The following is a 115,343-nucleotide window of genomic DNA, read 5'->3' on the forward strand; positions in this document are numbered from 1 at the left end:
CGACGCCGGCGCGGCGGTGTCGGGTCACCCGGGTGACCCGAGGGTCTGACACGTCCGGGCGGCGGCAGGCCTCAGCCCTCGGCGATCACCATGGCGGACGCGATGCCGGCGTCATGGGAGATCGTGATGTGCCAGGTGCGCACGCCGAGCTCGGCGGCCCGGGCGGCCACGGTGCCGCTCGCGTCGATCCGCGGCGGGCCGCCGATCGTGCGGTGCACCGTGACGTCGTGCCACCGGAGGTTGCCGGGGGCGCCGAGCGACTTGGCGATGGCCTCCTTCGCCGCGAACCGCGCGGCGAGCGACGCAGCCGGCAGCTCGCGCTCGGCCTCGGTGAACAGCTTCTCCCGCAGCCGGGGCGTGCGGTCGAGGGTCTCCATGAACCGGTCCACGTCGACCACGTCGATGCCCGTGCCGATGATCATGGCCTCAGCCTAGGTCCCCGAGACCGGCACCCTCGCCCCGGCCACGTCGGCCGGCGAGGTCCGGGTGCGTCGGCCGGGCGAGGCCCGGGTGCCGGTGTTGCGCAAGGTGCCCGTTTTGCGGCACCATATCCCCGTAATGCACAGGTAAAGGTGGCACCTGCTTCGTATCGGCAGGGCGCCACCTTTCGCGCGTAGGAGGTTGCCATGCCGGAGGACGACGACAAGCTCCCCTTCCCCGTGATCATGGTCGTGGTCTTCGGCATCGTGATCGCCGCGATCGTCACGCTGCTGGTGTACGTCGCCGTGTCGAGCTGACGCTCACCGGCCACTCGGGCCTGCCGGCCGCTCAGGCCGGGCTCGCCTCCTCGACGCGGTCCAGCCACTCCCCCACCAGGGCCTCGAACAGGCCGCGCTGCTCGATGTCCAGCGCGTGCCCGGCGCGGTCCAGCACGGCGAACGTGGCGCGCGGGTAGTGCTCCAGCAGGTCCCACGCGTCGCGGTAGCCCGTGACCGAGTCCTGGCGCCCGACGGCGATCAGGACCGGCTTCTCGAACGGCGCGGGTTCCACGGGGAACGTCCCGGCGTAGCTCGCCTCGATCCGGGCGACCGCCGCCGGATCGGCCGCGGCCAGCCCGGGGTCGACCTCCTGGCGGGCCCGCGCCCAGGTCTCCTCCGTCTGCACCACGAGCACGTCCTCCGCGTCGAGCGCGGCGTCCCCGACCCGCTCGGCGAGCGCCTGGTCCCGGACCAGCACCTGGCGCTCGGGGAGCCGGCGCAGCTCGTGGCGCGGTTCGACGAGCGTGACGACGGCGGCCAGGCCGGCGACCCGGTCCGGGTCGGCCGCCGCCAGTCCGCGCGCCAGGTACCCGCCGTACGACTGCCCGACCACGACGTAGGGGCCGTCGGGCACCAGCGCCGCGACCGCTCCCCGCAGGATCCGGAAGACGTCGTCCGTGCTTGCCACGTCCGGAGCCGCCGTGCGGCCCATGCCCGGCAGGTCCACATAGACCCGGCGCCAGCCCTGCCGTGCCTCGAGGACGGGCTCGAACGCACCGGTCATGATCCGGTGGTCCACCGGGAACCCGTGGACCAGCACCGCCGTGCGCACCCCGGCACCCGGCTGCGGCCCGTGCTCCACGTAGTGCACCTGGACCCCGTCGACCTCCACGTACGCCATGCGCGCTCCTCTCCTCCGGCCGCCACGGCGTGGCGCCCGTCCGAGGCAGACCCTAGACGGGACCACCGACATCGGGACCACCGACATCGCGGATGCCCGCGGTGTCCTCCGGCCGGACCAGGTGCCGCCAGCGGAACCACTTGCGCTCCAGCTCCTCGGGCAGGTCGACGTCGAACCGCCGGGCCACGAGCAGCAGCTGCGCGAGCGCGTCCGCGACCTCGCCCCGGAACGCGTCCCGGATCTCGTCGTCGGACAGGCCGCGGTCCCGCGAGCGGCCGGACAGCGTGAGGAACGCCTGGGTCAGCTCGCCGATCTCCTCCTGGAGCTTCAGCACGAGCCAGTCGTCGGTGCGTTCCAGGCCGTGCACGCGCGCGTAGACCCGGCTGATGATCTCGACCTCGTCGGAGAGCTGCTTCAGTTCCACGCCGACGAGCGTGCCACAGCCGGGCCCCCGGGCTTACTCGACGGTCACCGACTTGGCGAGGTTGCGCGGCTGGTCCACGTCCAGTCCCTTGGCCGTGGCGAGCGCCATCGCGAAGATCTGCAGCGGCACCACGGCCAGCAGCGGCTGGAGCAGCGTGGGCGCCTGCGGGATCCAGAAGATCTCGTCGGCGTACTTGCGCACCTCGTCGTCGCCGTCCTCCGCGATCACCAGGGTGCGGGCGCCGCGCGCCCGGATCTCCTGGATGTTGGAGACCACCTTGGAGTGCAGCGAGTCGCGGCCGCGCGGCGAGGGCACCACCACGAACACGGGCTGCCCCTCGTCGATCAGCGCGATCGGCCCGTGCTTGAGCTCGCCCGCGGCGAAGCCCTCCGCGTGGATGTAGGCGAGCTCCTTGAGCTTGAGCGCGCCCTCCAGGGCCACCGGGAATCCGACGTGCCGCCCCAGGAACAGCACCTTGTCGGACTTCTCCATGGACCGGGCCGTGGCGCGCACGTACTCGCCGCGCTCGATGACGGTCTGGATCTTGCGCGGCATGGCCCGCAGCTCGTCGAGCAGCGTCGCGATCTCGTCGGGGAACTTGTTGCCGCGCAGCTGGGCGAGGTACAGGCCCAGCACGTAGGCGGCGGTGATCTGCGCGAGGAACGCCTTGGTGGAGGCGACGGCGATCTCGGGACCGGCGTGCGTGTAGAGCACCGCGTCCGACTCGCGCGGGATCGTGGAGCCGTGGGTGTTGACGATCGAGATCACCTTGGCGCCCTGCTCACGCGCGTGCCGCACGGCCATCAGGGTGTCCATGGTCTCGCCGGACTGCGTCACGGCGACCACCAGGGTGCGCTCGTCGACGATCGGGTCGCGGTAGCGGAACTCGTGCGCCAGCTCGACCTCGACGGGGATGCGGCACCAGTGCTCGATCGCGTACTTGGCCACGTGCCCGGAGTAGGCGGCCGTGCCGCAGGCGATCACGATGATCTTGTTCACCGCGCGCAGGATCGACTCGTCGATGCGCAGGTCGTCCAGCACGAGCGCGCCCGCGGCGTCGGTGCGGCCGAGCAGCGTGTCGGCGACGGCCTGCGGCTGGTCGTGGATCTCCTTGTCCATGAAGGACGCGAAGCCGCCCTTCTCGGCGGCCGCGGCGTCCCAGTCCACGGTGTAGCGCTTGGCCTCGGCGGGCTTGCCGTCGAAGTCGGTCACGGCCACCGACGTCGGCGTGATGGTCACCACCTGGTCCTGGCCCAGCTCCAGGGCCTCCTTGGTGTGCGCGATGAACGCGGCGACATCGGAGCCCAGGAAGTTCTCGCCCTCGCCGAGCCCCACCACGAGCGGGGAGTCGTGCCGGGCGCCGACCACGGTCTCGGGTGCGTCGGCGTGCACGGCCAGCAGCGTGAACGTGCCCTCCAGCCGGCGGGCGGTGGTGGTCATGGCGGCCGTCAGGTCGCCCGTCTCGCGGTACGCCTTGGCCACGAGGTGGGCGGCCACCTCGGTGTCGGTCTCGGAGCGGAACACGACGCCGTCGGCCAGCAGTTCGGCGCGAAGTGCGCTGAAGTTCTCGATGATGCCGTTGTGGATCACGGCGAGGCGGTCGCCGTCGGCCAGGTGCGGGTGGGCGTTCGCGTCGGTGGGTCCGCCGTGCGTGGCCCAGCGGGTGTGCCCGATCGCCGCGGTGGCCTCCGGGAGCGGGTCGTGGTCCAGCACCTCGATCAGGTTGGCGAGCTTGCCCGACTTCTTGGCCCAGGCCACGCCGTCCAGCCCGGGCGCGACGAGCGCGACCCCGGCCGAGTCGTAGCCGCGGTACTCGAGGCGCCGCAGCCCCTCGATGGCCACGTCCAGGGGCGTGCCCGAGGGTGTGACGGCGCCCGAGGCGCTGCCCTCCGCGATAGACGCGGCAGTTCCGGTGTAACCGACGATCCCACACATGCGGGCGAGTCTAACGAGCGTTGGGGCGGGCCCCCATGACTGGGCTCACACGGCTCGTTCCTCACCCACGAGATCACCTCCTGCCTCGGACGATGCCGATACTTGCCGCGGGTGGGGCACAATGCTGCAGGTGGTTTCACAGTTCCCGACGACGGACCTCGGGGAGCACCTGCTCGCCCTCGCCCCGTCCTCGCCCTACGTGGATCTCGACCGGGCGGCCTGGAGCCGCCTCTCGGCATCCACCCCGCTGCCGCTGACCGACGACGACGTCGAGCGCCTGCGCGGACTCGGTGACCCGATCGACCTCGCCGAGGTCGACGCGATCTACCGCCCTCTGTCGCGTCTGCTCAACCTCTACGTGCAGGCCACCGGCGGCCTGCACGACGCGACCTCGACCTTTCTGCACGAGGATCCGCCCCGCACCCCGTACGTCATCGGCGTGGCAGGGTCCGTGGCCGTCGGCAAGTCGACGACGGCGCGCGTGCTGCGCGAGATGCTCGCCCGGTGGCCCGAGACCCCGCGCGTCGAGCTCATCACGACCGACGGGTTCCTCTACCCGAACGCGGAGCTCGAACGACGGGGCCTGATGGAGCGCAAGGGCTTCCCGGAGTCGTACGACCGACGCGCCCTGATCCGGTTCCTGTCCCGGATCAAGGCCGGCCAGGCCGAGGTGCGGGCACCCGTGTACTCCCACGTCATCTACGACATCGTGCCCGAGCTGGAGGTGGTGGTCCGCAAGCCCGACGTGCTCATCGTCGAGGGTCTGAACGTGCTGCAGCCGGCCCGGCCCTCCGCGGTGGACGAGTCGACCGTCGCGGTGAGCGACTTCTTCGACTTCTCGATCTACGTGGACGCCCGCACCCGGAACATCCGGCAGTGGTACGTGGAGCGGTTCCTCGAGCTGCGCCGCACCGCGTTCACCAAGCCGGACTCCTACTTCAAGCGGTACGCGTCGCTCTCCGACCAGGAGGCCACGGACAAGGCCCTGTCGATCTGGGAGTCGATCAACGCGCCGAACCTCGAGAAGAACATCCTGCCCACGCGAGGACGCGCCACGCTGGTGCTCACCAAGGGCTCGGACCACGCGGTGCAGCGGGTCCGGCTGCGCAAGCTCTAGTCAGCGGTCCTTCGCGGGCCTGTCGGTGTCGTCGACCCGGTGGACGTACTCCTTGACCATCTCGGTGGCGCCCGCCGGGACGGCGACCTTCACACCGTCCGTACCCTCCTCGGCGTCCGGCTCCTCGTCGAGATGCCGGTGGGAGAACCAGCCCACCACCTTGTCCACGACGAAGCCCATCGCGATGCCCAGCACGACACCGATGACGATCGCGAGCAGCGGCTCGTGCCCGAGCCACTGGGCCGCGACGAGGCCGATCCCCGCCGAGTACAGCGCCCACATGACCGCCGCGATGGCGGCGACGAACATGAACCGGCGCCGCGGGTAGCCGACGGCGCCCGCCGTCATGTTCACGGCCACGCGCCCGATCGGCACGTAGCGCGCGGCGAGGATGAAGGACGCGCCGCGGCGGGTCAGCGCCCGCTCGGCCCAGTCCACGGCCCGGCGGCCGCGGGCCGAGCGCAGGAACGGCACCCGGTCGGTGCCGATCATCTTCCCGATCTGGTAGGCGATCTGGTCGCCGACCCAGGCCCCGGCCGCGGCCGCGATCAGCACCAGCCACATCCACGGCGTCCCGGTGCTGTGGGCCGACACGGTCAGGGTGATGACCACCGACTCGCTCGGCAGCGGCGGGAAGAAGCCGTCGATGGTCGCGAAGGCGAACATGGCCGGGTAGATCCACGGCGAGGCTGCCATCGCGAGGATCCATGCCTCGGTGGCGCTCAGGACGGTGGAGATGAGTTCGAGCACGGGACCTCGGGAGTCTCGGCCGGGCACTACCCGGGGGGCGGAGAAGGGCACCTCATAGTGCCTACGTCCAGACTACGCAAGGGGGGCCCCTGAATCGCATCAGGGGACCCCCTGGTAGAACCCCGCTTCCCAAGGTTTCACGGGCCGTTCACGCATGCGCCCCGGCGGGGGTGAAGAGCGCCGGAGCGCCCGGCGGCGCCGGCCGGAGCGCGATCCGCTCCCGCTAGAGCGCGAGCCGCTCCCGCACCACGGCGGCGAGATCCTCCGCGACCTTGTCCGCCTCGTCCTGGGCGGGGGCCTCGACCATGACGCGCACCAGCGGCTCCGTGCCGGACTGGCGCAGCAGCACGCGGCCGGTGTCGCCGAGCCGCGAGGTCGCGTCGGCCACGGCGGTCTGCACGCCCTCGTCGGTGCCGGCCCGCGACTTGTCCACGCCGCGCACGTTCACGAGCGTCTGCGGCAGGCGCTCGATCTCCCCCGCGAGGTCGGCGAGCCGCTTGCCCGACGCCTTGACCCGCGCCGCGAGGTGCAGCGCCGACAGCACGCCGTCGCCGGTCGTCGCGTGGTCGGCCAGGATGATGTGGCCCGACTGCTCGCCGCCCAGGCCGTAGCCCTTGGCGCGCATCTCCTCCAGCACGTACCGGTCGCCGACAGCAGTCTGCACGGTGGTGATCCCGCGCTCCCGCATCGCCAGGATGAGCCCGAGGTTGCTCATGACGGTCACCACGAGGGTGTCGCCGGGCAGCCGGCCCTCCTCCTTGAGGGCGGTCGCGAGGATGCCGAGGATCTGGTCGCCGTCCACGATCGCGCCGGTGTGGTCGACGGCGAGGCAGCGGTCGGCGTCGCCGTCGAACGCGACGCCGAAGTCCGCCTCGGACGCCACCACGACGGCCTGGAGCTGCTCCGGGTGGGTGGAGCCGCACTTCTCGTTGATGTTCCGGCCGTCGGGGCTGGCGTTCATCACCACGACGTCGGCGCCCGCGGCGCGCAGCGCCTCCGGGCCGACCTCGCTCGCCGCGCCGTTCGCGCAGTCCAGCGCGATGCGCAGCCCCTCGAGGGGCCGGTGGTCGGGCGTGGTGCCCACGCTGTCGGTCAGGTGCCGCACGTAGCGCTCGGCGGCCGCCTGGCCGTCCGTACGGATGCGCCCGACGGCGGCGCCCGTGGGGCGCTCCCAGTCGTCACCGAGGGTCGCCTGGATGGCGTCCTCGACGGCGTCGTCGAGCTTGAGCCCGCCGCGCGCGAAGAACTTGATGCCGTTGTCCGGCATCGGGTTGTGCGAGGCGGAGACCATGACCCCCAGGTCGGCCTCCAGCTCGGTCACCAGGTAGGCCAGCGCGGGCGTGGGCAGCACGTTGAGCATCACCACGTCCACGCCGGCGGACGCGAGACCCGCGGCGACGGCGCCGGCGAGGAACTCGCCGGAGGCCCGGGTGTCGCGCCCCACGACGGCCCGCGGACGCGGGCCCAGCAGCTCACCCTGCGCGGTCAGGACCCTGGCCGCCGCGGCGCCCAGCTCCAGCGCCAGCTCCGCGGTGATGTCCTTGTTGGCGAGGCCCCGAACTCCGTCGGTGCCGAACAGCCTGCCCATGCACATTCTCCTCAGCTCGTTCCGATCCCACCGTAGTGGGGCCCGGCCTGCGCCGGAAATGCAGGTGGCCCCGCTGAACAGTGTCGACACTGTTCGGCGGGGCCACCCGGCCAAGCGCTCTGATCAGCGCTTCGAGTACTGCGGAGCCTTGCGGGCCTTCTTGAGACCGGCCTTCTTGCGCTCGACCTTGCGGTCGTCACGCGTGAGGAAGCCGGCCTTCTTGAGCTCGGCGCGGTTGGACTCCTCGTCGATGGCGTTCAGCGCACGGGCGATGCCCAGGCGCAGCGCGCCGGCCTGACCCGACGTGCCGCCACCCGTGATACGGGCGATGACGTCGAAGCGGCCCTCGACCTCGACCAGGTTCAGCGGCGAGTTGACCAGCTGCTGGTGCACCTTGTTCGGGAAGTAGTCCTCGAGGGTGCGGCCGTTGATCTTCCAGGTGCCGGTGCCGGGGACGAGGCGCACGCGCGCCACGGCCTCCTTGCGGCGCCCGAGGGCCTGGCCCGGGGCGGTGATGGACGAACCGCGCGTTGCCGGCGCAGCAGTCTCGGTGGTGTAGTTGCTGGGCGCCTCGGCGCCCTGCTCGAATTCGACGGTGGTCTCGGCCACTGTGATGTCCTCGCGTCCTTCGCGTTGCGATCCGGCAGCGGCCTCAGGCCTGCTGCGAAACCTGGGTGATCTCGAACGGCTTGGCCTGCTGCGCCGTGTGCGGGTGCTCAGAGCCTGCGTAGACCTTCAGGTGGGTCATCTGCGTCCGACCGAGCGAGGTCTTGGGGATCATGCCGCGCACGGCCTTCTCGATGGCGCGCTCCGGCTTGGTGTCCAGGAGCTCGCCGTACGGGGTGGCCGTGAGACCGCCCGGGTAACCCGAGTGGCGGTAAGCCAGCTTGGTCTCGCGCTTGTTGCCGCTCAGCGCGACCTTGTCGGCGTTGATGATGATGACGAAGTCACCACCGTCGACGTGCGGAGCGAAGGTCGGCTTGTGCTTCCCGCGCAGCAGGGTTGCGACCTGGCTTGCCAGGCGGCCCAGGACGACGTCGGTCGCGTCGACGACGTACCAGTCGCGCTGGACGTCGCCGGGCTTGGGGGTGTACGTACGCACGGTTCGTAACCTTTTCGTTTGCGGTGTCGTCGGGCGAGAAGCGGCGCCCGATGAGTCAGGTCGTTGTGCGCGGGGGTCAGAATGACGTCCGGGCCGGTCGTCCGCACTCGAGTGGGCTCGGTGCTGACGCAGGACGTCGTGACAAAGCACAACGACTCATTAGAGTACCCGGCAGTTTCCCCGGGGGTCAAAGCGTAGGCGGCCCCCGGAGCCGTTCGCGGGCATGAGGTTCGCCACGTCCGTACTCGGGCCCCGGCACTATGGCGTCCGCGCCGATCTGGTGTCACGGTAGGACCATGACCGAGGAAACACCCGCCACCATGCCAGGACCGGACGGTATCGCCGAGGGCGACACCGACCAGCTCCCGACCGAGGACACCCTGTACAGCCGGGGTCCGAAGGACTTCCTCGACGAGGGGTACTCCCCGCCCGACCGCCCGCGCTCGAACCACTGGGGCGAGACCTCGTGGGAGGAGCGCCAGGGCGAGACGATGGACCAGCGGCTCAGCGAGGAGGAGCCGGACGTCTGGCAGGACGACCCGCTGGACCGCGCCGACACGTCACGCGCGGGCCGGCTCGTCTCCGACCCCGACGCGGACCCTGGCAGCTACGCGGCCGAGGACGGCAACCGCGAGAACGACCTGTACGGCACCGACGCGGGCATCGACGGCGCGGGTGCGAGCGCCGAGGAGGCCGCGGTCCACTGGGTCGAGGAACCCTAGCTAGCTCGTCGCCGGCGCCGGCTCGTCCCAGACGTCCTCGTCCATCCGCTTGGCTCGGATGGCGTCGGCGCGGGCCGCGAGCTCGGCGTCCGGCGGGAACGTGATCTCCTCCAGGCACAGCCCCTCCGGCGGCACGACGAAGACGCCCGCGTCCCGGCGCCGGCTCGCCAGGAGCACGGCCGGCCAGCTCGGGTCCCGCCGCCCCTCCCCGACCGCGATCGACGCGCCGACGAGCGCGCGCACCATGTTGTGGCAGAACGCGTCGGCGACGACGTGCCCCACCACGAGCCCGGCGTCCGGCCCCTCCGCGGGCCGTTCCCAGGCGATGCTCTGCAGCTCCCGGATGGTCGTGGCGCCGGGCCGGGGCTTGCAGTACGCGGCGAAGTCGCGCACCCCGGTCAGCGGGCGCACGGCGGCGTCCATCGCTCCGACGTCCAGCGGCTTGCGGTTCCACAGGACGTGCCGGCGGCGCAGGGGGTCGCGCAGCGCGACGTCGTCGGCGATCCGGTAGGTGTAGCGGCGGCGCAGCGCGGAGAAGCGTGCGTCGAAGCCCACGGGCGCGGGCGCGGCCCGGCGCACCACGAGGTCCCCGGGGAGCACGCCGCCCAGCCGGGTCACCAGCGCGTCGCCCGGCGCGCGGTCGGAGCGGCCCGGCAGCGCGGCCCAGCCGTCGACGTCGACGTCGACGTGCGCCACCTGGCCCCGGGCGTGCACGCCGGAGTCCGTGCGGCCGGCGACCGTGAGCCGGGGCGCCGGCAGGCCGCGCTGCGCGCTCCGCAGCACCTGCGCGAGCCCGTCCTCCAGCGTGCCCTCGACGGTGCGCAGGGCCGGCTGACGGGCCCAGCCCGCGAAGTCGGTGCCCTCGTAGGCGAGGTCGAGCCGGACCCGGATGAAGTCGTTCACGACAGCCATCTTCCCCGATCCCCCCGCCGGGGTTCGTACAGTGACGTCATGGCAGACACCCTCACGCTGGCGGTCGACTGTGGCGGCGGCGGGATCAAGGCGGCCGTCCTCGACACGTCCGGGACCGCCCACGCGACACCCGTCCGGGTACCGACGCCCTACCCGCTCCCGCCCGAGCTGCTCGTCGACACGATCGCCAAGATCGCCACGGACCTCCCCGCCGCAGCACGGGTCACGGTCGGCATGCCGGGCATGATCCGCAGCGGCGTGGTGGTGCACACGCCGCACTACATCACCCGGTCGGGGCCGCGGTCCCGGGTGGTGCCCGCACTCCTGGACGCGTGGAGCAGCTTCGACATGCAGGCCGCGGTCGCGGCACGCCTGGGGCTGCCCGCGCTCGTCCTGAACGACGCCGAGGTGCACGGCGCGGGCGTGGTCGCGGCGTCGGGCCTGGAGCTGGTCATCACGCTCGGCACGGGCCTCGGGACGGCGATGTTCCACGGCGGGCGGATCGCACCGCACCTGGAGTGGTCGCACGCCCCCGTGCGTCGCAGCCTCACGTACGACCAGTACATCGGCGAGCCCGAACGACGCCGGCTCGGGGACGGGCTGTGGTCGCGGCGCGTGGTCACCGTCGTCGACGGCCTGCGGCCGGTCTTCCACTGGGACCGGCTCTACATCGGGGGCGGCAACGCACGCTGCATCACGCCGTCGGCGCTGGCCCGCCTGGGCGACGACGTCGTCATCGTCCCCAACTCGGCCGCGCTCGTGGGCGGCGCCCGGGCCTGGGACCTCCCGCCGCCCTGACACCTCGGACGACGACGCCGGCCGCACCCTCCGTCAGGAAGGTGCGGCCGGCGTCGTGCAGGAAAGAAAGGGGCTCAGACCTCCTTCTTGTCCTCCGTGGTCTCCTCGGCGGGAGCGTCCTCGACGGGGGCGTCCTTGACGTCCTCGGCGGGGGTCTCCTCCACGGGAGCGTCCTCGACCGGAGCAGCCTTCTCGGCGGCCTTGGTGGCCTCCTTGACGACGGCCTGCTTGGGGCTCACGGGCTCGGTGATGAGCTCGATGACCGCCATCGGCGCGTTGTCGCCCTTGCGGGTGCCGATCTTGGTGATGCGCGTGTAGCCACCGTTGCGCTCGGCCATGGCCGGGGCGATCTCGGTGAACAGCGTGTGGACCACGCCCTTGTCGCGGACGACCGTGAGCACGCGGCGGCGGGCGGACAGGTCGCCCTTCTTCGCGAACGTGATCAGACGCTCGGCCAGCGGACGCAGGCGCTTGGCCTTGGTCTCGGTGGTCGTGATGCGGCCGTGCTCGAAGAGCGAGGTCGACAGGTTCGCGAGGATCAGACGCTCGTGAGCCGGGCTACCGCCGAGCCGTGCGCCCTTGGTGGGGGTAGGCATTGTTGCTTGTCTCCTTGAATGTGGTTCCGCGTGCTCGGCCTAGGCCGGGCACGGGACGTCAGTACGACTGCTCGTCGCTGCTGTAGGCCGCGGAGTCGCCACCCTCGAAGTACGAGGCGCCGGCCGGATCGAAGTCCAGCGGCGAGTCCTTGAGGCTGAGGCCGAGCTCGGCCAGCTTCTCCTTGACCTCGGTGATCGACTTGGCACCGAAGTTGCGGATGTCGAGCAGGTCCGCCTCGCTGCGGGCCACGAGCTCGCCCACCTGGTGGATGCCCTCGCGCTTGAGGCAGTTGTACGAACGGATGGTGAGGTTGAGCTCCTCGATCGGCAGCGCCAGGTCCGCGGCCAGCGCGGTGTCCGTCGGCGACGGGCCGATCTCGATGCCCTCGGCCTCGACGTTCAGCTCACGTGCCAGGCCGAACAGCTCGACCAGGGTCTTGCCGGCCGAGGCGAGCGCGTCGCGAGGCGTGATCGCCTGCTTGGTCTCGACGTCGACGATGAGCTTGTCGAAGTCGGTGCGCTGCTCGACTCGGGTGGCCTCGACCTTGTACGTGACCTTGAGGACCGGCGAGTAGATCGAGTCGACCGGGATGCGCCCGATCTCCGCGTCGAACTGCTTGTTCTGCGCGGCGGACACGTACCCACGGCCCCGCTCGACGGTCAGCTCGATCTCGAGCTTGCCCTTGTCGTTCAGGGTGGCGATGTGCAGGTCGGGGTTGTGCACCTCGACCCCCGCCGGCGGAACGATGTCCGCGGCGGTCACGGTGCCGGCGCCCTGCTTGCGCAGGTACATCACGACGGGCTCGTCGTTCTCCGAGGAGACGACGAGGTTCTTGATGTTGAGGATGATCTCGGTGACGTCCTCCTTCACGCCCGACACGGTGCTGAACTCGTGCAGCACGTTGTCGATACGGATGGACGTGACGGCCGCGCCCGGGATGGACGACAGCAGGGTGCGACGCATCGAGTTGCCGAGCGTGTAGCCGAAGCCAGGCTCGAGCGGCTCGATGGAGAAGCGGGAACGGCTCTCCGAGATGACCTCTTCGGTCAGCGTGGGGCGCTGTGCGATGAGCACTGTGGGTGTCCTTTCAGTGTGCGTCCGCTATATGACGCATCACGGCCTTGCGATCTCTCGCAGCCCGGGCGGATCTCTGTCACCGTCCGGGCGGGGTGCTCACCTCGTGAGGTGAGCCGATGTCGCGATCCGGTTGCGGGCGCGGCCCCCAGGGCCGCGCCCGCAACCGGGCGCAACAGATATCAGACGCGGCGACGCTTCGGGGGGCGGCAGCCGTTGTGCGCCTGGGGCGTCACGTCCTGGATCGAGCCGACCTCGAGGCCGGTCGCCTGGAGCGAGCGGATGGCGGTCTCACGACCGGAACCCGGGCCCTTCACGAAGACGTCGACCTTCTTGACGCCGTGCTCCTGCGCGCGGCGAGCGGCCGACTCGGCGGCCATCTGCGCGGCGTATGGGGTGGACTTGCGGGAGCCCTTGAAGCCGACGTGGCCGGCAGAGGCCCACGACACCACGGCACCGGACGGGTCGGTGATCGAGATGATCGTGTTGTTGAAGGTGGACTTGATGTGCGCCTGGCCGAGCGGGACGTTCTTCTTGTCCTTGCGGCGCGGCTTGCGGCCGGCGGCGGCGCGAGTCTTGGGAGGCATCTGTTCTGTAATCTCCTGGTCTGATCGGACCGGGGCGGTCTCAGCTCGGTGAGCCGACCGCTCCACGGACTGCTATCAGCGGGCCTTCTTCTTGCCCGCGACGGTGCGCTTGGGACCCTTGCGGGTGCGCGCGTTGGTCTTGGTGCGCTGACCACGCACCGGCAGGCCGCGACGGTGGCGCAGGCCCTGGTAGGTGCCGATCTCGACCTTGCGGCGGATGTCGGCCGCGACCTCACGGCGGAGGTCACCCTCGAGCTTGAAGTTGCCCTCGAGGTAGTCGCGGAGCGCAACGAGCTCGGCGTCGCCGAGGTCCTTCACGCGGACGTCCGGGCTGATGCCCGTGGCGGCCAGGGTCTCCTTCGCGCGGGTACGACCCACACCGAAGATGTACGTGAGCGCAACCTCAAGCCGCTTGTCGCGGGGGAGGTCGACGCCGATAAGACGTGCCATGTGCCTTCCGGCTCCTGTACTGCTCGTCGGAGGTCTGCCGCACCGCCATCCCGCGAGTCTTCGCGGGCCCCGGCCTCCGGACCGAGGGTTCCCCTGCCCTGCGCGGTTGCCCGCGGGGCTGGTTCGAGGTGGTGCGCTGGTGGTGGCCTCAGCCACCGGCCCGGGCATGTGCCCGGAGGGCGATCAGCCCTGGCGCTGCTTGTGGCGCAGGTTGTCGCAGATCACCATGACGCGACCGTGCCGGCGAATCACCTTGCACTTGTCACAGATCTTCTTGACGCTCGGCTTGACCTTCATCGGGTTTTCCTCCGCCACGAACGTCCGGTCTCCCGGTGCGCGCGCAGCAGTGTCGTGGGTGGTCGATCGTACGGCGACGTCGCCTTCGGCCAGGCCGCGGGTGACGTAGCCCCGGATCGGGGACTGACTACTTGTAGCGGTAGACGATCCGGCCGCGGGACAGGTCGTACGGGCTGAGCTCCACCACCACGCGGTCCTCGGGGAGGATCCGGATGTAGTGCTGACGCATCTTTCCCGAGATGTGCGCGAGAACCTTGTGACCGTTCGACAGCTCGACGCGGAACATCGCGTTCGGCAGAGCCTCGATCACGCTGCCCTCGATCTCGATGACACCGTCCTTCTTTGCCATATCCTCCGCTAACTCTCGTCGTGACTGCTTCCACGCCCACGGCACCGCAGGGAACCCTGCGAAGCCGACAGTCGGGTGTGGATGTCGCGTGTGTCCGCGTACCGCCTACCTCGTGTGCCTCGGCCTGCGCCCCGCTCGCGCGGGGACCGGCAGGCGCCGTCGGCACCCTTTCAAGATCTGGAGGCGTTGAACGGACTACACCCAGCGATCTATCTTACGTCAGTTCGTAAACCATTCAAAGCGAAGACCGCCGACGGCGCACGTCCGGCGCGTGAGCCTCGCCACGCGCGGCCGTTCAGAGGTCGTACTCGACCCCGGGCAGACCGATCATCGTGTGCGGCAGGCTGCCCACGAAGAAGAACAGCATCGGCAGCCATCCGAGCACGATGCCCAGGCCGAGCGCGACCAGCACGGACTGCCCGCGGGCCGCCCACAGCCACACGCCGACCAGCCACAGCACGATGCCGAGCAGCAGGACGGACTCCCACACCAGGAGCGAGGTGCCGAAACCGAGCACGATCCCGACCCACAGGAAGGGGCTCGGCGCCAGGCGCCGGCCCCAGGCGGCGAGCCAGAGACCGAACCGTCGCACTCCGCGGCCGACGGCCGGGAGGATCTGCACGTACCAGGGCCCGCGCGTCCGCCCCGGCCCGGCGTGCGCCGGCGCCGGGTAGGTGGTGTCGGGCAGGGTGTGCGCTTCATCGGTCACGGGCCGATCGTAGCCAACTGACCCCGACTTAAATAGACCCCGGGTGAAAGTCCTCGGGTCTAGGCGAGCGCTACCGGCCGCACCCCGAAGTCGGCGAGACGCTCGGCTCCCCCGTCGACCGCCGTCAGGACGACGATGCCGTCCTCCGTGATGGCCGTCGAGTGCTCCCAGTGCGCCGCCCGCGAGCCGTCCGTGGTGACCACCGTCCAGTCGTCCGCGAGCACCTGGGTCTCGCCGCCGCCACGGCTGATCATCGGCTCGATGGCGAGGCACATCCCTGACCGCAGGCGCGGGCCCGATCCCGACGTCCGGTAGTTGTGCACGTCCGGGGGCTGGTGCATGGCGCTGCCGATGCCGTGCCCCACGTACTCCTCGACGATGCCGTACTCGGCACCGGTGAGCTCGCCGGCCAGCTCGACGGCGGTCTCGACCGCCTCGCCCACGGCGTTCAGCCGCCTGGCCGACGCCAGCGTTGCGATGCCCGCCCACATGGCGGTCTCGGTGGCCCGGACGAGCGCGATGTCGGCGAGGTCCCCTCCTGCGGCGACCAGGTCGTCGTCGGGCAGCCGGTGGTCCAGGGGGCCCTCGGCGCCCAGGACGAAGGAGATCGCCGAGTCGCCGTGCCAGCCCTCGACGATCGCGCCGCAGTCGACGGAGACGAGGTCACCCGCGGCCAGCACCCGGCTGCCCGGGATGCCGTGGATGACCTCGTCGTTGACCGATGTGCAGATGACTGCCGGGAAGCCCTGGTAGCCCAGGAACGACGGCGTGGCGCCCGCCGCCTCGATCGTCCGGGAGGCGACGGCGTCCAGGTCGGCGGTGGTCAGGCCGGGCCGGGCGGCAGCCCGGACCGCGGCGAGCGTCTCGGCGACCACCAGACCGGCGCGCCGCATGAGGCGCACCTGGTCCGGCGTCTTGTACTCGATCCGCTCCCGGCCGAAGACCACCGCTCAGCCCAGCTGGGTCGCGAGCGAGGCGACGATGCGGTCGGTGACCTCGGCGATCTCGCCGAGCCCGTCGACCTGCACCAGCAGGTTGCGCTCCCCGTAGGCCGCCGTGAGCGGGGCGGTCTGCTCCGCGTAGATGTCGAGGCGGCGCGCGATGGCGTCCTCGGTGTCGTCGTCCCGGCCCTCCTCCTCGGCCCGCTTCGCGATGCGGCTCAGGAGCTCCGCACGGTCCGCCGTCAGCTCGATGACGCCGTCCAGCTCCCAGCCGAGGTCGGCGAGGATCTGGTCGAGCTCCGTCACCTGGGCGGCGTTGCGCGGGTACCCGTCGAGGATGAAGCCGTCCTTGACGTCGGGCTGGCCGAGACGGTCACGGACCATCTCGTTGGTGACCTCGTCCGGGACCAGGTCGCCCTTGTTCGTGTACTCCTGTGCGAGCTTGCCCAGCTCGGTCTCCCCCGCGATGTTCGAGCGGAAGATGTCGCCCGTGGAGATCGGGACGATCCCGAAGACCTCGGCGAGGCGGGCAGCCTGCGTACCCTTGCCCGCGCCCTGCGGGCCCATGATGACCAGGCGCGTGACCTGGCCCTCCTGGTCCGGACGAGCGTGCAGCTCGCGGCGAGAGGTGGTGGTGGGAGTCTGGCTCAACGGAGGAATCCTTCGTAGTGGCGCTGCTGCAGCTGGGAGTCGATCTGCTTGACCGTCTCCAGCCCGACGCCGACCACGATGAGGATCGAGCTACCGCCGAAGGGCAGGTTGGTGCTGACGCCAAGGAAGACGAGCACCAGCGTCGGGATCAGCGCGATCAGCGCGAGGTACAGGGAACCGGCGGAGGTGATCCGGGTGATCACGAAGTCGAGGTACTCCGCCGTGGGGCGGCCGGCACGGATGCCGGGGATGAAGCCGCCGTACTTCTTCATGTTGTCCGCGACCTCGTCCGGGTTGAACGTGATCGACGTGTAGAAGAAGCAGAAGAAGATGATCATCAGCGTGTACACCGCGATGTAGAGCGGCGACGACTGCTGGACCAGGTTGTTGGAGATCCAGATGACCCACTCGGAGGTCTGGTCCCCGAACTGGGCGAGGAGGCCCGGGATGGCGAGGATCGACGCCGCGAAGATCACGGGGATCACGCCGGACATGTTGATCTTGATCGGGATGTACGTGCTGGTGCCGCCATACATGCGGCGGCCGACCATGCGCTTCGCGTACTGCACCGGGATGCGGCGCTGCGACTGCTCGACGAACACCACGAGACCGATCACCAGGACGATGACCAGGATCATGATCGTGAAGTTCACGACGCCGTTGGCGCCACCGGCGATCGACCACAGGGAGGTCGGGAAGCTGGCCGCGATCGACGTGAAGATCAGCAGGGACATGCCGTTGCCGACGCCGCGCTCGGTGATCAGCTCGCCGAGCCACATGACCAGACCCGTACCCGCGGTCATGGTGATGACCATGAAGATCGAGGTGAGGATGGTGTCGTCGACGATCACGTTCAGACCGCAGTTCTGGAAGAGCACGCCCTGACGCGCCGTCGTGATGACGGTCGTGGACTGCAGGATCGCGAGGGCGATCGTGAGGTAGCGCGTGTACTGGGTCAGCTTGGTCTGGCCCGACTGGCCCTCCTTGTGCAGGGCCTCGAAGCGTGGGATGACCACGCGAAGCAGCTGCACGATGATGCTCGCCGTGATGTACGGCATGATCCCGAGGGCGAAGATCGACAGCTGCAGCAGTGCGCCGCCGCTGAAGACGTTGATGAGGCCGAGCAGCGAGTTGTTGCCCGCCTGGGCGATACATTGCTGCACGTTCGCGTAGTCCACACCGGGGGTCGGGATGAACGACCCGAGCCGGAAGATCGCCATGATCGCGATCGTGAACAGCAGCTTGCGCCGCAGGTCTGGCGTCCGGAAAGCCCGGCCGAAAGCGCTGAGCACCCTATCCTCCTGGCCCGCCGTTGCGGGATCTAGTGTCGCCGGCGGGACGCCGGCGAGGTGAGTCGAACGTGGGCCAGACCACAACGGTGCAGCCAGACCGTGTCGGATTCTACGTTGCTTACGGGGTCCGGTGGACCACGTTCGCTCCGGGAAATACTCAAGAGAGCACACAGGGCCGGCCGCGCTCACGCGCCGCCGGCCCTGTCAGATGTCTCAGGCCTCCGAGACCGAACCGCCGGCCGCCAGGATCTTCTCCTTGGCGGACGTCGAGACGCGGTCGACCGCGATCTCGAGCTTGACGGTGATCTCACCGTTGCCGAGCACCTTCACGGGCTCGCCCTTGCGGACGGCGCCCTTCGCGACCAGGTCCTCGACGGTGACGGAGCCACCCTCGGGGAACAGCGCGGAAAGCTTGTCCAGGTTCACGACCTGGTACTCGACCCGGAACGGGTTCTTGAACCCACGCAGCTTCGGGAGGCGCATGTGCAGAGGCATCTGCCCACCCTCGAAGCCCGCGGGCACCTGGTAACGAGCCTTCGTACCCTTGGTACCACGACCCGCCGTCTTACCCTTCGAGCCCTCACCGCGACCCACACGGGTCTTCGCGGTCTTGGCGCCGGGGGCCGGACGGAGGTGGTGGACCTTCAGCGGCTTGTTCTCCGCCATGATCACTCGACCTCCTCGACGGCGACGAGGTGCGCCACCGTCTTGACCATGCCACGGATCTCCGCGCGGTCCTCCTTCACGGCGGTGTCGCCGATCCGCTTGAGGCCGAGCGTCCGCAGCGTGTCACGCTGGTTCTGCTTGCCGCCGATGGCGGACTTGGTCTGAGTCACCTTGAGTCGAGCCATCACGCACCCGCCTTTGCAGTCGACTCGGCACGACCGGCGGCCTGCGCGCGGAGCAGCGCGGCCGGGGCCACGTCCTCCAGCGGGAGCCCACGACGAGCGGCAACAGCAGCCGGCTCCTCGAGACCCTGCAGGGCCGCGACCGTGGCGTGCACGATGTTGATCGCGTTGGACGAACCGAGCGACTTGCTCAGCACGTCGTGGATGCCGGCGCACTCCAGCACGGCGCGCACCGGACCACCGGCGATCACACCGGTACCCGGCGACGCCGGACGCAGGAACACGACACCGGCAGCGGCCTCACCCTGGATGGGGTGAGGGATGGTGCCCTGGATGCGAGGGACGCGGAAGAAGTTCTTCTTCGCCTCCTCGACACCCTTGGCGATCGCGGCCGGAACTTCCTTGGCCTTGCCGTAGCCGACGCCGACGGTTCCGTCACCATCGCCCACCACGACGAGCGCGGTGAAGCTGAAGCGACGGCCGCCCTTGACGACCTTGGCGACGCGGTTGATGGAGACGACCTTCTCGACGAAGGCGCTCTTCTCCTCGCGCCCGCCGCGACGGTCGTCCCGACGCCCGCCACCACGGCGGTCGTTGCGGTCCTTGTTCTCGGTGGCGGCACCCTGGGGGGCGCCGCTGCGCTGCCCTGCAGCCATCAGAGAGTCCTCTTCTTCCGTGCGTTGGTCATCACAGGGCCAGACCGCCCTCGCGGGCGCCGTCAGCCACAGCAGCGACGCGACCGTGGTACTTGTTGCCGCCGCGGTCGAACACGACGGTGTCGACGCCGACAGCCTTGGCACGCTCGGCGACGAGCTCGCCGACCTTGCGGGCCTTGGCCGTCTTGTCGCCGTCGAACGCACGCAGGTCGGCCTCGAGGGTCGACGCCGAGGCGACGGTCTTGCCCAGGCCGTCGTCCACGATCTGCGCGACCATGTGGCGCGCGGAACGGGTGACGACCAGACGGGGACGAACGGCGGTGCCGGTGATCTTCTTGCGCAGGCGCAGGTGACGACGCTGGCGAGCGACGGACTTGCCCTTGCCCAGGATCTTGATAGCCATCGTCACTTACCAGCCTTTCCGACCTTGCGGCGGACGTTCTCGCCGGCGTAGCGCACGCCCTTGCCCTTGTAGGGCTCGGGCTTGCGGATCTTGCGAATGTTCGCCGCGACCTCGCCGACCTGCTGCTTGTCGATGCCCGAGACCGAGAACTTGGTGGGGCTCTCGACAGCGAACGTGACACCAGCAGGGGGCTCGATGACAACGGGGTGGCTGAAGCCGAGCGCGAACTCGAGGCTCGAACCCTTCGCCACGACACGGTAACCAGTACCGACGATCTCGAGCTTCTTCTCGTAACCCTCGGTCACGCCCGTGATCATGTTGGCGATCAGCGTGCGGGTGAGGCCGTGCAGCGCACGGGAGTTCCGCTCGTCGTCCGGACGGGACACCACGATCTGGGTGTCCTCCTGGGCGACATTGATGGGTGCGGGCACGTTGTGCTCGAGGGAACCCTTGGGGCCCTTCACGGTCACGAGCGCGCCGCTGACAGTGATGTCCACGCCGGCTGGGACCGGAACGGGAAGCTTGCCGATTCGAGACATTGGCGTTTTCTCCTTTCCGGATTACCAGACGTAGGCGAGGACTTCGCCGCCGACGCCCTTGGCCTGTGCCTGACGGTCGGTCAGCAGGCCGGAGGACGTGGACAGGATCGCCACGCCCAGGCCGCCGAGGACCTTGGGCAGTTCGGTGGACTTGCGGTAGACGCGCAGGCCGGGCTTCGAGATCCGGCGCACGCCGGCAAGGGCGCGCTCCCGGTTCTGGCCGTACTTCAGCTCGAGCGTGAGGGACTTGCCCACCTGGGCGTCCTCCACGGACCAGCCGGCGATGTAGCCCTCGGCCTGCAGGATCTCAGCGATGTGCGTCTTCAGCTTCGACGACGGCATGGTGACCGTGTCGTGGTGCGCCGAGTTCGCGTTACGCAGACGGGTCAGCATGTCTGCGATCGGGTCGGTCATAGTCATCGGGCTCTTGCCCTTCCTCGCCGGGGTATCCGAACTGCCTCGTGTGGCTGGACGGACCTACGGCGTAGTTGTGTTACCAGCTGCTCTTGGTGACGCCGGGAAGCTCGCCACGGTGGGCCATCTCCCGCACGCAGATGCGGCACAGGCCGAACTTGCGGTAGACGGAGTGCGGGCGACCGCACTTCTGGCACCGGGTGTAGGCGCGAACCGCGAACTTCGGCTTGGCGGCCGCCTTGTTGATCAGGGCCTTCTTCGCCATGTCAGTTCTCCTTGAAGGGGAAGCCGAGACGGCGCAGCAGAGAGCGGCCCTCGTCGTCGGTCGTCGCCGTCGTCACGACCGTGATGTCCATACCGCGGACCCGGTCGATCTTGTCCTGGTCGATCTCGTGGAACATCGACTGCTCCGTGAGACCGAAGGTGTAGTTGCCGTGGCCGTCGAACTGCTTGGGCGACAGGCCGCGGAAGTCGCGGATACGCGGCAGAGCGGTGGACAGCAGGCGGTCGAGGAACTCCCACATGCGGTCGCCGCGGAGCGTGACGTGCGCGCCGATCGGCATGCCCTCGCGCAGCTTGAACTGAGCGATGGACTTACGAGCCTTGGTGACCTGCGGCTTCTGACCGGTGATCGCCGAGAGGTCGCGGATCGCGCCCTCGATGAGCTTCGAGTCCTTGGCCGCGTCGCCGACACCCATGTTCACGACGATCTTCGTGAGACCGCCGGCCTGGTGCAGGTTCTTGTGGCCGAACTCCTCGATCAGCGCCGAGAGGATCTCCTCGCGGTACTTCTGCTTGAGGCGCGGCTGGGCCGGGGCCTCGATGGTCGTCTCGGTCATCAGATGTCCTTCCCGGAGCGCTTCGCGACGCGGATCCGGACGGTCTTGGTACGACCGTCACGCTCCACCTGCTCGAGGCGGTACCCGACGCGGGTGCCCTTCTTGGTCTCCGGGTCGACGATCATCACGTTGCTCACGTGGATCGGCGCCTCGACCGTCTCGATGCCACCGGTGCGGGTGCCGCGCTGCGACTGCCCCACCTTGGTGTGCTTCGTGACGCGCTGAACACCCTCGACCACGAGGCGGTCGGAGTCCTTGAGGACCTCGAGCACGCGGCCGGTCTTGCCCTTGTCGCGACCCGAGATCACGATGACCTGGTCGCCCTTCTTGATCTTCGCCATGGTCAGAGCACCTCCGGAGCCAGCGAGATGATCTTCATGAACCGCTTGTCACGCAGCTCACGACCCACCGGGCCGAAGATGCGGGTGCCGCGAGGCTCACCGTCGTTCTTCAGGATGACGGCGGCGTTCTCGTCGAACTTGATGTAGGAACCGTCGGGACGACGGCGCTCCTTGGCGGTCCGGACGACGACAGCCTTGATGACGTCGCCCTTCTTCACGTTGCCGCCCGGGATCGCGTCCTTGACGGTGGCGACGATGGTGTCGCCGATTCCGGCGTAGCGACGGCCGGAGCCACCGAGAACGCGGATGCAGAGAATCTCCTTGGCACCCGTGTTGTCGGCGACCCGAAGTCGCGACTCCTGCTGGATCATTTGAGTGAACTCCTGTCGTCGAACTGGTTCTCGCGCGGACTGGTTCCGGCGAGCCTGGCCGAACGGATAGTTGCTGTGCTGGGGGCGCCACGCGTACGTGTGTCACGCACCGCCCCCAGCGGGAAGAGAAGTCTTACTTGGCCTTCTCGAGGATCTCCACGAGCCGGAACCGCTTGGTGGCGGACAGCGGGCGGGTCTCCATGATCAGAACGAGGTCGCCGATGCCGGCGCTGTTCTGCTCGTCGTGCGCCTTGACCTTCGTGGTGCGACGGATGACCTTGGCGTAGAGCGGGTGCTTCACCCGGTCCTCGACCTCGATCACGATGGTCTTGTCCATCTTGTCGCTCACCACGTAGCCGCGGCGCACCTTACGCGTCGCGCGCTGGGCCTCGGGGGCCTCAGCAGCAGTCGTGTTGTCGCTCATTGCCTCACTCACTCACGCTCGGAGCCGTACGGATGCCGAGCTCGCGCTCGCGCAGGATCGTGTAGATCCGGGCGATGTCGCGACGCACGGCCTTGAGACGACCGTGGCTCTCGAGCTGGCCGGTCGCCGACTGGAAGCGGAGGTTGAACAGCTCCTCCTTGGCTTCCTTCAGCTTGCCGACGAGAGTCTCGTCGTCCATGCCGTCCAGATCGATCGGGGCGAGCCCCTGGGTACCGATAGCCATCAGACACCACCCTCGCGCACCACGAAACGGCACTTCATCGGGAGCTTGTGCATCGCGCGGCGCATGGCCTCACGTGCAAGGGACTCGTCCACGCCGGCCAGCTCGAAAACGATGCGGCCCGGCTTGACGTTGGCGACCCACCACTCCGGCGAACCCTTACCGGAACCCATGCGGGTCTCGGCAGGCTTCTTGGTCAGCGGACGGTCAGGGTAGATGTTGATCCACACCTTGCCGCCACGCTTGATGTGGCGAGTCATTGCGATACGCGCCGCCTCGATCTGGCGGTTGGTGACGTACGCCGGCTCCAGAGCCTGGATGCCGAAGTCGCCGAACGCGATCTGGGTGCCACCCTTGGCCGCGCCGGAGCGCGACGGGTGGTGCTGCTTGCGGTGCTTGACCCTGCGCGGGATCAGCATGGTCAGGCCTCCGTTCCGGTCTCTGCGGCCGATGCAGCGGGGGTCTCCGCCACTGGAGCACCAGTGGCGGACTCGGCGCTGCGCTCGGCCGGACGCTCGTTGCGACGACCGCCACGACGGTCTCCGCCGCGCTCGCCACGCTCAGGGCGGTCGCCCCGGCCACGGCCCTGACGGGGCGCGGCTGCAGCCTGCTGAGCGGCGAATTCCTTCTCGGTGGTCTCGCCCTTGTAGATCCACACCTTCACGCCGATGCGGCCGAAGGTGGTGCGGGCCTCGTAGAAGCCGTAGTCGATGTACGCGCGGAGCGTGTGCAGGGGCACGCGGCCCTCGCGGTAGAACTCCGAACGGCTCATCTCGGCGCCGCCGAGGCGGCCGGCGACCTGCACGCGGATGCCCTTCGCGCCGGCGCGCTGGGCGGACTGCATGCCCTTGCGCATCGCGCGACGGAACGAGACACGGCTGGCGAGCTGCTCGGCAATGCCCTGAGCAACGAGCTGCGCGTCGATCTCCGCGTTCTTGACCTCGAGGATGTTGAGCTGGACCTGCTTGCCCGTGAGCTTCTCGAGCTCACCGCGGATGCGGTCTGCCTCAGCACCCCGACGGCCGATCACGATGCCCGGACGCGCCGTGTGGATGTCCACGCGGACGCGGTCGCGGGTGCGCTCGATCTCGACCTTGGAGATGCCTGCACGCTCGAGGCCGGTGCCCATGAGCTTGCGGATCTGCACGTCCTCACGGACGTAGTCGCGGTACCGCTGACCAGGCTTGGTGCTGTCGGCGAACCAACGCGACCGGTGGTCGGTGGTGATACCGAGGCGGTACCCGTGCGGGTGAACCTTCTGTCCCACTATCGGGCCCCTTCCTTGTCGGCGAGCACCACGGTGATGTGGCTGGTGCGCTTGAGAATGCGCGTTGCACGTCCCTGAGCCCGCGGGCGGAACCGCTTGAGCGTCGGCCCCTCGTCGACGAACGCGACGGAGACGACCAGGTCGTTCTCGTCGAAGCGCTCGCTGGCGCGGTCGGCCTTCACCCGAGCGTTGGCGATCGCGCTCTCCACAACCTTGCGGATCGGCTCGCTGGCGGCCTGCGGTGCGAACTTCAGCACCGCGACGGCCTCAGAGGCCTGCTTGCCACGGATGAGGTCCACGACGCGCCGGGCCTTCTGGGGCGTGACACGGACGAACCGCGCCTGCGCCTTGGCTTCCATTGCTGTCCTGCTTCCTTTTCTCAGACAGTCCAGGTCATCACTGCTGTGGGTGGGGAGAACCCCACGCCTCAGCGGCGACGACCCTTCCTGTCGTCCTTCACGTGGCCGCGGAAGGTCCGCGTGGGAGCGAACTCGCCGAGCTTGTGGCCGACCATCGCCTCGGTCACGAAGACCGGGACGTGCTTGCGACCGTCGTGCACGGCAAAGGTGTGACCGAGAAAGTCGGGCGTGACGACCGACCGACGGGACCAGGTCTTGATGACATTCTTGGTCCCCTTCTCGTTCTGGACGTCCACCTTCTTCTGGAGGTGTCCGTCGACGAAGGGGCCCTTCTTCAGGCTACGAGGCATGTTTCAGGCTCCTATCAGCGCTTCTTGCCGGTACGACGGCGACGGACGATCATCCGGTCGCTCGACTTGTTCGGACGGCGGGTACGACCCTCCGCCTGGCCCCAGGGGCTCACCGGGTGACGACCACCGGACGTCTTACCCTCACCACCACCGTGGGGGTGGTCGACCGGGTTCATGGCGACACCGCGCACGGTCGGGCGCTTGCCCTTCCAGCGCATGCGGCCGGCCTTGCCCCAGTTGATGTTCGACTGCTCGGCGTTGCCGACCTCGCCGACCGTCGCGCGGCAGCGCAGGTCGACGTTGCGGATCTCACCGGACGGCATGCGCAGCTGCGCGTACGGGCCGTCCTTGGCGACGAGCTGCACCGACGCACCAGCCGAACGCGCGATCTTCGCACCGCCGCCGGGCCGGAGCTCGATGGCGTGGATGACCGTACCGGTCGGGATGTTGCGCAGCGGCAGGTTGTTGCCGGGCTTGATGTCGGCGCCTGCACCGGCCTCGATGCGGTCGCCCTGCGACAGCTTGTTCGGCGCGATGATGTAGCGCTTCTCGCCGTCCGCGTAGTGCAGGAGCGCGATGCGGGCCGTGCGGTTGGGGTCGTACTCGATGTGAGCGACCTTCGCTGGCACGCCGTCCTTGTCGTGGCGACGGAAGTCGATGACGCGGTAGGCGCGCTTGTGGCCGCCACCCTTGTGCCGCGTCGTGATACGACCGGTGTTGTTACGACCACCGGTCTTGCTCAGCGGGCGGATCAGCGACTTCTCCGGCTGCGAGCGCGTGACCTCGACGAAGTCGGCGACGCTGGAGCCTCGACGGCCGGGCGTCGTCGGCTTGTACTTACGGATTCCCATGGAAACCTGTCCTCAATCGTCTCTCGTCAGCTCAGCCGACCGGACCGCCGAAGATGTCGATCGTGCCCTCGCGGAGGGTGACAATCGCACGCTTCGTGTCCTTGCGCTTGCCGAGGCCGAAACGCGTGCGACGCGTCTTGCCCTTGCGGTTGATCGTGTTCACCGAGGCGACCTTGACGCTGAAGACCTTCTCGATCGCGATCTTGATCTCGGTCTTGTTGGCGCTCGGGTCCACGATGAAGGTGTACTTGCCCTCGTCGAGAAGGTTGTAGCTCTTCTCGGAGACGACCGGCGCGAGCAGGATGTCGCGCGGGTCCTTCACGGTGACGCTCACTTGGCGTCCTCCTCGGTGGTCTCGGCCTCGGACTCCGTCGCGACAGCCTTCCCGCCCTTGGCCGGGCCCTCGAGGAACGCGGCGAGCGCGCCCTCGGTGAAGATGACGTCGTCGGAGACGAGCACGTCGTAGGTGTTCAGCTGGTCGGCGACCAGGAGGTGCACCTCGGGCACGTTGCGGAGCGACTTGATCGTCGCCTCGTCGTCGCGCTGCGTCACGACGAGCACGTTCTCGCGCTCCGTGAACTTCTTGATCGTGGCGAGCGCCGTCTTGGTGGACGGGACGCCCTCGATGCCGAAGCCGGCGACGACGTGCACGCGACCGGCACGAGCGCGGTCGGAGAGCGCACCGCGCAGGGCGGCGGCCTTCATCTTCTTCGGGGTGCGCTGGTCGTACTTGCGCGGCTGCGGGCCGTGGACGGTGCCACCACCGGCGAACTGCGGGGCGCGCGTCGAACCCTGGCGGGCGCGACCGGTGCCCTTCTGCTTGTACGGCTTGCGGCCACCACCACGGACCTCGCCACGAGTCTTCGTGGAGGCCGTGCCCTGGCGGGCGGCTGCGCGCTGCGCAACGACCACCTGGTGGATCAGCGGGACGTTCACGGCGACGTCGAACACCTCAGCGGGGAGGTCGGCGGTGCCGGACTTCTTGCCCTGGGCGTCCAGGACGTCGACAGTCAGAGCGGTCATCGGGTTCACGCTCCCTTCGCGGCGTTACGCACGAGGACGACGCCACCCTTGGGGCCGGGAACCGCGCCCTTGACGAGCAGCAGACCCTTCTCGGCGTCGACCGCGTGAACGGTCAGGTTCTGGGTGGTCTGACGGGCGTTACCCATCCGACCGGCCATCCGCAGGCCCTTGAAGACTCGCGACGGCGTCGAGGCGCCACCGATCGAGCCCGGCTTGCGGTGGTTGCGGTGCGCACCGTGCGAGGCGCCCACGCCGGAGAAGCCGTGACGCTTCATCACACCGGCGGTGCCCTTGCCCTTGGTGGTACCGACGACGTCGACCAGGGCGCCGGCCTCGAAGGCCTCAGCGGTGATCTCCTGGCCGAGCGTGAACTCGCCGGCGTTCTCGGTGCGGATCTCGGCCACGTGACGGCGCGGCGTCACGCCGGCCTTCTCGAAGTGGCCCTTGAGGGGCTTGGTGACCTTGCGGGGGTCGACCTGGCCGGCCGCGAGCTGAACCGCCGCGTAGCCGTCGGTGTCCACCGTGCGGATCTGGGTCACCACGTTGGTGCCCACGGAGACCACGGTCACCGGCACGAGGCGGCCTGCCTCGTCCCAGAGCTGGGTCATACCAAGCTTCGTGCCGAGCAACGCGGTCACGTTCTTCTGCTGGTTGGTCATGATGTCCTCCAGCCTCAGAGCTTGATCTCGATGTTCACGTCCGCCGGCAGGTCGAGTCGCATGAGCGAGTCGACGGCCTTGGGCGTGGGATCGATGATGTCGATGAGCCGCTTGTGCGTACGCATCTCGAAGTGCTCGCGGCTGTCCTTGTACTTGTGAGGCGACCGGATCACAACGAAGACGTTCTTCTCCGTCGGCAGCGGCACCGGACCCACGACCGTCGCACCAGCGCGAGTGACCGTGTCGACGATCTTGCGCGCCGAACTGTCGATCACCTCGTGGTCGTAGGACTTGAGCCGGATGCGGATCTTCTGTCCCGCCATGGCGTCGTCTGACTCTCTCTCTCGAACCGCTACTGTCCGACCCACGCACTCGGGCGTGTCGCTTAATGCGGCACAGCCGGGCGCAGAACACCATTGCTGGTGCCGGGGCCGTTGGGAAGTGATCTGACCCAGCTCTACAGCCGGACCGACCACGACGTTTGCCGAGCCTGCTCGGAACAGTGCCTCCGGAGATCCGGAGGACGTGTGCTCCGCGGGGCGCCCCATACGCATCGAATAGCAGGCGATAAACCCCGCGACCCCTCATCCGGATTACCCCGGGAGGATGACCGCTCCAGCCTCTGTCGGCCCCGATCGATCCGGGACCTGGACTGCGGTTCTGCACACTGTTCGACACTTGAAAGAGCGCGCCTGTGACAGGCAACTATGCAATCTTGCCATACGACTTGGCATGTACCAAACGCAAGGCGGTGTGATGCCCACTACTCAAGCAACAGGGCCCGGGCGCCGAAGCGCCCGGGCCCCATCGTTCAGCTGACTTCCGTCAGATGAGTCCGTGCTCCAGGATCACTTGAGGATCTTGGTGACGCGGCCCGATCCGACCGTGCGGCCACCCTCGCGGATGGCGAAGCCCAGGCCCTCCTCCATGGCGATCGGCTGGATCAGCTCGACCGACATCTCGGTGTTGTCGCCGGGCATGACCATCTCGGTGCCCTCGGGCAGCGTGATGACGCCGGTGACGTCCGTGGTGCGGAAGTAGAACTGCGGGCGGTAGTTCGAGTAGAACGGGTTGTGACGGCCACCCTCGTCCTTGCCCAGGATGTAGACCTGAGCCTCGAAGTTCGTGTGCGGGGTGATCGAACCCGGCTTCACGACGACCTGGCCACGCTCGACGTCCTCGCGCTTGATGCCACGCAGGAGGAGACCGGTGTTGTCGCCGGCCTGCGCCTGGTCCATCTGCTTGTGGAACGTCTCGATGCCCGTGACGGTGGTCTTCTGCGGAACGCGGATACCCACGATCTCGACATCGGAGTTGATGTCCAGGGTTCCACGCTCGACCTTGCCGGTGACGACGGTGCCACGACCGGTGATCGTGAAGACGTCCTCGATCGGCATGAGGAACGGCTTGTCGAGGTCGCGCTCCGGCTCCGGAACGTTCTCGTCGACGGCGTCCATCAGCTCGACGATCTTCTCGACCCACTCCGGGTCGCCCTCGAGAGCCTTGAGGCCCGAGACGCGAACGACCGGCGCGTTGTCACCGTCGAACTCCTGCGAGGAGAGGAGCTCACGGACCTCCATCTCGACGAGCTCGAGGATCTCCTCGTCGTCGACCATGTCGGACTTGTTGAGCGCCACGAGCAGGTAGGGCACGCCGACCTGGCGGGCGAGCAGCACGTGCTCACGCGTCTGGGCCATCGGGCCGTCGGTCGCGGCGACCACCAGGATCGCGCCGTCCATCTGGGCGGCACCGGTGATCATGTTCTTGATGTAGTCGGCGTGACCCGGGGCGTCGACGTGCGCGTAGTGGCGCTTCGGCGTCTCGTACTCGATGTGCGCGATGTTGATCGTGATACCGCGCTGCTTCTCCTCCGGCGCGGCGTCGATCTCGTCGAAGTTGCGCTGCGTGTTCGCCGGGAGCTCCGGGTACTTGTCCGCAAGCGTCTTCGAGATCGCGGCGGTCAGCGTCGTCTTACCGTGGTCGACGTGACCGATCGTGCCGATGTTGACGTGCGGCTTGGTCCGCTCGAACTTGGCCTTAGCCACTGGGGTCCTCCTGGGACTTGGGTAGATGTTCCGAACGTTGCAGATGCTCGGCCAAGAAGCCTACAACTGCGGGGCGTGCGGTTTTTCCTACAGGTTGGTTGTGCGGGTCGACCTGTGGGGACTCACTCGCCCCGGGTCTTCTTGATGATCTCTTCGGCAACTGCCTTGGGAACCTCGGCGTAGCTGTCGAACTGCATCGAGTACACCGCGCGACCCTGGGTCTTCGACCGGAGGTCACCGATGTAGCCGAACATCTCGCTGAGCGGCACCTGGGCGCGAACGACCTTCACACCGGTCGCGTCCTCCATGGACTGGATCATGCCACGTCGAGAGTTGATGTCGCCGATCACGTCGCCCATGTACTCCTCGGGCGTACGCACCTCGACGGCCATGACCGGCTCGAGCAGGACAGGGTCGGCGCGCTTGACGCCTTCCTTGAAGACCATCGAACCGGCAATCTTGAACGCCATCTCCGAGGAGTCGACGTCGTGGTACGCACCGTCGATCAGCGTCGCCTTCACGCCGACGACCGGGAAGCCTGCCAGCACACCCTGCTGCATGGCCGACTGGATACCGGCGTCGACCGACGGGATGTACTCGCGCGGGATGCGGCCACCGGTGACGGCGTTCTCGAACTCGTAGAGCTCGCCCTCCGACGTCTCCAGCGGCGCGAAGGTCACCTGGACCTTGGCGAACTGGCCGGAACCACCCGTCTGCTTCTTGTGCGTGTAGTCGATCTTCTCCGCCGTGCGGCGGATCGTCTCGCGGTACGCGACCTGCGGCTTGCCGACGTTCGCCTCGACCTTGAACTCGCGACGCATGCGGTCGACGAGGATGTCGAGGTGGAGCTCGCCCATACCGCCGATGACGGTCTGGCCGGTCTCGTCGTCCAACTTCACGCGGAAGGTCGGGTCCTCCTGCGCGAGCTTCTGGATCGCGGTCGACAGCTTCTCCTGGTCGGCCTTCGTCTTCGGCTCGATGGCCACGTCGATGACGGGCTCCGGGAAGCTCATCGACTCGAGGATGACCTGGTCCTGCGGGTCCGACAGGGTGTCACCGGTGGTGACGTCCTTGAGGCCGATGAACGCGTAGATGTGCCCTGCGTGGGCTTCCTCGACCGGGTTCTCCTTGTTGGAGTGCATCTGGAAGAGCTTCCCGATGCGCTCCTTCTTGCCCTTGGTCGAGTTCTGCACCTGGGCGCCCTGCGCGACCTTGCCCGAGTAGACGCGGACGTAGGTCAGCTTGCCGAAGAACGGGTGCGTGGCGACCTTGAAGGCGAGAGCCGAGAACGGCTCCGACTCGTCGGGGCGACGCTCGATGATCTTCTCGGCGTCCTTGACGTCGTGGCCCTGGACGGCCGGCACGTCGAGCGGCGACGGGAGGTAGTCGATGACGGCGTCGAGCATGGGCTGCACGCCCTTGTTCTTGAACGCCGAGCCGCAGAGGACCGGGAAGGCCTCCGAGTTGATCACGAGCTTGCGGATGCCGCCCTTGATCTCGGCGATCGTCAGCTCCTCGCCGCCCAGGTACTTCTCGAGCAGCTCCTCGTCGGTCTCGGCGACGGCCTCCACGAGCTGGGCACGGTACTGCTCAGCCTTCTCCTGGAGGTCGGCCGGGATCTCCTCGACCTCGTACTCCTCGCCCATCTTGGTGTCGCCGCGCCACGTGAGCGCCTTCATCTCGACCAGGTCGACGACGCCCTCGAAGTCGTTCTCAGCACCGATGGGGAGCTGGATGACGAGCGGCTTCGCCTTGAGGCGGTTGATGATCGTGTCGACGGTGAAGTAGAAGTCCGCACCGAGCTTGTCCATCTTGTTGACGAAGCAGATACGCGGGACGTCGTACTTGTCCGCCTGCCGCCACACCGTCTCGGACTGGGGCTCGACACCCTCCTTGCCGTCGAAAACGGCAACCGCGCCGTCGAGCACGCGGAGCGACCGCTCCACCTCGACCGTGAAGTCGACGTGGCCCGGCGTGTCGATGATGTTGATCTGGTTGTTCTTCCAGTAGCAGGTCGTCGCGGCGGACGTGATCGTGATGCCGCGCTCCTGCTCCTGCTCCATCCAGTCCATCGTCGACGCACCGTCGTGCGTCTCACCGATCTTGTAGTTCACACCCGTGTAGAACAGGATGCGCTCGGTCGTCGTGGTCTTTCCGGCATCGATGTGGGCCATGATGCCGATGTTGCGGACCTTGTTCAGGTCGGTCAGCACGTCGAGTGCCACGGTGTCTTACCCCTTGGTCTAAAGGTGGGCTTGGGGGCCGGCGGTTATGCATCCACCGACGGCCCCGGGGGTCACCCGGGGCCGCTCGGAAGCTACTACCAGCGGTAGTGCGCGAAGGCCTTGTTGGAGTCGGCCATCTTGTGCATGTCCTCGCGGCGCTTGACCGCGGCACCGAGACCGTTCGACGCGTCGAGGATCTCGTTCATGAGACGCTCGGTCATCGTCTTCTCGCGGCGAGCGCGGGAGAAGTCGGTGAGCCAGCGGAGCGCGAGCGTGGTGGCGCGCGTCGGGCGCACGTCGACCGGCACCTGGTAGGTGGCGCCACCGACACGGCGGGAGCGCACCTCGAGAGCCGGACGGACGTTGTCGAGCGCGCGCTTGAGCACCACGACAGGGTCGCCGTCGGTCTTGGCACGGACGCCCTCGAGGGCGCCGTAGACGATCGCCTCGGCGGTCGACTTCTTGCCGTCGAGCAGGACCTTGTTGATCAGCTGCGTGACAACCGGGGACCCGTAGACCGGGTCGACGATGAGCGGCCGCTTCGGGGCCGGACCCTTGCGGGGCATCAGCTCTTCTCCTTCTTGGCGCCGTAACGAGACCGAGCCTGCTTGCGGCCCTTCACGCCCTGCGTGTCGAGCGCGCCGCGGACGATCTTGTAGCGGACACCGGGAAGGTCCTTCACACGGCCGCCGCGCACGAGCACGATGGAGTGCTCCTGCAGGTTGTGGCCGACACCGGGGATGTACGCGGTGACCTCGACCTGCGAGGAGAGCTTCACACGGGCGACCTTGCGGAGGGCCGAGTTCGGCTTCTTGGGGGTGGTGGTGTACACACGGGTGCACACGCCGCGCCGCTGGGGGGAGCCCTTGAGGGCCGGGGTCTTCGACTTCCCGGCCTTCGAGGTCCGCCCCTTGCGGACGAGCTGCTGGATCGTAGGCACTACGTCTCCGTCGTCTTCTTGAGCTTCGGCGACGCCCTGCCGGCGTCCCCGTCAATGGTTCTGGCTTGTGCGTGCCGATCGCATGCGGCACCCACAGCCCCGCACGGGGACTGCTACGCCACTTACCACCGGCTCGATGGCCCGGCTCCACCCATCAAGGCACGACGTGCCTCGGGAGGTTCTTGCCGGGGCGCCCACGCACTCACATCGGCCGCTTCCGAAGCCACCTTGCGGCGGCCTTCAAGAGGTGCGGCCCGACGGCGCAGGCACGGATTCCTAGGTTACCCGCGTGTCTACGGGGGGTCAAAACGAATCGGGTGTGAGATGCACCCGAAAACCGCCAAGTAGAGCGCCTGCCCGGCCGCCGCACGGGACGAACCCGTGCGGAGCAGGACAGGCGCTCTACCTGACGGTCAGAGGATCAGGTCAGCGGAAGTCGCCGAGGTCCAGGTCCTCCAGCGGGATCGCCTCGCCCGAACCCATACCGAGGGTCGGGAAGTCGATCTCGTCGTAGCCGAAGCTCGGGTAGAGCTCGGCCTTGGCCTGCTCGGTGGGCTCCACCTCGACGTTGCGGTAACGGGGCAGACCCGTACCGGCCGGGATGAGCTTACCGATGATGACGTTCTCCTTGAGGCCCAGCAGCGGGTCACGGCGACCGCTCATCGACGCCTCGGTGAGCACCCGGGTGGTCTCCTGGAAGGAGGCCGCCGAGAGCCACGAGTCGGTGGCGAGCGAGGCCTTCGTGATACCCATCAGCTCCGGACGGCCGGCGGCCGGCTGGCCACCCTCCGACACGGCCTTGCGGTTGGCGTCCTCGAAGCGCATGCGCTCCGCGAGCTCACCCGGCAGCAGCTGCGAGTCACCCGAGTCGAGCACGGTCACGCGACGCAGCATCTGCCGCACGATGACCTCGATGTGCTTGTCGTGGATGTCCACACCCTGGCTGCGGTAGGTCTCCTGGACCTGGTCCACCAGGTGCGTCTGCGTGGCACGGGGGCCGAGGATGCGCAGCACCTTCTTCGGGTCGACGGCGCCCTGGACGAGCTGGGTACCGACCGTCACGTGGTCGCCGTCCGCGATCTTCAGACGGGCACGCTTGGTGACCGGGTACTTGATCTCCTCGCCACCGTCGTCCGGCGTCAGCACGAGGTGACGCGTCCGCTCGGTGTCCTCGATCGTCACGCGACCCGTGTACTCCGCGATGGGCGCCTCACCCTTGGGGGTGCGGGCCTCGAAGAGCTCGGTGACACGCGGGAGACCCTGCGTGATGTCCTCGGCGGCAGCCACACCACCGGTGTGGAAGGTACGCATCGTCAGCTGCGTGCCCGGCTCACCGATCGACTGCGCCGCGATGATGCCGACGGCCTCGCCGATGTCCACGAGCAGACCCGTGGCCAGGGAGCGGCCGTAGCACTTGGCGCAGGTACCGACGCGGGACTCGCACGTCAGGACCGAACGGACCTTGACGTTCTCGATGCCCGCGGCGATGACCTGGTCGATGATGACGTCGCCGGCGTCCGACCCGGCGGTCGCGATGACGTTGCCGTCGGCGTCCACCACGTCGGTCGCGAAGGTACGCGAGTAGATGCTGGTCTCGACGCGGTCGTCCGGGACGAGCGAGCCGTCCGCGAGCTTCTCCGCGACCGGCAGCGTGAGGCCACGCTCGGTACCGCAGTCCTCCTCGCGGATGATGACGTCCTGCGAGACGTCCACCAGACGACGGGTCAGGTAACCCGAGTCCGCCGTACGGAGGGCCGTGTCGGCCAGACCCTTGCGGGCACCGTGCGTCGCGATGAAGTACTCGAGGACGGACAGGCCCTCACGGTAGTTGGACTTGATCGGACGAGGGATGATCTCGCCCTTCGGGTTCGCCACCAGACCGCGCATACCGGCGATCTGACGAACCTGCATCCAGTTACCACGAGCACCCGAGCCCACCATGCGCATGACGGTGTTCCGCGCGTTGCTCTCGAGGTTGACCCGCATGGCCGACGCGACCTTGTCGGTCGCCTGCGTCCAGATCTCGATGAGCTCCTGACGGCGCTCGTCGTCGGTGATCAGACCCTTGTCGAACTGCTGCTGGACCTTGAGGGCCCGAGCCTCGTGCTCGTCGAGGATCTCGCCCTTGACGGTCGGCGCGGCGACGTCCGAGATGGCGATCGTGACACCGGAACGCGTGGCCCAGCGGTAGCCGGCGTCCTTCAGCGCGTCCAGCGCCGCGGCCACCTCCACCTTCGGGTAGCGCTCGGCGAGGTCGTTGACGATCGTCGACAGCCGCTTCTTGTCGGCCACACCGTTCTCGTACGGGTAGTCGACGGGCAGCGTCTCGTTGAACAGGTACCGGCCGAGGGTGGTGTCGAACAGGAGCTGCTGCCCCTGCTCCCAGCCCTCGGGAGCCTCGAAGTCCTTCAGCGGCGGCACCAGGTCGGACATCCGCAGCCGGATCTTGGCGTTGATGTCCAGCTCGCCCCGGTCGAAGGCCATGATGGCCTCGGCCACGGAACCGAACGCACGCCCCTCGCCCACGGCGCCCGGACGGTCGCTCGTGAGGTGGTGCAGACCGATGATCATGTCCTGCGAGGGCATGGTCACCGGACGACCGTCCGACGGCTTGAGGATGTTGTTGCTCGAGAGCATGAGGATGCGGGCCTCGGCCTGCGCCTCGGCGCTCAGCGGCAGGTGCACGGCCATCTGGTCACCGTCGAAGTCGGCGTTGAACGCGCCGCAGACGAGCGGGTGCAGGTGGATGGCCTTGCCCTCGACGAGCTGCGGCTCGAACGCCTGGATGCCCAGACGGTGCAGCGTCGGCGCACGGTTCAGGAGCACCGGGTGCTCCGTGATGACCTCTTCGAGCACGTCCCAGACCACGGGGCGGGTGCGCTCGACCATGCGCTTGGCGCTCTTGATGTTCTGTGCGTGGTTCAGCTCCACGAGCCGCTTCATGACGAACGGCTTGAACAGCTCGAGCGCCATCTGCTTGGGCAGACCGCACTGGTGCAGCTTGAGCTGCGGGCCGACCACGATGACCGAACGGCCCGAGTAGTCGACGCGCTTGCCGAGCAGGTTCTGGCGGAACCGGCCCTGCTTGCCCTTGAGCATGTCGGAGATCGACTTCAGCGGACGGTTGCCCGGGCCCGTCACCGGGCGACCACGACGGCCGTTGTCGAACAGCGAGTCGACGGCCTCCTGGAGCATCCGCTTCTCGTTGTTGACGATGATCTCCGGCGCGCCCAGGTCCAGGAGCCGCTTGAGGCGGTTGTTCCGGTTGATGACGCGGCGGTACAGGTCGTTCAGGTCCGACGTCGCGAACCGGCCACCGTCGAGCTGCACCATCGGGCGCAGGTCCGGCGGGATGACCGGGACGGCGTCGAGCACCATCGCCGTGGGCGAGTTGGTGGTCGTCAGGAACGCGTTCACGACCTTGAGGCGCTTGAGGGCGCGGGTCTTGCGCTGGCCCTTGCCCGAGCGGATGGTCTCGCGCAGCGACTCGGCCTCGGCGTCCAGGTCGAAGTTCTGCAGGCGCTGCTGGATCGCGTTCGCGCCCATCGCACCCTCGAAGTAGGTGCCGTAGCGGTCCTGGAGCTGGCGGTACAGCATCTCGTCGCCCTCGAGGTCGGCGACCTTGAGGTTCTTGAACCGGTCCCAGACCTGCTCGAGGCGGTCCAGCTCCTGGTCCGCGCGCTTGCGCAGCTGAGCCATCTCGCGCTCGGCGGAGTCACGCACCTTGCGGCGCGCGTCGGCCTTGGCACCCTCGGCCTCGAGCTCGGCCAGGTCGGCCTCGAGCTTCTGGGCGCGGGTGTTGATGTCGTTGTCCCGGCGGTCGGAGATCTCCTTCTTCTCGAGATCGATCTCGTTCTGCAGGTTGGGCAGGTCCTCCTGGCGGGCCTCGTCGTCGACCGACGTGATCATGTAGGCCGCGAAGTAGATGACCTTCTCCAGGTCCTTCGGTGCCAGGTCCAGCAGGTAGCCCAGACGGGACGGCACACCCTTGAAGAACCAGATGTGCGTGACGGGGGCGGCGAGCTCGATGTGGCCCATGCGCTCACGGCGCACCTTGGAGCGCGTGACCTCCACACCACAGCGCTCGCAGATGATGCCCTTGAAGCGCACGCGCTTGTACTTGCCGCAGTAGCACTCCCAGTCGCGGGTCGGACCGAAGATCTTCTCGCAGAAGAGCCCGTCCTTCTCCGGCTTGAGGGTGCGGTAGTTGATGGTCTCTGGCTTCTTGACCTCACCGTGCGACCAGGCACGGATGTCCTCGGCCGTGGCGAGGCCGATACGCAGCTCGTCGAAGACGTTGACGTCGAGCAAGATGTCCTACTTCCTGAAGTTCTCGAAAATCCTCGGGGTGTCCAGGTCCGCGCCCGGTGCACGGGCGCGGCCTGGTATCAGATCTCGTCGACGCTGGAGGCGGCGTTCGGCCGCCGCGAGAGGTCGATGCCGAGCTCCTCAGCGGCGCGGTACACCTCGTCGTCGGACTCCTTCATCTCGATGGAGACACCGTCGCTCGAGAGCACCTCGACGTTCAGGCACAGCGACTGCATCTCCTTGAGAAGCACCTTGAAGGACTCCGGGATACCCGAGTCGGGGATGTTCTCGCCCTTGACGATCGCCTCGTAGACCTTGACACGGCCCGGGACGTCGTCGGACTTGATGGTGAGCAGCTCCTGGAGCGTGTACGCGGCGCCGTACGCCTCGAGAGCCCAGACCTCCATCTCACCGAAACGCTGACCACCGAACTGCGCCTTACCACCCAGCGGCTGCTGCGTGATCATCGAGTACGGACCGGTCGAGCGCGCGTGGATCTTGTCGTCGACCAGGTGGTGCAGCTTCAGGATGTACATGTAGCCGGTGGAGACGGGCTCCGGGAACGGCTCGCCGGAGCGGCCGTCGAAGAGCTGCGCCTTGCCGTCCTGGTTGACCATGCGCTGACCGTCACGGTTCGGCAGGGTCGCACCGAAGAGACCGCGGAGCGCGACCTCCTCCAGACCGTCGAACACCGGGGTGGCGACGGGGCGGCTCGGCTCGCTCTTGTGCGCGACCTCGGGAAGGCTCTCCAGCCACTCCCCGCCCTTGTCCTCCGCGAGGGAGACGTCCCAGCCCTGCTTGGCGATCCACCCGAGGTGGGTCTCCAGCACCTGGCCCACGTTCATGCGGCCCGGCACACCCAGCGGGTTCAGGATGACGTCGACCGGCGTGCCGTCCTCGAGGAACGGCATGTCCTCCTGCGGGAGGATCTTCGAGATGACGCCCTTGTTGCCGTGGCGGCCGGCCAGCTTGTCACCGACGGTGATCTTGCGGCGCTGCGCGATGTAGACGCGCACCAGCTGGTTCACGCCGGCGGGCAGCTCGTCGCCGTCCTCCCGGTTGAACTCGCGCACCGCGATGACCGTGCCCTGCTCGCCGTGGGGCACCTTGAGCGAGGTGTCGCGCACCTCGCGCGCCTTCTCGCCGAAGATCGCCCGCAGCAGGCGCTCCTCCGGGGTCAGCTCGGTCTCACCCTTGGGGGTGACCTTGCCGACCAGGATGTCGCCGGCGCCGACCTCGGCACCGATGCGGATCACGCCGCGCTCGTCGAGGTCCGCGAGGACCTCCTCCGAGACGTTGGGGATGTCCCGCGTGATCTCCTCGGGGCCCAGCTTGGTGTCGCGGGCGTCGACCTCGTGCTCCTCGATGTGGATCGAGGAGAGGACGTCGTCCTCCACGAGGCGCTGCGACAGGATGATCGCGTCCTCGTAGTTGTGGCCCTCCCACGACATGAACGCGACCAGCAGGTTGCGGCCGAGCGCGAGCTCGCCCTCGTCCGTCGCCGGGCCGTCCGCGAGCACGGAGCCGACCTCGACCCGCGCACCCTCGTCGACCAGCACGCGCTGGTTGTAGCTCGTGCCCTGGTTGGAGCGCACGAACTTGTGCACGCGGTACGAGCCCGTCGTGCCGTCGTCGTTCGCCACTAGCACCAGGTCGGCCGAGACCTCGGTGACCACACCGGGCTTGGTCGCCACGATGACGTCGCCGGCGTCGACCGCCGCACGGCGCTCCATGCCGGTGCCGACCACGGGGGCCTCGGACCGCACCAGCGGCACGGCCTGGCGCTGCATGTTCGCACCCATGAGGGCGCGGTTGGCGTCGTCGTGCTCGAGGAACGGGATCAGGGCCGTCGCGACCGACACCATCTGGCGCGGCGAGATGTCCATGTAGTCGACCTCGGCGCCCGGGATGTCGTTGGTCTCGCCACCCTTCGTGCGGACCAGGACGCGGTCGAGGACGAACGTGCCGTCCTCGAGCAGCGGCGTGTTGGCCTGCGCGATGATGTAGCGGTCCTCGTCATCGGCCGTGAGGTAGTCGATGTTGTCGGTGACCTTGCCGTTCTCGACCCGGCGGTACGGCGTCTCGATGAAGCCGAACGGGTTGATGCGACCGAACGACGCGAGCGAACCGATCAGACCGATGTTCGGACCCTCAGGGGTCTCGATCGGGCACATGCGGCCGTAGTGCGACGGGTGGACGTCACGGACCTCCATGCCGGCGCGGTCGCGCGACAGACCACCCGGGCCCAGCGCGTTCAGACGACGCTTGTGCGTCAGACCGGCGAGCGGGTTGTTCTGGTCCATGAACTGCGACAGCTGCGAGGTGCCGAAGAACTCACGGATCGACGCGACGACCGGACGGATGTTGATCAGCGTCTGCGGCGTGATGGCCTCGACGTCCTGCGTGGTCATGCGCTCGCGAACCACGCGCTCCATGCGGGACAGACCCGTGCGCACCTGGTTCTGGATGAGCTCGCCCACGGCGCGGATACGGCGGTTGCCAAAGTGGTCGATGTCGTCGACCTCGACGCGCACCTCGACGGGCTGCCCGTTGCGGACGCCGTCCATGGTGGTCTTGTCCGCGTGCAGCGACGCGAGGTACTTGATCGTGGCCACGACGTCGGTCAGCGACAGCGTGGACTCGGCCAGCTCCGCGTCGACACCCAGCTTCTTGTTCGCCTTGTAGCGGCCGACCTTCGCGAGGTCGTAGCGCTTCGGGTTGAAGTAGAAGTTCTCCAGCAGCGCGCGACCGGCCTCGACCGTCGGCGGCTCACCCGGGCGGATCTTGCGGTACAGGTCGACCAGGGCCTCGTCCTCGGTGTGGACGTGGTCCTTCTCGAGGGTGTCGAGCACCGACGGGAACTCGGCGAACTGCTCGCGGATCTCCGACTCGGTCATGCCGAGGGCCTTGAGGAGCACCGTGACGGACTGCTTGCGCTTGCGGTCGACGCGGACGCCGACGGCGTCGCGCTTGTCGATCTCGAACTCCAGCCAGGCACCGCGCGACGGGATGATCTTCGCGGAGAAGACGTCCTTGTCGCTGGTCTTGTCCGGGGTGCGCTCGAAGTACACGCCCGGCGAACGCACCAGCTGCGAGACGACGACGCGCTCGGTGCCGTTGATGATGAAGGTGCCGCGCGCCGTCATGAGCGGGAAGTCGCCCATGAAGACCGTCTGGCTCTTGATCTCACCGGTGGTGTAGTTGACGAACTCCGCGGTGACGAACAGCGGGGCCGCGTAGGTGAAGTCCTTCTCCTTGCACTCGTCCGCCGTGTACTTCGGCGGCTCGAAGCGGTGGTTCGAGAAGGAGAGGGACATCGAGGAGCCGAAGTCCTCGATCGGGGAGATCTCCTCGAAGATCTCTTCCAGTCCGGAGGTTTCCGGGACATCATTACGACCAGCCGCCTTGGCAGTTTCTACCCTGCCCTGCCAGGCTGGGTTACCAAGAAGCCAGTCGAAGCTCTCGGTCTGCAGGCCAAGCAGGTCGGGGACCTCGAGTGGCTCATAGATCTTTGCGAAGGAAACGCGACGGGAAGCGGTACGGTTCGCAATGGCTTCGGCGGACGGAGCTGAAGGGGTGCGCGAGGCAGCCAAGAGGGGTCCTTCCCTGCAGTTCGGGTGAACGCTGTACGCTCTGCGGTGCTGCAGGATGCTCTGCCGGATTCACCGGTCACCGGTGGGCATCCCCTGAGTGGGGATGCGACCAGGACTTTCGGGAAGCAGGGGGAGGCGTCGAGGGCACACGCGGGCGCAAAGCGCTAGCATACCTATCTGGTTCTAGTATGTCCAGTCGCCCTAGGTCCTGCACGTCGAGACTGTGGGAATCCTCGAATCGTTGCGTATCCGCACTGCCGCGGCGTGGCGGCTGGACGAGGCGGCGCTCGGGCGGTTCAACGGGTCGGCCGCGGGTGATATTCCCGCGTGACCTCGCCGAATCCGGACACGCGAGAGGCCCGCACCCCGAGGGGTGCGGGCCTCTGCAGTCGGCGGACGGTCGCCCGGGACGAGCCCGGGCGGCCGTCACACCAGCCCGAAGGCGGTGATGCCTGAGGTCACTTGAGGGTGACGGTGGCGCCGGCGCCCTCCAGGGCAGCCTTCGCCTTCTCGGCGGCGTCCTTGTCGGCGCCCTCGAGAACCGGCTTCGGCGCGCCGTCGACCAGGTCCTTGGCCTCCTTGAGACCGAGGGACGTGAGCGCGCGCACCTCCTTGATGACCTGGATCTTCTTGTCGCCGGCAGCCTCGAGGATGACGTCGAACTCGGTCTTCTCCTCCACGGCCTCAGCGGCAGCGGCGGCCGGGCCGGCAACGGCAGCGGCGACCGGAGCAGCGGCGGTGACGTCGAACTTCTCCTCGAAGGCCTTCACGAAGTCGGAGAGCTCGATGAGCGTGAGCTCCTCGAAGGCGGACAGGAGCTCGTCGGTGGAGAGCTTCGCCATGATGGCGTTCCTTTCAGTTGGCGCTTCGCGGGCCGGTGCCGGCCCGCGAGAAGCAGGGGGGTGTGAACTGGCGCTGCCACCTGATCAGGCGGCAGCACCCTCCGATTCCTGCTTCTGACGCAGGGCATCGATGGCACGGGCGACCTGGGCGGGCTTGGCGGTGAAGGCGTAAGCAGCACGCGTCAGCGTGGCCTTCAGACCGCCGGCCACCTTGGCCAGCAGAACCTCGCGGGACTCGAGGTCCGCGAGCTTCGTGATCTCCGCGCTGGACATCGGGCGGCCGTCGAGCACGCCGCCCTTGATGACCAGTGCGGGGTTCGCCTTGGCGAAGTCACGCAGACCCTTCGCAGCCTCGACCGGGTCCCCGGTCACGAATGCGATGGCGGACGGGCCCTTCAGGTCGGCGTCGAGACCCTCGACACCGGCCTCCTTGGCCGCGATCCCCGTCAGCGTGTTCTTCACCACGGCGTAGGTTGCGTTGCCGCTGAGCGACCGACGCAGCTCCTTGAGCTGCGCGACGGTGAGCCCGCGGTACTCGGTCAGCACGGCTGCGCTCGAGTCGCGGAACTTGTCCGCGAGCTCTGCGACAGCGGCTGCCTTGTCCGGCCTCGCCATGGCAATCCTTCCGGTGGTGGTACCACCGTCCCCGGAGGCATGAGCCTCGGGCGTTGCCCCGGAACGAGAAAAAGAGCCCCGGCGCAGGCGCACGGGGCTCGGTTCGTGCGGGAGACCCGCACTCGAGTTCGTCACCTGCGCAGGCCCCCGCTCTCAGCGGGACTTCGGTCTTCTTCCGCCCTGTGCTCTGACAAGCAGAGTGCTCTTGCGAGCGGGCAGCGTCGGACGACCGGCGGTCTTGGGTTACCCGAGAACTATACATGGCTCCGCGCGTAGGGCCGCACGCAGCGAGCGGTGGCCTGCGCCACACGGCGGACGACGCCGTTCGCGCGCAGCCCGCCGACCGCGGTCCGCCGGCCGTCACCGGCCCAGGCCCTCCAGGGACGCGAAGCACACGAGCGGCACCGGCTCGGGCTCGTCCGCGAGCGCCGCGGCGAGCGCGGCCTCGGGGTCGTCCGTGGCGCGCAGGTGGGCGTGGAACCGGGGCATCACGCGGGCGGCGACGGCGTCCGAGAGCGGGGCGACGGCGGCGACGACGGCGCGGGCGCCGAGCCGCAGGAGCACGGAGGACAGGCCGAGCACCTCGCCGCCGACCACCTGGGACGAGCCGCCGACCTCGCAGGCCGAGAGGACCAGGACGGATCCGGGGAGCCGTGTGCCGTCGAGCTCGTGGGCGAACAGCGGGCCGTCGGCGAGGTCGACGAAGGCGAAGAGCGGGTTGTCGGCGTCGTGCCTGCCGTGGGTGGCCAGGTGCACGATGTCGTGGGTGGCGAGCACGGCCCGGACCGTCGCCGTCGTGGCGGCCGCGCCGGTGAGGACCGTGGCTCCCGGCCATACCGCGCCGACGGCCCGTACCTCGCTCGCGCCGAGGGCGACGCCGGGGCCGTACGCGGCCAGCAGCCGGTGCCTGCGCCCCGGCCGGGGGTGGGCCCGGCCGCGCGCCATGTAGGACCGGACGGTCGTGCGGCGGCCGTGCCGGGACGGGAGTGCCGTCCAGGGCACGCTGAGCAGGGGCTCCCGGCCCACGACGTACAGCGGGCCGTCGGCGTGCATCGGCACGGCGAGGAGCCGGTCGAGCGCGTCGAGGTTGCGTCTCAGGGAGCGGCGGGCGGCGTCGCGCAGCGCCGGTGGGACGTGCTCGTTGGCGCACGCCCCGAAGTCCGCGCGGACGCGCAGCGCCCGTTCGGTGACCTCGGCGAGCGGTCCGAGGTCGACGGTGCGCGCGCCGTGCGCGTCGACGCGGACGCAGCGCAGCACGCCGTCGAGCACCAGGTAGTTGGCGACGACGGCGCCGTCGTCGCGGGCGGCGAGCAGCTCGCGGACCTCGGTGGTGGTGGCCGGGCGGTCCTCGGCCACGTCGTCCTCGGCGCCGGTGCGGTGCCAGGCGCGTTCGCGTGCGGTCGCGAGGAGCCTGCGCGACCGCTCGAACAGGTGGGCGCGTTCCGCGGCGCTGTCCTGGTCGGTGAGGGTGCGGGCCCGGACGACGAGCCCGCGGGCCTCGGTGACGAGCGCTCCGACCGCGGGCTCGTCCGGCGCGACGGTGCCACCCATCCCGGCGAACGTGGTCCGGCCGCGTTCGAGCGCCTCGAAGAGCCAGTCCGGCCGGCCGGTCCGCAGGGCGGCCTCGACGTCGGTCCGCTGCAGGTCCACGCCGTGCGCCGCGGCCGCGGTGACGGACTCGACCGAGCCGAGCCCCACGCGATGGTCCGCGAGCAGCTCGAGTCCCGTGCGCACCGCCTCGATGCCGGCCGCCCGGTCGCCCGACGCGAACGCGAGCTGCGCGAGGACGGTCTGCCGCTGGATCCGGGTGGACAGCGGGGCGTCGGCCATGCCGGCGGGAAGGTTGTCGAGCACGGTGCGCGCGGCGGCGACGTCGCCGGCCAGGAGGTACCAGTGCGCGGCGACGAACCGCGCCGTCAGGCCGGGGCGCTGCCCGAGCAGGGGGTCCACCTCGTCGCCCGCCTCGGCGGCCTGGATGGCCTGTTCGGCACGGCGCCGGGCGTCGTCGGGGACGGGGGCCTCACCGCGGCGGATCGGCAGGAGGATCGCCTCCAGCTCGGCGACGCGCGCGACGGCGGCACGCTGTGGGTGGCCGACGCCGGCGTAGTAGCGCCGGGCGAAGGCCGCCGCCGTCCGCGCCTCGTCCCACCGGTGCAGCGCCATGAGGCAGCGCGCGCGGAAGTACTCGGCCTCGGCGCGATGGTGCGCGCGGCCCGGGACCACCATGCGGGAGATCGCCTGCGTGAGGACCTGCTCGGCGTCCTCGAGCAGCCCCGCCTCGTAGAGGACGGCGCCGCGGCCGATGTCGAGCACGCCGTCGGCGCGTTCCGGGTCGACGGCGCGGGCGGCGGCCATGGCCTGCAGCGCGCCCGGCAGGTCGCCGAGCGCGTACCGCACGAACCCGGTGTTGTGCAGGGCGAGGGAGGCGATCCCGGGCAGGTCGGCCAGCCCCGCGGCCTCGTGGCAGGCGTCGAAGTCGGCGAGCGCCGCGTCCAGCCGGCCGAGCTCGATGGCGGCCGCGCCCCGGTTGAGCAGCGCCGTCGCGTAGTCGCGTGCGGTGAGCTGGTCCGCGACCGCGAGCACCCGGTTGAAGGCGGCCACGGCGTCGGTGAGCCGGCCGGAGCGCTGCAGCAGCAGGCCACGGTTTCCGTCGACGACGGCGGCGAGCCGCCTGCGGATTCGTGGCGGGGCGGCGTCGGCGCGGGCGTCGGCGTCGCCGAGGAGGGCGAGCGGCTTGTCCAGCGTGTCCTCGACGGCGTGGACGGCGACGGCCTCCCCCGCCAGGGAACGGACCATGCCCTCGGCCCAGCGTTCGCGGTCCGCGGGACCGAGCGCGCCGAGGTCCACGACCCGGAGCCGGTCGAGCACGTCCCGGAACCGCAGCAGGGCGTCGCCGGGCCGCGACCGGGAGTTGAGCTCCCGCGCGGCCAGCAGCTCCGCCTCCAGTTCCGGCCACATACCTGCCCCCTCGCCTCACCGGGCCCCACGGGGGCGCCGGGCGGGCCACGATAGCGGGGCACGGGGTGGCCTGTCATCGCCCGGAGCAACCGCGCAGGTCAGGGGTTCGGTGGGTGAGGCCGACGGGATCAGCCCGCGGCGAGGCCTTCGACCGAGCTGAAGCAGACGAGCGGCACCGGCTCGGCGACGTCGCGGAGCGCGGCCGCGAGCGCCGCCTCCGGGTCGTCGGTCTCGCGCAGGTGGGCGTGCAGGCGGGGCATGACGCGGGCTGCGAGTTCGTCGGAGAGCTTGGCGACGGATGCGATGACGGCGCGTGCGCCCAGGCGCAGGAGCACCGACGTGAGGCCCAGGAGCTCGCCGCCGAGCACCTGGGACGAACCGCCCACCTCGCACGACGACAGGATGACCACCGAGCCGGGCAGCGGTGTGCCGTCGAGCTCGTGGGCGAACAGCGGGCCGTCTACGAGGTCGATGCTCGCGAAGAGGGGGTTGTCGGCGTCGTGCTGGCCGTGGGTGGCCAGGTGCACGACGTCGTGGGTGGCAAGGGCGGTGCGGACCTGCTCGGTGACGGCGTCCTTGCCGGTCAGCACGGTCGCGCCGGGCCACTGCTGCCCGACGGCGCGGGCCTCGGCCGCGCCGTGCCGCACACCGGGGCCGGCCGCGGCGAGCAGCTTGCGCTCACCTGTAGGCCGCGCGTGCGTGCGGCCGCGCGCGACGTACGAGTTCACGGAGGTGCGCAGCCCGCCCCGGGACGGGAGTGCCGCCCACGGCACGCTGAGCAGCGGCTCCCGGGCGACCACGTAGAGGTCGCCGTCGGCGTGCAGGGGTGCGAGCAGGACGGTGTCGAGCGCCTTGAGGTTGCGCGCCAGCGACGCCGTCGCAGCGGCGCGCAGGGGTGCCGGGATCAGGTCGTTGGCGGCCATGGCGAAGTCGGCGGAGAGGCGGCGGACCCGCTCGATCACGTCGTCGGCCGGGCCGATGTCGACGGTGGTGACGCCAGCGGCATCGACGCGGACGCAGCGCAGGACGTCGTCGATGACGAGGAAGCTCGCCACGACGGATCCGTTGCTACCCGCTGCCAGGACGCCGCGCACCTCGCGAGCGGTGGCCGGACGCTGCACGGCGCCCGCGTTGCCGGCGTGCCGCCAGGAGCGTTCCCGGACCTCACCCTGGATGCGACTCGCACGGCGGGTGAGCCGCTCGCGTTCCTTCGACTCCCCCGCACCGAGTTCTCGCGCCCTGGCCAGCAGTCCGCGTGCCTCGGTCAGGAGAGCCGCCGCCTCGGGATCGTCGGGCGGGGTGACTCGGCCCGCGCCGGCGAACGTCGCGCGGCCACGTTCCAGCGCGTCGAACAGCACCGCGGGCCTGCCGGTGCGCACCGCCGCCTCGACGTCCACGCGGGTCAGGTCGACGCCGTGCGCGGCGGCGGCCGTGACCGACTCGACCGAACCGAGCCTGCTGCGATGGTCGGCGAGCAACCCGAGGCCTGATCGGACGGCGCGCAGGCCTCTGGCGCGATCGTCGGTCGCGAACGCGAGCTCCGCCTGGACGGTGTAGTGCTGGACCCGCATGGTGAGCGGCGCACTGAACATGCCACGGGGTAGCTCGGCGAGCACGCCGCGGGCCGCGTCGAGGTCGCCCGCCAGGACGAGCCACCGGGCGGCGACCAGCCGGGCCGCATGTCCCGGGTGGTAGCCGAGCGTCGGGCCGGCGGCGTCGCCGGCCGCGGCGACGGTCATCGCCTCTCTGGCCCCGCGACGGGCAATCGCTCGTGACGGCCCGCCGGACAGCCGCACGGCCTCCGTGAGCGACGCCTCGAGCTCGAGGACCCGGGCCAGGGCGGCCATCGACCGTTGCCCGCCACGTTCGAACCGGCGACGCGCCTGGGCTGCCTGGGCACGCGCGTCGTCGAAGCGTAGGAGCCCCATCAAGGCCCTCGCTCTGAACCACTCCGACTCGGCGTGCTCGAGCCGGAGGACCGCGCGCGACAGCCTTACCGCGGCGGTGGCCAGCAGTTGTTCAGCCTCCGCCAGCAGTCCGCTCTCGAAGAGCACCTCGGCGCGTCCCAGTTCCGGGATGCCGTCGTCCCACTCCGGGTCGGCGTCCACGGCCCGTTCCATCGACTCCAGCGCGCCGGGCAGGTTGCCCAGGGTGTATCTGGCGTACCCGATGTTGTGCAACGCGAACGCAATGTACTGGGAGTGACCCAGCGCGGCCGCGTGCTCGTGAGCCGCCTCGTAGTCGCTCAGCGCGTCGGAGAAGTCCCCGAGCTCGCTGTAGACGGCCCCGCGATTGAGGAAGGTGGTGGCGAGGTCGCGGTGCCCCACAAGATCCGCGGCCCGCAGAGCTTGTGTCAGATTCCAGAGGGCCTGCTTCGGTTGCCCTGCTCGCGAGTAAAGGACCCCTCGCTGGACGAACACGAGGCTCGCCATCGAGGGGTCTGGGACCGCGCGCTCGATCTCCGCCGCTCGGTCACAGAGCGCGAGAGCATCGCCCAGGGACCCTGCCAGGGCATGGACAGGGTTCGACAGCCCCAGGAAGCTCCGCACCATCAATTCGGCCCATTGCGCCTGGTCCGCCGGTTCGAGCCCGTCGGGGTCGAATTCCTCCAGGTCCGCGAGGAGCACACGAAAATCCGCCTCCGCGGCTGACCACTTCGCGCGTGCGTGCAGATCCCGAGCGACGTCCAGACGCTCGAACAATCGCGTCCACGGGCTGGTGCGAGTGGTCGCCTCCACGCTTACCTCGTCATCGTCAGTGCGGGATCGGCAGTCCCGTCGCCTGGTGTGCAGCCTCCCATGCCGCGGCAACCCGATTGGTAGGACTCTCCGCGATACGGGCGTTCAGCAGGTGCTGGGCCAGCTCCCCCGCCAGGACAGGCGAGGAGAACGAGGTTCCGCTCCATGTCGCGAAACCTCCGGTGAAGTCGTCCGGGTCCACCGACTCGCGACCCCCAGCGGATACCTCCTGGGGCTCCAGCGCACCGTCGGCGGTCACCGGCATGGTGCTGTGCACGTTGGTGCCGGGACGCACGCTGGTCACCCACGGGCCGTCGTTGGCGAAGTCTGCGAGCGTGCCGTTCGGGTTAGCGGCGGTCACGACCAGCAGCGGCGTGTAGTCGGCGCGCAGGTCGGCAGGCTCCAGCGGCTCGGCACGGCCGTCGACCCGGCGCACATGGGGCGCCCAGGCCGCGGGGAACACCGGCTGCTCGCCGCCGTCATTGCCGGCGGACACGACGACGAGAACTCCGGCCCGCCGCAGGTCTCGCAGGGAACCGCGCAGCACGCCCTCGTAGTCGTCGTCGAGCAACTCCGGCTGGAAACCGAGGGCCAGCACCACGACGTCGACCGGGGTATAGCCCGGAACGCCCGAGAGCCCGCGCAGGTGGTACTCCAGAAGCCGCTCCAGCGAGCGGACGAGGTCCCACTCGCGAACTTCGCCGTCGGTGTACATGACGCGGACAGGCAGGATCGCGGCATCCGGGCACATCTGGTGCACCACCCCCGCGATGAAGGTCCCGTGTCCCACGTAGGGCGCGAGGTCGGTGGCCGGCTCATGACCCGACACGGGTTCGTCCTCGGTGAATGTACCGATCGGGCTCCCGTCGATCTGAGCGTCACGAATGACGACGTGCGAGCCGTCGAACCACGGATGAGCACCGATCCCGGTGTCGACCAGGGCGACCACAGGGCGCTGCACGCCGTCGGCCGAGACCCATGGCACGGGCCCGGCCGCAAGGACTCGCTTCGGCACCGGTCCGACGTGCAGAGACGGCTCCCGGTCCCCCGGAACGCCGACACCCGGCTTGGCACGATGCCCCTGCAGCACATGGTCCAGACCGATCCGCTTCCGGTCGCCCTCCCCAGCTCGCGAAGCGACGTCGTCCAGCAGGTCCCACACGTCCGCGTCCTCGGTACCGCCCGCGGCCACATGCAGCGCCACCCCCGTACGCGGCACCTCCGACCGCATGGGTGCCGGCGTGAGCTCCTCGGTCTCCAGCGACAGGCCCCGGTCGGCGGCGCGTTCACGGAGCAGTGCCAGCAGGCTGTCGTCCTCCCCCGGTGTGCCCCGCACGATCAGCCTGTCCGCCACGTAGCGTGTCGGCGCCAGCCGGACGTCCCGCCGGCAGTTCGCCTCGGCCGGATCAAGCTCCCGGACCGGCCGCCATCCTCCGGCATGGTCCCGTACGCGAAGTTCTTCGGGCATGGGCTCGCTCACGGCAGTACCTCTCCATTGACAACGATTGCTCGACAGACCCCGCCGCGCCCCTCGGCCGGATCACACACGGTGGTAGCTCAGTGGTTCAGCAGTTCACAGCTCGATGATCGGCGTGCTCACGGCCCCGCCGCCGCCGTCGGTCCGGCGGACCACCAGGCTCGCGCGGCCGCGCTCGACCGCGTCGAAGGAGAACCGGCCGTCCTCGTCGGACTCCGTGGAGACCACGTCGACACCCGGCCGGTGCAGCTCCACGTCCAGGCCGGCCGCCGGGGCGGCCCAGCCGTCGATGCGTACCCGTCCGCCGGCGGACGGGGACAGTGTGATCATCACCGTCAGCGAGTCGTGCGTGAAGGTGATGGTCTTCGCCTCGGCGGGCGCCGCGTCGTCGGCCCGGGCGGCCTGCGCGGCCCCGCGGACGCCGGCGAGCGGCGCGTCGAGGTAGACGGCCTCCATGAGCTCGGCCTCGAGCCCGGCCAGCGTCATCGCGAACAACGACCGCTCGACGAGCCCCTCCGGCACCGGGTCCACCGCGCCGACCGCGCGGGCGAGGCGGGTCAGCACGGCACCGTCCTCGGCGTCCAGCACGCCCTTCGGGTCGAACGAGAGGCGCCCCACGGCCTCGTCGTCCTGGTTGGGTTCCGGCGTCAGGTCCACGAGAAGTCCCCTTGCTCATCGAGGATGGTCCGCAGCTTCGCCAAGCAGCGGCCACGAGTAGAACCGATGGAACCCATCGGCATTCCGATCGCTGCCGAGATGTACCGGTAGTCCGGCCGGTCGGCGAGCGAGACCAGACGCAGCAGCTCCTGGCAGCGTCCGGGCAGTTTCTGCAGCGACGTCCAGAGGATGCGGTCGCGCTCGTCGCGCAGCACCTCGGCGTCGGGTGGTGGATCGTTGGCAGGGAGAGCCATCGGATGCTCGGGGCTGTCGTCCGGCAGCTCGGTACGGCGCTTCTCGTCGTCACGGTGCTTGCGCACCGCCTCCCAGGCAGCCCGCTTCGCGGTCACCAGGAGCCACTTCAGCACGGCCTTCGGCTCGGCGATGGTCTCGGCGTGCCGCACGAGGGCCACCCAGGTGCTCTGGACGACGTCGTCCGCTGCGTCGCGGTCGACTCCCTGCGCGCGGACCGTGTGCCACAGCAGCGGCGTCGCCTCGCGCACCAGGTCGCCGAGCGCCTGGCGGTTGCCGGCACGGTACTCGGTCAGCGCGATCGCTGCGCGATCGCCGAGCGTGAGACCGGACCCGTCGACGTCGGGCAGGGCCTCCCTTGATCCTGTCATTGCACCACGGGATTCTCTGCTGGCGGATGTTTCCACGTCACCTACCGGACGTGGAGCACTTGGACCAACCGAGTCTACGGCCGAGCTCGCGGATCCGGGGAGGTCGAAGATAGTGCCCACCAGGCACTCCCCTCTCTCCTCGGCTCACGTCGGCTTCCTGCCGCCCATCAGACAAGAGGCGCGAGGGCCCGGTTCGATACATGGTTCTGATGAAAATTCAAAAAGGCCCGCACCCCTTGCGGGATGCGGGCCTTCTTGCGCTCAGGAGAGCTCGGCTCAGGCCGAGAGCTCCTCCAGCAGCTTGGTGGTCTTGCTCTGGTCCAGCGGGATGCCGGGGCCCATCGTCGTGGTCATGGTCGCCTTGCTGATGTAGCGACCCTTCGACGACGACGGCTTGAGGCGCAGGACCTCGTCGAGCGCGGCGACGTAGTTCTCCAGCAGCTGAGCCTCCGAGAAGGAGGACTTGCCGATGATGAAGTGCAGGTTCGCGTGCTTGTCGACACGGAACTCGATCTTGCCGCCCTTGATGTCGGACACGGCCTTGGTGACGTCCATGGTCACGGTGCCGGTCTTCGGGTTCGGCATGAGGCCACGGGGACCGAGCACCTTACCGAGGCGACCGACCTTGCCCATCAGGTCCGGCGTGGCGACGGCCGCGTCGAAGTCGGTGTAGCCGGCGGCCACCTTCTCGATCAGCTCGTCGCCGCCGACCTCGTCGGCACCGGCCGCGCGGGCCTCCTCCGCCTTGGCGGCGTTGGCGAACACGATGACCTTGGCGGTCTTACCCGTGCCGTTCGGCAGGTTGACCGTGCCGCGGACCATCTGGTCCGCCTTGCGCGGGTCCACGCTCAGGCGGAACGCGACCTCGACGGTGGCGTCGTACTTGACCGTGGCGGTCTCCTTGGCGAGGCGGATGGCCTCGAGCGGCGAGTACAGGTTCTCGCTGTCGATCTTCTCCGCGGCGGCGAGGTACGCCTTGCTGCGCTTTGCCATTTTCTCTCCTTGTGGTCGTAGCGGACCGTGCGGCCCTGCCACTCGTGGTGGTTCGTCCGGGGCGGGAGCCCCGGGGGGATCACTCCGAGACGGTGATGCCCATGGAGCGGGCGGTGCCCGCGATGATCAGCGAAGCGGCGTCGAGGTCGTTCGCGTTCAGGTCGGGCAGCTTGGTCGTGGCGATCTCGCGGACCTGGTCCTTGGTGATCGAGGCGACCTTGACCGTGTGCGGCGTCGCGGAGCCCTTGGCCACACCGGCGGCCTTCTTGATGAGCTCGGCGGCCGGCGGGGTCTTGGTGATGAAGGTGAACGAGCGGTCCTCGTACACGGTGATCTCGACCGGGATGACGTTGCCGCGCTGCGACTCGGTCGCCGCGTTGTACGCCTTGCAGAACTCCATGATGTTCACGCCGTGCTGACCCAGCGCGGGGCCGATCGGCGGAGCCGGCGTCGCGGCGCCGGCCTGGATCTGCAGCTTGATGAGGCCGGAGACCTTCTTCTTCGGGGGCATGCGTTCACTACCTTCTGTTGGATGGGCCTACGCCGTGGGCGATGACCCGGTTGCAAGTGCTGGGGACGAACGAATCAGATCTTGGCGACCTGGTTGAACCCCAGCTCGACCGGGGTCTCCCGGCCGAAGATGGAGACGAGGACCTTGAGCTTCTGGGCCTCGACGTTGATCTCGGAGATCGAGGCGGGCAGCGTGTCGAACGGCCCGTCGGTCACGGTCACCGACTCGCCGACCTCGAAGTCCACGTGGACCGGCGCCTTGCCGCTGCTGGTCACCGTGCCACCGCCGGCGGCCTGCTGGCCGACCTGGGCGGGCTGCGGCAGCATCGACGGCGCGAGCATCGAGTAGATCTCGTCGAAGCTCAGCGGCACCGGCTGGTGCGTGTGCCCGACGAAACCCGTGACACCCGGCGTGTGGCGCACGGCGCCCCACGACTCGTCGGTCAGGTCCATGCGCACGAGGACGTAACCCGGGATGCGGACCCGGCTCACGATCTTCTTCTGCGCGTTCTTGATCTCGGCGACCTCTTCCATCGGAACCTCGACCTGGAAGATGTAGTCCTCCATGTTCAGGCTCTGGATGCGGTTCTCGAGGTTGGTCTTCACGCGCTTCTCGTACCCGGCGTACGAGTGGATGACGTACCAGTCGCCCAGCTGGCTGCGGAGAGTTCGCTTGAACTCCTCGACCTCGTCCACGATGACGTCGCCGTCGGCGTCAACGGGGCGCTCGTCGGCGGCGTCATCCTCGTCCGCGGGCTCGACGTCGGTCTCGGCCGGGGTCTCGGCGTCCGCAGGCACGTCAGCGTTCTCGGCGTCCAGGGGCGCGTCGACGGCCGTCTCGTCGCCGTCGGCCGGCGAGACGTTCTCCGTCTGGTCCAGAGAGTCCTGGGACACGAACGAACCTGCTTTCTCTTCGTGCGCCGGGGCTGCGCCCGGCACGGGTGTGCGTACTTCTACGAGCTGTGTCCGGCCATTGTCGCGCGAAAGTACCGCGAAGGGACAATCAGCGACGGGCGAGAACCGTCACAGCGAAGTACTGCGCAGCGTGCCCCATGAGCTCGTCCGGCGCACCCGGACCGACACGGACCCGCTTCCGGGACCGGTCGACGGCGGCGTCAGCCGCCGGATCCGCGAGGAAGGATCAGCCGAAGACCCAGCCCGCGAGCATGCCGAAGGCGTAGTCCAGGGCCACCACGAAGATCATGACGACGACCAGGAAGACGAGCACGACGGTCGTGTAGGTGATGAGCTCGGAGCGCGTCGGCGAGACGACCTTCTTGAGCTCGGCCACCACCTGGCGCACGAAGAGCGCGATTCGGGCGAAGATGTTGCCGCCGCCCTTGCTCGGACGCTCCGCGGCGCTCTGGATCACCTCGGTGTCGCTCACTGCTACCCCACTCCTGTGGCCCGGCGCGCCGGGCGGCGCGGACTGCCGTTCCAGGTCCACTCACGTGGGCCCGCTGCGCGCGGCCCCGCTGGGGTTCACGCTGGCAGGGTAGACAGGACTCGAACCTGCAACCTGCGGTTTTGGAGACCGCTGCGCTACCAATTGCGCCACTACCCTTTGTGTTCGATGCCTGATCTTGCCATACCACGAGCCCTGGAGAGGCGCACGGCATCAGGTGAGCATCGATCACCGAGGCACAACTGTACGGTACCCGGGGCCGTAGGTCGAACTCGTTCCGGACCGACCCTTGCAGGTCGCGGAAGGTCCCTTGTCCACCGGACGACGGACACGAGGTGCAGCCGAACGGGCGTCCCGTCACGAGGCTCCCACGGAGCATGCTCGAGGCATGCAGACATCCGGCTCCCAGGCCGTGCGGGTACGCGGTCTTCGCAAGCGGTACGGCAACGCCCGTACCGGGTTCAAGGACGCCGTCGCCGGCCTCGACCTCGACGTCGCCCACGGTGAGATCGTGGCGGTGCTCGGCCCCAACGGCGCGGGCAAGACCACCACCGTCGAGATCCTCGAGGGCTTCCGCGACCGGGACGACGGCGACGTCGCCGTGCTCGGCGAGGACCCCAAGGAGGCCGGGCGCGCGTGGCGCGCACGGATCGGCGTGGTCATGCAGGACTCCCGGGACCTGAGCGAGCTCACGGTCCTGGAGAAGGTCCGCTCCACCGCCGCCGCCTACCCGGACTCGCGCGACCCGGCTGAGGTGATCGCCGCCGTCGGGCTCGCGGAGAAGGCGAGATCCCGGACGCGCGGGCTCTCCGGCGGACAGCGACGACGGCTCGACGTGGCCCTCGGGATCGTGGGCCGCCCCGAGCTGCTCTTCCTGGACGAGCCCACCACCGGGTTCGATCCCGAGGCGCGCCGGTCCTTCTGGGACCTGGTGACCGGGCTGCGCGACGACGGCACCACGATCCTCCTGACCACCCACTACCTGGACGAGGCCGCGCAGCTCGCCGACCGCGTCATCGTCGTGCGCGACGGCGTCGTGGTGGCCGAGGGCACACCAGAGTCCCTGGGCGGGCCCGGGGCCCGCACGCCGGTCGTCGCGTGGGACGACGGCGGGACACGCCGCACCGAGCGCACGGACCGGCCCACCGCCGCCGTCGCCCGGCTGATCGCCGCGGCCGGACCCGACGGCGAGGTACCCGGTCTGTCCGTGACCCGTCCGACACTCGAGGACGTCTACCTTTCCCTGATCGGCGAGAACCCGACCGACACCGAGGAGGCGGCGTGATGAGCACGACTGCTGCGACGAGCACGACCACCGGTACCGCGTCGAGCGCGGTGCGGAGGTTGCCCGGCACGCTCCGGCTCGGCCTGGTGCGCGGCGGCGTGGAGCTGCTGCAGTTCGTCCGCGAGCGCGACTCGATGGTCTTCGGCTTCGCCTACCCGATCATCATGCTGGCGATCTTCTCCACCGTCTTCGGTGACGACGACCCGGCGGTCTCGAACGGTGTCAGCGTCAGCTTCGCGCAGTACTTCCTGCCCGGGATGATCGCGACCGGCGTCATGCTCTCGACGTACCAGACGCTCGCCATGTCGATCGCCGTCGAGCGCGACGACGGGACGCTCAAGCGGCTGCGCGCCACGCCCCTGCCCGCGACGTCGTACTTCCTGGGCAAGGTGTTCCTGTCGCTGGTCACCGTGCTCGCCCAGACCGCGCTGCTGCTCGCGGTCGCGGCACTCGCCTTCGACGTGCCCCTGCCGGACGACGTGGGGCACTGGATCACGTTCGCCTGGGTGTTCGTGCTCGGCACGGCGGCAGGGGCGGTGTGCGGCGTCGCCTACTCGTCGGTGCCCCGGTCCGGCCGGTCCGCGAGCGCCGTGGTGGTCACGCCGCTCCTGGTGCTGCAGTTCACCTCCGGGGTGTTCTTCCCCGTGACCCAGCTCCCGGGGTGGATGCTCGACCTGTCCTCGATCTTCCCGCTGAAGTGGATCGCTCAGGGCATGCGGTCGGTGTTCCTGCCGGAGGCGTTCGCGGCGGCGGAGCCGGCCGGGTCCTGGCAGCACGGCGCCACGGCTGCTGTACTGGCGGCATGGCTGGTGGTAGCGCTCGTGGTCGGCACCCGGACGTTCCGGTGGCGACGGCACGATGACGGCTGACGAAGGGCGCAGCGGAGGGTGGGGGCCGAGGAACGAGGCACCCGCCCGTAGCGGAGCACGAGGAAGCCGTCCTGAAGACCTGCCGGCTGACGAAGGGCGCAGCGAAGGGTGGGGGCCGAGGAACGAGGCACCCGCCCGCAGCGGAGCACGAGGAAGCCGTCCTGAAGACCTGCCGGCTGACGATGCGCGCGCCGTCGTCCTGAACGACGGGTGGGAGCAGCAGGTGCGCTGGTGGGACGCGGCGTTCGGCGTGATCGTCGCGCTGACCGCCGCCGCCCTGGTGCTGGAGGGCACGCGCGGGATGCCGCTCGTGGTCGCGCTCGGGGCGCTGGCCGCGATCGTGGTCGCGTACCTGCTGTGGGGTGCACGGGCCGCGCGGACCAGGGAGCGGCGGCTCGCCGTCGCCTACCTGGTGGTGCTGGTCCTGGGCACCGGGGTGGCGGTGTCGCAGGCGGGCATCGCGACGTTCCTGATGTTCATCGCGTTCGCGCAGGTGTGGATGCTGCTGGAGTCGATCCGGCAGGGCGTGATCGGCTGTGCCGTGCTCGCCGTCTCGGTGACGGTCGGCATCGTCGCCGCCTATGGCTTCGCACCCGGGGTGGTGCTCAGCGTGGTGCCGCAGATGCTGGTGACGCTGCTGTTCGCGGTCGCCCTGGGGCTCTGGTTCCACCTCGCGATGCGGCGCGCCGAGGAGCACGCCCGCCTGCTCGACGAGCTTCGCGCGGCGCAGGCGGAGCTGGCGCGGACCAACCACGAGGCGGGCGTCGTGGCCGAGCGCGAGCGGCTCGCCCGGGAGATCCACGACACGCTCGCCCAGGGCTTCACGAGCGTGGTCATGCAGGCGCAGGCCGCGACGGCAGCCCTCGACATCGGGGACGACGCCGCCGTGCGCGAGCGGCTGCACCTCGTCGAGGACACGGCCCGCGACAACCTGGCCGAGGCACGTGCCCTGGTGGCCGCCTTCGCGCCCGTGGCGCTGCAGGACGCTTCGCTCCCGCAGGCGCTGAGAAGGCTCACCGAGCGGTACGCCCTGGAGACGGAGCAGGTGGTGAGCTTCGAGGCCGACGGCGTCGGGCCGCTCCCGCCGGCCACCGAGGTGGTGCTGCTGCGGGCCGCCCAGGAGGCACTGACGAACGTGCGACGGCACGCGCGGGCAGTGGCCGTCGCCGTGCGCCTGGCGAGGGCCGAGGGGGCGGTGACCCTCACCGTGGCCGACGACGGGCGGGGCTTCGGCCCGGACGTCTCCGACGGGTTCGGGCTGGCGGGGATGCGTGACCGGGTGCGGTCGGCGGGCGGCACGCTGTCGGTGAGGTCCCAGGCCGGCGCGGGCACGACGTTGCAGGTCCGGGTGCCGGTCGAGGGTGCGGCAGAAACCGCCCCGCGCGACAGGGCCGGATCGGACGGCAAGGCAGGATCGGGCGACGGGACCAGGGTCGCGGAGCCCGCCCGCGACGGGACACAGGGGGTGGCGGGATGATCCGGGTGCTGGTGGTGGACGACCATCCGGTGGTGCGGTCGGGCCTGGCGGGCATGCTGACGGTCGAGGACGACCTCGAGGTGGTGGGTGAGGCCGCCGACGGGCAGGAGGCCGTGTCCCTGGCCGCCGAGCTCCGGCCCGACGTCGTGCTCATGGACCTGCGCATGCCCGTGCTGGACGGCGTCGCGGCGACCGCCGGGATCGTCGGCACGGGGCCGCGCGTGGTGGTGCTGACGACCTACGACACCGACGCCGACATCCTGCGGGCCGTCGAGGCCGGGGCGACCGGCTACCTGCTCAAGGACACACCCCGCGCGGTGCTCGTCGCGGGTGTGCGCGCCGCGGCCCGGGGCGAGACGGTGCTGGCGCCGAGCGTCGCGACACGCCTGGTCAGCTCGGTCCGCACGGCCGCCGAGCGGCCCTCCGCGCGGGAGGCCGAGGTGCTGGCGCTGGTGGCCCGCGGCCGGTCGAACTCGGAGGTCGGGCGCGAGCTGTCCATCACCGAGGCCACGGTCAAGACGCACCTGCTCCGCGCATTCGCCAAGCTGGGCGTCGCCGACCGGACGGCGGCCGTGACGGTGGCCCGGGAGCGCGGCTGGATCGCCTGACCTTTCGGCGACGGCGCGCGGTGCCTGCCGCTAGGTTGCCCGCATGAACAACTCGGGCGAAATCGACATCACGGCACGCGTCGAGGCGGCGGTCGCGTCGGCGATCTACGACGTGGCGCTGCCGATCGACACCATGGGCGTGACCTTCCACGACGGCGCGCTGGACGACGTCGCCGAGGCCTACCGGGCCGCGCCGGACGCCACCCTCGCGGCGGCGGACGCACGGTTCGCGGCGCACATGGCGACGGTCGCGGAGGCGAGCTCGGACGACGAGGCCGAGGGACCGATGCTCCGGGCGCGCGCCGCGATGGCCCTGAAGGAGCGTCTCAAGGAGCTGTGACGTGCGGCCCGGGTCGCGAGTTCGTCGCGACCCGGGCCGTCCGGTCCCCCGCCTGTCGACCTAGCCGGCCCAGCGCCTACCCGCTGAGCCCGGCCTACCGGCTACCGGCTACCGGCGGGCAGCGTGGTGTCGCCCTCCGCCTGACCGCCCGTCGGGTTGGTCGAGGGCTCGATCGGGGTGGTCGGCTCATCCGTGGGCTCGTCGGTCGGCTCATCCGTCGGCTCGTCCGTCGGCTCATCCGTCGGCTCGTCCGTCGGCTCGTCGGTGGGCTCGTCCGTCGGCGTGGGCGTCGGGGTCGGCGTCGGAGTCGGCGTGGGCGTCGGGGTCGGCGTCGGCGACGGGGTGGGCGTCGGGCTCGGAGTGAACTCCGGCAGCGGTGCCACCTCGTCCGTCTCGCTCGGCGTCGGCGACGGCCTGGGCGACCGCGACGGCTCATGGGTCGACGGGCTCTCGCTCGGCGTGACCGCGGGCGTCCCGTTGTTGCCCAGCATGTTCGCGATCACCAGGCCCGCGCCGCCGAACACGAGCAGCGCGAACACGATGATCGTGATCACGCGGCCACGGCCGGTGGTCATCTTCTGCCAGAAGGTGCGCTGTTCCTCCGGCGACTCCAGCGGCGGCGGCACCTGGGGCGGCACGGCGGCCGCCGCGGTGTCCGCGCCGAGGGCCGCGGCGGCACCGGCGGCCCCCACCGCACCGACCAGCGTGGTGCGGTCGCCACCCTCGGCCGCCTGGCCCAGCACCATCGTGCCGGACCCGGCGACCGGGTCGATCACCTCGGTGCCGCCGGCGCCCACACCGAGCTGCATGGTCTCGCCGCTGGTGCCCATGCGCCCCGCGGGGCCGCCGAGCAGGATCGTGACGGTCTCGCGCATCGACTCGGCGGTGGGGAACCGGCGGTTCGGGTCCTTGGCCATGGCCCGGGACACGAGGCGGTCCACGGATGCCGGGACGGCAGCGCGGCGCGCCGAGGCCGCGGGGACCGGCGCGTTCACGTGCGCCCGCAGGACGTCCTCCGCCTGCGCCCGCTCGAACGGGGCGTGGCCGGTCAGCGTGTAGTAGGCGAGCGCCCCGACGGCGTAGATGTCGCTCCGTGCGTCGAGCGGCTTGCCCCGGGCCTGCTCCGGCGACATGCCGATGACCGAGCCGGCCACCGTGGCGCCCTCGCCATCGCCGCCGGCGGGCCGGGTGAGCCCGAGGTCCAGCAGCCCGACGGCGAACGTGCCGTCCGGCCGCTTGTCGACCATCACGTTGCGCGGCGCGACGTCCCGGTGCACGAGACCCGCCGCGTGCACGGCGGCGAGCCCCTCCAGCAGGCCGTCGATGATGGCGAGCGCGTCGCGCCAGGGCAGGCCGCTGTCCCCGGCGTAGTCGGACAGGGAGATGCCCGGCACCCGGTTCATGACCGTCCACGGGACGCTCGCGCCCGCGACGTCCTCCTCGCCGGAGTCCAGCACCTTGACGACGCCCGGGTGGGTCACCAGCGCCGACGCGTCGACCTCGCGCTGGAGCGAGGCCCGCGCGTTCCGGTCGTCGACCAGGTGCGGGTGCAGCACCTTGACCACGAGGGGCCCGTCGAAGGGGTCGTCCTCGGGCTCCGCGGGCTCGGTGATCTCCGCCGTCGCGTCGGCATCGGCCCCGTCTCCGGGCTCGGCCGCGCCGTCGGAGGCTACGTCGGAGGCGGTGTCGGAGCCGGTGTCGGTGCCGCCGTCGTCCGCATCGGGCTCGGAGCCGGCACCGCCGTCGGCCGGCGCGCCGTCCGTGGCCTCGCCAGACCTCGCGTCCCGGGCGTCGCCCGGACCACCGGCGTCGCCCGCGCCGTCCACACCGTCCGCACCGTCGCCGGACGCGTCCGGCGCGGAGTCCTCGCCGTCACCCGGCACGGGCTCCGGGACCGCTACCCGCTGCGCGTCGTAGACCGTGAACGTCGCCCCAGTGCCGAGGACGTCGACGAGCTCGTACTTTCCGCCGAGGACGACGTGCACCGGGAGGTCTGCCGCGTCGGCCTCGGTCTCACCCGTGTTGTTCTCGTTCACTGGCTCACCGGTGTCCATGGTCGCGCATCAAGCAAATCAGTCATTTCGGCTATCTGGGGCATGTTCTTCTCAGGATACGTAGCGGAGCGCGCGCACACCAAAGATGGGCGGCGGGATGTGTGAGTAGTGCGGAGTATCACGATCGCGGCTGCCACCGGACCACTGCTTTGCCACACTACGCAGATGCGAGACCTCGCACTTCTTCCCAAGGCGCACCTCCACCTGCACTTCACCGGATCCATGCGGGTGCCGACGCTCGTCGACATGGCAGCCGCGTACAACGTCCGGCTGCCCGAGGCGCTCATCGACAACGGCCCCTTGCGCCTGCCCGCCACCGAGCGCGGCTGGTTCCGCTTCCAACGCCTGTACGACGCCGCCCGCGCGTGCGTGCGGTCCGAGGCCGACATGCGCCGCCTGGTCCACGAGGCGGCGGCCGACGACGCCGCCGAGGGCTCCGGCCGGCTCGAGATCCAGGTCGACCCCACGTCCTACGCACCCTTCGTCGGCGGCATCACACCGGCCGTCGAGATCGTCATCGACGCCGCCCGGGCCGCGAGCGCCGAGCACGGGATCGAGGTGGGCGTGATCATCGCGGCGTCGCGCATGAAGCATCCGCTCGACGCGCGCACGCTCGCCCGGCTGGCCGCCCGGTACGCGGGTGACGGTGTGGGCGAGGTCGTGGGCTTCGGGCTGTCGAACGACGAGCGGCGCGGCGACACGTCCCAGTTCGGGCCCGCGTTCGACATCGCGCGCCGGGCCGGGCTGGCGGCCGTGCCGCACGGCGGCGAGCTGCTCGGGCCGGACCACATCAGCGAGGTCCTGCGGGAGCTCGTCCCGGACCGGATCGGGCACGGCGTCCGGGCCGCCGAGGACGAGCGCGTCCTGGCGGAGATCGTGGACCGCGGCGTCGCGCTGGAGGTGAACCCCGGCTCGAACATCGGCCTGGGCGTGTACGGCGAGGCGGACGAGGTGCCGCTGCGCACCCTGGTGGACGCGGGCGCCGTCATCGCGCTCGGGGCCGACGACCCGCTGCTGTTCGGCTCGCGGCTCGTGGACCAGTACGAGATCGCGCGGGACGCGCACGGTTTCACGGACAGCGAGCTGGCGGCGCTGGCGAGCTCGTCGATCCGGGCCAGCCGGGCGTCGTCGTCGACCAAGGCGCGCCTGCTGGCCGACGTCGACGCGTGGCTGCTCGCGCCCGACCCCGCCGATACCCTGGATGTCCTCCCGACGGGCGGGTCAGTCACGATTGGGTGACGATCGACCGACCCAACCATCTTGATCCGACGTGCGTCGGTTACAGATACAGGACACTCACGAGGGGACGACGTCGTCTCGTGTGTGCGCTGCCGCGCCACCCCCAGCAGGCGCGGCCGAGGAGGAGTCACGATGCGGGTTGTGCACAGCAGGTCGAACCACGCGGGCAGGAGAGTCGTGGGCAAGAGGGTCATGAGCACGTTGGGCGTGATGGCGCTGACGGCGACCCTCCTCGCCGGCTGCGGTGACGACCGGGAGCCGCCGGCGGAGGCGGACCGGACGACGAGCTCGCCGAGCCCGTCCGCGTCCGAGGAGAGCTCCCCGAGCCCGGAGCCCAGCGCGAGCGCGCCGTCCGAGGAGCCGGAGCCGAGCGGGTCGCCGTCCGCGAGCGCCGGCGAGGGCACGGACGACTCCGGTGCGGGCGCCGACGACGGCTCGGACGACAGCGGCGCGGACGAGGGCAAGGGCGAGGACGGCAAGGGCAGCTCGCAGGACGAGGCCGACGGGGACAAGGGCGACGGCAAGGGCGGCAAGGGCGGCAAGGACGACGAGCCGGAGAAGCCCGACTACATCGAGTACGGCGAGGTCAGCGACCGCGTGGGCAAGCTGCAGCAGCGGCTGCGGGACCTCGGCTACTTCGTGACGTCGGTGGACAACGCGTACGGCGGCGAGACGCAGCAGGCCGTGTTCGCGCTGCAGAAGGCCGGGGGCCTGTACCGGGACGGCGTGGTCGGCGACGCCACGCTGGCCGCGGCGGACAAGGGCGTGGTGCCGCGGCCGCAGACGTCGTCGGGCAAGGTGCTGGAGATCGACATCGACCGGCAGCTCGTGCTGGCCGTCGAGAACGGCACGGTCGTCAAGGTGATCAACGCGTCGTCCGGCAACGGGGAGACGTACGAGGCCAAGGGCGCCACCTACACGGCGTACACGCCGCGCGGGTCGTTCGCGGTGTACCGCGAGGAGAACCGGATGTACGCGTCGCGGCTCGAGCTGGGCGACATGTGGCGGCCCAAGTTCTTCACCGGCGGCATCGCGGTGCACGGCTCGGCGTCGGTGCCGGCGTTCCCGGCGTCGCACGGCTGCGTGCGCGTGTCGAACAGCGCGATGGACTGGATTTGGGACAGCTGGGGCGCGCCGTCGGGCACCCCGGTCGTCGTCTACTGACCTGCTCCGACAGGTCAGGGGCTCAGGTCACCATGGTGACCTGAGCCCCTGACACGTGCGGACCGTTAGAGGGAGACGCCCACCAGGACGGTCTCCGGGACCAGGGTCACGCCGAACCGGTCGCGGACGCCGTCGCGGACCGCGCGGGCCAGGGCGATGACGTCCTCGGTCCGGGCGCCGCCGCGGTTGGTCATCGCGAGCGTGTGCTTGGTCGACAGCCTGGCCGGGCTGTGCTCCCCCGCCAGGCCGAAGCCCTTGGCGAAGCCGGCGTGCTCGATGAGCCAGGCCGCGCTCGTCTTGACGAGCGTGGGGTCGATCGCGCCGAGGCTCGGCCCGGTGGTCGTCTCCGGCGTCGCGGAGCGGACGGGGTAGCGCGGGGCGTCCTCGGGCAGGTGCTCCAGGTGCTCCACGGGGATCACGGGGTTGGTGAAGAACGAGCCCGAGTTCCAGCGGTCGTGGTCCGGCTCTCCGTCGAAGGACGGGCGGTCGAGGAGCATGCCCTTGCCGCCGCGCAGGCCGAGCACGGTCTCGCGGACGTCCTTCATGGGCGCGCGCTGGCCCACCTCGACGCCGAGACGGCGCGCCAGCTCCCCGTAGCCCACGGGCGCCGACAGCGTGCCGAGCCGGAACTGGAACTGGACGTTCAGCACCACGTAGCGCGGCGACGGGTACCAGGGCGCCCGCGGGTCGCCCTCGCCGCGGATGCCCTCGCGGCCCTCGCCGTGCATGGACTTCTTGAGCAGCGACGTGCGGTACCCGAAGCCCAGCTCGCCGACGGCGAAGGTGCGCACCCGGCGGTCGCCGCGGTCCCAGGTGCGGACCAACGAGACCACGCCCGAGAGCTCCTGGCCGTACGCGCCGATGTTCTGCACGGGGGCGGCGCCGACCGTCCCCGGGATGCCCGACAGGGACTCGACCCCGACCCAGCCCTCGTCGACGGCGCGCTCGACCAGCTCGTCCCAGTTCTGGCCGGCCGGCGCGCTGACCACGGCGCCGCCGCAGGTGTCGTCCGACTCGACGCTGATCCCGGTGCGGACGTCGCGCACCACGACGCCGCCGAAACCCTCGTCGGCCACCAGCAGGTTCGAGCCGCCACCCACGACGAGCAGCGGCACGCCGGCGTCGTCGGCGGCGCTCACCGCCTCGATCAGAGCGGCCTCATCCTCGGCCTCGACGTACGAGGCAGCCGGTCCACCCACTCGCAGAGTGGTGAGGTCGGCGAGGCTGGGGACCACCGCTTGTGCCTGGACGGTGTCTGCCGGGTATGGGCTCACCGTGCAAGCCTATCTACCCGCAGCGTGGGATTTGTGCACATCTTCGACATGGCGTGGGTGATGTCTGCCAATTCTGGAACCTTTTGGTGTCCGCAGACGTGTTCACTCCCTGGTTTCCGCGGCCTGGCCTGGGCAGACCCGCTGGCGTGATCCGCGCTACCTCTTCACACCCGCCGCCGTCGGCAGCGGCCGCACGGAGCGTGCCACGACCAGCCCGAGCACCATCGGGACCAGGAGCACGAGCACCGCCAGGCGATAGCCCGTCTCGTGGGCGACCAGCCCGATCAGCGGCGGACCCACGAAGAACGCGGTGTACGCGATGGTCGAGACCGCGGCCACCCGCATCGCGGCCCGGCGCGGTTCGTCGGACGCCGCGCTCATGCCCATCGGGAAGCCCATCGCCGCGCCGAGGCCCCACAGGCCCACGCCGACGAGCGCCAGCCACAGGACCGGGACCAGCGAGAACGTCAGCACACCCACGAACGCGAGCAGCGCGGAGAGCACGAGCACCGGGACACGGCCGTACCGGTCGATGGCGCGCGTCCCGGCCAGCCGGGCGGTCGTCATGGCGGTGAGGAAGACGGCCAGGCCCACCGCGCCCATGCCGTCGGACGTGTCGAAGCCGTCCACGACCGCGAGGCTCACCCAGTCGTTGGCCACGCCCTCCGTGAGGGCGGCACTGAGCACCACCAGGCCGATCGCCAGGGTGCGCGGCTCGCGCCAGGCGGCGAGCAGACCCGCGACGCCCGAGGGCGGCGGCGTCACCTCCGCGGGGTCGGCGCCGTCCGCGCTGACCGCCCCGGTCGCGCCGTCCGGCAGCGCCGCGGAGACGACCCTCGGCGAGAAGAAGCGGGTGGCGACCAGCACGGAGAGGAACGCGACGGCCCCCGCAGCCACGACGTGCCAGGCGACCGGGAGGCCCACGTTGGCCGCCAGGATGCCGAGGCCCGCGCCGATCACGGTGCCGAACGAGAAACCCGCGTGGAAGATCGGCATGACCGCGCGGCCGAGCCGCTGCTCGACCGCCGCGCCCTCCAGGTTCATCGCGGCGTCCCAGACCCCGGCGCCCACGCCGAACAGGATCAGGCCGCCCCGGACGGCGAGGTGCTGGTCCGTGGCGACGCCGTACCCGGCGACCGTGAGGCCGGCCACGAGCAGGCCGGCGAAGGTCAGGACGGTCCGCGCCGTACCGAACCGCTCCGCGACCAGGCCCGACAGCGGGATCGCGGCGACCGAGCCGATGGACCCCGTGAGCAGGAGGAAGCCCATCTCCTGCTCGGAGAAACCCAGCCCGTCCCGCACCGCGGGAAGGCGCGACGCCCAGCTCGCGAAGGCGAACCCACTGGCAGCGAAGACGACGAATACCGCGCGAGCGGCGGCGTGTGCAGTAGGCACGGAACTCCCTGGTGCGATTGAATCTCCCGACCGTAAGCCACAATCTGGGATCAGCCCAGCAGATTCCCGGGTCCTGCACCACCGGTGCCCGATGCGAGAGAAGGAACCGCGATGAACCGCCAGACCGTTGGCCGACCGACCCTCGCGAAGGTCGCCGAGCTGGCAGGTGTCTCCGTGTCCACCGCGTCGCTCGCCTTCTCCGGCGCCGGGCCGATCACGCCCGAGACCCGGGAGAAGGTGCTGGCCGCCGCCCGCGAGCTCGAGTACTCCGGACCCAACCCGCTGGGGCGGCAGCTCCGGTCGGGACGCTCCGGGATCGTGGGCGTGGTGATCGGCGACCAGCTCGGCCGGTCGTTCCGCGACCCGGTCTCCACGCAGGTGCTGCACGGCCTGGTCTCCGCGATCGGCGAGCAGGGGCTGGGCGTGCTGCTGGTGCCCGGGATGCCGCAGGGCGCCACCGCGCAGTCCGTGGGGCTCGCCGCCGAGGCCGGGCTGCCCCCCGCCGTCGACCCTCTGGTCGAGGCGGCCGCGATGGACGTGGCCGTGCTCGTGTGGGGAATCCTGGAGGGCGACCCCAACCTCGCGGCGCTCCAGCGCCGAGGCGTGCCGGTCGTGATCGGTGAGGGACACGAGGTACCCGGCGTGCCCGTGGTCGGCGTCGACGACCGCCGGGGCGCCGCCGAAGCGGTACGCCACCTCGTCGAGCTGGGGCACACGCGGATCGCGGAGATCGCGCTGCCGTTCGGGCGGGACGAGCGGTCAGGGCTCGTCGACGCCGAGCGGCTCGCCGCGGCGGAGCGCACGCCCACGCGGAACCGGCTGGCCGGGGTGCGCGACGTCATCGAGCCCGTCATGTCGTGGGAGACGCCCGCCTCGCTCGTGGAGCACGGGCGCGACGCCGCGACCGAGATCCTGTCCGAGTGGGCGCCGGCGCGGGACCGTCCGACGGCGATCATCGCCCACTCCGACCTGCTCGCGGCCGGCGCCGTCATCGCGGCACGCGAGCTCGGCCTGCGCGTCCCCGAGGACGTGTCCGTCGCCGGGTTCGACGGGCTGGACCTACCGTGGCTCTCCCCCGACGTGCTGACCAGCGTGCACCAGCCGCTCGTCGAGAAGGGCCGCGCGCTCGGCCTGGCCGTCATCGCGCTGCTGGCCGGCGAGGAGCCCGAGTCGGTGACGCTGCCGGTCAGCCTGGTCGAGGGCACGACGACGGGTCCCGTGCCCGACCTGGGCTGACACGCCCAGCCCCGGGTGACGCCTAAATTGCTTCTGTCCCGATCCTCGCTCTGATAGGGAGGGTCCACGGCCCGCTCACCGAGAGGGGGCCCGGAGGCATGGAGGCAGGGCTATGTCGAGACGAAGAGGACTGCGGACCACGGTGTTCGCACTGGCGGCGACGGGAGCGCTCGTGGTGCAGGCGGGGGTCACGGCGAGCGCCGTGCCGGTGGCGGGTGCGCCCGAGCCGGCGGCGTCGGACAACCAGATCACGCTGACCACCTGGGACGGGGTACGCGACTTCCACGCGGGCAAGGCCGCCAACCTGCGGCCGGGCGCCAAGGGCGGGCTCGTGCTGCGCGGCGCCGGCGAGACCGTCGAGTACACCGACCCGTTCGGCGACGGGACGCCCGTGAGCTACGAGACGGGCCGCTGGACCTCGCCGGTCGTCGAGACCGGGTACTCGATCGACGAGTCGGTGAGCTCGTGGAACGCGCACACCCCCACGGGAACCTGGGTCGAGGTCGAGTTCCGCGGCCGCAAGGCCGACGGGACCTGGACCAAGTGGTTCGTGATGGCGCGCTGGGCATCGGGCGACGAGTTCGCGCCCGACGACGGCACCGTGGGTGACATCCACCGCACGTCGGTGAACGGCCAGACCGACGCGGACGCGTACCTCTTCACGGACACGTACGTCGCGAAGTCCGGGCACGAGCCGGACGCGTTCCAGACCCGGGCCACGCTGTACCGCCCCGAGGGCACCCGGGTCTCCCCGCGGCTCGACTCCGTGAGCACCATGTCCAACGAGTACCTGCCCGACGCGCACTACACGGGCACCAGCGACTTCACGCTCGGCCGTGCGGTCGAGCTGGACGTGCCGCGGTTCAGCCAGAACATCCACCGCGGCGAGTACCCCGAGTTCGGGGGCGGCGGTCAGGTGTGGTGCTCGCCGACGTCGTCGTCGATGGTGCTGTACTACTACGGACGCGAGGTGCCGGACTCCGAGCTGGAGGGCATCGAGGCGCCGAACGGCGACCCGCAGGTCGACTACGCCGCGATGAACACCTGGGACTACACGTACGAGGGTGCCGGCAACTGGCCGTTCAACGCGGCCTACGCGAGCACGTTCGGCCTGGAGTCCTTCGTGACCCGGCTCCGCTCGCTGGCCGAGGCCGAGAAGTTCGTCGAGGCCGGCATCCCGCTGATCCTCTCCATCAGCTTCGAGGAGGCCGAGATGCCAGAGGCCGGCTACGGCACCAACGGGCACCTCGTCACCCTGATCGGGTTCACCGCCGACGGCGACCCGATCATCAACGACCCGAACAAGGCGAGCAACGAGGCTGTCCGCTCGGTGTACACGCGGGAGAACTTCGAGCGCGTGTGGCAGACGTCGACGGACGGCATCGCGTACGTCTACCACCCGAAGAACGTGCAGCTCCCCCGCAACCTCCCCGGCGTCACCCCGAACTGGTGACCCCGCTCCGCTGAGTGCGGGATGTTCGCCCTTCTGGCACACGAAAAAGGGCGAACATCCCGCACCCAGCGTTTTCAGTGGCGGGGGATCGAGCGGGGTTCCGAGGTGTACGACGCCGGCGTGTAGCCGTCCGCCGAGACCGTCACCTCGACCGTGAGCTCCGCGCCCCGGTCACGGCCGGTCACCAGGTAGCGGCTGCTGGTCGCCCGGCGGACCGGCTCGCCGTCGCGCAGCCACCGGTAGGCCACGTCGACGTCGTCCGGCAGGTATGTGCCCGGCTTCGCGGTCAGGACCCGCCCCACCGTGGCCCTGCCCTCGACCGACGGCCCGGACACGTCGGCGACCACCGGGTCGTGGAGCTCGACGTCGGCCGCGTTGACGAACACGTGCCGGTGGGCGAGCCACACCTGGTAGTAGACGTCGTCGCCGCGAACCACCGTGCGGTCGCCCGGTCCGGAGCCGTCGAAGGTGGCGGCCCGGTAGTAGTCGGCGGCCACGTCGTCGTCGGACACGGCGTACGTCTGGCCCACACCGACCGTGTACTCGATGGGCGTCACGGCCTGCACCGGCACGTCCGGGTAGGCCGCGTAGGCGGAGGCCTCCGGGTACGCCCGGCCGAAGACCGGCGCCGGGGCGTCACCCGCGACGGTGACGGTCTGCGCCGTCGCCGGCACCACCACCGGGCGGTCGGCCGGGTTGTGCAGCCAGACCAGGGAGCCGGCCCACCACACGCCGAGCCAGTCGCCCTCGACCTGGTCCACCACGAGCTTGTGCCCGGACTGCACGCGCGCGCTCACGTCGCTCGCGTACGTGGTGCCGTCCGCGCCGTCCGGCTTCCAGCCCGGGTCCTTCGCCAGCGGCGCCTCTGCCGACGGCGCCTGGTACAGGTACCGGAAGTTGGTGCCCGCGCCCTCGACGCACTCGCCCGAGCCCGGCGACGCCTGTTCGCAGCCCGTCACCACGTTCGGGTTCTCGGCGTAGCCCGTACGCACCTCCACGACGTCGCCCGGCTCGACGTCCGTCGTCGCCTCCAGGTCGCCGCCGATCGGTGCGCCGAGCAGCTCGAAGTAGTGGTCCCAGTCCCAGTACGGGCCCGGGTCCCAGTGCACGTTCTTGGTGTAGCCGGGCAGGATGCCCGGCACCTGGTCGTGCCCGATGACGTGCGCCCGGTCGAGCGGGACGTCGTGCTCCGCCGCGAGGTAGCGCACCAGCGCCGCCGACGACCGGTACATCGCCTCGGTGAACCAGGTGCCCGTGCCGGCCCAGCCCTCGTGCTCCAGGCCGATCGAGTGCATGTTCATGAACCAGTTGCCCGCGTGCCAGCCGACGTCGGCCGGGTCCAGGTGGTTGGCCAGGTGCCCGTCCTCGGAGCGCAGCGTGTAGTTCCAGGCCAGGTAGGTCGGGTCCTGCACCAGGTTCACCGACGGCTGGTAGGCGGTCTCCGTGTCGTGGATCAGGATGTAGTCGATCGACGGGCCGCCCGCGCCGGTGCGGTCGGCCTGGTCGTGGTTGCCGTAGTCGCCGGTGCCGTCCGGGAGGTCCGGCGATCCCTTCGCGTACGGGGCGGGGAGCCACTCGCAGCCGAGGTCGTCGGGGCAGTCCGCCTCGGGGTCGCTCGTGCTCGTGCTCCGGGGCACGACGGCGTCCGGGTTGCCCGTGAGGATCACCGCACCGTCCTGCGGCGTGGTGGTTCCCGCGCCGTCCCGGAGCGTGGCGTAGACGCCCGCCGCGAAGCCGTCGATGTCGCTCATCCGGGACACGGCGTCCTCCCAGACGGTCAGGCCGTCCGCTTGCGCGGTGGAGCCGTCGGCCGCTCCGCTGTCGGCCGCGCCGTCGCGCACGGCCTGAGCCTGGTATGACGCCAGAAGGGCCGCGCCGCCGCAGACGTTGGCCTGGGCGTCCGACCTCAGGGTGGCCTCGTCGAGGCCGGTCAGCGCGGCCGCGCGGGTGAGCTCGGGCGTGCCCTCGCGGGCCGGGCCCGTCTTGTCGTTGATCGCGGACAGCGGCAGGCCCTCGCCGTGCGCGTGCCCGAGGCCACCTCCGGCCGCCAGGTTGAACACGCCGTAGCCGCCGTCGGCGCTGGCCTGACCGGCGTGCTGGTCCCAGCGGGACTCCAGGTAGGACACGGCCTTGAGCAGGTCCTCGGGCACCCCCGTGACATCGGCCGCGGCGGTGAACGCCTCGTCGAGCGAGCCGGCGGTCAGCACGGGAGCGCAGGCGACCACCTCGTCGCCGGGCGCCGTCACCGTGGGAGCGGCCTGGGCCGCGGAGAGCGGGATGAGCGGAAAGAGCACCCCGGCCGCCGTGGCCAGGGCTGTGATACGTCGTCGTGACGTCACGCGGAGTTCCTCTCGTCGAGTCCGTAGAGCTCCGGACGAGAGAATCACACCCGATCAGGGTGTGCATGAGAAGGGTCTGCGGGTTAAAAAATCGTTACCCCGGCAAACCGACCGGGTCGCGGTCGGGCGCGCGGCCCGTCGTCGCGGGCTGCCTCAGAGGCGGACGAGCGCCTGGGCGCGGACCAGCACCTTGGCGCCGTCGACCGTGACGGCGAGGTCCACGCGGACTGTGCCGGCGTCGGCGTCGACCACACCCACCGTGCCAACGACCTCGATCAGCGCGGTGCCCGGGTTGGGCACCTCCACGGGCTTGGTGAACCGTGTCTGGTAGTCGACGACGGCGCCCGGGTCGCCCGCCCAGTCCACGACCAGGCCCACGACGGTGCCCATGGTGAGCATGCCGTGCGCGATGACGCCGGGCAGGCCCGCGTCCTTCGCGAACTTGTCGTTCCAGTGGATCGGGTTGAGGTCGCCGCTGGCGCCCGCGTACCGGACCAGGGCCGCACGGTCGAAGGTGACGGTACGGCTGCCGATCACGTCGCCGACGGCGAGCGTCGCGATGTCGGGGCGGCTCATGCGTCCTCACCTCGGATGGCCAGCGTGGAGACGACCGTGGCGACGTGCTCGCCGGGGGTGTCGGCCTCGGGGGACGGCACCTCGACGTGCTGCGCCATCGCGTAGATCTCGCACCGCGTGGTCACCATGCTGATGGGGCCGCGGGAGACGATCCGGTCCACGTGCAGCACCGTCGTGAGCTCGTCACCGGCGACGATGGGACGGTGGTGCGTGAAGCGCTCGTCCGCGTGGACCACACGGGAGAAGTCGATGTCGGCCTCGGGGTCGCTGACGTACTGCGACTCGGTGCGCTGCGCCACGACCACGGCGAACGTGGGCGGGGCGACCAGGTCCGGATAGCCCAAACCCCGCGCCGCCACGAGATCGTGGTGCGCGGGGTGCGTGGCACCGACGGCAACGGCGAACTCGCGGATCTTCTCGCGGCCTACGGAGTAGGGAGCGTCGGCCGGATATGACCGGCCCTCGAAATCAGCGTTCGCCACGTCGGTGTGAGCCTGCTACGAGGCTCAGCGGGTCTCGCGGTGCGACGTGTGCTTGCCGCAGCGCGGGCAGAACTTCGCCAGCTCCAGGCGGTCCGGGTCGTTACGCCGGTTCTTCTTCGTGATGTAGTTCCGCTCCTTGCAGTCCACGCACGCCAGCGTGATCTTCGGGCGGACATCCGCGCTCTTGCTTGCCATGGCTCTCACCTCCGCGCCTCGAGAGGGAGGCGCCATGTGTCTTCTCGTCGTCCGGCACAGGAAGCCGGACGGATGTACTTGCTTTGGTAGCGAGGGCGGGGCTCGAACCCGCGACCTCACGATTATGAGTCGTGCGCTCTGACCAGCTGAGCTACCCCGCCGCGCGTGACTGAACGCGAGGCCGTCCGCCGTTGCTCCCCACCGGCGAACCGGTGGGGTGGGCGGACGACCCCGCGTCGATCACAGAGCCCCGAAAGGGAATCGAACCCTTGACCTTCTCCTTACCATGGAGACGCTCTGCCGACTGAGCTATCGGGGCGGCGAGGAAGACTCTACATGCCCTCCGGCCTGGCGTGAAATCGAATCCGGTGTGAGGTGCGCCGCGCGGGTCACGAGCCCCGCGCGGACCTGGTTTCAGCGCTGCGGTGGGGCCAGCTGCGGCACGAGGACGACGGTCCGGCTACGGATGGTGGCGTCGGCGATCGCCTGGAGCATGAGCATGCCAGGGACGTGCGAGCGCACCTGGTCCACCGTGTCGACGACGCCGCGCGCAACAAGGTTCTCCCCCGCCGCGGTGTACGCCCTGTACAGCGTCTCCCGCTCCTCGGCGGCAAGGTCCCGGTGCAGCTCCTCAAGGCTGGTGCGGTGCCGGGTCAGCGCGGACTCGGCGACTGCTTCGCGTTGCGTGGAGACGTCGTCGACCTGGCGCTCGACGGCACTGTGCTCCGCCGTTCCCAGACGGAGCCACGTCACCGTGACCAGCGCGGACACTGCACAGCAGACCCCGGCGAGCACGAGGTTCACGCCGAGCGAGGTACGTGCCGCCCCCGGAAGCTCCGAGAAGGTGATGAAGAAGAGCGGAGCCGCCGCCGCGGCGGTGGCAAAGCCCGCGAGCAACCACGAACGCTGGACGAGACCTCTCGTGGCCGGGGCCGAGCGCCGGACCGGGAGCAGCGCCATCAGTACACCGACGGTCCCGACCGCGAGGAACGCCGACGACCACGGGAGCACGGCGACCATGTCGAAGTCGGCTCGGCTGAAGAAGAACGCGAACGCACCACCGATGCCGAGGGCGCCGAGCACGGTGCCGACGGTACGCCGCGGCGAACGGAGATCGGCCACCGCGGGATCCACGCGGCGAGTCCGAGCGTCGATCTCCGACCGCGCGTCCTGGACCTCGGCGTGGAAGTCGCCCACGACGGTGTCGACCGCGGCCGCGTAGCCGGGCAACCCTCGCAGCACCTGTCGATCCAGCTCCGCGGTCCGCCGCCAGAACGCCGTCGGCGAGATCTCCTGGGTCCAGTGCTGGGCGAAACGGCTCGACCACGTGTTCTCCACGGCGGAAGTCTGCCAGCGATCCGAACCGGCCAGCGGACAACGAACTAGGGCGTGACCAGCGTTTCCGCTGATCACGCCCTAGTTGTCACGTGGCTGGTGAGGGATTCGAACCCCCGAAGGCTGAGCCGTCTGATTTACAGTCAGATCCCTTTGGCCGCTCGGGCAACCAGCCGTGAACGGTGCCAACCATAGCGCCCCACCAGCCCTCGCGAGAAATCGAAAACGGGCCCGGCCAGGTGACGAGCCCCACAGCCCATCGGGGACCCGGGCGGGGGCGCGAGATCTATCGTGACGCAGTGACACAACAACAGGATCGCTGGGGTCTCCCCCTCGGCATCGGCGCCTACCTGCTCTGGGGCGGGATGCCGCTGTTCTTCCCGCTGCTCCAGCCGGCGGGTCCCCTGGAGATCGTGGCCCACCGCATCGTGTGGAGCCTGCTCTTCTGCCTGATCGCCCTCGCGGCCCTGCGTCAGCTCGGCGACTTCCGCGCCGCCCTGCGGTCCCCGCGCATCCTGGGCACGTTCGCCGTGGCGGCGGCCCTGATCGTCGTCAACTGGGTGGTGTACGTGTACGCCGTGCTCAGCGACCGGGTGCTCGACGCCGCCCTGGGCTACTTCATCAACCCCATCATCACGGTGCTGCTCGGTGTGCTGGTGCTGCGCGAGCGGCTCCGGCCCATGCAGTGGGTCGCGATCGGCTTCGGTGCCGCGTCGGTCGTGGTGCTCTCCACCGGGCTCGGCGGGCTGCCGTGGATCTCGCTCTGCCTCGCGCTCTCCTTCGGCCTGTACGGGCTGGTGAAGAACCGGGTGGGCCGCACGGTCGCCGCGCTGCCCGGCCTGGCCGTCGAGACGACGGTCGCCACCCCGTTCGCGCTCGCCTACCTCGTGTGGCTCGGCAGCTCGGGCACGTTCGTCACCGAGGGCACCGGGCACGTGCTGCTGCTCATGTCGGCCGGCATCGTGACCGCGCTGCCCCTGCTCCTGTTCGGCGCCGCCGCCCGGCGGCTGCCCCTGTCCGTCGTCGGCATGCTGCAGTACCTCGCGCCGGTGCTGCAGTTCCTGGTGGGTCTGCTCGTCTTCGGGGAGCACATGCCGCCCGCACGGTGGGCCGGGTTCGCCCTGGTGTGGCTCGCCCTGATCCTGCTCACGGTCGACGGCGTCCGCCAGGCCCGCCGGGCGCCCCGGCTGGGGCTGGACTGACCCGGCGAGCCCGGCAGGTCACCAGGTGCCCGGCACCTGGCGGGTGGTCACGTTGAGGCGGTTGTAGAGGTTGGTGACACCGATGTGCAGGACGAGCGCCGCGAGCGCCTGCTCGTCCCAGTGCTCGGCGGCGCGGTCCCAGACGGCGTCCGGCACCCCCTCGGGGCTGTCGGCCAGGCGGGTCATGGCCTCGGCGAGCTCGATCGCCGCGCACTCGGCCTCGCTGAGGTAGGGGGACTCGCGCCAGGCCGCGACGGACGCCAGGCGGTCCTCCGACTCCCCGGCCTTGCGCGCCTGCCGCATCCCGTACTCGATGCACCAGCCGCAGCCGTTGATCTGGCTGACGCGCAGGTGCACCACCTCGAGCGTGGACCCGGGAACGCCCTGCCCATGGGCGAGCTTGCCCAGCTCGGCCAGTGCCTTCACCCCACCCGGCACGACCAGCGCCGGGTTCTTGGCGCGGGCCGTCAGGGTCCGCAGGTGGGGCGTGCCGGACGCCTCGAGGTCGAGGTGCTGGGTCGGGTCCGGGGCGGTGGTCTCGGTGGTCATCGCGATCCTCTCGTCACGGCCGGCGGTCCGGCCTGTCACACCAGCGCCCTGCGCGCCGTCACACCCTCGACGCCCCCGAGACCGAGGATGTGACAGATGACCCCCGACGAACTTGCGCTCACCTTCGAGCAGCACCGGCCCCGCCTGCGGGCGGTGGCCTACCGGATGCTCGGCAACCCCGACGACGCCGACGACGCGCTCCAGGAGGCCTGGCTGCGCCTGAACCGGACCGGCGACGCGGGGATCGACAACCTGGCCGCGTGGCTGACGACGGTCACCGGCCGGATCTGCCTCGACATCCTCCGCTCCCGGTCGACCCGCCGCGAGGACCCGCTGCCGACCGGCCGGCCCGACGACACCGCGCCGGAGATCCTGGACGACGAGTCCCCCGACCCGGTCCGCGAGGCCGAGCTGGCCGACGTCGTCGGGGTGGCGATGCAGGTGGTGCTGGAGAGCCTCGATCCCGCCGAGCGCCTGGCGTTCGTGCTGCACGACCTGTTCGCCGTGCCGTACGAGCAGATCGCGCCCGTGCTGGGCCGGTCCGTCGCGGCGGCCCGCCAGCTCGCGAGCCGCGGCCGGCGCCGGGTGCAGTCGGGCCCCGGGGCGCAGAGCGCCGCGAGGGAGGACGCGGGGGACGACGGCGGCCCGCGCGCCGGCACCGCGGGCCGCACGGACCGGCAGGTGGTCGAGGCGTTCCTCCTGGCCTCCCGCACAGGCGACCTGGCGGGCCTGCTGGCGCTGCTCGCGCCGGACGTGGTGCTGCGTGCCGACCAGGCCGCGGTCGCGTCGGCGGCCGAGGCCGCGGACCGGGGCGCACCCCTGCTGGCCCGCGAGGTGCGCGGGGCGGCGGCCGTGGCCGACGCGTTCCGCGGCCGGGCAGGCGGGGCGGTGCCCGCACTCATCGACGGCTCCGTCGGGTTCGCGTACGCGCCGGGCGGCACGCCGCGCGGCCTGTTCGCGGTGGTCGTGCACGACGGGCAGATCGCGGCGGTCGACATGATGGGCGACCCGGCCACGGTCGCCGGGACGCACGTCCTGCTGCTCGGCTGAGCCGGAGGTGCAGCGCCGGGTGGGGCCGAGGAACGAGGCGCCCGCCCGGAGCGGAACCGCAGGCTCAGCCGACCGACGAACAGGGCCTGAGGGCCTGACCTGGCAGGGTGTGCGCATGGACTCTCCTCGCACCGTGGTGGCCGGGCCCGCGACCTGGAACACGATGGTCCGGCTCGACCACCTGCCCGACCCGCGGCCGCACACCCTGTTCGCCCGCGGGTCGGTCCGCACCCTGGGCGGGACGAGCGCCGGCAAGGCCCTGCACCTGGCGGACCTCGGTGTGGCGAGCACGCTCGTCACCGACGTCGGGACGGATCCTGAGGCCGGGCTGATCCTGGCGGCGCTCGGGCACGCGCGCGGCGCGGAGGTGCTCGCGCGGCGGGTGGCCGGGCCGTCCGAGCAGCACCTGAACCTGATGACCGACGCCGGCGAGCGCCTCTCGATCTACCTCGCGGTGCCCGAGGCCTCGCCGGAGCCGGACCCCACGGCGGTCGCGCGCGTGACGGCGGCGGAGCACGTGGTGCTGGACCTGAGCGCCGTCGGGCAGGGACTGCTGCCGGCCGCCGTGGCGAGCGGCGCCACGCTCTGGACCGACCTGCACGACTACGACGGCGTGACCGAGTTCCACCGGCCGTTCGCCGACGCGTGCTCGTACATCTTTCTCAACGACGACGGCACGGACGACCACCGCGCCCTCATGACGGCGCTGCTGGAGCGGGGCGCGAGCACCGTGGTGTGCACGCTCGGCGCCCGCGGGGCCGTGGCGTGCACCGCGGAGGGCTGGTTCGAGACGCCGGCGGAGCCCGCCGAGGTGCTGGACACCAACGGCGCCGGCGACGCGTTCTTCGCCGGGTTCCTCGCGGCGCACCTCGCCGGGTCGGGAACGGCCGAGTGCCTCCGGTCGGGGGCGCACCAGGCGACCCGCGCCCTGGGCACCCACCACCTGAGCCCTCTGCTGGACGAGGAACCGGACGTGGAGCCGGTCGAGAAGGCCTAGACCCGCTGGTCGCCCGCGGTGCGGGCGAGCACGGTCGCCAGCTCCTCGGCGACGCCGTCGGCGTCGTGGTGCCCGACGACGGCGTCCGCGCAGGCCAGCACGTCCGCGTGGGCGTTGGCCACCGCGATGCCGCGCCCCGCCCAGGTGAGCATCGGCAGGTCGTTGGGCATGTCGCCGAAGGCCCAGACGTCGGCGGCGTCGACGCCGAGGCGCGTGCACCAGCGGGCCAGGGCGGCGGCCTTGTCGACGCCGGGCGGCATGAGCTCGGCGAGGCCGACGGCGCCCGAGTACGCCAGGTGCGCGTACTCCCCCACGGCGGCGCGCACCGCCGTGAAGAACTCCTCCTGCGCCAGCCGGATGTCTTCCGGCGGATCCAGGAGGATGCCCGGCGGCGGTATGCGCGCGGGGTCGAGCGCGAGGATCTTGGACACCGGGCCGCGAGCGCCGACCGCGCCCAGCGTGTCCTCGACCGGCACCGACCACAGGCCGGGGTCCAGCGCGGGCTCGCGCTTCGGGTAGGCCGGGTCGAACGTGACGCCGTCGGGCCGCTCGAAGGCGAGCGCGGCGTGCGGCAGCGCGGTGCGGATGCCGCCGACGACGGCGCGGACGGCGTCGTCGTCGAACCCGCAGGTCTCCAGGGTCTCGCCGGAGGCGAGGTCCAGCACGCACGCCCCGCCGATGCAGATGACGCGGCCGTGGCCGCCCACGGTGTCGGCGAGGTGGTCGAGCCAGCGCGGCGGTCGGGCGGTCACGAAGACCACCTCGACCCCCGCGGCGTCCAGGTCCGCGAGGACCTGGCGGGTGCGGTCGGAGACCTTGCCGTCGCTCCGCAGGAGGGTGCCGTCGAGGTCGGTGGCGACGACCCGGGGCAGGGCGGTCATCGCTCGGTCCGGATGCCGGCGGCGGGGAGGATGACCTGGTCGATGTTCTCGACGAGGAAGTCGCGGTCGACCGGCCGGCCCAGCATGAGCACGCTGTAGGCGACCAGGGCCGGGCCGATGATGCAGAGCTTCTCGACGTCGGCGTCGGCCGGGATCTCGCCGCGGTCGATCGCGCGCTGGAAGAAGATGCGGTTGACCGTGGCGCGCGGCTCGACGAGGGCCTCCTGGGCGGCGGCGGCGAGCTCGGGGCTGCGGGCGATCATGGACACGATCCCGGCCATCACCTTGAGCTTGCGCTCGCCGTCCCGGATGCTCGGCGTCCGGATCATCGCCACGAGGTCCCCGCGCAGCGTGCCGGTGTCCGGCAGGTCGTCGAGGTCGATCTCGCTCGACTTCATGCAGGCCACGGCGTCGAGCACGAGCTCGGCCTTGGACGACCACCTGCGGTAGACGGTCGCCTTCCCGGCCTTGGCCCGCGTGGCGACCATGTCGATGGTCATGCCGTCGTAGCCGGACTCGGACAGCACGTCGAGCGCGGCGTCCATGATCTCGGGGTCGCGGGTGTGGTCCCTCTTGCGTCCGAGACGGGGCTTCGCCTCGGTCTGGTCGACCTGCGTCATCGCCGTCGTCCTCCTCTCTGCACTGTCCGACCTTACCCGCGGGTTAATACTGAACCAACGGTATCCGGAACTCGTTAGTTCCGTATATGCTGCGAACCATGTCCCAGACTTCAACCCCCGCGACGGACAGTCGTCGCTGGATCACGCTCGTCGTGGTCGGGCTCGCCCAGCTCATGGTCGTGCTCGACGCGACCGTCGTGAACATCGCTCTCCCCTCGGCCCAGGCCGACCTCGGCTTCTCCGACGGTCAGCGCCAGTGGGTCATCACCGCGTACTCCCTCACCTTCGCGAGCCTCCTCCTGCTCGGCGGCCGCCTCTCCGACCTCATCGGCCGCAAGCGCACCTTCGTGATCGGCCTCGTGGGCTTCGCCCTCGCCTCGGCGCTGGGCGGCGCCGCAGGCACCTTCGACCTGCTCGTGGCCGCCCGCGCACTGCAGGGGGCGTTCGGCGCCCTGCTCGCCCCCACCGCGCTGGCCGTGCTGACCACGACCTTCACGGTGCCGCGGGAGCGCGCCCGCGCCTTCGGCGTGTTCGGCGCCATCGCCGGGGCCGGCGGCGCCGTCGGGCTGCTGCTGGGCGGCGTCCTGACGGAGTCGCTCGACTGGCGCTGGAACCTCTACATCAACGTGCTCATCGCCGCGGTCGCCCTGGTCGGCGCCTTCGTCTTCATCCCGCGGGTCGCCCGCAGCGGCCCGCGGCCGCGGCTGGACGTACCCGGCACGCTGCTCGTCTCGGGCGCGCTGTTCGGCCTGGTCTACGGCTTCTCGAACGCCGAGACCGGCGGCTGGGACGCACCCCTGACGTGGGGCATGCTGACCGCCGCCGGCGTGCTGCTGGTCGCGTTCGTCGGCTGGCAGACGCGCGCCACGCACCCGCTCCTGCCGCTGTCGATCGTGCTCGACCGCAACCGCGGTGCGGCGTACCTCTCGGTGCTGATCGCCGGCGCGGGGATGTTCGGCATCTTCCTGTTCGTCACCTACTACCTGCAGCTCACGCTCGGGTACACGCCGATCCGCACGGGCCTCGCGTTCCTGCCGATGATCGCCATGCTGGTGCTCGCCGCGCAGCTCGGCACCAACCTGCTCGTGCCCCGCTTCGGGCCCAAGCTCCTGGTGCCGATCGGCATGACGCTGGGCGCGATCGGCATGATCGACCTCACGTTCCTGGACGCCTCGAGCACCTACGCCACGAACGTCCTGCCGGGACTGATGGTCATCGGCTTCGCGATGGGCACGATCATGCCCGCGTCGATGCAGACCGCCACGCTGGGCGTGGACCGGGAGTTCGCCGGCGTCGCGTCGGCCATGGTCAACACGAGCCAGCAGGTCGGTGGCTCCATCGGCACCGCGCTGCTCAACACCCTGGCCGCCACCGCGGCGGCCGACTACCTCGCCGCGCACGCACCGGTGACCGCGGCGGTGGGCGCGCAGGCGGCGATCGAGAGCTACTCCACCGCGTACTGGTGGGGCGCCGGGTTCTTCGCCGTGGGCGCCGTGCTGTCGGCCCTGCTGTTCCGGCGCCGCGGGCAGGGGCTCTCGCTCACGGACGCGGCTCCCGGCACCGCGTCGGCGTCCGGCTCGAACGACACCGACCGCGTCGTGGAGCCGGTGGGCATCGCCTGACCGGACCGGGTCGCCGTCACGGGTTGGCGTACATCGTGACGGTGACCCGGTCGAACCGCAGGTCAGCCAGGTCCTGGCGCAACATCGTCCAGTAGACGGTGGCCATCGGGAGCCCCTCCCACTGCGCCAGGAGCACACGGTCCGGCCCGGCGGCGGGATCGCCCCAGTCCTCGTGGTCCCAGGCGTGCCCGCCGACCTGCAGGGTGCGGACGTCCCACAGGAGCTCGTCGTCCTCCGTGTATCCCGTGGCCTCCCACACCTCCCGCAGATCGGCCGCGCGACGGTGCCGGGCCAGGAGATCGGCGCCGAAGGCGTGCCGGGGCAGTGTCACGTCGTGCGCCAGGCGCAGTGCGCCCTCCCCGCGGAGGTCGGCGTCCAGCTCCTCGGGCGAGTCGTACTCGTACGGCTCGTAGTCGGGTGCGGTCGCGCGCTCCTCGACGGGTGCGCCGGCCGGCACGTAGAGGGCGCCACCGGCGAGGCCGATCTCCAGGTCCGGGTTGGCGAACAGCAGGATGTGGCCGTCCGGCGGCAGGGGCAGGTTCGTCGCCCCCTCCGGGATCGCGGCCAGGTCGAGGGTCGCGATGAGCTGGTGGTCGGCGTGCCGGACGCCGCCGTCCGGCCCGGCGAGCTCGTACGGGTCGGACGGCGTCGCCACGTCGGGCGGCAGCAGCAACGGCCCGCCGAGCCGCGCGACGACCGGTCCGTCGCCGTCGGGCACCAGGACGACGCACGGCAGGGCCAGGTCCAGCCACCGTTCCGTCTCCACCGCGGGAATCCCGGCCTCGGCGGCCGCGCCCCGGAACCGCTCCAGCCGGTCGAGCGCACGGGCCGCTCCCGGCGCCTCTCGTCGTACCTCGTGCATGGTGTCCGGCCCCTCGTGACATGCCGGCGGGTGGCTGCGGGGATCCCGGCAGCCACCCGTCGGCCGGTGCTCAGCGGTAGTTCGTGAACTGCAGCGCGAAGTCCAGGTCCGAGCCCTTCAGCAGGCTCTGCACCTCCTGGAGCTGGTCGCGCGACTTGCTGGTCACGCGGACCTCGTCACCGGTGATCTGCGTCTTGACGCCCTTGGGGCCCTCTTCGCGGATGATCTTGGTGACCTTCTTCGCGGACTCCCCGGCCAGGCCCTCCTTGAGGGTCGCCCCGAGGCGGTACTCCTTGCCGGACGGCTTGGGCTCGCGCTCACCGAGGTCGAGCGACTTGAGCGAGATGCCGCGCTTGACCAGCTTGGTCTCGAAGACGTCGAGGGCCGCGAGCACCCGCTCCGACGAGTTGGCGACGATGAGGATGCTCTCGCCGCTCCAGGTGATCGATGCGCCGACGTTCTTGAAGTCGTACCGCTGCGAGATCTCCTTCGCGGCCTGGTTCAGCGCGTTGTCGACCTCCTGGCGGTCGACCTTGCTGACGATGTCGAACGACGAGTCGGCCATGTGGTGCTCCTTCTGCGTAACAACCCGGGCGCCCCTGCACGCCCGGTCGGAATCTGCTCACCGTATCCGCCCTCGCCGACCCCGACGAACGCTTTGCGCGGGTGAGGTCGGGGGCGGCCAGGCGGACGGCGGCGGGTGGTCTCAGAGCATCCCGGGCGGGGTGCCCCACGGCGGTGCGTCCGGACCCGACGTCGGGCCGCCCGGGTTGTAGCCGCCGGACGGGCCGCCCGCCATCGCCTCGAGCCGGCGGATGCGGTCCGGCATCGGCGGGTGCGTGGCGAACAGGCGCCCGATGCCGGCGCCGCGGAACGGGTTGGCGATCATCAGGTGCGAGACGTTGGTCAGGTCGCGGTCCTGCGGCAGCGGCGCGCGCTGCGTGCCCTGCTCCAGCTTGCGCAGCGCGGAGGCCAGGGCCAGCGGGTCGCCGGTGAGCCGGGCGCCGTCCTCGTCGGCGTCGTACTCGCGGGTGCGCGAGATCGCCATCTGGATCAGCATCGCCGCGATCGGGGCGAGGAGCGCCATGGCGAGCGCGGCCAGCGGGTTGCCGCCCTCACGGCGGTCGCCGCCGCCGAAGAACAGCAGGAACTGCGCCAGGGCGGTGATGACGCCCGCCAGCGCGGACGCGACCGACGACGTCAGGATGTCGCGGTTGTAGACGTGCATCAGCTCGTGGCCCAGCACCCCCCGCAGCTCGCGCTCGTTCAGCAGCTCCAGGATGCCCTCCGTGCAGCACACGGCCGCGTTCTGCGGGTTGCGCCCGGTGGCGAAGGCGTTGGGTGCCTTGGTGGGCGAGATGTACAGCCGCGGCATCGGCTGGCGCGCCGCCGTGGAGAGCTCGCGCACGATGCGGTGCATCTCCGGCGCCTGCAGCTCGGTCACGGGGTACGCGTGCATCGCGCGGATGGCCAGCTTGTCGGAGTTCCAGTACCCGTAGGCCGTGGTCGCCAGACCGATGAGCACGAAGATCCAGAGGGTGCTGGAGCTGCGCCCGAAGATTGCCCACAGCCCGAGGATCACGGCCCACATGCCACCGAACAGCGCGGCGGTCTTCAGCCCGTTGTAGTGCCTGTGCATCGCACTCCTTTCCTCCCACCCGAACGCGCCAGCCCGGTCCGGGGTTCCCCGGGCCTGGCGCCCCCAGGAACGATCGTGCCCGGAAGACCTGAGTCTTCCGGGCACGTTCGCTGGGTGGCAACGGGGAGTCGCCTACGACTTGCGGCTGATGCTCACCATCTCGTCGCGCGGGACGACCTTGATCCGCTCGCGGCCCGCGGCCTCGCCGAGCGCCCGCTCGTGCGCGTCCAGGAGCTCCCAGCCGGACCACTCGATGTAGTGGACGCCCTTGCCGGTGAGGAACTCGGTGACGGCCTCCGGCGTGCCCTGCGGCGCGGTACGGCCGCCGGTCAGGTCGCCGGGCGCCTCGCCGTCGGCCACGCCGGTGACGTCCTCGACGAGGTGGCGGATGGTCTCCGACGCGTCCGACTTGGTGTGGCCGATGAGGCCCACCGGGCCGCGCTTGATCCAGCCGGTGGCGTACACGCCGGGCACCTGGTTGCCGTCGATGTCGACGACACGGCCCTCGCGGTTGGTGATGACGCCCTTGACGTCGTCGTACGGGATCTCCGGCAGGGAGGAGCCGAAGTACCCCACGGCGCGGTAGACGGCCTGGACCGGCCAGTCGGTGAACTCGCCCGTGCCCTTGACGGTGCCGTCGCCCTGCAGCGCGGTGCGCTCGGTGCGGAACCCGACGACCTTGCCGTCCTCGCCGAGCACCTCGGCCGGGGCGTGCAGGAAGTGCAGGTGCAGGCGGCGCGACGCCGTGTTCTGTGCCGGGTCCTTCAGCGTCCAGTCCACCAGGGTCTTGACGACCTGCTTGGTCTGGTTCGACGAGTTGATCGCGGCCTCGGAGCCCTCGTCGAAGTCGAAGTCCTCCGGGTACACGACGATGTCGACGTCCGGGACGTGGCCCAGCTCGCGCAGCTCCAGCGGCGAGAACTTGACCTGCGCCGGGCCGCGGCGCGCGAACACGTGCACGTCGGTGACCGGGGAGGTCTTCAGGATCTCGTGCACGTTGGCCGGGATCTCGGTGGGCAGCAGGTCGTCCGCGTGCTTGGCGAGGATGCGGGCCACGTCGAGCGCGACGTTGCCGGCGCCGATCACGGCCACCTGCTCCGCCTCCAGCGGCCAGGTGCGCGGCACGTCGGGGTGGCCGTCGTACCAGGACACGAAGTCCGCGGCGCCGTAGGAGCCGTCCAGGTCGATGCCCGGCACGTCCAGCTCGGCGTCCTTGATCGACCCGGTGGAGAAGATCACGGCGTCGTAGAACTGGCGCAGGTCCTCGAGCTTCAGGTCCACGCCGTAGTCGACGTTGGCCAGCAGGCGGATGTCACCGCGGCTCAGCACCTTGTGGAGCGCGACGATGATCTGCTTGATGCGCGGGTGGTCCGGGGCGACGCCGTACCGCACGAGCCCGAACGGCGCCGGGAGGCGCTCGAACAGGTCGATGCTGACGTCGAGGTCGGACTTGGACAGGATGTCGCTCGCGTAGATGCCGGCGGGGCCGGCGCCGACGACGGCGACGCGCAAGGGTCGGGTGGTGCTCACGAAGGGGCGCCTTCCGGTCGAGGACAAGGGAAGCGAAGGCCGCTACCGATTCTACCGACCGGGTAAGGCGCACCTCACCCCCGGCTCAGGGGGTGGACGTGGGGTTCCTGTGAGAATCCTCGCGTTCCGGGCTCAGCGACCCTGCTCGCGTTCCCGCTTCACCCGGTCCGCCCGACGACGGAGGCTGGCCCGGCCGGCCGCCTCGTCCAGCGCCCCGTACCCGGCGAAGCCGAGTGCGAGCAGGCCCAGGAGCCCCACGATCACGGTGACGGGGATGAGGTCCAGCGCCCTGGCGACCACGGCGACGACGATCAGCCCGACGCCGATCCACAGGCTCCATCTGATGACGGTTCGCTCGTCGCTCACGGCGTGCGGTCCAGTGCCGCGACGAGCCGGGGCACCTGGGTGGCCGCGTCGGCGGGCCGGCCGCTGATCCGAACCAGCGGCAGCACCTGCTGCGTGAGGCCGGCCACGGGCTGGCCCAGGTCCACCAGAGCCGACTCCAGCGCGCCCACCAGCCGGTCGGGCTGCCGCCAGGTGCCGAACCACCACACGACCCGCTCGCGCCGCGCGGGGTCCTCCGCGCGGAACGTCCCGGCGGCGTCGATGTAGCCGCGCTTCGCGACGGGGCCCTGGGCGGCGACGAAGGCCACACCGTTCCAGGCCCACACCGCCGTACGGCCGGTGGTCAGGCGGGTGCGGCCACGGAGCATGTCCGCAAGCTTCCACCCCGGGCGCACCGCGGTGATCGAGCCCACCTCGAACCGGTCGAACGGCACCACGTGGGGGCGCAGGAACGGCGCGAACGACCCGATGAGCAGCCCGCGGTCGAGCACGACCACCTTCTCCGACCCCGCGTAGCCGAGGATGATCCAGCCGATCACCACCCAGGCCGGGATCAGGACGAGCGCACCGACGATCCCGCCCGTACCGAGCGAGATGACCACGGTGAAGAGCACGGCGACCCCGACCGCGACCCACCACGCGGTGGGCGACGGCGGGTTGGCCTCGACATGGCGGATGCCGCCGAGCTCGGGGAGCTCGGCGGCGATCCTGCGGGCCTTGCGCGGGACGCGGTCCCCGGTGACCGAAGTCGTTCCCGCAGCACTCATGCGGCGAGCAGCTTTCCCGGGAGGTCCCGCACGACGGCGGCGCCGACCTCGGTGAGCACCAGGCGGTCCGCCACGCCGTCCCGCAGGTCGCCCTGCACGGTGAACACGCCACGCGGGCCCGAGTAGACGGTCACGTTGCGGAGCGTGTCGACGCCGGCCTTGGCGACCGACAGCACGGTGACGGTCAGCGCCTCGCTCAGCTCGGGGAGGTTCGGCGCGGCGGCCTCGAACTCCGGCACCGTGAACGTGCGCGACTTGCCGGCCATGATCGCGGCGGACGTGGGGTCGAGGTACTGCTCCAGCCGCTCGCCGAGGTAGGCCTCGGGGTAGACCGAGAAGGTGTGGTGGCCGCTGGTCGCGACCTCCTCCTCCAGGATCCCGTAGCCCTCGTGCACGTAGCAGAACACCCAGTGCCGGCCGAGGGTGGTCACGCGCTCCGCCGCGACGATCGCCTGCGCGGTCCGGCGCAGCACGAGCGTGCCGGTGAGCTCGGGGATCGCGTCGATCCCCACCTCCTGGCCCTCGCCGCGGCTGGCGGGCACCACGTAGCCCTGGCCGAGGAGCGCCCGCAGGGCCACCTTGCCCACGAGCTCCTTGTCGACGTCGCCCTGCGCGTCGAGCCACGGCAGGGGCGTGGGCTGGAAGGCCTGGACGCCGTCGAGCACCATGACCTGCTCGTCGGTCAGGTTCACGATCCCGACCGGCTTGCCCGGCTCGGAGCGCCCGAGCACGGCGATGGCCGCCTCGTAGTCCGCCTTGGTGAAGTTCATCGTCTGCCCGCTCAACTGAACAGCCCTCCTACGAAGTCGCCGGCGGCCGAGAGGCCGTCGCCGACCGCGTCGCCTACGTCGGATACGACATCCCCTGCCGCGTCTGCCATGTTACCGATCCCGTCCGCGACGTTGCCGGCCGTGTCCCCCACCCAGTTCGCAGCGGTGCTCGCCGCGCCCGAGATCGAGTCCCAGTTGTCGTACACCAGGTTGCCCAGCGCCCAGGCGCCGGCGACCACGCCGGCGCCGACCGCGATCCCGACGCCCACGGGTCCGAGCATCGCCGCGCCACCGAGGGCCATCGCGATACCGCCCGCGCCGCCGATGACCGACAGGCCACCCATGACCCGGTCGACGCCGCCCCGGACGCCGTCGTACTGGGTGTTGAACATCTGGTTGAACCCGCCGACCACACCGAACACGCCACCGGCGGTGCCCGCCACGCGCGCGATGGTGCCGGCAGAGCTCGCCAGGCCGACCAGGCCGCTCGCCTTGCCGATGAGCCCGAAGTCCTCGGCGACGCCGAGCCCGGCCGCGGTCCGGCCCACGAGGCCACCCGCGCCACGGAAGACGTCCTGGGTCGCGTCGGCGATCTTCGCCGCGTCACCGAGGCGGGTGGCCGACAGCAGCCCCGCCAGCGCAGGTCCCGTCTTGATCGCCTTCGTGGCGGCCAGCGCGAACCCGATCCCCTTGGCGCCGAGCATCCCGGCCAGGCCCAGCCCGGCCCAGTTGAAGCCGCTGTCGGACGCTCCCCCGACCTCGGTGCCACCCGTGCCGCCGCCGATGCCGGAGTAGTCGTTCGACGTGCTCTCCTGCGCGTCGGCGTTGGCGCGCACCTTGCCGGCCACGTCCGTCAGCGCGGCGGCCGTCTCCCGGAGCCGGATCAGGTGGCTGCCCGACCACTCCTGACGGAAGCCCTCGGCGTCCGGGCCGCTCCAGCCGTCCGACTGCGGGACGGCAGACTCCACGGTGGTGACGATGGTCTCCAGCTTGTCGCTGCCCTCGTCAAACTTGTCCGCAAGCAGACGCAGCGCCTCGATGTCGGCGCCGACCATTCCCCCGCTCACTTGGTTCTCCTCACGTCCCGCCGCTGACGGCAAAGGGCTTCGCCTGGGTACCGCCGAAGTTCTTAGGTCTTTACGAAGTCAAGGGGTGCGGGCCGTAGTCGGTCCCGCACCCCTCGGTACCGGCCCCGGAGGGGGCCAGGCCTCTGGACGAGGCTCGAGCGCGATCAGTACGCGCTCGAGGTCTCCTCCTGCATCTGAGCGTTGTTGTCGGCCGTCGTGCCGTACTGCTCGAGCGCAGCGGCGATCTCGTTGAGCTTCGCGGCGTGCGTGCCGTCCCACTCCTCCTGGAACTGCACGGCGTCCTGACCGTTCCACTGGGTCTGGCCCATCTGGCTCGTGATCGTCGTCACGACCTGACGGACGCCCTCGGCCTGCGTGCGGAGCGTGTTGGCCAGGCTCCGGACTGCCTCGACGTCAAGACCGAAAACGTTGCCACCCTCTGCGACCATGTCAAGCTCCTTCGTCTGTGGCTGCCCCCTCGGACAACCTCCGTTTCTGCGACGTCACGAACTATTCCATGGCCCGTGACGCGGTGGAATGGGGAGGACTCCCCATGCCCCGTCACCCCGGCAGGGCGACGTGGATCTTGGTGGCGCGGCCCGCCGTGACGAGGAATCCGCGCCCCGGCGGGAAGTCCTTGCGACGGATCCGGCCGAGCGGTGTGTTCATGAGCGTGTCGCCGTCGGTGTCCCCCGGCGTCAGGAGCAGGCCGTTGCGGCCGGACTTGAACGGGCCCGCGAGCGTGAACGCCTTGCTCCAGGTGGACGACTCCGACTCACCGATGACGAGCTGTTCCTTGCGGGTCGCCAGCTTGACGAACGCCTCCAGCGGCTTCTCCGCGGGCGTGCCCGTGAGCTCGGTGTAGTTCTCGATCATCACGGTGAGAGTACCGGGGGCGAGCCGATCGCTCTCGAGGGCCGCGGTGAGGTCCTTGAGCGTCTCGACGATGTCCTCGGGGCTCGACGCCGACATGTCCCAGAGGTCCAGCGCGGACAGGCTCGTCCGCCGGGAGGACAGGTAGACCAGCCGCCCGCTCCCGGCCCGGCGCAGCGCCGTCGCCAGCGTGACGAACGCCGTCGTCCGGCCGGAGCCGGGCGGGCCCGCCAGCATGAGCGGGCCACGCATGGGCAGGCCGATGGGCGCGATGTCGAGGTCCCGCAGACCGATCGTCGCCAGGTCCGCGGCGCGCTGCGGCAGCTGCTCCAGCGTGAACGTGTCGGGCAGCCGGTCGACGCCGGGTGCCTGGGGCACCCCGCCGACCGAGCGCATGGTCTGCTCCAGGCGGGCCAGCTCGCGCGACTGCACGGCGCCGTTGGAGTCGCCGCCGAGCACGGCGATCTGCGCCTCCTGGCCGTACATGATGGCCCGGCCGGGCGCGGAGGCGGGCGTGAGCACGTCCTTGGGGACGTTCAGCATCACGTAGTCGTCCTCCTTGGCCATCCGGTGCACGATCCGCTTCTGCACCGTGGAGGCGAGCGACGGCGGCACGGAGACGGCGCGGTCGCCGCTCATGACGAGGTGGATGCCGACGGGCCGGCCGTCGGTCGCGAGCTGCGTGAAGGTGCCGAAGATCGAGAAGCCGCGCGCCGTGATGTTCTCGTAGGCGTCGCGGAACGCGCCGATGCCGTCGACGAGCACGATGATGCGCGGCTCGTCGGGCTTGTTCGCCAGACGGCGGTACTCCTCGATCGTCGAGGCGCGCACGGCGGCGTAGCGGTCGGCCCGCTGGTCCAGCGTGTCGCGCAGGCGGCGCAGGAGGCGACCCACCCGCTCCTCGTCGTCGCCGGCGATGATCGCGCCCACGTGCGGCAGGTTCTCGAGCATCTGGAGACCGCCGGAGCCGCAGTCGATGCCGTAGACCTGCACGGGACCGCCACGGTGCGTCAGACCGGCGGAGACCGCGATGGTACGCATCGTGGTGCTCTTGCCGGTGCCACCGGTGCCGTAGATGGCGAGGTTGCCGTCGCTGTCGGGCTCGTAGTGCACGGTCGGCTGGGCCTGGGCCGGCGGGTTGTCCAGCACGCCGAGCACGAGCTGGGAGTCGGTGCGCCGGTTGGGCAGCAGGGCCAGGTCGTACGTGGGCGCCAGCTCGGGCAGCCAGGGCTTGCGCGGCGCGGGGACGCCCGCCTCGTTCGCCGCACGGCGGATCGTGCTGACCACGCGGGCGATGTCGTTGGGGCCCGGGTCCCTGTCCTCGATCACCTCGGGTGCCGGCAGCTCCCAGCGCCGGCCCGTGCCGAAGTCCATCTCCTCGATGTCGAGCGACGACCGCTCGAGCTCGTCCGTGGTCCAGCCGCCGGCGTAGCCGGTCTGGAACGTGGTGAGCCGGCCGGGGCCGGTCTTCGCGGCGCCCCGGCCCGGGATGGACGGCGAGAAGTGTGCCGCCATCTCGTCCCCGAGCACGTCCTTGGAGTCGTGCTCGTCGGCCATGCGCAGGGCGATGCGCAGGTTGGTGTTGGCGCGCAGGTTGTCCTTGATGACACCCGCGGGGCGCTGCGTCGCGAGGATCAGGTGCAGGCCGAGCGAGCGGCCACGCTGGGCGACGTCGACCACGCCGTCCACGAACTCGGGCACCTCGCCGACCAGGGCCGCGAACTCGTCGACCACGATGATCAGGCTCGGCGGCGCCTCGGGGTCACCCGTGCGCTCCAGGGACGCGAGGTCCTTGGCCTTCTTCCGGTTCAGCAGGTGCTCGCGGTAGTGCAGCTCGGCGCGGAGCGAGGACAGTGCGCGCCGCACGAGGTGCGGCGACAGGTCCGTCACCAGGCCGACCGTGTGCGGCAGGTTGACGCAGTCGGCGAACGCCGCGCCACCCTTGTAGTCCACGAACAGGAAGGTCACGCGGTCGGGACTGTGCGCGGCCGCCATGCCGAGCACCCAGGACTGCAGGAACTCCGACTTGCCGGCACCGGTGGTGCCGCCCACGAGGGCGTGCGGACCCTGCGTCCGCAGATCCAGGTGGAACGGCTCCACGCCGTCGTGCCCGACCAGCGCCCGGAGGTTCGTGGGCGTCTTGCGCCGCACGGGCGGCGACCCGTCGCGCGGGGTGAGGGAGAGGTTCTCCTTCCACCGCTCGACCACGCCGTTCGAGTCCTGACCGAGCTCGGTGCCCGCCAGCGACAGGTAGGAGACCGCGCGGGGCAGGTCCGACTCGTCGTCGGTCGGGGCGCCGATGTCGATCACCGGCGACAGGATCCGGGCCACCTCGCGGGCCGTCGGCAGGTCGGCGACGTCGCAGCGCACCGGGTAGGCGAGCTGCCCGTAGTGCACCTCGCCCGTCATGGCGCCGTTGTCGCTGGCGTTCGGGTCCAGCAGCACGAAGGTGCGGCAGGCCGCCGGGAGCTGCTCGACGGTGGGCGCGATCCAGACCACGTGGACGCCGGCGGCGGCACCGTGCTCGACCAGTCGGACCAGCCGGGCCCGCTCGACCGGGGCGTCGTCCTCGATGAGCACGACGACGGACGGCAGCACGGGCTTCGGCGGCGCGTCCTTTCGATCCTTCTCGGCGTCCATCTCGCCCACCAGGGGTGCGGGACCGTCGAGGCTGACCCCCCGTGCCTCCACGAGCTCCTCGAGGCGCGTCAGCAGCGAGGCGCCCGACGCCGGGTCGTCGGCCAGGTGGTCCGACGCGCCGAGCGGGCTGTGCGGCGAGCCGGTGTGGGGCAGCCACTCGAGCCACTCCCAGTCCGCCCGCGAGCGGGCCGAGGTGAGGGCGGTGACGACGAGCTCCGCGGGCGAGTGCAGCGTGACGAGCTGCAGCAGCACGGACCGGCCCACCGGTTCGACCACGCCGCTGGGCCCGGCGATGCCGACGTTGCCGCCGTACCGGAACCCGGCGCCCATCGGGACGTCGTGGATGGTGAGGCACTGCTGCTGCAGGTCCAGCACCCGCTGCCAGTGCTCGGGGATCGCGTCGTTCTCGCGCGGCTCGTCGAACAGGGTGCGGGCGGGGCCCGAGCCGAGCCCGAACCGCACGGTGAGGAACCCGCGGTGCTCGGGGCGGTGGGTCCACATCAGCCCGCCGAGGCGGCGGACCGCGTCGAGGGACTCGGCGAGCGACGGCAGCTCCGCGAGCCGGACGGCCCGTTCGACGGCGTGCGTGCGGTCGATCCGCTCCGACGTGGCGACGACGGCCTGCTCGAACTGCTCCGAGGCCTCCTTGAACTGCTTCTTGCCGTAGACCTTCCGGTCCAGCCACATCCCGACCATCATCACCGGGCTCATGAACATGAACAGCAGCGAGATCGGGTTGCGGGTGAAGGAGTACATGACCGCGCCCATCACCATCGGCGCGAACATCATCATCCAGGGCAGCCGCTGCGGCTGCGGGGGCTTCGGCGGCTTGGGCGCCTTGATCTTGATCTCGCCGAACCGCGTCACCACGCGCGGGGAGCGGTTGAACTCCACGACCGGGCTGGTCGGCGCGATGCTCGTCGAGCGGTGCAGCGCCACCACGGAGAGCGTGGTCTCGCCGAGGGTCACGGTGTCCGACGACGTCAGCACGGCGCGCGTCATCCGCTTGCCGCCCATCACCAGGCCGTTGGCGGAGGCGAGGTCGTGCACCTCGATCGACTCGCCCACCACCACGCGGGCGTGGCGCTTGGAGACCTGCCCGTCCTGGAGGCGGATGTCCATGCCCCGGTCGCGGCCGATGTAGGAGGTACCGACCGGCAGCGGGAAGTCGCGCCCGGCGTCGGGCCCGTCGAGGACGCGGAGCTGCGCGACCGCGGTGCCGCGGTCCTGCCCCGGGTTCACGAACTGCTCGGAGACGCGCACGATCGACACCACGGACCCGGAGCGCAGGCCCGCCTGGACCAGGTCGTTGGTGGGGGTCAGCACCCGGCCGCTCGTGAAGCTCGTCGAGCCGTCGCCCAGCACCTGCAGCGTGAGGTTCTCGGGTGCGGGGGCGCCGTTGCGGGTGGGGTCGCCCGAGAAGAGGGCCTCGGCCACGTCGCGTACCGTCGCGGTGGCGTCGGCGGTGACCGCGACGTTCACGCCGGACTCGTCGGGTCGGTTGAGGGTCAGCTTGATGCGCACGTCAGGCGTCGTCCTTCAGGTCGAGAAGTGGAAGGTCCGCGGGGGTCACCAGCCGGGAGGCGACGGCGTACTCGACGAGTCGCGCGCGCCGGTTGGTGGCGAGCAGCCCGGGGCCGCCGCGGAGCCCCTTGACGCCGATCCGGTCCAGCTTCTCGCAGACGTTGTCGAGCTTGCGGTTGAACCGGGTGGTGGCCCAGCCCAGGCGGCGTGCCGCGTCCGCACTGGACGGGATCTCGCTGAGGCCGGTGCCCTCGCGCCGCAGCATGGGCTCGGCGAGCACCACGATGAGCTGCTTCTGGCTGGTGGTGAAGCTGATGGCGCCGATGGTGGTGGCGCCGGTGTCGGGGTCCTCGGAACGGACCTCGTGGTACGGGGCGTCCGTGAGCTGGGCCGTGAGCTCGTAGGTGGTGGGGCCGGCCGTGAAGACGATCGAGGTGGTGGGGAAGACGATGGGCAGGCGATGGCCGGGCGGGAGCCAGGACTGCACGCCGCCGCCCGCGTCGCACACCGTCGCCGAGATCAGGGAGCCCACGTTCGAGAGCCACCAGATCCCGTCCTCCTGCGTCAGGCGCAGGAAGCGGCGGTGCAGGTAGGGGTTGTCGTCGATGGCGAGGTCACCCTCGCGGCCCACGTCGAACCCGTCCTCTGCCTGCGCAGGATCGAACCACTCGCCACAGAACTCGAGCGCGAGATCGCCCACGTCGTCCCCTCTTCTCCCCCTGTCAGCCGGCCGATCGGCCGGAGTCGGTCAGCCCGCCTCGACGCACGCCTGCTCCGGCTGCGCCGATGCCTTGCCGGAGCGCACCACGACGACCTCGAGGCACGTCTTCTCGCCGTCGAGCCGCTTCACCGTGACGGTGGTGCCCACGGAGGGCTCGTAGCGGCTCTCCTCGGTGACCGACAGCACACGGTACCCGTACTCGTCACCCTCTTCCTGGGTTTTAGGCGGCTTCCAGGTGAAGACGACCTCGTCGCCCTGGGCCTTGCCCTCCAGGTCGATCACCGGTGGCACGTAGCCCGTGCCGGGCGCCGGCGGCGGGTCCCCCGCGACCGTCTGGGTCTGCCCCGGGTCCTCGGGATCCTCCCCGCCGTTGCGCAGGGCGAACCAGCCCACGACCAGCACCACCACGAGCACCACGGCACCGGCGACGAGCGCCACCGTGCCCCACGGCGACGACTTCTCCGGCGCGACCTCCTGCGGCAGGTCCGCGGGCGCCTCCGGCGCGCGCGTGCGGTGCACCGTCTCCTCGACGGGCGGGGCGTCCCACCCGAACGAGGCCACCGGCACGTCGACGGCGGGCACGGTCGTGCGCGCCCCTGTGGCGGTACCCGCCTGGGGCGCCCAGCCGGACGTGCCCTGCGTGGCCGGCGCGAAGCCGCCCGACGACGTCCCCGCGCTGCCGCCGGACGCCGGCCCGGGAGCGGGCCGCTGGCCCGGGTCGATCGCCGTGACGTTCTTCAGCCGCGTACCGTCGTCGTCCTCTTCCTCCTCCGCGACCGCACCGGTCTCGTCGAGGAGGTCGATCGGCGTCATGTCGCGCGCCAGGCCCACCTGGACCTGCTGCAGCGCGCGGGCGAACGCCAGCACCGACGGGTACCGCGACGAGGGGTGCTTGGCCATCGCGATCCGGAGCACCTGCTCCAGCGACGGCGGCACGTCGTTGCGCCCGATCGGCGGCAGCGGCGCCTGCTCGATGCGCGCCACCAGGTCGGCCGACGTGTTCGAGCCGCCCGGAACCTCGAACGGGGTGCGGCCGGCCAGCAGCGTGTAGCAGGTGGCGGCCAGCGCCCAGACGTCCGTCGTCTTGCCCGCGACCGGCGGGTCGCCGAACGACTCCGGCGGGGACCACGGGATGGACATGCCCTCCGCGGCCGACGCCTGGTCGACCGTCGACGAGATGCCGAAGTCGGTCAGCGCGGGGTGCCCGAACTGCGTCACGAGGATGTTGGCGGGCTTCAGGTCGCGGTGCAGGATGCCGAGCCGGTGGGCGGTCTCCACCGCGCCGGCGATCTGGATCGTCGTGCGCAGCGCCTCGGCCAGCGAGAAGCGCTCCGACCGGTACCGCGCGCCCAGGTTCGGGCGCGAGCAGTACTCCATGGCCAGGTACGGGCGGCCGTCGTCGGCGACGCTCGCCTCGTACATGGTCACGATCGAGGGGTGGTTGCCCAGGATCGCCATGAGGTCGGCCTCGGAGTCGAACGCCACGCGCTGGGCGTCGCTCGCGTGCTCCTTGAGGAGCACCTTGACGGCGACCAGCCGCTTGGGGCGCTGCTGCTCGTACAGGAACACGTCGGAGAAGCCGCCCGAACCGATCAGCTTCTTGTACTCGAACCCTGCGATCTGGGGCGGCGCCGAGGGCGCGCGCTTGCTGCTCACAACTCTCCTTCGTCGATGGTGGGGCCGTACTCGTGCGTCGAGGCCCTCACCAGATGCCCTCGAAGGTCAGGGTCGCGCCGTCGCCCAGGTCCACGACGTCGCCCTCGACCACGATCACCTTCTCGTTCGGGTGCAGGCGCCGGGGCTGCTGCCCCGGGCGCAGGAGGGTGGTCCCGTTGGTGGTCGCGAGGTCGGCGACCAGGACGTGCCACTCCTCCAGGGTGATCTCGACGTGCGACCGCGAGATGTCCTGGTCGGGGCTCGCCACCGTGACCAGGCGCGGCGTCCTGTCCGCCGAGGCGTTGTTGGTGCGGGGCCGCCGGCCGACGATCACGGGGCGGTCCAGCTCCACCACCTGCGGTCCCCCGATGCCGGGCTGCACGCCACCCGTCACGAGCATCTGCCCGAGCGACGGACGCGACACCAGCTCCGCGTCCCCCGACAGCTCCGCGCCGCACGTGCGGCAGCGGTCGTTCGTCGGCGGGTTGGGGTGCCCGTCCGGGCAGGGCAGACCGAGGATCTGGATGGCGCCCGGGAGGATGCCCACCGAGAACTTGGGCACGACGGCGCCCGCGGCCTTGCGCAGCGCCGCGATGTCGGACGACATCATGGTCTGGCCGTCGTGGTCGTCCTGCTCCACGGGCGCGGCGTCGGCCGGGGACTGCCCCACCGAGGCCGCGCGATCGGCAGCGCCCGGCGTCACGCCCGGCGGCGGTTCCGGAGCCCCGGACAGACCCGACCAGCCGCCCGGCACGCCGGAGATCAGGGCGTCGCCGCTCTGCTCCGGGGCCCGTGGCAGGTCCGGCACCGGCGGGGGCGACGGCACGGGTGGCGGGGCGGGCACGGGCTCCGCGGCCTGCTCCTCCTCGGCCTCGTCGTCGTCCTCGCCCTGGCGCACCGCGGCGTCCTCGACCCGGCGCATCACGGTGTCGCCGAAGAGGTGGCCGTAGTCGTCGTCGGAGCCGAACTGGGTGGCCTCGTCCACCTCCGTGCGCGGCTCGGGAGCCGACACCGTGCCGAGGCCGAGCACCGGCGTCGGGCCGGAGACCGGGGCGGGCTCCTCGCCGGGGGCCGGCTTCTCGTCGGGAACGGGCTTCGCGTCGGGCTCCGCGCCCAGCACCGGCACGTCGAGCGCGCCGGGCACGATCGTCTCGCCGGACGGCTGCCCGCCGAACCCGAAGATCGGCACGCCCCGAACGGGTGCGGGACCTGGGGCCGCCTTCACCGCCGGGACCTCGACCGGGGCCGCCGGGAGGCTCACCGGCTCCGCGACCTCCACCAGGGTGCGCCGCAGGGCGCTCGCCCGCACCACCGCGGACTGCACCGGGAACTCCTCGTCCGCGGGCGCCTCGTCGGTGGTGATCGCGAACGACGTGGGGCCGTCCACCACGCGCTCCGACCAGGTGACGACGCCGGCCCCGGTCACCTCGACCGGACCGCCGGCCCCCTGCGCGCTCACCACGACCTTGACGCCGGTGCCGCGCACGGCGACGTGCGCGGCCGTGGCCGGCTCTCCCCCGGAGAGCGAGACGACGGCGAACGGCGGCGTCTCCGCGAGGCCGCCGGCGGCCAGGACGCCGAGCGTCGCCGCGACCCCGCCGTCGGGCGCGTCGAGCGCGGTCCAGAGCGCGTCGACGACGCCGGCGGGAGCCGGGCCGGGCAGCACGACGACCGTGCCGTTCCGGACCACCGCCCGTGCGGATCCCTCGCTGTAGTGCACCGTCATCTCAGACCCCCTGGCTTCTTGCTGCGTGCTCTTCTCGCGGCAGGGTGTCCTCGTCAGGCTCCGCCCCCGCCCGTGGTGCTGTCGACGACCCTATGGTCTCGTCGTCCAGGCCGGTCACGTCGACCACGACCACGGTGATGTTGTCCCGGCCACCGGCCTGGATCGCCGCGTTGACCAGGTGCCCGGCGGCGCGCTCCGGGTCGGGCTGCTCCAGCAGGATCGCCGCGATCTGCTCGTCGGTCAGCTCCCCCGTGAGGCCGTCCGAGCAGATCAGCACGCGGTCGTGCAGGGTCACCGGGATGTACCGGAAGTCGGCCCGGACGTCCTCCTGGGCGCCGAGGGCGCGGGTGATGACGTTCCGCCGGGGGTGCCTGCGGGCCTCGTCCACGGTGATGGTGCCCGCGTCCACGAGCTCCTGCACCTCGGAGTGGTCCACGCTCACCTGCGACAGCACGCCGCCCGACAGCATGTAGGTGCGCGAGTCCCCGACGTTCACGAACAGCCAGTACGGCACGTCCTCGCGCTCGTCGACCAGCACGCCCGTGAGCGTGGTGCCGGGCGCGTTGCCCGAGTCCGTCTCGATGGCCCGGACCCGCTGCTGCGCCACCTCGAGGAACGCCTCGACCAGGGCCGGCTCCACCTGCTCGATGTCGGCCAGGCCGCTGAGCGCGGCCAGCGCCTCGGAGCTCGCCACCTCGCCCGCCTCGTGCCCGCCCATGCCGTCGGCCACGAAGAACACCCGGCCGGTGGCCAGGTACCCGTCCTCGTTGAGCGACCGACGACGACCCTGGTGCGATGCCGCACCCCAGGTCGTCGTCAGCCCCTGCTCCTGTTCGGTCATGCCCGGGACTCGTCGGCGTGCACGACCAGACGACGGTCCCCGACGTGGATGGTCGAGCCCACCGGCACGCGGACCCGCGCACCCGGCTCCGCGACCTGCGGCGAACGGCCCGGCGCCGAGACCACGGTGCCGTTGGTGGACCCACGGTCGGTCAGCCACAGCCCGGCGGAGTCGACGCCGAGCTCGGCGTGGTTCTTGGACACCGACCGGGTCGGGTCGTCCACGCGCACGAGGATGTACCCCGCGCCGCCGCTCGCCTGCGGGTTCCGGCCCACCAGGGCGGGCCCGTCGATGACCCGGCGCTCACCGGACTCGAGCTCGAGGGCCACGGTCACGACCGCGGCAGGCTCCAGGACCGGCGCCTGCATCCGCGTGGAGTCCGAGAACCCCTCGGACTGCGGCGGCAGGGTGGGCTGCGCCACCGGAGCGGGCTGGGCCGGGGCCGCGCCGCCCTGCGGGAGGGTCACCCCGCGGGTGGGGCGGGACTCCGGGTGCTGCTGGGGCGGCAGGGTGGCCGGGGCCTGCTGCGCCGGGGGCGCCGCCTGCTCCTGCTGCGCCGGCCAGGTCCGCGCCGGCCAGGCCGACTCGGGCTGCCCCGGTGCGGGTTGCTGGGGCGCGGGCTGCTGCGGTGCCGGCTGCTGGTACTGCTGGACCGGCTGCTGCGGTGCGGGCTGCTGGTACTGCTGCGCCGGCTGCTGCTGGGCGGACGGCGCGCCTGCCCCGCTGCCGGGGATGCCCGTGATGAGGCCGTCGCCGGTCGGAGCCGGTGCGCCCTGGGCGGGTGCCTGCGGGAACGCCCACGGGTCCGGGGCCGCCACGGACGGCTGGGCCGGAGCCTGCGGGGCCACGGGAGACAGCGGGGGCATCTGCGCGGAGGCGTACTGACCCGGTGCCGGAGCCGGCGGCGCCGCCGTCCGCACCGCGGGCCTGCCCGGGGCGCGGGGCCCCGGACCCACCGGGGCGAGCCCGGTGGACAGTGCGATCTGCGGGGCACGGACGTCGACCACGACCGACCGCGCGGCCTTGTCCTGCCAGCCCTGGACCTTGCCGCCCTTGTCCCACAGGGGGCTGAGCAGCACCACGATCTGGCCCACTCCGGCCACCAGGGAACCCGCCGCGAGCACGAGCACGCGCAGCAGCTCGCGGACGAACCCGATCGGGGTGCGGTCCTCGGCGGAGAGCGTGCGCAGGCCCATCACCGAGTTGCCGATGGTGCGACCGGTCCGGGACTCCCAGATCCACATGGAGAGCTGGAAGCAGAAACCGACCAGGCCCGCGATGAGGTAGACCCGCACCGCCTGGGCGGCGATCTCGGCCGCCTGCTCCTGCGTCACCACCGTGAGCGCCGGGGGGATGTCGATGAACGAGAGGCCGACGGCCGCCACGATGCCGATCAGCACACCGGCGATCACACCGTCGACGAGCCAGGCCACGACGCGCTTGCCGACACCCGCGTAGGGCGCGACCAGCGGCGGCGGCACGGTGCCGGCCTTGGGGATCTGCGTCGCCGTGTACACCTCGACCTCGGTGGTGATCGGCGGCCGGCTCTCCACCAGCGGCACCGAACCCGAGCCGTGGCGCGCGGCGGCGGCCGCCTGCTGCACCTGCCCCTGCGGAACCTGGGCCTGCTCCACGACGGGCCGACCCGTCCGTGGGAACTCCCGTCCGCACGCGGCGCAGAAGGGCGCGCCCGCCCGCTGGGTCGACCCGCAACCAGCGCAGACCACGTCCGTCATCAGTTCTCCTTCGTCCGCCGGGACCCGAGTCCCCCGAGGGCCGCGAGGATTCCGCGACCGCCGCCCGCACGCGCCCAGACGGAGCGCAGCGACAACGCCGCGCCGACCCGCCGTCGCGTGCTCAGGTTGGAGCGTAGCCCGCCCACCAGCTCGTCCACCTCGGCCCAGAAGGACTCGACGTCCGCCTGGGTGGGCTCGCCGCGGCCGAAGACCGACGCGTCCGCGCGGTGCGCGAGCGTGAGCGTCGACGGGACCTGGTGCGCACCGGCGATCACGCCGGCACTCTCCCGCCGGGTCGCGCCGCGCGGCACGCTCGTCCCGAGGTCGGTCACGACGTCGACGACCTCGTGCCAGCCGCCGCTGATGCGGTCGGCGGGCAGGTCGGCAGTGCGCCGTGCCGCCCGTCGGCGAGCCTTGTAGGCGAGGATCGCGATGATCGGTCCGGCGATCACCAGGAGCGGGATGCCGACCGCGAGCAGGATGAGTCCGAGCAGGCCCCAGTCGAACGGGTCGTTCTCGGTGTCGTCCTTCTCGTCGTCCTCGACGCTGCCGGCCTTCGCCTTGTCCGGCTCGTCCGGCGGCTCCGGGTCCTGCAGCACCGGGGGCTTCGGCACCTGCTCGCTCTTAGGCTCGGGCTGGATCTGCGGGTTCTCGTCCGGGACCGTGTCAATCGGCACCCAGCCGTACTCCTTGAAGGGCACCTCGACCCAGGCGTGGACGTCGCTGCCGACCACGGTCCAGGGCTTGCCCTCCTCGAAGTCGCTGTCCTTGTCGGGGTAGAAGCCCATGACCACACGGGCCGGGATGCCCGCCTGGCGCGCCATGAGGGCGAGCGCGACGGCGAACTGCTCGTCGTCGCCCACCATCTCCTCCTGCTCGATCAGCGTGTCGACGCGGTCGGCGGAGTGACCCGGACGCGACGGCGGCTGTCCGTCGAGCCCGCTGGACAGGAAGCCGGAGCTCTGGAGCGCGTCGCGGAGCAGGAAGAGCTTCTCCACCGGGTCGGTCTTGTCGCCCGTGAACTGCGCCGTCTTGCCGGGCAGGCCCGCGGGCAGCGCGCTCGCCTCGGTCTCCGGCAGCTCCACGTCGCGGATCGTGCCCTTCTTCAGGGCGTTCTCGTCCGGCGTCGCAGGCAGCAGCATGTTCAGCCGGTACGTGTCCCCGGACCTGATGCCCGCGGTGGTGAGCGCGGTGCTGGTCTTCGAGTTGTAGTACGTGCCGTCCGTCTGGGCCTCGGCGTTCGCGCCGAGCCACTCCACGCCGGTGAGGTTGCCGATCTCGGGGACCCAGACGCCGCTGTACCCCAGGACCGTGACGTCGATCGGCGTCGGCGTGTCGTGGGAGCTCGTCGCGATCTCCTCGCCGACCCGCGTGTAGACACCGGCGTCGCCGCCGTCGCCGGACGCGTCGAAGACCACGCCGTCGTACCGGTCGAGGGTCGCGAGGCGGACGCGGCCGCCCTCGGGCAGCTCGCTGACGGTGAACAGCTCGTCCTCGCGGGCGTCCTTGGCGTAGTGCCGGAACGCCACGAGCGGGCTGGTGAACTGGTGGATGTCCAGCGGCGGGACCACCGTCTCGCGGAGCACCGTACGCGGCTGGCCCGGCATGAGGATGGGCGCGGTGAAGCCCGCGACCAGCGCCGCGGCGCCCAGGATGGTGGCGCCCGTGCGCACCCGGTGCCAGCGCAGCCGGCGCGTGGCCTCGCGGCTGGCCTCCGTGGTGATCGAGTGCGTGCCGACCCGCGCCTCCATCACGCGCACCGCGCCCCAGAGCAGGGCCGTGATGGCGATGACGAGACCCTGCACGATCGGCAGGGCGGCGTCGAGCGTGCCCAGCAGGATCACGCCGACCAGGCCGACGATGACCGGCACGACGGCCCAGACCGCGTGCTTGGCGCGCCACGAGATGGTGCCCGCGACGAGCGCGACGATCATCATGAGCAGGAACGGGACCACCCCGAGGTCCGGGAACGACTGCATGGGGGGCACCGTGGTGATGAACTGCTTCCAGCCCTGTACGGAGCCGAGCAGCAGCTCGCGCAGCGTGTCCAGGGTCGGCACCACACCGGCGATCGTCGTGTGCGGCAGGGCCAGCGCGCCGCCGAACAGCACGTAGGCCAGCACGGCCAGCGCCGTCACCACGACGGCGGGGAACCGCCGCCAGGCGCCCACCCAGGCCACGGCCAGGCCCACGAGGGCACCGCCGACCGTGGGCAGCAGGTACCCGAGCGAGCCCCAGACCGGGCCGAAGCCCACGGCGACGGCGCCGAGCATCACGGCCAGCGCCGCGAGGTCGACCAGGGCGAACCTGGTCAGCGCGCGCGGCTGCTCCGCCTCCTTGCGCCGGGTGGTTCCCCGGCCCGTGCCGGTCCGGTACCCGGGTCCGGTGCCGGAGGGCGGCTGGCTGCCCTGGGCGCGGGCGCCCGCCGGGAGGTTGCCGCGGGTGTTCTCGTCGCTCATCCGTCGCTCATCTTCTTCAGCGCAAGGGGCAGGTCACCGAGGCGGCCCAGGGTGAGCACGCCCAGCTCCGCGATGGAGTGCCGGCCGAGGGAGGCCCCCGGTACGCACTGGATGGCCATGACCTGCACGCCCACGGGCACGCGGGCCGACGCCGCACGCAGCTCGGTGGGCGTGACCATGCTGCCGACGATGAACGAGATCACCGAGAAGTCGGCGGCGGCCATGCTCGCGGCACGGGCCAGGTCCACCAGCTTGGACTTGCGGGACTCCATCTCGATCCGGGAGAGGTCGTCCATCAGACGGGTGCGGTGGTCACCGTGCAGCGTGGCCTCGTTCACGAGCACCGTCACGCCGCGGTCCTCCTTGATGGCCTGCAGGCCCAGCGAGCCGCACACGCTCACGGCGAGCTCGAACTCCTCCTCGTTCGCGTAGTCCTCGGCACGCGTGGACAGCAGCACCGCGAGGTGCGAGCGGCGGGTCTCCTCGAACTGCCGCACCATGATCTGGCCGGTGCGGGCCGTCGACTTCCAGTGGATGTGCCGGCGGTCGTCGCCGGGCACGTAGTCGCGCAGGGCGTGGAAGTTCACGTCCGAGTTGGTGATGTCGTTGGTGATCCGGCCCTCGAGGTCCTTGAGGAAGCCCGTGGAGGAGCCCGTGAGGTTCTTGACGCGCGGGTGCACGAAGACCTCCTGCTCGTTGGTCCACGTCATCTCGCGGCGCAGCAGGCCGAGGGGGTCGGCGCGCACGGACTTGACCGGACCGACCGTGATCACGCTGCGGCGCCGGGTCGGGATCGTGAAGATCTCCTCGTGCGTGCCGCCGCCCTTCAGCCGCGGCACGGGGAACGCCGCCGTGCCGCTGCCGACCGGGAGCTCCATCACCGACGGCAGCAGCGGGCGGCTCGACGAGTTGCGCACGTCGAGGCGCCCGACGGCGCGGTCGCCGACGGTCACGCGAGCCTGCGCCAGATCGAGCACGACGTCGTACTTGAACCGCCCGAGCACGAACACGATGGCGCACAGCAGGGTCACCGTGAGCACGATCGCGGCCACCAGCAGCTCGAGCCAGCCGAGCGTCAGCCCGGCGATCCAGGCACCGGCCGCCACCAGGGTCACCGCGATGCCGAACGTGCTGAACGTCCGGCGGACCGGCGCGAGCGTACGACCGACCGCCCCCGCCCGGGTGCGGGCGGCGGCCGCGAAGGTCACCCAGCCGCGACGGCCGCGCTGCACCTGCGCGCGGCCGGCCGCGACGACGCCGGCGAGGCCCGTCGGCTTGTCCTGGCGCTTGCCGTAGGCAGGTCCGGCCGCGCTGCCCGCCGAGATGCCCGAGGTCGTCATGCCGAGGCCCGCTCCTGCGGCGCTGCGACGTCGGCCATGATCCGGGCCAGCACGACGTCGGAACGGGCGCCCGCGAACTCGGCCTCCGGGTCCAGGACGAAGCGGTGGCCCCAGACCGGCTGCGCCAGCTCCTTGATGTCGTCGGGCAGCACGTAGTTGCGGCCGTGCGCGGCGGCCCACACCTTGGCGCAGCGCACCAGGGCGAGCGCGCCACGGACCGAGACGCCGACGCGCACCTCGTGGGCGTTGCGGGTCTCCTCGGCGAGGCGCGACACGTACTCCAGCACCGCGGTGTCGGTGTGCACCGTCGCGGCGAGGTCGGCCATCTCGGTGACGGCCTTGGTCGTGATGATGGGCTGCAGCACCTGGCTGCGGTCCTTCAGCGCGGCGCCCGACAGGATCTCCACCGTGGAGGCGTGGTCCGGGTAGCCCACCGACGTCTTCATGAGGAAGCGGTCGAGCTGGGCCTCGGGCAGGCGGTAGGTACCGGCCTGCTCGATCGGGTTCTGGGTGGCGAGCACCATGAACGGGCGGCCGGTGGTGTGCGCGACGCCGTCGACGGTGACGCGGCCCTCCTCCATGACCTCCAACAGCGCGGACTGCGTCTTCGGCGAGGCACGGTTGATCTCGTCCGCCAGGACGATCGACGCGAAGATCGGACCGGGGTGGAAGTCGAACTTCCCGGACTTCTGGTCGTAGATCGTCACACCGGTGACGTCGGACGGGAGCAGGTCCGGCGTGAACTGGATGCGGTTGTGCGAACCCTGGACCGACGCCGCGATGGAGCGGGCGAGCATGGTCTTGCCCGTGCCCGGGGCGTCCTCCAGCAACAGGTGGCCCTCGGCGAGCATGCACGTGAGCGCGAGGCGCACGACCGGCGCCTTGCCCAGGACCGCCTGCCCGACGTTGCCGACGAGCCGGTCGAAGGTCTGGGCGAACCAGGCCGCCTGCTCGGGGGTCATCGTGGTCATCTCGTGTTTCCCTACTGCTCGTTACTGCTCGTCCGTCGGGTGAAAGTTGTGTCGATCATGGCGTGCCCGACCGCCGCGTGCGCGGCGGCCGGGCAGGGTCGGTTCTACCAGTTCCTGGCCTCGTACAGGGTGCCGTCGATCCGCACGGCCACCTGCGTCCCCGGGTACCCGTAGAAGCAGCTGAGCTGGCGGCTGCCGTTGGCCGAGCCGAAGTTGATGGTGTAGGCGCGGTCGGGCGTCAGGATGTTGTGCCAGCCGGACTCGTCCGGGTTGGTGCCGGAGTAGCACTCGACACTGTGGTTGCCGGTCGGGAAGTCCTGCCAGTTGACGACCATGTAGGCGCACGAGGCGTCGCTGCAGTCGTCGTTGTCGACGCCCGAGCCCCGGGTCACCCAGGCCTTCGGGTCGGGCCTCGCGTCCGACCTGGCCTCGGCGCACCTGCTCGCCTTCTGGCCCTCGGTGTCCGTGACCTCGACGCAGGCCCGCTCCAGGGTGCTGTAGCCCGTCGACACCGACTGGGTGCCGTTCGACGCGGTGCTGTTGAACGCACCCGAGACCACGACCGAACGGATCGCCCGGCCATTGGTCGCCCGGCCGTCCCAGGTGAAGGTGACCTTCTGGTCCCCGCCGCTGGCGCTGATCGACGGCGTCGGCACCGGGCCGTAGGGCACCACCGCGTTCGACGCGGCGGACCAGGCGGAGCACGCGTGCGCGTTGCACGCCCGCACCTGGAAGGTGTACGAGGTGCCGTTGCTGAGGCCGGTGTACGTGTACGACGTCGCGTTCCCGGCGCTCGGGTTGCCCGAGCCGTTGGCCGAGACCTCGTACCGCGGACCGGTGCCGCGGAAGTCACCGATGCCGCTCCAGCTCACGTTCGCCTGGCCGCTGGTGTTGGAACCCAGTGCCGCGGAGGGCCGCGCCGGCGTGTCCGGCGTACCGAACGGCTCCACCGCGTTGGACTGGGCGCTGACCGGCGAGTCGCCGGCCTTGTTCGTGGCCATGACGGTGAACGTGTAGCTCGAGCTGGTGCTCAGGTCCTGCACGGTCTGCGAGGTGCCCGAGGTGGTGATGGTGTTCACCTTCGAGCCGTCGCGGTAGACGTCCAGGGTGTACGTCTTGACCGCGTCGCCGTTGTTGGCCGGGGCCGTCCACGAGACGTTGATCTGGCCGCCCACGGCGGTGTCCACGCGGCTGGCGGTAGGCGCGGCCGGCTGTGCCGGGGGCGCGGCCGGGGTCTCCGGGGCCGACGGCTCGGACCACTCCGACGGGTCCGGCGCCTGGTTCTTGGCCTGCACCCGCACGGTGTACGCCGTGCCGTTGTTCAGGCCGGTCCAGGTGGTCGTGGTGCCGGGCTGGCAGGTCTTCTGCGTCACGCCGTCGGCCGGGGCCGGGCTGATCTCCAGGTTGACGCACTCGATCGGGGATCGGTCCGTGTAGGACCGGTTCTGCCACTTCACGATCAGGCTCTGGTCGTCGAACTCGAGCGTCGGGGGCTCGGGCTGGTCCGGCTTCTCGTCCGGACGTGCCTCGCGCGACGCCGGGGAGGGCTCGGACTCGCCCACGTCGTTGGTCGCGGTGACCGTGAACGTGTACTTCACGTTGTTGGCGAGCCCGTCGAACGTGCAGGTGGTCGTGGCACAGGCGTGCTCCTGACCGTTCTGCGTCCGCAGCGTGTACCCGGTGATGTCCGCGCCGTTGTTGTTGGGCTGGTCCCAGCTCAGCACCACGGTCTCGGAGCGCACCTCCTCCACCCGTGGCGCGCGGGGCGCCTCGGGGCGGCCCAGCACCGTCAGCTTCGCGATGCCGTCCACCTCGCGGTCGGGGTCGCCGGTCGCGTCCTGCACGCGGTAGCGCACGGTCATGACACCCGTGAAGTCCTCGTCCGGCGTCACCACGAGCTGGTTGCCGCGGTACTCGGTGGTGCCGATGCCCGTCTCGACGGTCGGCACGCCCGACAGCGTCAGCTCCTTCTCGGGGAACGGGTTGGTGTCGTTGTCCAGCACCGGGATCGTGGTGGCCTCGCCCTGGTGGGCGTCGAGCACCACGTCCTGCGTGGTCTGGACCAGCGGCCGTGTCGAGGCCACGACCTCGACGGTCAGCACGGCCTCGACCGCCGGGTTCTTGCCGTCGGAGACCGTCATCGCCAGCTCCTGGGCGGTGCCCTTCGACACGGACGGGTCGACCTGGGCCGAGACCGCGTTGCCGGAGACGGACGGCGAGATGCCCTCGACACCCTTGACCTCGAAGGTCAGCGGGTCCTTGTCCGGGTCCTTGACGTACCGCGACAGATCGACCGAGCTCTCCTCGCCGGCCGCGACCTGCAGCACGGGCCGGCCCGTGATCTTGGGCGGCATGTTCTTGGACGGGGTCACGTCGATCGGCAGCGTCAGCACCGCCGTCAGGCCCTCGGGGTCGTCCGGCCCGTCGCCGTCGGTCACCTCGAAGCTGACCGACGCCGCGCCCGCGAAGTCCGGGGCGGAGGTGTAGACGAGCGTGTCCTCGTCCTTGACCTCGACCTTGCCCTCCAGCGCCTTGACCGTCTTCTCCTCGGTGATCCGCGGCTCCGTCCCGTCACGCACCACCACGTAGTCCGCGATGTCGATCGTCAGCGGCTCACCGCTGGTCGCCTTGAGCGGCTCCAGGCCCGGCTTGACGTGCGGCCGCGCCTGGTCGCCCGGCACCCGCACGAACGCCTTGGCCTCCAGGCCGTCCATGTCGGTCACGGTGTAGGTGATCACCTGGGCACGCTCGGTGAGCTGCACCTCCAGCGAGCCCTCCTCGGTGATCTGCACGCCCTCCAGGTCCGGGTCGACCGTCAGCTCGAGGTCGGCGGCCACACCGTCCGGGTCCACGTCGTTGGCCTTGACGTCCACGGTCACCGACGAGGATCCCTCGACGTCGTCCGCCGTGACCACGTCGTCGTGGGAGATGGGGCGCAGCAGGGGCGCGGTCTTGTCCACGTTCACCGTGACGGCGCCGCTCGCGGGGGCCCGGAAGCTGTCCTGGATGCCGTAGTAGAAGGAGTAGGAACCCTCGTCGTCCGGCGCGGTGACCACCACGTCGTCCTTGACGACCTTGGGCTCCATGTCCTCGGTGCCCTCGAACGCGCTCTCCACGAGGCCGATCTTGTCGCCGTCGGGGTCGGTGTCGTTCTCCAGCGCGCGGACGGCCACCGTGCGGCCCGGCCGCACCGTCGTCTCGTCGTCCGTGGCCTGCGGCGGCTGGTTGGTGGCGGGCTTCGGCGTGACGCCCACGCGCACCAGGCCCTCGCCCACCGCGCCGCGGGTGTCCGTCACCTGGTAGGTGAAGGTGTCCAGGCCGGTGCTGTCCTCGGCCGCGGTGTAGTCGATGAACCCGTCCACGATGGTGGCCGTGCCCTGCGACGGCGCCGCGGAGATCGAGCTCAGGGTGACGTAGTCACCGTCGGGGTCCGTGCCGTCCAGGTTCAGCGGAATCCGGGCGGTGCCTTCGCTCAGCACCCGGGCCGTGATGTCCGGGAGCTGCGGGGCCGCGTTCTCCGGGTCGTCCTTGACGACGATGGTCACCTGGGCGGAGTCCTTCTGCCCGTTGGAGTCCTTCACCTCGTAGACGGCGTGGTACGTCCCGGCCTCCTGGCCCGCCCGGAACCGCACCGTGTCCTCCGAGACGAACGCCTCGCCCGCCGCGGCCGGCGGCGACTCCTGCAGCTCGTCGGTCAGCGTCAGCTCCAGGCCGTCCGGGTGCGTGTCGTTCTTCAGCACCGGGATCGTCACCACGTCGCCCACGTGCACCGTCGCCTCGTCCGGACCCGCCTCCGGCGGGCGCAGCTGCGCCGGCGCCGGGATCGGCACCACACGCACCTGACCGGTCGTGGTCCCCGAGCCGTTCGCGACGGTGTACGTGACCGTCACCGGGCCGTCCAGGCGCTTGACCTCCGAGACCTTCAGGATCTGGTGGTTGAGCACCGCGACCTTGACCGGGGCGTCGCCGGGCACGCTGACGCCCTGCACCACGAGCACGCCGCCCGCGGGGTCGGTGTCGTTGGCGAGCACGTCCACCAGCGCCGAGCCGCCGGTGGGCAGCAGCACCTGGTCGGAGACCGCGACGGGCGGGCCCGCCTCGTCCGGCGGGTCCACGACGTCCACGCGCACCAGGCCCATGGTCGGCTCGGGGCCGTCGGTGATCTGGTAGGTCACGTCGTACGAGCCGGGCGAGTCGCTCGCGACCCGGAAGGTGCCGGCGCCGTAGTTCGGCGTGATCGTCAGGCCGGGCTTGTCGGCGACCGCCGTCAGGCGCAGCTTGTCGCCGTTGGGGTCGAAGTCGTTGACCATCGGCCGCACCGTCGCGGGCTCGCCGGCCAGCACGGTCACGTGGTCCTGCACCGCGACCGGCGGCACGTTGGTGGCGATGACGTCGACCAGCAGCCGGCCCTGGAAGGGCAGCCCGAAGGCGTCGGAGACCGTGATGTCCACGATCTTGCGACCGGTGGTCGTGCCGCCGTCCCGGAACTCAATGGTGCCGTCCGGGCGGAACCGCACCTCGTCCAGGGGGTCGGCGGTGCTCGCGTTCGACAGGAACATGTCGTCGCCGTCGGGGTCCTTGAAGTACGGCAGCACCTTGATGGTCGCCATGCCGTCCTGGCCCACCCGCAGCACGGGCTCGCCCGACTGGATCGGGGCGTTGTTCTCCTCCAGCGGCACCACCTTGACGTCCACGGACGCCTCGTCGGCGCCGCCCTCGCGACCGTCGTTCACCTCGTACGTGAAGCTCGTGGTCCCGGTCGCGTCCGCCGGCACGTCGGCCTGCAGGGCCGCGCCGTCGAGCACCCGGTCGACGCCGACCGCGCCGTCGACCTCGCCCTTGACCTTCACGACCATGACGTCGCCGTCCGGGTCCACGTCGTTGCCGAGCACGTTGAGCACCGTGGTGCGGCCCGGCCGCACGCCGAACGAGTCGTCCTTGGCGACCGGCGGACGGTTGGCCTTGTTGCGCTCGGCCACGAACTGGTCGACCTGCTCCGGCGTGGTCTGCTCGGACTCGGTCTTCTCGCCCTCGGCGTCCTCGGGCATCTTGAGGTCCCAGTCGTCGACCTTCTCGAACTGGTCGGCGGCCATCCACAGCGAGCCGTTCGCGACGTCGTTCAGGACGATGATGTTGCGGTTCACGCGGTAGACGAGGCTGATGCCGGCGTTCACGCCCTCGAGCACCTGGTCCACGTCGTTGTCCGTGCCCTCGCAGTCACGGATGACCTGGCCCGAGTTCCAGGCGCCGTAGACGCAGCCGCTGAGCTGCACGGGGGCCGACGGCCCGCCCTGCGCCGTGCGCGTCGTCGCGTCGCCGCCCCCGAGCGGCTGGGAGACCAGGCCCTTCGTGGTGGCCAGCACCACGTTGTCCGACTCGACGGACGGCTGCTGCAGCATGCCCTGGGAGCCGTCCTCGATCTCGACCGAGTCGCCCCCGGGCAGGATCAGGTTGCCCGTCGACTGGTTCAGCACCACGGGCTGGTCGCCGACCGCGGTGACCTGGATCTTGGCGTCGGCGCTCAGCGCGAGCGACGACTCCTCCGGGTCTTCGGCGACGCCCTGCGAGCTGGTGGGGACCGTGTACAGCTTGCCGTCGGCCGGCACGGCCAGGAACACGGTGCCGTCCTTGGCCACCGCGAGCGTGCCGCCCGGGCCGGCCTTGACCGTGGGCTTGAGCTTCTTCTCGTCGAACGCGACCGCGCCGTCGAAGGGCAGGACCCAGGCCTTGCCGGACTCGTCGTCGTACACCGCGGTGGTGGCGCCGCCCGCGGCGACCTGCGCGCCGGCGGGGAACTTCATGGTGCCGCGCAGCGTGAGCTGCGCCGGCTCGACGGGGCTCGCGGACGAGTCGCCCGTGCTGTCCAGGAGCACGCGCTGGGCGTCCTGCTCCACGTCGAAGCTCGCCGAGTTGGCGAGCAGGGTGCCGTCGAGGGCCTTGGCCTCGTAGTTGAACCGGCCGAGCTTGCCCGAGGCGGTCTGGGTCACCCAGACGCCCGAGTCGTTGAGCTCGACGTCGGCGGTCGCCTCACCGTCGTAGAGGAGCGCGAAGCCCAGGAGCCCCGCGCCGAAGAGGGTTACCACACCGACCGATGCTGCCGATCTGCGGTTCTCGTACACGCGTGAGACAAAGCTCATGCGTCCTCCTCTTCATCACGCCACCGAAAATTTGCCCGCCCGGACGGCACACACAGGCGCAACGGGAGCACACTACCGGGGGAAGGGTGAATCGTCGTGGAATTTCAGTGGGCAGGACTACCCATGCCGCCCGTCCAGATTGTAGGAGTTCGTCTGGTAAGCGGCCGGAGTGTCGCGACCGTGTCGGCGCAATCTCATCCGTTCACCAGAGCAGGTGGTTCGACTCCCCCAGCTGCTGGGTCTCGATCCAGGTGTAGGCGCCGGTGTAGCCGTGCATGCAGTCGGTCTGCCCCGACCAGTTGCCGTTGCCGTCCGTGCGCAGCGGCACGCCCCACGCCTGCCCCCACCACTCGCCCTGCTCCCACCGGGGGAAGTACACCTGGCCCGCGGGCTGACGCACCGTGGTGAGGCAGCGCATGGTGAACGCCGTGTTCGGCTCCCACCCGGTGATGCTCATGTTGATCCACCGGCACGCGGCGCCCTGCTGGCAGCCGGACGACGTCGACCCGTCGGCGCCCTTCGAGATGGTGAAGCTGCGGTTGGCCGGGTTCGAGTTGGTCCGTCCGCTGCCCGACGCCGTGGTGCCGCACCCGGCCGCGTTGCAGGCCTGCGCATCGATCGTGTAGCTCGTGCTGTACGCGGGCCCGACGTCGACGGTGCCGCCCGACGCGGCCATGTTCTGCCAGCCGCCGCCGTTGACGCGGTACCGCATCGACTCCACGGCCCGGCCGCCGTTGCTGCCCGGGGGCGACACGGTGAACCGGCCCTCGGAGGACGAGCGCAGCGTCCAGCTCACGCCCGGGGCGCCCGGGGTCGTGTACGGGGTCACGGCGTTCGAGCTCGCCGTCCACGCCGAGCACGTGTACTGGTTGCAGGCGCGCACCTGGAACCGGTACGCCGTGCCGTTGCCGAGACCCTGGAACGTGTACGAGGTGGCGGTCCCCGCGTTCGCGGGGGTGCCCCCGCCGTTGGCCAGCACCTCGTACCGGTGGCCCGGGCCGCGGAAGTCGCCCGACGCGATCCCGCCCCAGCTCACGTCGGCCTGGCCGCTCGTGGTGGAGCCGAGCGCCGCCGTCGGCGTGCCCGGGACCTGCGGCTGTCCGTACGGCACCTGCGCGGCCGACCGGTCGCTGGCCGGGGACTTCCCCGCCTTGTTCTCGGCCGTGACCGCGAACGTGTAGGAGGCCTCCGCGGAGAGCCCCGAGACGACGCGCGAGGTGCCCGTCACCGTCTGGGTCTCGACCTTGGCACCGTCCTCGAAGACGTCCAGGTAGTACTTCTCCACCGGGTCGCCGTTGTTCGCCGGCTCGGTCCACGCGACCGTGATCTGCCCGCCGAGCGCATTGTCCACGCGCTGCGCGGTCGGGGCCGCGGGCTGGGCGGGCGGTGCGGCGGGGGTCTCCGGCGCGGAGGCGTCGCTCCAGTCCGAGGGGTCCGGTGCCGCGTTCACGGCCTGCACCGTCACCGTGTAGGCGGTGCCGTTGGCCAGGCCGTCCCACACGATCCGGGTGCCGGTGACGCAGGACTTCTGGATCACGCCGTCGGCCGGGGCGGGGCTGATCTCCAGGTTCACGCACTCGATCGGCGACCGGTCGGTGTAGGCCCGGTTCTTCCACGAGACCGCGAGCGACGAGTCGCCGAACGTCAGCGACGGCGGCTCCGGCTTGTCGGGCTTCTCGTCCGGGCGGGCGTCCTCCGACGGCCCGGACGGGTCGGACTCCCCGACCTCGTTGGTCGCCGTGACGGTGAAGTTGTAGACCACGTCGTTCTTGAGGCCGGAGACGGTGCACGTCGTCGACCGGCACTCGGTGACGTCGCCCTTGCCGGACCGGGCCGTGTACCCGGTGATCTCGGCGCCGTTGTCCGACGGCGGGTCCCACGCCAGCACGACCGTCCCGGACCGCACCTCCTCGACCTGCGGGGCGCGCGGCGCCTCCGGCCGGCCCAGCACGGTCAGCCGGACCGTGCCCTCGACCTCGCGGCTGACGTCGGCGGTCGCGTCGGCCACCCGGTACCGCACCACCATCGCGCCCACGAAGTCGTCCGACGGCGTCACGACCACCGTGGAGCCCGTCGCCTCGGCGAAGCCCTCGCCCGTCTCGACCACGGCGCCGACCACCGTCAGCGGCTCCTGCGGGAAGGGGTTGGCGTCGTTCGCGAGCACGTCCACCGTGGCGGCCTCGCCCTGGTGCGCGTCGCGCACCTCGTCCGGGTTGGCGCGCGCCAGCGGGCGCGTCGAGGCCACGACCGTGACGGCGAGGTCCCCGGCGACGGGCGGGTGCCCGCCGTCGGACACCGTGAACGGGACGGTGACGCGGGTGCCCTTCGGCACCGCGGCCTGCGCCTGCGCGAGGACGGTCGACCCCTCGGTGCCGAACGTGATGCCCTCGGCCCCGCCGGTGAGCTCGACGGTCAGCGGGTCGCCCTCCGGGTCCACCACGACGCGCGACAGGTCGAGCGCCGCCTCCTCGCCCGCGGCGACCTCGAGCAGGGCCGTCCCCTTGATCTCGGGCGGCTGGTTGCGGCTGGCCCGCACGTCGATCGGGAGGGTGAGCACCGCGGTCCGGCCCTCGGGGTCGTCGGGGCCGTCGCCGTCGGTCACCTCGAAGGTGACGGAGGCCGGGCCCACGTAGTCCTCGTCCGACGTGAACGTGAGCGTGGTGGGACCGGTGACCTCGCGGGTGCCCTCGACGGCGGACACCTTCTCCTCGACCGTGAACCGCGGCTCGTGCCCGTCGGCCACCACGACGTGGTCGGCGATGTCGATCTCGAGCGTCTCGCCCGCGAAGGTGCGCAGCGCCTCGACCGGCTGCCTCAGGTGCGGCAGCGAGCCATCACGCGGCACCCGCAGGAACGCCTTGGCCGTCAGGTCGTCCAGGTCGGTGACGGTGTAGGTGAGCACCTGCGGGTCCTCGGTGAGCGCCACGGTGACCTCGCCACCCTCACCGAGCGTGACGCCGGCGGGCTGCTCGCCGTCGTCGCCGACCACGGCGACCGTCAGGTCGCTCGCGACCCCGTCGGGGTCGGTGTCGTTGCCCAGCACGTCCACGGTCACGGTGTCGGAGGTGACCTCGGTGGGCGGCACCACGTCGTCGCGGGCCACCGGCCGCAGCAGGGGCGCGTCCTTGGCGACCTGGACCGTGATCGCGCCGGTGGCGCGGGCCGCGTACGTGTCCTCGATGCCGTAGTAGAAGGTCTGGGTCCCCTCCTCGCGTGGCGTCGTGACGACGACCTGGTCCTCGACGACCTCCGGGTCCAACCCCTCCGCACCCTCGAACGACTTCGGCACCAGGCCGACCTGGTCGCCGTCCGGGTCGGAGTCGTTGGCCAGCGCGTCCACCGCGACGTCGCGGCCGGGCCGGACGAGCGTCTCGTCGTCGCCCGCGGTGGGCGGCTGGTTGACGCCCGGCGGCTGCGCGATGCCCACCGCGACCGTGCCCTCGGCGGTGGCGCCGCGCGTGTCGGAGACGGCGTACCGGAACTCGTCCGCGCCCGCGGACTCCCGGGACGCCTCGTACTCGAGGAACCCGTCGACGACGCGGGCGGTCCCCTGCGACGGCGGCGCCGAGAGACCGTCGAGCGTCACGTGGTCACCGTCGGGGTCGCTGCCGTCGAGCGGCAGCGGGATCCGCGTGACCGCGCCCGCGAGCACGCGCGCCGTGGTGTCCGGCGGCTGCGGCGCCGCGTTCTCCAGGGTGTCGGTGACGTTGATCGTGACCTGCGCGGAGTCCTTCTGGTTGTTGCTGTCCCGCACCTCGTAGACCAGGTGCGCGGTCCCGGCCTCGGAACCGGCACGGAACCGCACCGTGCCCTCGGACACGAAGGCCTCGCCGACGTCCGGCTCCTCCACCAGCTCGGGCGTGAGCTTCAGCTCGAGCCCGTCCGGGTGGGAGTCGTTCTTGAGCACCGGGACGGTCACGATGTCGCCCGTGTGGACGGTCGCCTCGTCCGCCGCGGCCTCGGGCGGGCGCAGCTTGGTCGGCGCGGCGATCGGCACCACCCGCACCTGCCCGACGGCGGTCTCCGTGCCGTTGGACGCGGTGTACCGCAGGGTCACGGGCCGGTCCAGGCGCTCGGTCTCGGCGACCCGCAGCACGTGGTGGTCCAGCACCACAGCCGTGACGCCCGCCTCGGCCTCCACCGAGGACGCCACCAGCACGCCGCCGCCCGGGTCGGAGTCGTTCGCCAGGACGTCCACGAGCGCCGAGCCGCCCGCGGGGAGCAGCACGGTGTCGGCCACGACCACGGGCGGGCCCGCGGCGTCGGGCGGCGGGAGCACGTCGACGCGCACCAGGCCCATCGTCGAGCCCGGGCCGTCGCTGACCTGGTAGGTGATGTCGTAGCTGGCGGGCTCCTGGCTCACGAACCGGAAGGTCCCCGCGGCGTAGTTCTCCGTGATGGTGGCCGGCTCCTGCTCGGAGACGCTGACCAGGCGCAGCCGGTCGCCGTTCGGGTCGGAGTCGTTGCGCAGCGGCCGGACCGTGACCGGGTCGCCGGCCAGGACGGTCACGTGGTCGGCCACGGCGACCGGCGGCTCCTGCGTGGCGATCACGTCGACGAGCAGCCTGCCGGTGCCCACCTGGTCGAGCCCGTCCGACACCGTGAGGTCCACGATCTTGCGGCCCGTCGTGGTGCCGCCGTCGCGGAACTCGACGGTGCCGTCCGGGCGGAACCGCACCTCGTCCATCGGGTCCGCGGTGGTCGCGCTCGACAGGACGAGGTCGTCACCTTCGGGGTCCCGCCAGAACGGCAGCACCTTGGTCGACGCGTCCCCGCCCTGCGCGACGCGCAGCACCGGTTCGCCCTTCGGCGCGGGCGCCTTGTTCTCGCTCAGCGGCACCACGCGCACCTGCACCTTCGCGTCGGCGGTGCCGCCACGACCGTCGTCCACGGTGTAGATGAAGGTGGTGCTGCCCGTCGCCGTCTCCGGCACGTTCGCCTGCAGCGCCGCGCCGTCCAGCACGCGGTCCACCGAGATGTCCGAGGCTCCCGTGCCGGCCACCCTGCCGGCGGGCTCCGCGATCGACGCCGTCATCACGTCGCCGTCGGGGTCGAGGTCGTTGCCCAGCACGTCGAGCACGGTGGTCCGGCCGGGCCGGACCCCGATCGAGTCGTCCTTCGGCGCGGGCGGCCGGTTGGGCTTGTCCCGCTGCGCGATGAACTGGTCCACCATCTCGGGCGTGGTGGTCTCGGCCTCGGTCTTCTCGCCCTCGGCGTCCTCGGGCAGCTTCAGGTCCCAGTCGTCGACCTTCTCGAAGTCGTCCGCGGCCATCCACAGCGTGCCCGCCGTGACGTCGTTCAGCACGATCACCTGGCGGTTGACCCGGTAGGCCAGCTCGCCGTCCGCGCCCTCGAGCAGCTCGTCCACGTCGAGGTCCGTGCCCTCGCAGTCCCGGACCACCCGGCCGGTGCCCGACCAGGCGCCGAAGGTGCAGCCGCCGAGCTGCACGGGCGCCGCCGGGGTGCCCTGGCCCACCCGGGTGGTCGAGCTGCCGCCGTCGAGCGGCTGGGTGACCAGACCCTTGGTCGTCGCCACGACGACGGCGTCGGCCTCAGCCGACGGCTGCTGGAGCCGGGCCTCGGCCCCGCCGGCCAGCTCCACGACGTCACCGCCGGGCAGCACCAGTGTGGCCGCGGTGCGGTCCAGGACCACCGGCCGGTCGCCGACGGCGGTCACCTCGATCTCGGCGTCCTTGCCGACCGGCAGCTCCGCGTCCGTCACCGTGTCCACGGTGCCCGAGCCGGTCGTCAGCACGGTGGCGATCCGGCCCTTGGCGGGGGCGGCGCCGAAGACCGTGCCGTCCGTCGCGACGGCGACCCGGGCACCCGGCCCGAGCAGCGCCGTCGGCTCCAGGTCGGCCGCGCTGAACTGGACGGCGGCCTCGAACGGGAGCACCCACAGCCGGCCGTCCTCCGGGTCCAGCACCGCCGTGGTGTGCCCGCCGGACGCGATGACGGCGCCGGCGGGCGCGGTCATGGTGCCGTCCAGGACGAGCTGCGCCGGATCGACGGGGCTCGCCGTGGCGGTACCCGCGTCCGTCATCAGGACCCGGTACTCGGCCTGCTGCACGTCGAACGTCGACGAGCCG

Annotated in this window: 104 protein-coding genes and 4 tRNA genes (1 of these 108 running past the window's edge); 16 read left to right on the top strand and 92 right to left on the bottom strand. The window is 71.0% G+C overall.

The genetic code is table 11. From position 1 onward, the window contains the following. Nucleotides 1–71: 71 nt before the first annotated feature. The 4 genes from AB0I29_RS12445 to glmS all read right to left on the bottom strand — a co-directional run bounded on the left by AB0I29_RS12445 (nt 72) and on the right by glmS (nt 3,958). On the bottom strand, nt 72–422 hold the full coding sequence (locus tag AB0I29_RS12445) for a holo-ACP synthase (protein WP_285101023.1): 351 nt from the start codon (nt 420–422) through the stop codon (nt 72–74). A gap of 346 nt (nt 423–768) precedes the next feature. After that, entirely contained in the window at nt 769–1,599 is an 831-nt protein-coding gene (locus AB0I29_RS12450) for an alpha/beta hydrolase (RefSeq protein ID WP_357481879.1), read from the bottom strand. 52 nt (nt 1,600–1,651) lie between these two features. Then, entirely contained in the window at nt 1,652–2,023 is a 372-nt protein-coding gene (locus AB0I29_RS12455; RefSeq protein ID WP_285101019.1) for a pyrophosphatase, read from the bottom strand. A gap of 33 nt (nt 2,024–2,056) precedes the next feature. Next, entirely contained in the window at nt 2,057–3,958 is a 1,902-nt protein-coding gene (glmS, locus tag AB0I29_RS12460; RefSeq protein WP_285101017.1) for a glutamine--fructose-6-phosphate transaminase (isomerizing), read from the bottom strand. A gap of 121 nt (nt 3,959–4,079) precedes the next feature. Between glmS and coaA the strand changes: the two genes are divergently transcribed. Next, nucleotides 4,080–5,075 (top strand): type I pantothenate kinase, encoded by a 996-nt coding sequence (gene coaA, locus AB0I29_RS12465; RefSeq protein WP_285101015.1) that lies wholly within the window; start codon nt 4,080–4,082, stop codon nt 5,073–5,075. On the opposite strand, the gene AB0I29_RS12470 is transcribed toward coaA, so the two are convergent. The 4 genes from AB0I29_RS12470 to rplM form a co-directional block, all read right to left on the bottom strand. Then, complete coding sequence (locus AB0I29_RS12470; RefSeq protein ID WP_357481882.1) at nt 5,076–5,825, bottom strand: DedA family protein; 750 nt, start codon at nt 5,823–5,825, stop codon at nt 5,076–5,078. Between the two features lie 223 nt (nt 5,826–6,048). Next, complete coding sequence (glmM, locus tag AB0I29_RS12475; protein ID WP_285101011.1) at nt 6,049–7,413, bottom strand: phosphoglucosamine mutase; 1,365 nt, start codon at nt 7,411–7,413, stop codon at nt 6,049–6,051. Nucleotides 7,414–7,536: 123 nt separating this feature from the next. After that, nucleotides 7,537–8,022, bottom strand: a complete 486-nt coding sequence (gene rpsI, locus AB0I29_RS12480; RefSeq protein ID WP_182620582.1) for a 30S ribosomal protein S9 — start codon at nt 8,020–8,022, stop codon at nt 7,537–7,539. A 43-nt stretch (nt 8,023–8,065) separates the two neighbouring features. Further along, entirely contained in the window at nt 8,066–8,515 is a 450-nt protein-coding gene (gene rplM, locus AB0I29_RS12485; RefSeq protein ID WP_285101009.1) for a 50S ribosomal protein L13, read from the bottom strand. 296 nt (nt 8,516–8,811) lie between these two features. On the opposite strand from rplM, the gene AB0I29_RS12490 reads away from it, so the two are divergent. Then, nucleotides 8,812–9,237: a DUF5709 domain-containing protein gene (locus AB0I29_RS12490; protein WP_285101007.1), complete on the top strand. Its 426-nt coding sequence runs from the start codon at nt 8,812–8,814 to the stop codon at nt 9,235–9,237. Here AB0I29_RS12490 and AB0I29_RS12495 read toward each other — a convergent pair whose 3' ends face one another. Further along, nucleotides 9,238–10,149 carry a tRNA pseudouridine synthase A gene (locus AB0I29_RS12495; protein WP_357481886.1) on the bottom strand — a complete coding sequence of 304 codons (912 nt, stop codon included), beginning with the start codon at nt 10,147–10,149 and terminating at the stop codon, nt 9,238–9,240. Nucleotides 10,150–10,188: 39 nt separating this feature from the next. Here AB0I29_RS12495 and AB0I29_RS12500 point away from each other — a divergent pair, with 39 nt between their 5' ends. After that, a complete protein-coding gene (locus AB0I29_RS12500; protein ID WP_357481888.1) occupies nt 10,189–10,947 on the top strand; it encodes an ROK family protein in 759 nt (252 codons plus the stop codon). A 74-nt stretch (nt 10,948–11,021) separates the two neighbouring features. Here the strand turns inward: AB0I29_RS12500 and rplQ are convergent, their stop codons facing one another. The 49 genes from rplQ to AB0I29_RS12745 all read right to left on the bottom strand — a co-directional run bounded on the left by rplQ (nt 11,022) and on the right by AB0I29_RS12745 (nt 53,567). Continuing rightward, on the bottom strand, nt 11,022–11,543 hold the full coding sequence (gene rplQ / locus AB0I29_RS12505) for a 50S ribosomal protein L17 (protein WP_357481890.1): 522 nt from the start codon (nt 11,541–11,543) through the stop codon (nt 11,022–11,024). Nucleotides 11,544–11,601: 58 nt separating this feature from the next. Then, the gene (locus tag AB0I29_RS12510; protein ID WP_285101000.1) at nt 11,602–12,618 is read right to left on the bottom strand and encodes a DNA-directed RNA polymerase subunit alpha; all 1,017 of its coding nucleotides are present in this window, start codon (nt 12,616–12,618) and stop codon (nt 11,602–11,604) included. A gap of 182 nt (nt 12,619–12,800) precedes the next feature. Further along, nucleotides 12,801–13,205 carry a 30S ribosomal protein S11 gene (rpsK, locus tag AB0I29_RS12515; RefSeq protein ID WP_020016139.1) on the bottom strand — a complete coding sequence of 135 codons (405 nt, stop codon included), beginning with the start codon at nt 13,203–13,205 and terminating at the stop codon, nt 12,801–12,803. Between the two features lie 75 nt (nt 13,206–13,280). Continuing rightward, nucleotides 13,281–13,655 carry a 30S ribosomal protein S13 gene (gene rpsM, locus AB0I29_RS12520; protein WP_036964594.1) on the bottom strand — a complete coding sequence of 125 codons (375 nt, stop codon included), beginning with the start codon at nt 13,653–13,655 and terminating at the stop codon, nt 13,281–13,283. A gap of 183 nt (nt 13,656–13,838) precedes the next feature. After that, a complete protein-coding gene (rpmJ, locus tag AB0I29_RS12525) occupies nt 13,839–13,952 on the bottom strand; it encodes a 50S ribosomal protein L36 (protein WP_003956441.1) in 114 nt (37 codons plus the stop codon). A 127-nt stretch (nt 13,953–14,079) separates the two neighbouring features. Beyond that, entirely contained in the window at nt 14,080–14,301 is a 222-nt protein-coding gene (gene infA, locus AB0I29_RS12530) for a translation initiation factor IF-1 (protein ID WP_020016137.1), read from the bottom strand. Between the two features lie 295 nt (nt 14,302–14,596). Then, the gene (locus AB0I29_RS12535) at nt 14,597–15,010 is read right to left on the bottom strand and encodes a hypothetical protein (protein WP_357481894.1); all 414 of its coding nucleotides are present in this window, start codon (nt 15,008–15,010) and stop codon (nt 14,597–14,599) included. Nucleotides 15,011–15,069: 59 nt separating this feature from the next. Further along, nucleotides 15,070–15,957, bottom strand: coding sequence for a type I methionyl aminopeptidase (gene map / locus AB0I29_RS12540; protein WP_285100997.1), 888 nt, complete (start codon nt 15,955–15,957; stop codon nt 15,070–15,072). Between the two features lie 3 nt (nt 15,958–15,960). Then, nucleotides 15,961–16,518: an adenylate kinase gene (locus tag AB0I29_RS12545; protein WP_285101254.1), complete on the bottom strand. Its 558-nt coding sequence runs from the start codon at nt 16,516–16,518 to the stop codon at nt 15,961–15,963. A gap of 80 nt (nt 16,519–16,598) precedes the next feature. Then, nucleotides 16,599–17,894 carry a preprotein translocase subunit SecY gene (gene secY / locus AB0I29_RS12550; protein ID WP_285100996.1) on the bottom strand — a complete coding sequence of 432 codons (1,296 nt, stop codon included), beginning with the start codon at nt 17,892–17,894 and terminating at the stop codon, nt 16,599–16,601. A gap of 213 nt (nt 17,895–18,107) precedes the next feature. Further along, the gene (gene rplO / locus AB0I29_RS12555) at nt 18,108–18,560 is read right to left on the bottom strand and encodes a 50S ribosomal protein L15 (RefSeq protein WP_285100994.1); all 453 of its coding nucleotides are present in this window, start codon (nt 18,558–18,560) and stop codon (nt 18,108–18,110) included. Between the two features lie 2 nt (nt 18,561–18,562). After that, nucleotides 18,563–18,745 carry a 50S ribosomal protein L30 gene (gene rpmD, locus AB0I29_RS12560; protein ID WP_020016131.1) on the bottom strand — a complete coding sequence of 61 codons (183 nt, stop codon included), beginning with the start codon at nt 18,743–18,745 and terminating at the stop codon, nt 18,563–18,565. After that, nucleotides 18,745–19,398, bottom strand: a complete 654-nt coding sequence (gene rpsE, locus AB0I29_RS12565) for a 30S ribosomal protein S5 (RefSeq protein WP_020016130.1) — start codon at nt 19,396–19,398, stop codon at nt 18,745–18,747. The genes rpmD and rpsE overlap by 1 nt, the downstream gene beginning before the upstream one ends. A 31-nt stretch (nt 19,399–19,429) precedes the next feature. Further along, nucleotides 19,430–19,801 (bottom strand): 50S ribosomal protein L18, encoded by a 372-nt coding sequence (rplR, locus tag AB0I29_RS12570; RefSeq protein ID WP_182620570.1) that lies wholly within the window; start codon nt 19,799–19,801, stop codon nt 19,430–19,432. Nucleotides 19,802–19,803: 2 nt separating this feature from the next. After that, nucleotides 19,804–20,340, bottom strand: a complete 537-nt coding sequence (gene rplF / locus AB0I29_RS12575; protein WP_285100992.1) for a 50S ribosomal protein L6 — start codon at nt 20,338–20,340, stop codon at nt 19,804–19,806. Between the two features lie 21 nt (nt 20,341–20,361). Then, on the bottom strand, nt 20,362–20,760 hold the full coding sequence (rpsH, locus tag AB0I29_RS12580; protein ID WP_026365832.1) for a 30S ribosomal protein S8: 399 nt from the start codon (nt 20,758–20,760) through the stop codon (nt 20,362–20,364). Between the two features lie 73 nt (nt 20,761–20,833). After that, the gene (locus tag AB0I29_RS12585; RefSeq protein ID WP_021480434.1) at nt 20,834–21,019 is read right to left on the bottom strand and encodes a type Z 30S ribosomal protein S14; all 186 of its coding nucleotides are present in this window, start codon (nt 21,017–21,019) and stop codon (nt 20,834–20,836) included. Between the two features lies 1 nt (nt 21,020). Further along, nucleotides 21,021–21,593 (bottom strand): 50S ribosomal protein L5, encoded by a 573-nt coding sequence (gene rplE / locus AB0I29_RS12590; RefSeq protein ID WP_020016125.1) that lies wholly within the window; start codon nt 21,591–21,593, stop codon nt 21,021–21,023. After that, nucleotides 21,593–21,934, bottom strand: a complete 342-nt coding sequence (rplX, locus tag AB0I29_RS12595) for a 50S ribosomal protein L24 (RefSeq protein WP_020016124.1) — start codon at nt 21,932–21,934, stop codon at nt 21,593–21,595. Before rplX ends, rplE begins: the two co-directional genes overlap by 1 nt. Before the next feature lie 2 nt (nt 21,935–21,936). Continuing rightward, on the bottom strand, nt 21,937–22,305 hold the full coding sequence (gene rplN / locus AB0I29_RS12600) for a 50S ribosomal protein L14 (protein ID WP_020016123.1): 369 nt from the start codon (nt 22,303–22,305) through the stop codon (nt 21,937–21,939). A gap of 133 nt (nt 22,306–22,438) precedes the next feature. Beyond that, on the bottom strand, nt 22,439–22,729 hold the full coding sequence (gene rpsQ, locus AB0I29_RS12605) for a 30S ribosomal protein S17 (RefSeq protein ID WP_020016122.1): 291 nt from the start codon (nt 22,727–22,729) through the stop codon (nt 22,439–22,441). A gap of 4 nt (nt 22,730–22,733) precedes the next feature. Beyond that, nucleotides 22,734–22,973: a 50S ribosomal protein L29 gene (gene rpmC, locus AB0I29_RS12610; protein ID WP_020016121.1), complete on the bottom strand. Its 240-nt coding sequence runs from the start codon at nt 22,971–22,973 to the stop codon at nt 22,734–22,736. Continuing rightward, complete coding sequence (rplP, locus tag AB0I29_RS12615; protein ID WP_020016120.1) at nt 22,973–23,389, bottom strand: 50S ribosomal protein L16; 417 nt, start codon at nt 23,387–23,389, stop codon at nt 22,973–22,975. The genes rpmC and rplP overlap by 1 nt, the downstream gene beginning before the upstream one ends. A gap of 2 nt (nt 23,390–23,391) precedes the next feature. After that, entirely contained in the window at nt 23,392–24,237 is an 846-nt protein-coding gene (gene rpsC, locus AB0I29_RS12620) for a 30S ribosomal protein S3 (protein WP_285100990.1), read from the bottom strand. Further along, nucleotides 24,237–24,596, bottom strand: coding sequence for a 50S ribosomal protein L22 (rplV, locus tag AB0I29_RS12625; protein WP_020016118.1), 360 nt, complete (start codon nt 24,594–24,596; stop codon nt 24,237–24,239). Before rplV ends, rpsC begins: the two co-directional genes overlap by 1 nt. Before the next feature lie 68 nt (nt 24,597–24,664). After that, complete coding sequence (gene rpsS / locus AB0I29_RS12630; RefSeq protein WP_020016117.1) at nt 24,665–24,946, bottom strand: 30S ribosomal protein S19; 282 nt, start codon at nt 24,944–24,946, stop codon at nt 24,665–24,667. A gap of 14 nt (nt 24,947–24,960) precedes the next feature. Then, a complete protein-coding gene (gene rplB, locus AB0I29_RS12635; RefSeq protein WP_020016116.1) occupies nt 24,961–25,797 on the bottom strand; it encodes a 50S ribosomal protein L2 in 837 nt (278 codons plus the stop codon). A 31-nt stretch (nt 25,798–25,828) separates the two neighbouring features. After that, entirely contained in the window at nt 25,829–26,131 is a 303-nt protein-coding gene (gene rplW / locus AB0I29_RS12640; RefSeq protein ID WP_020016115.1) for a 50S ribosomal protein L23, read from the bottom strand. Then, nucleotides 26,128–26,820 carry a 50S ribosomal protein L4 gene (gene rplD, locus AB0I29_RS12645; RefSeq protein WP_285100988.1) on the bottom strand — a complete coding sequence of 231 codons (693 nt, stop codon included), beginning with the start codon at nt 26,818–26,820 and terminating at the stop codon, nt 26,128–26,130. The genes rplW and rplD overlap by 4 nt, the downstream gene beginning before the upstream one ends. A 5-nt stretch (nt 26,821–26,825) precedes the next feature. Beyond that, complete coding sequence (gene rplC / locus AB0I29_RS12650) at nt 26,826–27,479, bottom strand: 50S ribosomal protein L3 (protein WP_285100986.1); 654 nt, start codon at nt 27,477–27,479, stop codon at nt 26,826–26,828. Between the two features lie 14 nt (nt 27,480–27,493). Then, nucleotides 27,494–27,802: a 30S ribosomal protein S10 gene (gene rpsJ, locus AB0I29_RS12655; protein WP_019146773.1), complete on the bottom strand. Its 309-nt coding sequence runs from the start codon at nt 27,800–27,802 to the stop codon at nt 27,494–27,496. Nucleotides 27,803–28,327: 525 nt separating this feature from the next. Then, nucleotides 28,328–29,524 (bottom strand): elongation factor Tu, encoded by a 1,197-nt coding sequence (gene tuf, locus AB0I29_RS12660; protein WP_285100985.1) that lies wholly within the window; start codon nt 29,522–29,524, stop codon nt 28,328–28,330. 122 nt (nt 29,525–29,646) lie between these two features. Continuing rightward, nucleotides 29,647–31,749 carry an elongation factor G gene (gene fusA / locus AB0I29_RS12665; protein ID WP_285100983.1) on the bottom strand — a complete coding sequence of 701 codons (2,103 nt, stop codon included), beginning with the start codon at nt 31,747–31,749 and terminating at the stop codon, nt 29,647–29,649. 95 nt (nt 31,750–31,844) lie between these two features. After that, the gene (gene rpsG / locus AB0I29_RS12670) at nt 31,845–32,315 is read right to left on the bottom strand and encodes a 30S ribosomal protein S7 (protein ID WP_020016110.1); all 471 of its coding nucleotides are present in this window, start codon (nt 32,313–32,315) and stop codon (nt 31,845–31,847) included. Beyond that, on the bottom strand, nt 32,315–32,689 hold the full coding sequence (gene rpsL, locus AB0I29_RS12675) for a 30S ribosomal protein S12 (RefSeq protein WP_020016109.1): 375 nt from the start codon (nt 32,687–32,689) through the stop codon (nt 32,315–32,317). Before rpsL ends, rpsG begins: the two co-directional genes overlap by 1 nt. 426 nt (nt 32,690–33,115) lie before the next feature. Continuing rightward, a complete protein-coding gene (locus AB0I29_RS12680) occupies nt 33,116–37,000 on the bottom strand; it encodes a DNA-directed RNA polymerase subunit beta' (RefSeq protein ID WP_285100981.1) in 3,885 nt (1,294 codons plus the stop codon). A gap of 77 nt (nt 37,001–37,077) precedes the next feature. Beyond that, nucleotides 37,078–40,590: a DNA-directed RNA polymerase subunit beta gene (gene rpoB / locus AB0I29_RS12685; protein ID WP_285100979.1), complete on the bottom strand. Its 3,513-nt coding sequence runs from the start codon at nt 40,588–40,590 to the stop codon at nt 37,078–37,080. 458 nt (nt 40,591–41,048) lie between these two features. Then, the gene (rplL, locus tag AB0I29_RS12690; RefSeq protein ID WP_285100977.1) at nt 41,049–41,432 is read right to left on the bottom strand and encodes a 50S ribosomal protein L7/L12; all 384 of its coding nucleotides are present in this window, start codon (nt 41,430–41,432) and stop codon (nt 41,049–41,051) included. Nucleotides 41,433–41,516: 84 nt separating this feature from the next. Beyond that, nucleotides 41,517–42,047 carry a 50S ribosomal protein L10 gene (rplJ, locus tag AB0I29_RS12695; RefSeq protein WP_285100975.1) on the bottom strand — a complete coding sequence of 177 codons (531 nt, stop codon included), beginning with the start codon at nt 42,045–42,047 and terminating at the stop codon, nt 41,517–41,519. Between the two features lie 360 nt (nt 42,048–42,407). Continuing rightward, complete coding sequence (locus tag AB0I29_RS12700) at nt 42,408–45,005, bottom strand: CHAT domain-containing protein (protein WP_357481906.1); 2,598 nt, start codon at nt 45,003–45,005, stop codon at nt 42,408–42,410. 128 nt (nt 45,006–45,133) lie between these two features. Further along, the gene (locus AB0I29_RS12705; protein WP_357481908.1) at nt 45,134–47,332 is read right to left on the bottom strand and encodes a CHAT domain-containing protein; all 2,199 of its coding nucleotides are present in this window, start codon (nt 47,330–47,332) and stop codon (nt 45,134–45,136) included. A 427-nt stretch (nt 47,333–47,759) separates the two neighbouring features. Then, a complete protein-coding gene (locus tag AB0I29_RS12710; RefSeq protein ID WP_285100971.1) occupies nt 47,760–49,223 on the bottom strand; it encodes a S8/S53 family peptidase in 1,464 nt (487 codons plus the stop codon). Nucleotides 49,224–49,316: 93 nt separating this feature from the next. After that, a complete protein-coding gene (locus tag AB0I29_RS12715) occupies nt 49,317–49,877 on the bottom strand; it encodes a hypothetical protein (protein ID WP_357481910.1) in 561 nt (186 codons plus the stop codon). After that, a complete protein-coding gene (locus AB0I29_RS12720) occupies nt 49,868–50,500 on the bottom strand; it encodes a sigma-70 family RNA polymerase sigma factor (RefSeq protein WP_285100967.1) in 633 nt (210 codons plus the stop codon). The genes AB0I29_RS12715 and AB0I29_RS12720 overlap by 10 nt, the downstream gene beginning before the upstream one ends. A gap of 276 nt (nt 50,501–50,776) precedes the next feature. Further along, entirely contained in the window at nt 50,777–51,493 is a 717-nt protein-coding gene (gene rplA / locus AB0I29_RS12725; RefSeq protein WP_285100965.1) for a 50S ribosomal protein L1, read from the bottom strand. 79 nt (nt 51,494–51,572) lie between these two features. Then, nucleotides 51,573–52,004 carry a 50S ribosomal protein L11 gene (gene rplK, locus AB0I29_RS12730; RefSeq protein WP_020016098.1) on the bottom strand — a complete coding sequence of 144 codons (432 nt, stop codon included), beginning with the start codon at nt 52,002–52,004 and terminating at the stop codon, nt 51,573–51,575. Between the two features lie 74 nt (nt 52,005–52,078). Next, nucleotides 52,079–52,897 carry a transcription termination/antitermination protein NusG gene (gene nusG / locus AB0I29_RS12735; RefSeq protein ID WP_285100963.1) on the bottom strand — a complete coding sequence of 273 codons (819 nt, stop codon included), beginning with the start codon at nt 52,895–52,897 and terminating at the stop codon, nt 52,079–52,081. A 247-nt stretch (nt 52,898–53,144) separates the two neighbouring features. Further along, on the bottom strand, nt 53,145–53,390 hold the full coding sequence (secE, locus tag AB0I29_RS12740) for a preprotein translocase subunit SecE (protein ID WP_020016096.1): 246 nt from the start codon (nt 53,388–53,390) through the stop codon (nt 53,145–53,147). Between the two features lie 101 nt (nt 53,391–53,491). Further along, nucleotides 53,492–53,567: transfer RNA gene (locus AB0I29_RS12745), tRNA-Trp, on the bottom strand. Between the two features lie 229 nt (nt 53,568–53,796). Here AB0I29_RS12745 and AB0I29_RS12750 point away from each other — a divergent pair. The 5 genes from AB0I29_RS12750 (at nt 53,797) to AB0I29_RS12770 (ending at nt 57,987) form a co-directional block, all read left to right on the top strand. Then, nucleotides 53,797–54,693 carry an ABC transporter ATP-binding protein gene (locus AB0I29_RS12750; RefSeq protein WP_285100961.1) on the top strand — a complete coding sequence of 299 codons (897 nt, stop codon included), beginning with the start codon at nt 53,797–53,799 and terminating at the stop codon, nt 54,691–54,693. Next, complete coding sequence (locus tag AB0I29_RS12755; protein ID WP_357481914.1) at nt 54,693–55,562, top strand: ABC transporter permease; 870 nt, start codon at nt 54,693–54,695, stop codon at nt 55,560–55,562. Before AB0I29_RS12750 ends, AB0I29_RS12755 begins: the two co-directional genes overlap by 1 nt. 223 nt (nt 55,563–55,785) lie before the next feature. Next, nucleotides 55,786–57,039, top strand: coding sequence for a sensor histidine kinase (locus AB0I29_RS12760; protein ID WP_357481917.1), 1,254 nt, complete (start codon nt 55,786–55,788; stop codon nt 57,037–57,039). Beyond that, nucleotides 57,036–57,647, top strand: a complete 612-nt coding sequence (locus AB0I29_RS12765) for a response regulator transcription factor (RefSeq protein ID WP_285100955.1) — start codon at nt 57,036–57,038, stop codon at nt 57,645–57,647. The genes AB0I29_RS12760 and AB0I29_RS12765 overlap by 4 nt, the downstream gene beginning before the upstream one ends. A 43-nt stretch (nt 57,648–57,690) precedes the next feature. Beyond that, on the top strand, nt 57,691–57,987 hold the full coding sequence (locus AB0I29_RS12770; RefSeq protein ID WP_285100953.1) for a hypothetical protein: 297 nt from the start codon (nt 57,691–57,693) through the stop codon (nt 57,985–57,987). Nucleotides 57,988–58,088: 101 nt separating this feature from the next. Here AB0I29_RS12770 and AB0I29_RS12775 read toward each other — a convergent pair whose 3' ends face one another. After that, nucleotides 58,089–60,023 (bottom strand): serine/threonine-protein kinase, encoded by a 1,935-nt coding sequence (locus tag AB0I29_RS12775; protein WP_357481921.1) that lies wholly within the window; start codon nt 60,021–60,023, stop codon nt 58,089–58,091. A 183-nt stretch (nt 60,024–60,206) separates the two neighbouring features. On the opposite strand from AB0I29_RS12775, the gene AB0I29_RS12780 reads away from it, so the two are divergent. Both AB0I29_RS12780 and AB0I29_RS12785 read left to right on the top strand, forming a co-directional pair. Then, on the top strand, nt 60,207–61,280 hold the full coding sequence (locus AB0I29_RS12780; RefSeq protein WP_357481924.1) for an adenosine deaminase: 1,074 nt from the start codon (nt 60,207–60,209) through the stop codon (nt 61,278–61,280). 192 nt (nt 61,281–61,472) lie between these two features. After that, on the top strand, nt 61,473–62,444 hold the full coding sequence (locus tag AB0I29_RS12785) for a L,D-transpeptidase family protein (protein WP_357481926.1): 972 nt from the start codon (nt 61,473–61,475) through the stop codon (nt 62,442–62,444). Nucleotides 62,445–62,509: 65 nt separating this feature from the next. On the opposite strand, the gene AB0I29_RS12790 is transcribed toward AB0I29_RS12785, so the two are convergent. Beyond that, nucleotides 62,510–63,718, bottom strand: coding sequence for a UDP-N-acetylmuramate dehydrogenase (locus tag AB0I29_RS12790; RefSeq protein WP_285100945.1), 1,209 nt, complete (start codon nt 63,716–63,718; stop codon nt 62,510–62,512). A 156-nt stretch (nt 63,719–63,874) separates the two neighbouring features. Further along, entirely contained in the window at nt 63,875–65,113 is a 1,239-nt protein-coding gene (locus AB0I29_RS12795; protein ID WP_357481928.1) for an MFS transporter, read from the bottom strand. Nucleotides 65,114–65,224: 111 nt separating this feature from the next. On the opposite strand from AB0I29_RS12795, the gene AB0I29_RS12800 reads away from it, so the two are divergent. Both AB0I29_RS12800 and AB0I29_RS12805 read left to right on the top strand, forming a co-directional pair. Further along, entirely contained in the window at nt 65,225–66,349 is a 1,125-nt protein-coding gene (locus AB0I29_RS12800) for a LacI family DNA-binding transcriptional regulator (RefSeq protein WP_285100941.1), read from the top strand. A gap of 112 nt (nt 66,350–66,461) precedes the next feature. After that, the gene (locus AB0I29_RS12805) at nt 66,462–67,802 is read left to right on the top strand and encodes a C39 family peptidase (RefSeq protein ID WP_357481931.1); all 1,341 of its coding nucleotides are present in this window, start codon (nt 66,462–66,464) and stop codon (nt 67,800–67,802) included. 74 nt (nt 67,803–67,876) lie between these two features. Here the strand turns inward: AB0I29_RS12805 and AB0I29_RS12810 are convergent, their stop codons facing one another. The 8 genes from AB0I29_RS12810 to AB0I29_RS12845 form a co-directional block, all read right to left on the bottom strand. Then, nucleotides 67,877–70,141: a peptidoglycan recognition family protein gene (locus AB0I29_RS12810; protein WP_357481933.1), complete on the bottom strand. Its 2,265-nt coding sequence runs from the start codon at nt 70,139–70,141 to the stop codon at nt 67,877–67,879. Between the two features lie 153 nt (nt 70,142–70,294). Continuing rightward, on the bottom strand, nt 70,295–70,717 hold the full coding sequence (locus AB0I29_RS12815; protein ID WP_285100935.1) for a MaoC family dehydratase: 423 nt from the start codon (nt 70,715–70,717) through the stop codon (nt 70,295–70,297). Then, on the bottom strand, nt 70,714–71,199 hold the full coding sequence (locus AB0I29_RS12820) for a MaoC family dehydratase N-terminal domain-containing protein (RefSeq protein ID WP_285100933.1): 486 nt from the start codon (nt 71,197–71,199) through the stop codon (nt 70,714–70,716). Before AB0I29_RS12820 ends, AB0I29_RS12815 begins: the two co-directional genes overlap by 4 nt. Nucleotides 71,200–71,223: 24 nt before the next feature. Beyond that, entirely contained in the window at nt 71,224–71,394 is a 171-nt protein-coding gene (gene rpmG / locus AB0I29_RS12825) for a 50S ribosomal protein L33 (protein WP_013837798.1), read from the bottom strand. Between the two features lie 84 nt (nt 71,395–71,478). After that, nucleotides 71,479–71,555, bottom strand: a tRNA-Met gene (locus AB0I29_RS12830). Nucleotides 71,556–71,640: 85 nt separating this feature from the next. Then, a tRNA-Thr gene (locus tag AB0I29_RS12835) sits at nt 71,641–71,713 on the bottom strand. A 95-nt stretch (nt 71,714–71,808) separates the two neighbouring features. Beyond that, entirely contained in the window at nt 71,809–72,732 is a 924-nt protein-coding gene (locus AB0I29_RS12840) for a hypothetical protein (protein WP_357481936.1), read from the bottom strand. Between the two features lie 90 nt (nt 72,733–72,822). Beyond that, nucleotides 72,823–72,904 (bottom strand) — tRNA-Tyr (locus AB0I29_RS12845). A 124-nt stretch (nt 72,905–73,028) separates the two neighbouring features. Between AB0I29_RS12845 and rarD the strand changes: the two genes are divergently transcribed. Continuing rightward, nucleotides 73,029–73,931, top strand: a complete 903-nt coding sequence (gene rarD, locus AB0I29_RS12850) for an EamA family transporter RarD (RefSeq protein ID WP_285100930.1) — start codon at nt 73,029–73,031, stop codon at nt 73,929–73,931. A gap of 18 nt (nt 73,932–73,949) precedes the next feature. On the opposite strand, the gene AB0I29_RS12855 is transcribed toward rarD, so the two are convergent. After that, nucleotides 73,950–74,480 (bottom strand): carboxymuconolactone decarboxylase family protein, encoded by a 531-nt coding sequence (locus tag AB0I29_RS12855; RefSeq protein WP_357481938.1) that lies wholly within the window; start codon nt 74,478–74,480, stop codon nt 73,950–73,952. A gap of 96 nt (nt 74,481–74,576) precedes the next feature. Between AB0I29_RS12855 and AB0I29_RS12860 the strand changes: the two genes are divergently transcribed. Both AB0I29_RS12860 and AB0I29_RS12865 read left to right on the top strand, forming a co-directional pair. Beyond that, nucleotides 74,577–75,530, top strand: coding sequence for a sigma-70 family RNA polymerase sigma factor (locus AB0I29_RS12860; RefSeq protein WP_357481940.1), 954 nt, complete (start codon nt 74,577–74,579; stop codon nt 75,528–75,530). A 115-nt stretch (nt 75,531–75,645) separates the two neighbouring features. Continuing rightward, nucleotides 75,646–76,527, top strand: coding sequence for a carbohydrate kinase family protein (locus AB0I29_RS12865; protein ID WP_357481942.1), 882 nt, complete (start codon nt 75,646–75,648; stop codon nt 76,525–76,527). Here the strand turns inward: AB0I29_RS12865 and AB0I29_RS12870 are convergent. Next, nucleotides 76,524–77,408, bottom strand: coding sequence for an HAD family hydrolase (locus AB0I29_RS12870; RefSeq protein ID WP_357481945.1), 885 nt, complete (start codon nt 77,406–77,408; stop codon nt 76,524–76,526). The two genes, AB0I29_RS12865 and AB0I29_RS12870, sit on opposite strands and share 4 nt — an antisense overlap. Next, complete coding sequence (locus AB0I29_RS12875; protein WP_357481947.1) at nt 77,405–78,028, bottom strand: TetR/AcrR family transcriptional regulator; 624 nt, start codon at nt 78,026–78,028, stop codon at nt 77,405–77,407. Before AB0I29_RS12875 ends, AB0I29_RS12870 begins: the two co-directional genes overlap by 4 nt. Before the next feature lie 98 nt (nt 78,029–78,126). Here AB0I29_RS12875 and AB0I29_RS12880 point away from each other — a divergent pair, with 98 nt between their 5' ends. After that, entirely contained in the window at nt 78,127–79,650 is a 1,524-nt protein-coding gene (locus AB0I29_RS12880) for an MFS transporter (protein WP_357481949.1), read from the top strand. Nucleotides 79,651–79,666: 16 nt separating this feature from the next. Here the strand turns inward: AB0I29_RS12880 and AB0I29_RS12885 are convergent, their stop codons facing one another. From AB0I29_RS12885 to AB0I29_RS12980, 20 genes are all read right to left on the bottom strand, one after another. After that, complete coding sequence (locus AB0I29_RS12885; RefSeq protein ID WP_357481951.1) at nt 79,667–80,512, bottom strand: hypothetical protein; 846 nt, start codon at nt 80,510–80,512, stop codon at nt 79,667–79,669. Nucleotides 80,513–80,582: 70 nt separating this feature from the next. Next, nucleotides 80,583–81,077, bottom strand: a complete 495-nt coding sequence (locus AB0I29_RS12890; protein ID WP_285100904.1) for a YajQ family cyclic di-GMP-binding protein — start codon at nt 81,075–81,077, stop codon at nt 80,583–80,585. 141 nt (nt 81,078–81,218) lie between these two features. Continuing rightward, entirely contained in the window at nt 81,219–82,151 is a 933-nt protein-coding gene (gene htpX, locus AB0I29_RS12895) for a zinc metalloprotease HtpX (RefSeq protein WP_285100903.1), read from the bottom strand. A gap of 132 nt (nt 82,152–82,283) precedes the next feature. Continuing rightward, nucleotides 82,284–83,681 (bottom strand): FAD-dependent oxidoreductase, encoded by a 1,398-nt coding sequence (locus AB0I29_RS12900; protein ID WP_285100902.1) that lies wholly within the window; start codon nt 83,679–83,681, stop codon nt 82,284–82,286. A gap of 132 nt (nt 83,682–83,813) precedes the next feature. Then, entirely contained in the window at nt 83,814–84,047 is a 234-nt protein-coding gene (locus tag AB0I29_RS12905; protein WP_285100901.1) for a hypothetical protein, read from the bottom strand. Then, nucleotides 84,044–84,793: a hypothetical protein gene (locus tag AB0I29_RS12910; protein WP_357481955.1), complete on the bottom strand. Its 750-nt coding sequence runs from the start codon at nt 84,791–84,793 to the stop codon at nt 84,044–84,046. Before AB0I29_RS12910 ends, AB0I29_RS12905 begins: the two co-directional genes overlap by 4 nt. Further along, a complete protein-coding gene (locus AB0I29_RS12915; protein ID WP_357481957.1) occupies nt 84,790–85,578 on the bottom strand; it encodes a hypothetical protein in 789 nt (262 codons plus the stop codon). The genes AB0I29_RS12910 and AB0I29_RS12915 overlap by 4 nt, the downstream gene beginning before the upstream one ends. Next, nucleotides 85,575–86,630 carry a hypothetical protein gene (locus AB0I29_RS12920; protein WP_357481959.1) on the bottom strand — a complete coding sequence of 352 codons (1,056 nt, stop codon included), beginning with the start codon at nt 86,628–86,630 and terminating at the stop codon, nt 85,575–85,577. Before AB0I29_RS12920 ends, AB0I29_RS12915 begins: the two co-directional genes overlap by 4 nt. A gap of 164 nt (nt 86,631–86,794) precedes the next feature. Next, nucleotides 86,795–87,079, bottom strand: a complete 285-nt coding sequence (locus tag AB0I29_RS12925) for a WXG100 family type VII secretion target (protein ID WP_285100896.1) — start codon at nt 87,077–87,079, stop codon at nt 86,795–86,797. A gap of 112 nt (nt 87,080–87,191) precedes the next feature. Continuing rightward, nucleotides 87,192–91,667, bottom strand: coding sequence for an FtsK/SpoIIIE domain-containing protein (locus AB0I29_RS12930; protein WP_357481962.1), 4,476 nt, complete (start codon nt 91,665–91,667; stop codon nt 87,192–87,194). Between the two features lies 1 nt (nt 91,668). Next, complete coding sequence (locus AB0I29_RS12935; protein ID WP_285100894.1) at nt 91,669–92,367, bottom strand: hypothetical protein; 699 nt, start codon at nt 92,365–92,367, stop codon at nt 91,669–91,671. Nucleotides 92,368–92,415: 48 nt separating this feature from the next. Beyond that, nucleotides 92,416–94,044, bottom strand: coding sequence for a protein kinase (locus AB0I29_RS12940; protein ID WP_357481964.1), 1,629 nt, complete (start codon nt 94,042–94,044; stop codon nt 92,416–92,418). Nucleotides 94,045–94,090: 46 nt separating this feature from the next. Beyond that, entirely contained in the window at nt 94,091–95,770 is a 1,680-nt protein-coding gene (locus tag AB0I29_RS12945) for an FHA domain-containing protein (RefSeq protein ID WP_285100891.1), read from the bottom strand. 1 nt (nt 95,771) lies between these two features. Then, nucleotides 95,772–96,611 (bottom strand): protein phosphatase 2C domain-containing protein, encoded by an 840-nt coding sequence (locus AB0I29_RS12950; RefSeq protein WP_285100890.1) that lies wholly within the window; start codon nt 96,609–96,611, stop codon nt 95,772–95,774. After that, nucleotides 96,608–98,347, bottom strand: a complete 1,740-nt coding sequence (locus AB0I29_RS12955) for an RDD family protein (RefSeq protein WP_357481967.1) — start codon at nt 98,345–98,347, stop codon at nt 96,608–96,610. The genes AB0I29_RS12950 and AB0I29_RS12955 overlap by 4 nt, the downstream gene beginning before the upstream one ends. After that, nucleotides 98,347–100,806: a transglutaminase domain-containing protein gene (locus AB0I29_RS12960; RefSeq protein ID WP_285100887.1), complete on the bottom strand. Its 2,460-nt coding sequence runs from the start codon at nt 100,804–100,806 to the stop codon at nt 98,347–98,349. Before AB0I29_RS12960 ends, AB0I29_RS12955 begins: the two co-directional genes overlap by 1 nt. After that, a complete protein-coding gene (locus tag AB0I29_RS12965; protein WP_285100886.1) occupies nt 100,803–102,146 on the bottom strand; it encodes a DUF58 domain-containing protein in 1,344 nt (447 codons plus the stop codon). Before AB0I29_RS12965 ends, AB0I29_RS12960 begins: the two co-directional genes overlap by 4 nt. Then, nucleotides 102,143–103,117: a MoxR family ATPase gene (locus tag AB0I29_RS12970; protein WP_285100885.1), complete on the bottom strand. Its 975-nt coding sequence runs from the start codon at nt 103,115–103,117 to the stop codon at nt 102,143–102,145. The genes AB0I29_RS12965 and AB0I29_RS12970 overlap by 4 nt, the downstream gene beginning before the upstream one ends. A 104-nt stretch (nt 103,118–103,221) precedes the next feature. Then, complete coding sequence (locus AB0I29_RS12975) at nt 103,222–109,254, bottom strand: Ig-like domain-containing protein (protein ID WP_357481970.1); 6,033 nt, start codon at nt 109,252–109,254, stop codon at nt 103,222–103,224. Between the two features lie 202 nt (nt 109,255–109,456). Then, a protein-coding gene (locus AB0I29_RS12980) for an Ig-like domain-containing protein (RefSeq protein ID WP_357481972.1) crosses the window boundary here: on the bottom strand, nt 109,457–115,343 show its 3' portion. The gene runs 215 nt beyond the window's last position; the window shows 5,887 of its 6,102 coding nt (coding positions 216–6,102); its start codon lies off the right edge, out of view — the gene reads right to left on this strand; it ends in the stop codon at nt 109,457–109,459.

Source organism: Promicromonospora sp. NPDC050262, assembly GCF_040655935.1.
Lineage (GTDB): Bacteria > Actinomycetota > Actinomycetes > Actinomycetales > Cellulomonadaceae > Promicromonospora.

What these genes read in the sequence shown, in the direction of transcription:
- rplD (WP_285100988.1), bottom strand. Translation starts at nt 26,820, where the DNA reads ATGACCGCTCTGACTGTCGACGTCCTGGACGCCCAGGGCAAGAAGTCC.
- AB0I29_RS12765 (WP_285100955.1), top strand. Translation starts at nt 57,036, where the DNA reads ATGATCCGGGTGCTGGTGGTGGACGACCATCCGGTGGTGCGGTCGGGC.
- rplQ (WP_357481890.1), bottom strand. Translation starts at nt 11,543, where the DNA reads ATGCCTACCCCCACCAAGGGCGCACGGCTCGGCGGTAGCCCGGCTCAC.
- rplL (WP_285100977.1), bottom strand. Translation starts at nt 41,432, where the DNA reads ATGGCGAAGCTCTCCACCGACGAGCTCCTGTCCGCCTTCGAGGAGCTC.
- rpsJ (WP_019146773.1), bottom strand. Translation starts at nt 27,802, where the DNA reads ATGGCGGGACAGAAGATCCGCATCCGGCTCAAGTCCTACGACCACGAG.
- rpsG (WP_020016110.1), bottom strand. Translation starts at nt 32,315, where the DNA reads ATGCCCCGCAAGGGTCCGGCCCCGAAGCGGCCGCTCATCGTCGACCCG.
- rpsK (WP_020016139.1), bottom strand. Translation starts at nt 13,205, where the DNA reads ATGCCTCCCAAGACTCGCGCCGCCGCCGGCCGCAAGCCGCGCCGCAAG.
- AB0I29_RS12750 (WP_285100961.1), top strand. Translation starts at nt 53,797, where the DNA reads ATGCAGACATCCGGCTCCCAGGCCGTGCGGGTACGCGGTCTTCGCAAG.
- AB0I29_RS12445 (WP_285101023.1), bottom strand. Translation starts at nt 422, where the DNA reads ATGATCATCGGCACGGGCATCGACGTGGTCGACGTGGACCGGTTCATG.
- AB0I29_RS12545 (WP_285101254.1), bottom strand. Translation starts at nt 16,518, where the DNA reads ATGGGCCCGCAGGGCGCGGGCAAGGGTACGCAGGCTGCCCGCCTCGCC.
- rplE (WP_020016125.1), bottom strand. Translation starts at nt 21,593, where the DNA reads ATGACCGAGACGACCATCGAGGCCCCGGCCCAGCCGCGCCTCAAGCAG.
- AB0I29_RS12800 (WP_285100941.1), top strand. Translation starts at nt 65,225, where the DNA reads ATGAACCGCCAGACCGTTGGCCGACCGACCCTCGCGAAGGTCGCCGAG.
- AB0I29_RS12955 (WP_357481967.1), bottom strand. Translation starts at nt 98,347, where the DNA reads ATGACGGACGTGGTCTGCGCTGGTTGCGGGTCGACCCAGCGGGCGGGC.
- htpX (WP_285100903.1), bottom strand. Translation starts at nt 82,151, where the DNA reads ATGCACAGGCACTACAACGGGCTGAAGACCGCCGCGCTGTTCGGTGGC.
- AB0I29_RS12585 (WP_021480434.1), bottom strand. Translation starts at nt 21,019, where the DNA reads ATGGCGAAGAAGGCCCTGATCAACAAGGCGGCCGCCAAGCCGAAGTTC.
- glmM (WP_285101011.1), bottom strand. Translation starts at nt 7,413, where the DNA reads ATGGGCAGGCTGTTCGGCACCGACGGAGTTCGGGGCCTCGCCAACAAG.
- rpmG (WP_013837798.1), bottom strand. Translation starts at nt 71,394, where the DNA reads ATGGCAAGCAAGAGCGCGGATGTCCGCCCGAAGATCACGCTGGCGTGC.
- rplV (WP_020016118.1), bottom strand. Translation starts at nt 24,596, where the DNA reads ATGGAAGCCAAGGCGCAGGCGCGGTTCGTCCGTGTCACGCCCCAGAAG.
- AB0I29_RS12865 (WP_357481942.1), top strand. Translation starts at nt 75,646, where the DNA reads ATGGACTCTCCTCGCACCGTGGTGGCCGGGCCCGCGACCTGGAACACG.
- AB0I29_RS12780 (WP_357481924.1), top strand. Translation starts at nt 60,207, where the DNA reads ATGCGAGACCTCGCACTTCTTCCCAAGGCGCACCTCCACCTGCACTTC.
- AB0I29_RS12975 (WP_357481970.1), bottom strand. Translation starts at nt 109,254, where the DNA reads ATGAGCTTTGTCTCACGCGTGTACGAGAACCGCAGATCGGCAGCATCG.
- AB0I29_RS12860 (WP_357481940.1), top strand. Translation starts at nt 74,577, where the DNA reads ATGACCCCCGACGAACTTGCGCTCACCTTCGAGCAGCACCGGCCCCGC.
- coaA (WP_285101015.1), top strand. Translation starts at nt 4,080, where the DNA reads ATGCTGCAGGTGGTTTCACAGTTCCCGACGACGGACCTCGGGGAGCAC.
- rplJ (WP_285100975.1), bottom strand. Translation starts at nt 42,047, where the DNA reads ATGGCGAGGCCGGACAAGGCAGCCGCTGTCGCAGAGCTCGCGGACAAG.
- rplX (WP_020016124.1), bottom strand. Translation starts at nt 21,934, where the DNA reads ATGGCGAAGATCAAGAAGGGCGACCAGGTCATCGTGATCTCGGGTCGC.
- AB0I29_RS12875 (WP_357481947.1), bottom strand. Translation starts at nt 78,028, where the DNA reads ATGACGCAGGTCGACCAGACCGAGGCGAAGCCCCGTCTCGGACGCAAG.
- rpmJ (WP_003956441.1), bottom strand. Translation starts at nt 13,952, where the DNA reads ATGAAGGTCAAGCCGAGCGTCAAGAAGATCTGTGACAAGTGCAAGGTG.
- rplB (WP_020016116.1), bottom strand. Translation starts at nt 25,797, where the DNA reads ATGGGAATCCGTAAGTACAAGCCGACGACGCCCGGCCGTCGAGGCTCC.
- rplK (WP_020016098.1), bottom strand. Translation starts at nt 52,004, where the DNA reads ATGCCCCCGAAGAAGAAGGTCTCCGGCCTCATCAAGCTGCAGATCCAG.
- rpsH (WP_026365832.1), bottom strand. Translation starts at nt 20,760, where the DNA reads ATGACTATGACCGACCCGATCGCAGACATGCTGACCCGTCTGCGTAAC.
- rpsE (WP_020016130.1), bottom strand. Translation starts at nt 19,398, where the DNA reads ATGGCTGCAGGGCAGCGCAGCGGCGCCCCCCAGGGTGCCGCCACCGAG.
- infA (WP_020016137.1), bottom strand. Translation starts at nt 14,301, where the DNA reads ATGGCAAAGAAGGACGGTGTCATCGAGATCGAGGGCAGCGTGATCGAG.
- rplC (WP_285100986.1), bottom strand. Translation starts at nt 27,479, where the DNA reads ATGACCAACCAGCAGAAGAACGTGACCGCGTTGCTCGGCACGAAGCTT.
- AB0I29_RS12890 (WP_285100904.1), bottom strand. Translation starts at nt 81,077, where the DNA reads ATGGCCGACTCGTCGTTCGACATCGTCAGCAAGGTCGACCGCCAGGAG.
- AB0I29_RS12770 (WP_285100953.1), top strand. Translation starts at nt 57,691, where the DNA reads ATGAACAACTCGGGCGAAATCGACATCACGGCACGCGTCGAGGCGGCG.
- rpmD (WP_020016131.1), bottom strand. Translation starts at nt 18,745, where the DNA reads ATGGCTCGACTCAAGGTGACTCAGACCAAGTCCGCCATCGGCGGCAAG.
- AB0I29_RS12720 (WP_285100967.1), bottom strand. Translation starts at nt 50,500, where the DNA reads ATGACAGGATCAAGGGAGGCCCTGCCCGACGTCGACGGGTCCGGTCTC.
- AB0I29_RS12870 (WP_357481945.1), bottom strand. Translation starts at nt 77,408, where the DNA reads ATGACCGCCCTGCCCCGGGTCGTCGCCACCGACCTCGACGGCACCCTC.
- rplP (WP_020016120.1), bottom strand. Translation starts at nt 23,389, where the DNA reads ATGCTGATCCCGCGCAGGGTCAAGCACCGCAAGCAGCACCACCCGTCG.
- rplO (WP_285100994.1), bottom strand. Translation starts at nt 18,560, where the DNA reads ATGGCGGAGAACAAGCCGCTGAAGGTCCACCACCTCCGTCCGGCCCCC.
- AB0I29_RS12880 (WP_357481949.1), top strand. Translation starts at nt 78,127, where the DNA reads ATGTCCCAGACTTCAACCCCCGCGACGGACAGTCGTCGCTGGATCACG.
- rpsQ (WP_020016122.1), bottom strand. Translation starts at nt 22,729, where the DNA reads ATGAGCGACAACACGACTGCTGCTGAGGCCCCCGAGGCCCAGCGCGCG.
- AB0I29_RS12855 (WP_357481938.1), bottom strand. Translation starts at nt 74,480, where the DNA reads ATGACCACCGAGACCACCGCCCCGGACCCGACCCAGCACCTCGACCTC.
- AB0I29_RS12970 (WP_285100885.1), bottom strand. Translation starts at nt 103,117, where the DNA reads ATGACCACGATGACCCCCGAGCAGGCGGCCTGGTTCGCCCAGACCTTC.
- AB0I29_RS12945 (WP_285100891.1), bottom strand. Translation starts at nt 95,770, where the DNA reads ATGACGGTGCACTACAGCGAGGGATCCGCACGGGCGGTGGTCCGGAAC.
- AB0I29_RS12885 (WP_357481951.1), bottom strand. Translation starts at nt 80,512, where the DNA reads ATGCACGAGGTACGACGAGAGGCGCCGGGAGCGGCCCGTGCGCTCGAC.
- AB0I29_RS12805 (WP_357481931.1), top strand. Translation starts at nt 66,462, where the DNA reads ATGTCGAGACGAAGAGGACTGCGGACCACGGTGTTCGCACTGGCGGCG.
- AB0I29_RS12910 (WP_357481955.1), bottom strand. Translation starts at nt 84,793, where the DNA reads ATGAGTGCTGCGGGAACGACTTCGGTCACCGGGGACCGCGTCCCGCGC.
- AB0I29_RS12785 (WP_357481926.1), top strand. Translation starts at nt 61,473, where the DNA reads ATGAGCACGTTGGGCGTGATGGCGCTGACGGCGACCCTCCTCGCCGGC.
- AB0I29_RS12755 (WP_357481914.1), top strand. Translation starts at nt 54,693, where the DNA reads ATGAGCACGACTGCTGCGACGAGCACGACCACCGGTACCGCGTCGAGC.
- AB0I29_RS12450 (WP_357481879.1), bottom strand. Translation starts at nt 1,599, where the DNA reads ATGGCGTACGTGGAGGTCGACGGGGTCCAGGTGCACTACGTGGAGCAC.
- AB0I29_RS12500 (WP_357481888.1), top strand. Translation starts at nt 10,189, where the DNA reads ATGGCAGACACCCTCACGCTGGCGGTCGACTGTGGCGGCGGCGGGATC.
- AB0I29_RS12965 (WP_285100886.1), bottom strand. Translation starts at nt 102,146, where the DNA reads ATGACGACCTCGGGCATCTCGGCGGGCAGCGCGGCCGGACCTGCCTAC.
- AB0I29_RS12495 (WP_357481886.1), bottom strand. Translation starts at nt 10,149, where the DNA reads ATGGCTGTCGTGAACGACTTCATCCGGGTCCGGCTCGACCTCGCCTAC.
- AB0I29_RS12815 (WP_285100935.1), bottom strand. Translation starts at nt 70,717, where the DNA reads ATGAGCCGCCCCGACATCGCGACGCTCGCCGTCGGCGACGTGATCGGC.
- rpsS (WP_020016117.1), bottom strand. Translation starts at nt 24,946, where the DNA reads ATGCCTCGTAGCCTGAAGAAGGGCCCCTTCGTCGACGGACACCTCCAG.
- rplN (WP_020016123.1), bottom strand. Translation starts at nt 22,305, where the DNA reads ATGATCCAGCAGGAGTCGCGACTTCGGGTCGCCGACAACACGGGTGCC.
- rplF (WP_285100992.1), bottom strand. Translation starts at nt 20,340, where the DNA reads ATGTCTCGAATCGGCAAGCTTCCCGTTCCGGTCCCAGCCGGCGTGGAC.
- AB0I29_RS12960 (WP_285100887.1), bottom strand. Translation starts at nt 100,806, where the DNA reads ATGAGCGACGAGAACACCCGCGGCAACCTCCCGGCGGGCGCCCGCGCC.
- rpsM (WP_036964594.1), bottom strand. Translation starts at nt 13,655, where the DNA reads ATGGCACGTCTTATCGGCGTCGACCTCCCCCGCGACAAGCGGCTTGAG.
- glmS (WP_285101017.1), bottom strand. Translation starts at nt 3,958, where the DNA reads ATGTGTGGGATCGTCGGTTACACCGGAACTGCCGCGTCTATCGCGGAG.
- rplA (WP_285100965.1), bottom strand. Translation starts at nt 51,493, where the DNA reads ATGGCAAAGCGCAGCAAGGCGTACCTCGCCGCCGCGGAGAAGATCGAC.
- AB0I29_RS12490 (WP_285101007.1), top strand. Translation starts at nt 8,812, where the DNA reads ATGACCGAGGAAACACCCGCCACCATGCCAGGACCGGACGGTATCGCC.
- AB0I29_RS12950 (WP_285100890.1), bottom strand. Translation starts at nt 96,611, where the DNA reads ATGACCGAACAGGAGCAGGGGCTGACGACGACCTGGGGTGCGGCATCG.
- rplR (WP_182620570.1), bottom strand. Translation starts at nt 19,801, where the DNA reads ATGGCTATCAAGATCCTGGGCAAGGGCAAGTCCGTCGCTCGCCAGCGT.
- AB0I29_RS12700 (WP_357481906.1), bottom strand. Translation starts at nt 45,005, where the DNA reads ATGTGGCCGGAACTGGAGGCGGAGCTGCTGGCCGCGCGGGAGCTCAAC.
- AB0I29_RS12925 (WP_285100896.1), bottom strand. Translation starts at nt 87,079, where the DNA reads ATGGTCGCAGAGGGTGGCAACGTTTTCGGTCTTGACGTCGAGGCAGTC.
- rpmC (WP_020016121.1), bottom strand. Translation starts at nt 22,973, where the DNA reads ATGGCTATCGGTACCCAGGGGCTCGCCCCGATCGATCTGGACGGCATG.